A 115,343-nucleotide genomic window follows, 5' to 3' on the forward strand; every position below is an offset into this window, starting at 1 on the left:
CTCTTAAAGAATCTTGTTGAGTAAAAAGAATTTCAGACTTACCAAGAAGCCCTTGTGAACTAGCTCCATTATATGCAAATAGAGAAAAAAAGAGAATGCCCAAATGTTTTTTCATACATTTTAATTTTTGAAGAATAGGTATTTAAACTAATATTATGTTGAAACAAATGTAAACATTCAATTGTAAATTAGAACTATTTTCAATTTTCTGCCATATAAAAAATATTGTTTTCTTAAATTACTTTCCTAATTTTAGCAAAGCGCAAAGTTAAAAACCTAATTATGAATATTAACCGTTTATTTTGTTTTGTTTTTTTTTGTTATTCAGTTGTGATCCATTCACAAACAATTCCAATATACAAAATAACGAGTGCACCAATAATAGATGGTGATTTATCCGATTGGAAAACTCCCTTCATTGGACCGTTTGTGAAGCACAACTCTGGAGAAAAAGGTTCTCAAGAGACTTATGTTTCACTTTCATGGGATTCTGAAAATCTTTATTTAGGATACCGCTGTAGTGATTCTAAAATTGTAGGGACAACAAGGAAACATGATTATCCTATTTTTGAGAGTGATGATTTAGTTGAAATTTTTATTGATCCAGATGGTGACAGTCAAAATTATCTTGAAATTGGTGTGAATGCTTTTTCAACGAATTACGATATGATTATTAATTGTGTATCGCCTGATTGTGGAGGATGGAAAACGGATATTTCTTTGGATATTCCACAAATGATAGCCGTTAGCAAAATCAACAATAATGGATATAGCGTAGAAATTAAAATTCCTTTTTCCAGTTTATGTGCCATCAAAAATAGTGGTTTTTTAATCCCAACGGTAAATACAAAATGGAAAGGAAATGTTTTTAGGATTGATTATGGAAAACAAACAGATTATCTAGCAATTTCGACTTATAGTGGTTCACAATTTGGTTTTCACCAGCCGGAACAATTTAAAACATTTGAGTTTAAAGATGCTTTCAATAATTGAATTAGATTTAATTCTAATAATAAATAAGAAAACCTCAAAAGTTAAATTAACAGTTGAGGCTTATTTATTAGAATTTTGTGCTATTATTTCTGACGGCTTTTTAAAACATCAACTACATCATTCAACTGAAATCCTTTTGCTTGTAATAAAATCAAATAGTGAAATAGTAAATCGGCGCTTTCGCTCAAGAATAAATCATCGTTGTCATCTTTAGCCTCAATTACCACTTCTACTGCTTCTTCTCCAACTTTTTGGGCAATTTTATTGATTCCCAATTTGAATAATGAAGCTACATAACTTTTTTCAGAATCAGCATTTTCTCTTCGGGTTTGGATAGTGTTTTCAAGATTTGAAATAAAACCATATTCCTGCTTATTTTCGGTTGCCCAACAAGTATCAGTTCCCTTGTGGCAGGTTGGTCCCACTGGTTGAACTTGAATTAACAGCGTATCGTTATCACAGTCGTTTTTGATATCAACCAAATTCAAGAAGTTTCCGCTTTCTTCACCCTTCGTCCAAAGTCTTTGTTTGGAACGACTGTAGAAAGTCACTTTTTGAGTATCGATTGTTTTTTGATAAGCTTCGGCATTCATATAACCCAGCATTAAAACGTTTTTGGTTTCACTGTCTTGAATAATGGCAGGAATTAACCCGTGTGCGCTTTTTGAAAAATCTATTTCCATTTTGTTTTATATTTTAGAATTCAGATTTTAGATTCTGATTTCTATATTGTTGTTTTTTAATTCTTTTTTCAAAGTTTTGATTTCGATTTCTTTAAAATGAAATACGCTTGCGGCCAATGCTGCATCAGCTTTTCCATCAATAAAGGTATCTACAAAATGTTGCATATTGCCCGCACCGCCAGAGGCTATTATCGGAATATTAACCAATTTAGATAATTTTGCCAAAGCTTCGTTTGCAAATCCGTTTTTTGTTCCGTCGTGATTCATTGAGGTGAAAAGGATTTCTCCTGCCCCGCGTTGCTCTACTTCTTTAGCCCAATCGAACAAATTCAACTCAGTTGGAACTTTTCCTCCCACCAAATGTACAATCCATTCTCCATCAATTTGTTTGGCATCAATAGCTACAACAACACATTGGCTTCCGAATTTTTGTGCCAAATCATTAATCAGCTGCGGATTTTTTACTGCCGATGAATTGATGGAAACCTTATCAGCTCCATTTTGAAGCAAAACTTCGACGTCTTCCACCGCAGAAATTCCACCACCCACAGTAAACGGAATATTGATGGTTGCCGCTACTTTACGAACCAAATCAATCAAGGTTCTTCTTCTCTCTTCGGTAGCCGAAATATCCAGGAAAACCAATTCATCAGCACCTTCATCCGAATAGATTTTGGCCAATTCCACAGGATCGCCAGCATCACGTAAATCTACAAAATTAACGCCTTTAACGGTTCTTCCATTTTTAATGTCGAGACAGGGTATTATTCTTTTTGTTAACATTTAAATTAAGTATTAAATTGTAAGGATGAATTATTAAGTTTTTTTGAGATTATTTTTGGAAGTAATAATTATACTCTTTATCAATTTTAAAACTTCCACTCCATCATTATTTAAACTTAAAAATTCTTCACTTGAGATATAATTTGTTGCTTGTAAAAGTTCAAGCCAGTATAATGTTTCGTCTGCTTCTTTTTGAGAAATCCCCATTTTATGAATAAAATCTGCTTTACTTTCTGCATTTTTGGCTTCACGAATGTTTGCTCCAACAGAAGTTCCAGAACGTAAAATTTGTTTACTCATAACGTATTCATTTCTAGAAATCAATGTTTTGTATAGATTAACAACTCTAATTGCAAAAGCAAAGCTTTTTATTTTTATTATGTCGTCACTCATACTTAAAACTTACGAATTCATACTTAAAATATAGTTTTCCAATTGTTTCAACGAAATTCTGCCTTCGTAAATGGCTTTCCCGATGATGGTTCCTTCGCATCCCAATTCAGCTAATTTAGGTAATTCATCAAAAGTAGAAATTCCTCCTGATGCGATTAATTTGATGCCATTGGCTTCGGTTAAAATCTTCGCGTATAAATCAAAGCTTGGACCTTCCAACATTCCGTCTTTGGCAATATCGGTACAAATCACATACTGAATTCCTTTGTTTTGATAGTCTTGAATAAATGGAACCAAATCTTCATTGGAGTCTTCTAACCATCCTGAAACGGCTACTTTCTCGTTATTGGCATCAGCTCCCAAAATGATTTTATCCGAACCATATTCAGCAATCCATTTCTCGAAAATTGTTCTGTTTTTTACGGCTATACTTCCACCTGTGATTTGGTTTGCACCAGATTCAAAAGCGATTTTTAAGTCAGAATCGGCTTTTAAACCACCACCAAAATCAATTTTTAATTTAGTTTGCGAGGCGATTTGTTCCAATATTTTATAATTGACAATCTTGCTAGATTTTGCGCCATCCAAGTCAACTAAATGTAAATATTCAATTCCGTGAGCTTCAAATGATTTTGCTACTTCAAGCGGATTTTCATTGTATATGATTTTGGTATTGTAATCGCCTTTTGATAAACGAACACATTTTCCTTCTATGATGTCTATTGCGGGTATTATTCTCATTCTAAGTTAGTCTTAAAGTTTAAAAGTTGAAAGTCATAAAGACTTAACTTCATTTTATATTTTTAAAAAATTATTTAAAATTCGCTCTCCAACATCTCCGCTTTTTTCAGGGTGAAATTGAGTTCCATAGAAATTGTTGTTTTCTAAAGCAGAAGAATATGCAACTTCATAATCAGTCGTTGCAATGGTTTCTTTGCAGATTGGCGCATAAAAACTATGAACCAAGTACATGTATTCATTTTCGGCAATTCCTTTGAATAAATCTGATTTTAGATTGTAAATGTTGTTCCAACCCATTTGCGGCACCTTAACTTTTGAAGAAAATTTTACTACATCCACGTCAAAAATGCCTAAACCTTCCGTATTTCCCTCTTCAGAAGAATTACACATCAATTGCATACCCAAACAAATTCCAAAAACGGGTTGCTTCAGTGTTGGAATCAATGTATTCAAGCCACTTTGTTTTAGCATTTTCATAGCATAACTGGCCTCTCCCACTCCAGGAAAAATCACTTTATCTGCAGCTTTTATTTCTTCCTGATCGTTACTCAAAACTGCTTTGAATCCCAATCTTTCAATGGCAAACATAATGCTTTGAATGTTTCCTGCTCCGTAATTTATGATTACTATTTTCATTTTCTTAATTAGTATAATGTGCTATCATTTTATTTACCAATCCTTTTTCATTGAAAAACATAACTTCAATAGCCATTTTGTTCATGATAGATTTGTAATATAAAGCCACTGAATTAACACTAGATGTAACTTCTATTAGCTCAAAATGTAAATTAGGAAACTTAGTTAGGGCTTTATTCCAATAATCTTTGACTGATTGTTTTCCAACAAGTGAACCGCTTTCTATTCCTCCAGCCAATTTTATCATTGGTGTAGTTATTTCAATGTCTTCAGAATAATGCTTCATTATGTTTTCCAAATCATGAGAATTCCATGATTCGATCCATTCTTTAGCAAATTTTTGAGCTTCCATAATTATTGGTGTTATTAAAGCATTCCCTTTGTTGATGGCAAAATCATTTTCTCAGTATCGCGTTTTACGGCTACTTTTATCGCTTTCGCAAAAGCTTTAAAGATGGCTTCGATTTTGTGATGTTCATTTGTTCCTTCCGCTTTGATGTTGATGTTGGCTTTAGCTCCGTCAGAAAATGATTTAAAGAAATGATAAAACATCTCTGTTGGCATTTTACCTACCATTTCACGTTTGAATTCGGTTTCCCAAACCAGCCAGTTTCTTCCACCAAAATCAATGGCTACCTGAGATAGGCAGTCGTCCATTGGTAAACAAAAGCCATAACGCTCAATACCTAATTTATTACCCAATGCTTTGGCAAAAACTTCTCCTAACGCAATAGCAGTGTCTTCAATTGTGTGGTGTTCATCAACTTCTAAATCTCCTTTTACCAAAATTTCCAAGTCCATTTGGCCGTGACGCGCAATTTGGTCAAGCATATGATCAAAAAAAGCAATTCCGGTTTCTATTTTGCTTTTTCCTGTTCCATCTAAGTTCAGGTTGATGTAAATATCGGTTTCATTGGTTTTTCTTGTAATCGATGCTGAACGTGCTTCAAGTTTCAAAAACTCATAAATAGCTTTCCAGTCGGTAGATTGCAAGACAATTACTTCATCCAGTTCTTCTTTTTTACTTGATATTTCAGCGACTCCTAAATCATCTTCTGATTTCATAAAAATAGCTTTTGCTCCTAAGTTCTTGGCTAATTCAACATCGGTAATTCGATCACCTAAAACAAATGAATTGGCTAAATCATAGTCAGGATTGTCAATGTACTTGGTCAACATTCCAGTTCTTGGCTTACGGGTTGGGGCATTGTCTTCCGGAAAAGAACGATCCACAAAAATGTCATCAAAAAGAACTCCTTCGTTTTCAAAAGCTCTCAAGATAAAGTTTTGCGTAGGCCAAAAGGTGTCTTCTGGAAAACTGTCAGTTCCCAATCCATCCTGATTAGTAACCATAACCAATTCATAATCCATTTCTTTGGCTATTTTTGCCAAATATTGAAACGCTTTTGGATAAAATTCCAATTTTTCTAAACTGTCTAATTGATATCCTTCCGGTTCTAAAACAATTGTTCCGTCACGATCTATAAAAAGTACTTTCTTCATTTTCTTAAGCTATTAATGCCTCAATTAATTTTTTATTTTCTTCTTCTGTTCCAATAGTCAAACGCAAACAATTATCACATAATGGCTGAGTTGTTCTATTACGGATTACGATTCCTTTGGCAATCAAATCATCGTATCTTTTATTGGCGTCATCTACTTTAATCAAGATAAAATTAGCCTCAGTAGGATAGATTTTTTCAACGTATTTTATGTCAAGTAAAACTTTAAGTAAATATTCTCTATGTCTAACAATTGCTTCGATTTCAGATTTTATCGCATTGGTGTTATCCAATCTTTCTAAAGCTCTTCTTTGAGTTAATTCGTTGACATTGTAAGGTGGTTTTATTTTGCTTAAAACCGAGATTATTTCTGATGAAGCATAACAAATTCCCAAACGAATTCCAGCCAAACCATACGCTTTTGAAAGTGTCTGCGTGATAATCAAATTAGGGTATTGATCTATTTTTTGCAACCAACTTTCTTTTTCTGAAAAATCGATATAGGCTTCGTCAATCACGATCAAACCATTAAAATGCTCCAATAAAGTGGTCACACTATCTTCCGAAAATGAATTCCCTGTTGGGTTATTTGGTGAACACAAAAAGATCATTTTGGTATTGTCATCTATTGCTTTAAAGATTTTTTCAATTTGAGGTTGAAAATCGGTTGAAAGCAATATTTCTCTATTTTCTACCGCATTGATATTAGCCAAAACACCATACATTCCGTAAGTAGGTGGTAAAGTAATCACGTTATCAACTTTCGGTTCGCAAAACGCTCTAAAAATCAAATCCAGTACCTCATCACTACCGTTTCCTAATAGCATTTGGTTCGGATTTACTTTATTTTGCTTTGCTAATATGCTTTTTACTGAAGCTTGTTGAGGATCAGGATAACGATTTACTCCATTGTTGAATGGATTTTCATTGGCATCCAAAAAAACCATATCAGCAGTGTCGAAATCTTCAAATTCATCTCTCGCTGACGAATAAGGCTTTAAAACCTTTACGTTGTCACGAACTAAACTATCTAAATTAAAAATATTTGTCATTTTCTTTATTTTTTTAGACGAAAGAAGAAAGATACTAGATTAAAGACTTGATATTCAATTCCTCAATTTTATTCTTCTTATAATCTTGCTTCTTGACTCTTTTCTCTATTCTAAGCTATTCAATCTCAAAGTAACTGCATTTTTGTGGGCTTGTAGTCCTTCGGCTTCTGCCATAATTTCAATCGCCGAACCAATATTTTGTATTCCTTTTTCAGAAATTTTTTGGAAAGTCATCGATTTGGTGAAACTATCAAGGTTCACTCCACTATAATTTTTGGCATAACCGTTCGTTGGCAAGGTATGATTGGTTCCTGATGCGTAATCTCCCGCACTTTCTGGAGTATAATTTCCAATGAAGACAGAGCCTGCATTGGCAATATTATCTATATAGAAAGCTTCGTCTTTGGTACAAATAATAAAATGTTCCGGCCCGTATTCATTGATTAATTCCAAAGCAATAGTATCATTTTCTACAAAAATCAATTTTGAATTGGCAATGGCTTTTTCAGCAATAGCTTTTCGGGGTAGAACGTCCATTTGAGATTGGATTTCTTTTTCAACCTCATCAATCAATTCTTTTGAAGTAGAAACTAAAATTACTTGACTGTCCGTACCGTGTTCTGCTTGTGATAGTAAATCGGAAGCAACAAAAGCAGGAATAGCGGTTTCATCTGCTACAATCAACAATTCTGATGGACCCGCAGGCATATCGATGGCAACACCAAATTGTGTAGCCAATTGTTTGGCAACGGTTACAAATTGGTTTCCAGGACCAAATATTTTATACACTTTCGGAATGCTTACAGTTCCAAAAGTCATACCAGCAATGGCTTGAATCCCTCCTACTTTCAAAATTTTTGTTACACCACATAAATAAGCGGCATATAAAATGGCTGGATTGATGTTTCCATTTTTATCTGGAGGAGAGCATAATACGATTTCGCTGCAACCTGCAAGATTTGCTGGTACCGCCAACATTAATACAGTTGAAAACAAAGGAGCTGTTCCGCCTGGAATGTATAAACCGATTTTTTGGATTGGTCTTTTTTCTTGCCAGCAATTCACACCTTCGATGGTTTCCACTACTATGCGATTCGTTTTTTGGGCAGCGTGAAATTTTTCAATATTTGATTTTGCCAATTGAATGGCTTCTTTTAATTCTTTGGAAATAGTTGCAATTGCAGTTGCTATTTCGGTTTGGGAAACTTCTAAATCAGGAACTGAAGCTCCATCAAAAAGAGATGTATATTTTGCAACAGCAAAATCACCTTTTGACTGTACTTCCTTGAAAATCCCTTTTACAGTTGCTTCAATATCATCAACTGTTTTAGTTGGTCTTTCTAAAATTGCTGACCAAGTTTCTGGTTTTGGGTTATATATTTTATTCATTTTTTTTATGCTTTATGCTATAAGCTATAAGCTGTAAGCAATTTGAAATATATTTAATTTTTCTAGTATAAAAGCTTTAAGCTTTTTAAAGAACCATTTTTTCAATAGGACAAACTAAAATTCCTTCGGCACCAACTTCTTTCAAGCGGTCGATTACTTCCCAGAAAGTATCTTTGTCAATTACAGAGTGTACACTACTCCATCCTTCTTGTGCCAATGGTAAAACGGTTAAGCTTCGTAATACAGGAAGGATTTTTCCAACTGCATCAATTTTGTCATTTGGAATATTCATCAGAATGTATTTTGATTTTCTAGCTCTTAATACTGATTCGATTCTGAATTTTAATGTGTCAATTATTTTTTGGGATTCAGGACTCACTTTTGGAGAAACCGCTAAAACTGCTTCACTTTTAAAAATAACCTCAACTTCTTTTAAATTATTTTTAAATAAAGTACTTCCGCTGGAAACAATATCTACAATTGCATCTGCCAAACCAATATTTGGAGCAATTTCTACCGAACCGGATATTTGGTGAATGTCAACTGTTACTCCTTTAGAACTAAAAAAATCAATAACTGTATTAGGATAAGAAGTTGCAATTCGCATTCCTTCTAAATCTTCAACGGATTTGTAATCAAATGCTTTAGGCACCGCTACAGAAACTTTACATTTTGAAAACCCTAATTTTTGAATGACTTCAATTTTTTTTCCTTTTTCAACCAATAAATTATCTCCAACAATGGCAATATCAACCACTCCGTCAATTAAATATTGGGGAATATCTGAATTTCTCAAATATAAAACTTCTAAAGGAAAATTGGAAGCTTCTGCTTTTAGTTGATCTATTCCATTATCGATTGAGATGCCCGCGTCTTTTAGTATTTGGATGCTTTCTTCGTTTAAACGTCCTGATTTTTGAATTGCAATTTTAAGTGTACTCATTTTTAGTTTTTTAGTTTGTAGTTTAAATTAATGCTTGAGTACAAAGAATAGGTAATAAAAAACCCGTTTGATGTACTCAAACGGGTTTAGATTATTGTGATTTACACGCATACCATTAACACATCGCTTGAGAGCAATTATGAGAATGATGATGATGTAATTGAATTGATAACATAACTTTATAAAATTAGATAACTCTTTGTTTCTTTTGCAAATATAGAGGATAAATCAATTACAATCCAATTTTTATTTTAACGTTTCAATAATTATTTGTTAAATTAAAAAACCAAAAATGAGTGCGTTTATTGAATTGTCATAAAACTAATTAATCTTAGATCGTCTTTTAAATTAAAATAATAAAACACCTGCTAATGCTGTTTTTTATGCAGTATTAACAGGTGTGTAACCAACCTAAAAATAATTATTAGTAACCTACTAATTTAAAACTGCTTCCAAAGAAGGTCCCGCAGCGACTAAACGTTTTCCTTCTTCAGTATCAGTATATTGTTCGAAATTTTTAATGTAACGTTCTGATAAATCTTTTGCTTTACTTTCCCATTCATCAGTATTTTTATATGTATCTCTTGGATCAAGGATTCCTTCACTAACATTTGTCAATGCAGTTGGGATAGTCAAATTCAAGAATGGAATAGTTCTTGTTTCTGCAGCATCGATCTCACTGTTGATTATGGCATCAATGATGGCTCTTGTGTTTTTAAGAGAAATTCTTTTTCCTGTTCCGTTCCAACCTGTGTTTACTAAGTATGCTTTTGCTCCGTGTTCTTTCATTTTTCCAATTAATGTTTTAGAATACATTGTTGGGTGTAATGTTAAGAAAGCTTCGCCAAATGCTGGAGAGAAAGATGGTTCTGGAGAAGTGATTCCTCTTTCAGTTCCTGCTAATTTTGAAGTATATCCGCATAAGAAGTGGTATTGAGCTTGATCTTCATCTAAGATAGATACTGGAGGCAATACTCCAAATGCATCAGCAGAAAGATAAATGATTTTGCTTGCGTGTCCAGCTTTAGATGGCAATACAATTTTGTTAATATGGTAAATTGGGTAAGAAACTCTTGAATTCTCAGTGATTGAGTGATCGTAGTAATCAATTTCTCCGTACTCATCAACGATTACATTTTCTAATAATGCATCTCTTTTGATAGCTCTCCAGATATCTGGTTCGTTTTCTTCTGATAAATCAATTACTTTAGCATAACAACCTCCTTCATAGTTAAATACTCCATTGTTATCCCATCCGTGCTCATCATCACCAATTAAGTATCTTTTTGGGTCTGCAGAAAGTGTAGTTTTTCCTGTTCCTGAAAGTCCGAAGAATACAGCAACATCTCCTTTTTCACCTACGTTAGCAGAACAGTGCATTGAAGCCATTCCTTTTAGTGGCAAGTAGTAGTTCATCATTGAGAACATACCTTTTTTCATTTCACCACCGTACCAAGTTCCTCCGATAATTTGGATTTTTTCAGTAAGGTTAAATACTACGAAGTTTTCAGAGTTTAAACCTTGTTCTCTCCAATTTGGGTTTACTGTTTTTGAACCGTTCATTACAATGAAATCTGGTTGTCCAAAGTTTTCCAACTCGTAATTTGAAGGTCTGATAAACATATTGGTTACAAAGTGTGCTTGCCAAGCCACTTCCATAACAAAACGTACTTTAAGTCTTGTATCAACATTTGTTCCGCAATAAGCGTCAACTACGTATAATTTAGGTGAAGTTGAAAGTTGTTTTAGAACTAGCCCTTTCAACTCATCGTAAATTCCTTGAGTTGTTGGGAAATTTACTTTATCATCCCAGTAGATGGTGTCTTTTGAAACTGAGTCTTTAACAATATATCTGTCTTTAGGAGAACGACCTGTAAAAACTCCTGTTTTTACTGCAACTGCACCAGTATCTGTCAAAGCACCTTTTTCATATCCTTTTCTTTTATTAGAAACTTCTGCTTTGAATAGTTCTTCATAAGAAGGGTTGTATACAACTTCATGGTATCCTGTGATTCCTAAATTGTGTAATTCCTGAATAATTTTGATGTTTTTCATGGTTATAAATTTATGTAATTTGATGTGTTAATTTCTTTATCAAATGTACTCCAGCTATCAAAGAAAAAAACTGATTTTTATCATGTTTATCAAAAAAATATACGCAAACGTTTTCGCTTTTGCGTTGTTTTACAAGTAGTTAGAAAGATATTTTTTTAAGAGTTATTAATTTTTGTTAACGAGTTGATTCTTAGTATTAAAGTAAGTCAAAACTGATTTTTATCATATTAAAGTAACAAAATTATTAATTTATTTACATCATTATTCACAACTAAAATATAATATTATGTTTGATTGGTTTAAAATATTGTTTACCCCGACTGAGACCCCGGAAATGACGCAGTCTTTAATTGTATTGTTCATGGCAATCAGTGTTGGCTTTTTTGCAGGAAAACTCAAAATAGGCAGTGTTTCGCTTGGGGTGTCTGCGGTAATGTTTGTAGGTCTTTATATAGGTCATTTAGGCTTCAGTATGGATGCGGAATTAATTCAATTCGTACGGGAATTTGGTTTAATACTGTTCGTTTACGGTATTGGTATTCAAGTTGGCCCCAGTTTTTTTTCTTCGTTTAAAAAAGAAGGGTTGATTTTTAATGCTTTGGGTGTTGGAACTGTTTTTTTAGGAGGAATTATTACCTATTTAATTCATTTGATTGTTAATGTAAAAATTGAAAATGCTGTTGGATTAATGTCTGGGTCAGTTACAAATACTCCTGGTTTGGGAGCAGCCAAATCTACTTTGATCGAAATTCAAAAGCAATTGAATCTTCCTGTGGATCACTTTTCAGATCCAGCCATTGCTTATGCCATTACATATCCGATTGGTGTTTTTRGAATTATATTAATTATAATTTTATCCAAAAATATTTTAAAGATTGATTTATCAAATGAAGTTATTTTACTTAATGAAAAAAATAAAGATTCTGAAAATAAAATTGTTCGCAAAAAATGTAGAGTTACACAGTCTAATATAGTAGGTAAAACAATTCGTCAAGTATTTAAGGAATTCCACATTGAGGATGTGATTATTTCCAGACAAAAGCAAAGCGGAACCAAAGCGGTATTTTCTCCTTCATTAGATTCTGTAATAAAAGAAAAAGACGTTTTGATGGTTGTGGCTAAACAAAAGGATATTAATAAATTTATTGATATTGTTGGAAAAGTATCTACGGATTTATTCATTGAATCGGAAGATGATGTTACAACCAAAATCCTTAGTGTTACTAAAAAAACTGCAACTCATAAAACATTGGCACAATTGGATTTATACAATCAATTTGGGTTAAAAGTTACTCGCGTAGTTCGTTCTGGATTAGAAATTTTGGCACAGCCTACATTGGAGCTTTATTATGGAGATACTTTATTGGTAGTAGGAAGTAAAGAAGCAATTCAAGAAGCTGAAAATATTATAGGAAATTCAAAAAAAATACTTTTGGAACCCGATTTTCTTTCCCTTTTCGGAGGGTTGATTTTTGGGGTTATCATAGGTTCAATTCCGATAATGATTCCTTCTCTACCCGTTCCCTTAAAATTAGGATTGGCTGCGGGACCGCTTTTGGCCGCATTATTTATCAGTAGATATGGAGGTGTTGGCGTAATTCATTCGTATATCAATAACGGAGCAATTCATTTTATGAAGGATTTTGGAATTTGCCTATTCTTCGCAGCGGTTGGTATTAAAGCGGGTCATGGTTTCTATGATAATTTCATTGCAAATGATGGATGGATGTGGATTTATTATGGCTGTTATATCACTTTTATACCATTAATCATATTGGTATTAATTAGCCGATTTGTGTTCAAGCTTAATTTTTATCAAATGGTTGGTATTATGAGTGGTTCCTATACCGATCCAGCCGCATTGGCTTTTAGCACCAAATATTTAGATTCTGATATACCTAATCAATCATATGCTACTGTTTATCCGTTAGTAACTATCAGCAGGATATTGGTGGCACAGTTGCTTATTCTTCTGTTTGCGAGTTGATGAATTTTGTGTTTATTTCTACCAAAAGAGGTTGTCTATATCTATTTAGACAACCTCTTTTTTATGAATCTTTGGTAAATATGAAATTCAAATAAATTTTGTTATGAAAACTGGATTGCGAGAGGGATAGAAGCTAGCTACCAAAGTAGCGCGTATAGCCCGACTCCATTATGACAAGTGGGCGAATGAGCGGTATGAAAAGTAGCCCACTTGCCATAATGGGGTCTCGCCCTAATTCTTTTTAATACTTTAAATTAATACTCTAAAAGTGCTTTTAATTCGGTTTCAAACCTTCCTTTCGGCAAATACTGATCTTCCAGTGCCTTTGTAAACGGAATTGGAGAATCCAAACTCGCCACTCGTTTTACAGGAGCATCCAAGTATTCAAAACAATTTTCCATAATCAAAGCCGAAATATCGCTGGCAACACCACCAAACATAGAATCTTCTTGATAAATAATCACTTTCCCGGTCTTTTTAACCGAGGTGTAAATCGCTTCTGTATCCAAAGGTTGAAGGGTTCTTAAATCCAATACATCTGCTTTTATTTCAGGATTTTTGTCTAAAGTTTCCAAAGCCCAGTGTACTGCAGCCCCAAAAGAGATGATCGTAACATCATTTCCTTCTTTTAGCAAAGCCGCTTTTCCCAAGGGAATGGTGTAATAATGTGTAGGGACGTCTTGGGACAAACTTCTATATAGTTGTTTATGTTCGAAGAAAAGAACAGGGTTTGGGTCATTGATTGAAGCATTCAGCAAACCTTTGACATCATAAGGAAAGGCTGGATAAACGACTTTTAAACCAGGAGTTTTGGTAAACCAGGCTTCATTGGTTTGAGAATGAAAAGGTCCCGCCTGAGTTCCGCCTCCACAAGGCATTCTAACAACCACATCCGCTTTTTCCAACCAGCGGTAATGTGATTTGGCCAATAAATTAACGATTGGGTTGAATCCAGTGGATACAAAATCGGCAAATTGCATTTCGACAATCGCTTTATATCCATTAATGGACAATCCCATTGCTGTAGAAACTACTGCGCTTTCGCAAATGGGAGTATTTCGAACACGGTCTTTGCCAAATTGTGCAACAAAACCATCTGTTATTTTAAAAGCACCACCGTATTCTGCAATGTCTTGTCCCATAATAACCGATTTTTCATGTCGTTCCATTGATTGACGTAAACTGCTGGAAATGGCGTCTATAAAGCGAATATTCTCTACTTCTGCATTCGGATGAAACTCTTCATGAACATAGGGCTTGTAAACATCATTTAGTTCTCCATCGTAAGTGGGAACTATTTCTGGTTCGGCATTGGCTATAGCCCAACTTTCATCGATATCTTTTTTGATTTCATGTTGTATCTCGTCATCATGTTCTCTAGTAAGGATGTTGTTTAGGTACAAATAACTTCTGTAATTATCTACAGGGTCTTTTGCTGCCCATAAATCCATTAATTCTTGAGGAACATATTTAGTGCCACTCGCCTCTTCATGTCCTCGCATTCTGAACGTTTTGAATTCCAATAAAATTGGTCGTGGATTCTCAATCATCGATGCTTTTAATTCGGTCAACAAATTAAAAACTTCCAATATGTTATTCCCGTCAACGATGTGACTTTCGATTCCGTAGCCTATTCCTTTGTCGGCAAGGTTTTCGCAACGGTATTGTTCGTTGGTTGGAGTAGATAATCCGTATCCATTATTTTCAATTATAAAGAGAACAGGCAAATCCCAAACTGCAGCAATATTTAAGGCTTCATGAAAATCACCTTCACTTGTTGCCCCTTCTCCAGTGAAAACTGCCGTAACTTTTCCGTTTTTCTGTAGTTTATTTGCTAATGCTATTCCATCGGCGACACCCATTTGTGGCCCCAGGTGCGAAATCATTCCGATAATTTTATAAAGCTGTGTTCCAAAGTGAAAACTTCGGTCTCTCCCTTTTGTAAAACCATTGGCTTTGCCTTGCCATTGTGAAAATAAACGATGTAATGGAATGTCTCTTCCTGTAAATACACCTAAGTTGCGGTGCATAGGTAGAATGTATTCATCTGCGTCCAAAACCGCGGTAATACCAACTGAAATAGCCTCTTGTCCTATGCCGGAAAACCATTTGGACACTTTTCCCTGTCTAATAAGGATTAACATTTTTTCTTCAACCAGTCTTGGTTTGAGAATTCTTTTATATAGATCTAGTAAGGTATCGTTAGATAGATTCTTTTTATCAAAATTCATTTTAGTAGTATTTGGTGAGTATCTCAAAGATATATAAATATAACAGTTTAATTGTAAATTGTTATATTATTTAAAATCGTCAATAATTTTTAAAATAACTTATCTATTTTATTTTTTATCTTTGCTCATACGAAGTTTAAGACTTCTAAAGTATTAAATACATACATAATATGCAAAACATTCCTAGTGTTGACTTGCGTGATTTCCTTTCGGACGACCCGAAACGTAAACAAAAATTTGTAAATGAAATCGGAAGTGCATTCGAAGATATAGGCTTCGTAGCGCTCAAAGGGCATTTTTTAAACGATCAATTAGTTGATGAATTGTATGGCGAAATTAGAAATTTCTTTTCGTTGCCATTAGAAACAAAACACAGCTATGAAATTCCTGGAATTGGCGGACAAAGAGGTTATGTTTCTTTTGGAAAAGAGCATGCCAAAGGACGTAAAGAAGGGGATTTAAAAGAATTTTGGCATTTTGGACAGTATGTGGACGAAGATTCAAAATATGCTTCGGAATATCCAGATAATGTAGAGGTAAAAGAATTGCCACGTTTTAATGTTGTAGGTAAAGAAGCTTACCAAATGCTTGAAAAAACAGGTGTTTATGTGTTGAGAGCTTTGGCATTGCATCTTGGATTGGATGAATTTTATTTTGACGAATATGCCAAAGATGGTAATTCAATCCTAAGACCAATTCATTACCCTCCTATTACATCTGAGCCAGAGAATGCCATTAGGGCAGCAGCTCATGGCGATATCAACTTGATTACTTTGTTGATGGGAGCCCAAGGTAAAGGATTACAGGTTCAAAACCATAATGGTGATTGGATTGATGCAATTGCAGAACCAGATGAATTGGTAATTAATGTGGGTGATATGTTATCCCGTCATACCAATAACAAACTAAAATCTACAATTCATCAGGTAGTTAATCCACCAAGAGAATTATGGGGAACATCGCGTTATTCTATTCCGTTTTTTATGCACCCAGTGAGTGATATGAAATTAAACTGTTTGGAAAACTGTATCGACGCCGAAAATCCTAAAAAATTCGAGGATATTACTGCGGGAGATTATTTGTACGAACGCCTAGTTGATTTAGGTTTAATTAAGAAGTAAGAAATAAAATTCCAAAACCAAAATTCCAAATTCCAATGATACACTTTTGGAATTTGGAATTTGGTTTTTTATAATTTGAAAATATGGATTTACAGGACCAATTGAAGAATCTTTTTCCAGACCATGAAATGTCTCCGGAAGAAGCAATCGAAAAAGAAGCACACGAATTATATGTTCAAAAAGAACCTATGATTTGTAAATTCGAAAAAAGAAAAGGTAAAGCGACCACTATAATTGAAGGTTACGAAGGAACTGACGAAGATTTTAAAATCTTGGCCAAAGAAATCAAAACCAAATTGAGTGTTGGCGGTACTTTTAAAGATGATTCTATAATTATCCAAGGTGATTATCGTGATAAAATAATGACTATTTTAAAAGAAAAAGGTTTTAAAGTAAAACGTGTTGGAGGATAGGAAAAGTTTAAAATGGTTTAAAGTTTAAGGTTTAAAGTTGTTATAATATTAAACAATGTTAAAACTTAAACAATTTAAACTTTTAAACAACCTTAAACTTTAAACAATTTTAAACTAAAAAAAATGGCTATTCAACAATCCGAATTAATACTCAATCCTGACGGGAGTGTGTATCACCTTAATTTGAAACCCGAACATATTGCTCACGATATTATTTTTGTGGGCGATCAAGATCGAGTGGCAAAAATTACCAAACATTTTGATTCTATTGAATTTTCTACCCAAAAAAGGGAATTCAAAACTCAAACCGGAACTTACAAAGGCAAACGCTTAACGGTAATGTCTACCGGAATTGGCCCAGACAATATTGATATTGTCATCAACGAATTGGATGCACTTGTCAATATAGATTTGGAAACCAGAAAACCAAAAGAAAAGTTAACCTCATTAAACATTATCCGAATAGGAACCTCGGGTTCTTTGCACGCCAATATTCCTGTGGATAGTTTTGTTATGTCTCAATTTGGCTTGGGACTTGACAATATGCTTCGCTCCTATTTGGTTGATGCTGTTTCTAATGTTGAGATGGAAAATGCATTTATTGAACACACCAATTGGGATTTGCGAAAAGGAAGGCCTGTTGTTGTTCCCTGTTCTTCAATATTGGAAAAAAGAATAGAAAGTGATAAAATGCACAAAGGAATCACAGCAACTGCAGGTGGTTTTTATGGTCCACAAGGAAGGGTTTTGCGTTTGAATATCCAAGATTCAACATTGAATTCCAAAATGGATAATTTCCTTTTCGAAGGAAATCGAATTACCAACCTTGAGATGGAAACATCCGCTATTTATGGTCTTTCGGCTCTATTGGGACATCAAGCATTATCTTTAAATGCGATTATTGCCAACCGTGCCAACGGAACTTTTAGTAGTGATCCATACAAAGCTGTTGATGAATTGATTGAATATACTTTAGATAAACTTTCAAATAATATTTAGATGCAAAATACAATCTTTAAATTTGAGCAATTGCTTAACGATAGTAGTATCAATTTGTTGGCTATTGAAAACACTATTTTAGAGGCAAAAAATCCGGGTAAATGGTCAAAAAAAGAAATTTTAGGACATTTAGTTGATTCGGCGGTTCATAATTTGGTTCGATTTACCGAAATAAATTATGTCGAAAAACCATATCATCATAGGCCTTATAGTCAAACTGATTTAGTTCATTTAAATCAATATCAAACAATGGATATTAATGAATTGACACAGCTTTGGCTTTCGCTAAATAAGCAAATAGTTAGAATTTTTAAAAACGTTGATGAAAAGACACTCAATTATCAAATCATTTTGAGTGATCAATCTATAATTGATTTAAAATTTTTAATGACTGATTATGTTGAACATTTAGAATACCATATTAATCAGATTTTGAATTAAGATTAAATGATTTCTACCTCACTTTCTTCTTCAGATGTTCTCACGCAACAGTTGAAAAACTCAGGAATTTACTCTTGGGAAGATTTATTGTTTTATGTTAAAAACATACCTTACGGACGAAACGCCAATCGTGAAGATTTGTCTTTGGTTTTAAAAGAGAACAAAGGAACATGTAGTTCCAAACATGCATTTCTAAAGGAAGTGGCTAATCAAAATAAAATTCCAAACATCAAACTTATCATTGGAATTTATAAGATGAATGAAAGCAATACCAAAATTGGAACTATACTTTCCGATAACAATATTGATTTCATCCCAGAAGCCCATTGTTATTTAAAAATCGATGAGGTACGTGTTGATTGTACTACACCTAAATCGGATTTTACTAAAATCGAAAAGGATATATTGGAAGAAATTGAAATAGAACCTTATCAAGTAGGAGAATTCAAAATTGACTATCATCAAAACTTCATTAAAAATTGGTTGTCCAACTCAAATGCTACAATTACTTTCGGCCAATTATGGACTATTCGAGAACAATGCATTGCTTTTTTGTCTCAGTAATATTTATAACATACGCCTTATGGAAGTATTCTTTTTAAACTTCCTCATTCTTTTTTTAAAACTATCTTTGCAATTTGAAAAATATACCAATGAAAATAATACTTACTGGAGCAACTGGAGTTTTGGGATCGCATATTATGTATGATATTCTGGAGCTTTTTATAAAACAAAACAATAACGGAAAACTTTTTATTATTGCCAGAAACAAAGGAAAAGTTAGCGCCATTGATCGTGTTAATGAACTTTTGACAAGTGATTACACTCCTCAGATTTTGCGAAAAACTGGTTTGGAAAAGCTATATGAATATATTGAAATTATAGATTCGGATTTGGCGAATCTTCAGGATACTTTTTCCGAAAAAATAAAAGGAGCATACTTTATCCACTCTGCAGGTTATGTTAATCTGTCTACAGATGAAAATCTAAAAGAGAAAATTTTTGATGAAAATGCCAAAATAACCAAAACACTTTTCAAGACTTTTCACCCCTTTATAAAGAAATTCATTTACATAGGAACTGCATTTTCTTCAGGAATCCGCGGTGGATTGATTGATAATGATTTCCATAATTTAGATTTTACCCCTGAGCATCGAAATGCTTATGAGGATGCTAAATTTCATTCGGAGAATTACATTGCAAAAGAATGCAAAAAATTAGGGTTGCCATTCCAGATTCTGAGACCAAGTGTCATTGGAGGTAAAATGTTGGGAACCGAAAGTCCTTATTTTATTCCAAAATATATGGTTTTTTATCTTTTGGCCAAGTTCTTCCACTTTACTTCACAGCGAAAAGGAGAACAGGAAAATGTACGTTTCATCATCAATGAAGAAACAGGTTTAAATATTATTCCAGTTGATTATGTGTCCAAAGTAATTGTAAACACTTTTGAGCGTGACGACATCGAGCAATTAAATATTGTAAACGACAAAAGCTTCAATATAGTGAAAGGCCTGCAGTTGATTATGAAAGAAGTGGGTTATACGAATTTTACTTTGATCAAAAATCCACTGGATTTCAAATATAAAAACACTATCGAAAAACTGTATTACGAAAGCATCGGTAAGCATTTAAAACCTTATTTTATTACCAATCCCAACGAATACGATACTACTTTGCTGAATTCGATTCTTGAAATCCCAAAATTGGACAATGAGGCATTTACCAATATGATTCGCTATGCCATTTTGAATGATTTTAAGGATATTAATGTTTAAGTAAGTTGCTTAGAAACTTAGTACCTCAGTACCTTAGCAACTTTGTAAAAACTTAGTAACTAAAAAAAAACTTAGTTACTAAGAAACTTAGTATCTTAGTAACTTAAAAAAAGCAATCCAAGTCCCTACTTTTGGGTATTATGATACAACTTAACAAAACGAATTTTCATCAAGTAAAGTCCAAGTTTCAGTTGAAAAAGCCTTGGGATAGTTTTGTTATCTTTCTTTTAAGTATTCTTATTACAATTCCTTTATTTATAGTTCTTCACCAAAATTTAATTGATCCACTATGGTATTTTGGTCTTGATCGAATATTGCTTTTTATTTTCGTTTTTGCTGCAGTTTATGGCATTTTATACGCATTACGAACTATAAGTATAATTTGTATAGCACTTTATTTATTGATGCTTATTTATGGAAGTTTGTTTGGGAATTTTAATTTCAATTCTGTATTCGACGATTACAATTCGATGCTGTATTCAATGAATAATAATCCGTTTCCACAGGATATTATTATTGCTAAATTACTGCCATTCCCCAATAAAGATGAGATTTTAAGAGCAATCGAATATGAGAATCCAAAGGTGAGAAACTTTGCGATAATGGCAACAACAAAACATTTTAAGCACATTAAAGGCTATCCTGATTACAGAAATTTAATCCAGTGTTTTGCTGTATTCAAAGAAATCAATAGCCGGTGGAATTATGTAAACGATCCCAAAAATGGAGATTATATCGCAACAGCACACGAATCGTTGCTTTATTTTTCGGGAGATTGTGATGATCATTCCATTTTGATGGCCGCCTGCATACGCTCAATTGGCGGTACACCAAGACTGATTCACACCAAAGGCCATATCTATCCTGAAATTTTAATCGGAAACAGAAGTGATCTTGAAAAAGTGAACTACCTGATAAAAAATATATTATTTCCACAGGAAAGTAACCATAAACCCCTCAATTATCATATTGACGAGCACAATCAAGTCTGGTTAAATCTAGATTATACAGCAAAATACCCCGGAGGCCCCTTTTTATCCGAAGAAATATTGGGAGCTTTGACATTGGAGTAAATAAAATTTATGTGGGAGTGCCCCCGTTGAGAAAAGGGGCTTATTTATAGCATCGCTTATACGCCCCTTTTCTCAACGGGGTCGGGCTATTCGCGCTATTTCGGTAGCTTGCTTCTATCCCTCACTCGAGACCAAGATGTTTATTGTAATTTTTCAACTAATATTTATAGATTAACCTTGCCGTAATATTGTCATCCCGATGAAAGAGGGATCTCCGCAAGTAACTCCACAATCTAAATAAAAAAGATGTTTTTGTCTCACTTTGGCGAATAATATTATAGAGATTCCTCCTCCGTCGGAAAGACAATATTGGGGGTAAAAGCTACAACCAATCAATCTTCCCTAAATTATTCTGCTCTAAATACAAATTTGCTTGACTGAAATGTCTATTCCCAAACCATTTCCCTTGATTGGCACTCATAGGTGAAGGATGTCCTGATTCTAAAACGAAATGTTTTTCCCGATTAATTTTTGATCCTTTTTTTTGTGCAAAGCTTCCCCATAACATAAAAATCACATTCTCTTTCTCCTCCGATATTTTTTGAATAACAGCGTCAGTAAAAATATTCCATTTAAGGTGTTTGTGGCTGTTTGGGTTGTCTTTTCTCACCGTTAATGATGCGTTGAGCAATAAAACACCTTGTTTGGCCCAAGATTCCAAATTTCCAGAACTCGGCATAAAAATAGAATCCAAATCGGTTGTTAATTCCCTGAAAATATTCCGCAACGAAGGTGGAATTCTAACCGAATCATTCACCGAAAATGATAAGCCATTGGCTTCGCCATCACCATGATAAGGATCTTGGCCGATAATGACCACTTTTATATTTTCAAAAGAACAATTATTGAAAGCAGAAAAAATCAACTCTTTTGGAGGAAAACAAACCGAATTTTGATATTCTTGGTCAACAGTATCCATCAATTCAAGAAAATAAGGTTTCTCTATTTCGTCTGATAAAATAGTTTGCCAGGAAGGATTTAAGTTGAGGTTCATATTCAAAAGTTATTTCGCAAAGATACATGAAGATTTAAATGAGTTTGCATATTCTAATGACAACTCTCACTAAAATAAGGCATCAGAAGAGAAAATAATGCCCTGATACGAGCTTCCGTCTCCCTGTTGCGGTCTTCCGTATGCCTGACACGAGCTTCCGTCAGCCTGATGCGGTCTTCCGTCTCCCTGTTATAGTCTTCCGTCTTCCTGTTGCGGTCTTTCGTGTTCCTGATACGAGTTTCGAACCGCTTGATACATACTTCGGACTCCCAATTGCAATCTTCGAACAGGGTATTATTTGCTTTGGAGGGCTTTTTGTGCTGTATTTATTCTATTATAATCTCTGCGAAATAACACTATGTTTCTTTCTTAAATAACCTTATTTTTGTAGCGTAAAATCAAATTATTAAATGATCTCCATTACCGAAAAAACGTTACAAGATTTACAATTTCCTACGGTTCTCGAAACGATTTCCGAAATATGCAATACTGATATTGGAAAACAAAAAGCCTTGGAAATTACTCCTTTTAGAGATAAAGAATCTTTGATGGCTGCATTATTGCAAACTTCAGAGTATGTTTCCTCTTTCCAGAATAATAATGCTATCCCAAATCACGGCTTTGATGCTATTACATACGAAATAAAATTTCTCGCCATCGAAGACAGTTTTCTGGAAGTGGGTGGCTTTAGAAAAATTGCCACAATTTCAGAAACGACAAATGTTCTTTTGACGTTTTTAAACAAATTCAATGATTATTACCCAAATCTTTGTGCCAAAGGTTCCGGGATTCAACTTACCAAAGAAATTATCACGCTTGTAGATGCAGTGGTGGATAAATATGGAGAGATAAAAGACAATGCTTCTCCCCGACTTTTGGAGATACGTAGAGAAATGAATTTGGTTCGCGGAAAAGTGAATCAAAGTTTCGGTTCGGCTTTGACACAATACAATAGTTTGGGCTATCTGGATGATATCAAAGAGAGTTTTGTGCAAAACCGTCGTGTTTTGGCCGTATTGGCAATGTATAGACGAAAAGTAAAAGGTTCAATACTTGGAAGTTCCAAAACTGGAAGTATCGCTTACATAGAGCCTGAAAATACACTTAAATATTCTCGTGAGCTTAGTAACTTGGAATATGAGGAAAAAGAGGAAATCACAAGAATTCTAAAGCAGTTATCGAATGCAGTTCGTCCTTTCTTGCCTTTATTGATTCAGTATCAGGATTTCCTGAGCGATATTGATGTGATTGCTGCCAAAGCAAAATACGCCAATAAAATCAATGGAATTTTGCCAACTATTACCGAGGAACGTCGTCTTTATTTCAGAGAGGCCTATCATCCTATTTTGTATTTGAACAACAAGCAGAAAAAGGAAGTTACACACCCACAAACAATTGAATTAAGTCAGGAAAATAGAATAATTGTTATTTCTGGGCCTAATGCCGGAGGTAAAACCATCTCGATGAAAACCGTTGGTTTATTGCAATTGATGTTGCAATCGGGTATGTTGATTCCTGTTCACGAACGCAGTGAAACATTTCTTTTTGATCGAATACTTACAGATATTGGAGATAATCAATCTATTGAAAATCACTTAAGTACTTATAGTTACCGTTTGAAGAACATGAACTACTTTTTGAAGAAGTGCAACAAGAAAACCATGTTTTTGATAGATGAATTTGGTACAGGTTCCGATCCTGAATTGGGAGGTGCTTTGGCCGAAATCTTCTTGGAAGAGTTTTATCATAGAGAAGCATTCGGATTAATCACTACGCATTATTCGAACTTAAAAATTTTGGCTAATGAATTACCTTTTGCTACCAATGCCAACATGTTATTTGATGAAAAATCATTAGAACCGATGTACAAATTGGTCTTGGGACAGGCAGGAAGCTCTTTTACTTTTGAAGTGGCCTTGAAAAACGGAATCCCTTTTAGCTTAATCAATAGAGCCAAAAAGAAGATTGAGATAGGAAAAGTTCGTTTTGACAAAACAATAGCAAACTTGCAAAAAGAACGCTCGAAATTGGAAAAAACGTCCACAAACCTCAAAGAGGAAGAGACTCGAGCGCGTGAAGAGAGCAAGAAAATGGAAGATATTAATGTCAAAATCAAGCAAAAACTGGAAAGCTATCAGGAATTGTACGATAGCAATCAAAAGACGATTTACATTGGTCAAAAAATAGAGGATATCGCCGAGAAGTATTTCAATAATAAAAACAAAAAAGACTTGATTGGTGAGTTTTTGAAGATTGTTGAAATAGAAAATTCCAAGCGCAAGAAAGCCACTCCAAAAGAAGCCAAAGCGATTATCCAGAAGAAAAAGGAAATTATCGAGGAGGTTACCGTTGTTGTGGAAGAAATCCGCAAGGAAAAGAAAGAAAAGAAATTAAAACCAGTTATAGAAAAGCCAAGACCTATTCTAAAAGTGGGTGACAGAGTGCGAATGCTGGACGGAAAATCAGTTGGAAGCATTGATAAGATTGAGAAAAATAAAGCAGTTGTCAATTATGGACTGTTTACTTCTAAAGTGAGTTTGGATGATTTGGAGTTTGTTGAGGCGGCTAAGAAGTAGTAATCAGTTGGCAGATTTTAGTATTCAGTAACAAAATGACGGGCAAATAGAAAATAATGCAAAATCTTTCTCCCAATAAAAAAATTATCCTTTTCGACGGCGTTTGCAATCTTTGCAATTCAGCAGTGCAATTCGTGATTAAACACGACAAAAAAGATACTTTCCGATTTGTGGCACTACAATCAGAATTGGGTCAAGAAATCCTTGCATACATTGGAATTGATGCCAAAAACATTGACAGCATTGTTTTATATGAACCGGGAATCGCCTACTATTACAAGTCGGATGCAGCTTTGCAAATTGCTAGAAGTTTGGATGGTTTATTTTCGTTTGTAACAGTTTTTAAAATTATTCCAACAGGAATAAGGAACTACCTATATGACTACATAGCGAGGAATAGATACGGATGGTATGGCAAGAAAGAAAGTTGTATGATTCCAAGTCCTGAATTAAAAATAAAATTTTTAGAATAATTTTGCTTTCATGATAAATGTCATCTATTTACACGTATTGATATCATAAATTTGACACATCTTAATATTTAATTTTTTTAAGAAATTTGCCTCTTTATTCATAGTGAAAGCGATACGTTTATAATGGTAGTTGTTTTCGGATTGGTAATTATTGGTTTAAATTGAAGCTGTGATGAAGATGACGAATTCTGAAAAAATGAAATGATTAGTTTTTTTTGTCTAAAAAAAAAGAGGGTGCCTTTCTGTGGACATCCTCTTTTATGTTTTATAGAAATTGAATGAAAATTTAGTAATGAAAAGAAATGCCCTAGCCCTGATAGCAACGGAAATCCTTTATGGTTTTTCTTTAAAACCATAAAGATTGAAGTGAATAGCGGGAAATAGCTCCTAAAAAAAAGCCTCAAATTACAATAGAATTTGAGGCTTTTTGGTTATTTGAATTAATTGTTTTATCTAATTAATTTTCTGTATTTCAATCGTTTTGGAGTTAAATCTCCACCTAAACGTTTCTTCTTGTTTTCTTCATAATCAGAGAATCCACCTTCGAAATAATACACTTCAGAATCACCTTCGAAAGCTAGAATGTGTGTACAGATTCTGTCCAAGAACCATCTGTCGTGCGAAATCACTACGGCACAACCTGCGAAATTCTCTAAACCTTCCTCAAGTGCACGAAGCGTGTTTACGTCCAAATCATTCGTAGGCTCATCCAGTAACAATACGTTTCCTTCTTCTTTCAAAGTCATTGCCAAGTGCAAACGGTTACGCTCACCACCAGAAAGCATCGATACTTTCTTGTTTTGCTCACCACCTCCAAAATTAAATCTTGATAAATAAGCTCTTGAGTTTACTTGTTTTCCACCCATCATAATCAATTCCTGTCCATCGGCAAAGTTTTCCCAAATGGATTTATTTGGATCAATATTAGAGTGTGCTTGATCAACATATGCGATTTTCACTGTATCACCAACTGAGAATTCACCGCTATCAGTAGCTTGCTCTCCCATAATCATTTTGAAAATAGTAGATTTACCAGCACCGTTTGGTCCGATAATTCCAACAATTCCTGCTTGTGGCAACGTAAAGTTCAAGTTGTCGTATAATAATTTATCTCCAAAAGCTTTGGCTACATTCTTGGCTTCGATAACATTTGTACCTAATCTTGGACCATTCGGAATGTAGATTTCCAAGTTTTCGTCCAATTGTTTTTGGTCTTCATTCAAAAGTTTATCGTAGTTCTGTAAACGTGCTTTTTGTTTGGTTTGACGGCCTTTTGCACCTTGACGAACCCAGTCCAACTCACGCTCTAAATTCTTACGACGCTTTGAAGCCACTTTTTCTTCCAATGCCATTCTGCTTGATTTTTGGTCTAACCAAGAAGAATAATTTCCTTTCCAAGGAATACCTTCACCTCTATCCAATTCCAAAATCCAACCTGCAACGTTATCCAAGAAATATCTATCGTGTGTTACAGCAATTACAGTTCCTGAATATTGTGCTAAATGTTGCTCTAACCAAAGTACAGACTCAGCATCCAAGTGATTCGTAGGCTCATCCAGAAGCAATACATCCGGTTGTTGCAATAACAAACGACATAAAGCCACACGGCGACGCTCCCCTCCTGAAAGGTTTTTAATAGGTGTATCTCCTTCTGGCGTGCGCAACGCATCCATTGCGATTTCTAACTTTGTATCGATTTCCCAAGCACCAAGAGCATCAATTTTGTCCTGCAATGCAGCTTGGCGATCCATCAATTTATCCATTTTGTCTGGATCAGAATAGTTTTCCTCAAGACCAAATAAATCATTGATTTTGTTGTATTCTTCCAAAACTGCCATTGTTTCGGCAGCACCTTCACGAACAATTTCGATAACCGTTTTAGAATCATCAAGAATTGGTTCTTGTTCCAAATAACCTACAGTATAACCAGGTTGAAAAACAACATCTCCTTGATAGTTTTTGTCAACTCCTGCTATAATCTTTAAAAGAGAAGATTTTCCAGAACCATTTAGACCTAGAATACCAATTTTGGCTCCGTAAAAGAAACTCAAATAAATATTTTTAAGTACAGGTTTATCTGCTCCCTGATAGGTTTTACTCAATTTTTGCATTGAGAAAATTACTTTCTTATCGTCTGACATATTAAAATGTTTTAATTTATGTGATTAATTATTGGTTTCTAATGTAAATTACAATCGCCCTTTTAAAGAGCTAAATACCCAGGCAATGGAGAAAAATCMAATTCCAACTGCGGCAAATCCCCAACCTGAAACATCTCTATATTTAAAGGCGCCTAATCCGATAAGCAATAATCCCATAAGTATCATTATAAGAGTAGCCCATCCTAAAATAGTATTTTTATTCATTCCCATAATTGTGGTATTTGTTTTTAGAGAGGTGCAAATATCGGTATTTTTTAGAACATTTTTTAATTAAAATAGCTATTCCTGATACAAAATTACCGCACTTCTGCTTGGAATTGTTATTGATTGATTTTTAATGGTTTCAATGCCATTTTGGTTTATAATTTCGCCATTGCAAATCATTTTCCAAGTTCCTTCAATGGTTTGTTTTGCTTCTTTTTCATCTCCATTAAAATAGACTCTGATGTTTTTCCATTTGTCGCCATTAGCATTGTTTTTTAAAGTATATCCAACTAATAAGAAATCATTTATTGTTAAAAATTCTAAATGCTCTTGAATCATCTTTTCGGATGTCATTTTGAATGCTGGATGATTGTTTCTTAACGCAATAAGGTTTTCGTAGTATTGAACTAATTCTTTATTATCGTGTTTCCAGTTCCAATCTATTTTATTAATGCTGTCTGGTGATTTATAAGAGTTCTCAACTCCCATTTTGGTTCGCTTCATTTCTACTCCCATATGTAGAAAAGGAATACTTTGTGAAGTCAAAATGATGGTATTAGCTAATTTGTCCATTTGCACCAATTCTTTTTCGGTTGCTTTTGGGTTAGCTATTTTTAGTTTATCATACAAAGTGTTGTTATCGTGACAAGATACATAACCAATAACTTTTGTAGGGCTGTCAGCATATGGGAATTGTGCATAACTTCTTTTAGGATCATATTTTATTTGAGGATGATTCGTGGAAGCTACAATTCCGAATTGAATTACTTCTTTGTAATTTGGATTTCCGCTTACAAAACCTTTTTCGGTAACATTAGACCAATGTCCTTTTACTCCATCCCTAATGTCATCTGAAAAAACCGAAATGTCATTTAATTTTTTCACATTGTTTTTTAACGCTCTTTTTTCTATTGGCAAAGGTGAGTCACCAGCTGTCCACCCCTCACCATAAAGAAAAATGCTTGGATCAATTTTCTTTAATTCTGCCGAAATAGCATTCATTGTTTCAATATCGTGCACGGCCATTAAGTCAAATCGGAATCCATCAACATGATATTCTTTTACCCAATATTTAAGTGATTCCAGCATAAATTGTCTAGCCATAATTCGGTCAGAGGCAAATTCATTCCCACAGGCCGTAGCATCAGAGCGTTTTCCATCAGGCCAACTTCTGTAGTAATAACCAGGAATCAATTGGTCAAAAATATCAGTGGAGCTGGTGTGATTATAAACCACATCCATTATGAGACGAATTTTGGCTTCATGCAAAGCCAAAACCATTTGTTTGTATTCCTGCATGCGCACTAATCCATCAAAAGGATTTGTTGAATACGATCCTTCTAAAGAGTTGTAATTCTGCGGATCATATCCCCAATTGTATTGATTTTTATCTAATGTGTTTTCATCAACAGATTTGTAATCAAATACAGGAAGTAAATGCAAATGGGTAATTCCTAATTCCTGTAAATGGTCTAATCCTGTTGCTTCTCCAAAAGTGTTTTTCGTATTTTTTTCTGTTAGACCTAAAAATTTCCCTTTGTTTTTTATGCCTGATGAAGGGTCAATAGAAAAATCTCGTACGTGAGCTTCGTACAATATAATGTCTGAAACAGATTTTAAAGGAGGTTGTTTGTCGGTTTTCCAGTTTGAAGGATTCGTTTGTTTTGGATCGAAGATTAAACCTCGATTTCCGTTTACGCCAACGCCTTTTGCATAAGGATCGGGCATTTCTTTAGACCAGTTTCCTTTGTTTTTTACTTGTAACGTATAATAGGTATTATGATAATTACCGTCTAAAATAATTTGCCAGACTCCGGTTTTCGAGTCGTAATCTAAACTTTTAGTAGCTATGGCATCACCTCCGTTCCCTTGTTTGTAAAGATTGATTTTGGTTTCTTCAACATTAGGGCTCCAAAGTTTGACTGTTGTTTGATTTACAGTATATGAAACTCCTAAATCATCTTTCAAATAAACGGGATAGGCATCAAAAGAGGGATATTGAATGGTGTTTATTTTTGAATTTTGTGGCATAGCAAATTGAACTGTGAGAAGTAAACCAATTATGAAATGAATTTTTTTAGTAGAAACAAACATGATGCAATTGTTTAATTAAATATTTTATAAAGCATTTCTCTTAACAAATCGGCCTGTGACAAACTGTTGGCACCAACTCCTTTGCTTTTTACGTCAGTATCTCTTAAGGAAGCTACAATCTGGCTTACTTTTCTCATGGGATAATTTTTGATAGCCACGTCATAATCCTTTAGAAAAAAAGGATTAACTCCCAATACCGAAGCCACATTTTTAGGATTTTTATCTTTCAAACCGTGGTATTTCAATAATTGGATAAAAAAGCCAAAAACCAAACCAGTTGTCATTACCAATGGATTGTCTTTTGGGTTTTGGGCAAAGTTTTCGGCAATTTTATAGGCTTTCAGTTGGTTGCGCTCACCTATGGCTTTTCGTAATTCGAATACATTGTAATCTTTACTGAATCCAATATTTTCTTCTATGTCTTTTGCTGAAATAACACTTCCGGCAGGCAATATGATTTGCAGTTTTTCGAGTTCATTATTGATCTTACTCAAATCAGTTCCTAAAAACTCAACCAACATAGCAGAAGCTTTTGGTTCAATAGTATATTTTTTTCCAGCTAAGACACGCTTAATCCAATCCCCTACCTGATTTTCATACAGTTTTTTGCTTTCGTAAACGATTCCGTTTTTGGCTAAAAGTTTGGTAACTTTTTTTCGTTTGTCCAAAGTTTTGTATTTATAACAAAATACTAAAACAGTCGAAGGCATTGGGTTCTCAACATAGCTTTCTATTTTGTCAATTGTTCTAGATAATTCCTGGGCTTCTTTCACAATAACCACTTGTCGATCGGCCATCATAGGGTAGCGTTTGGCTGTGGAAACAATATCTTCTATACTAACATCTCTGCCATACAAAACGGTCTGATTGAAACCTTTTTCCTCTTCGGATAAAATATTTGCTTCTATATATTCTGATAATTTGTCAATATAATAAGGTTCCTCTCCCATCAAAAAATAAATTGGTTTGATGTTTCCTCCTTTTATATCATTGACAATCTTTACAACTTCGTCCATTTTTTATGTTTCAAGTTTTAAGCTGAAGGTTTCAAGTTGAAAAACATGAAACTTTTAACTTTAAACTAAATTAACTAATTTCGCCTCATGCAAAAACTCAATTTTCCTTCCTATAGTTTTCGTTTCAAAAATAGCGAAAATAAAGTATCTATTTTTGATGCAATCAGGAAAAAATTCATCATTCTTACACCCGAAGAATGGGTGCGTCAACATGTGGTGCAGTTTTTATTGGAAGAAAAAAAATATCCAAAATCCCTGATTAATGTAGAAAAGGTTTTAATGGTCAATGGTTTGCGGAAGCGTTATGATGTGGTGGTTTTTAATCCTAATGGCACTATTTTTATATTAATCGAATGTAAAGCACCAGAAGTTAAAATAGCTCAAGCTACTTTTGATCAAATTGCTCGATATAATATGACTTTGGAAGCCGAATTTTTGATGGTTACCAATGGGCTTAATCATTATTTTTGTCAAATGGATTTTGAAAATGAGAAATATGAGTTTTTGAGAGAATTGCCCAATTATGGTGAAGAAAAATTAGAACACAGAAAATAGAAAGATGCTTTTGAGCATCAATTTTGAATTCATAAAATAAATAAACGTCCTTGGAAAAAATAGCCGTAGTCATACTGAATTGGAATGGAGTAAAGCTTTTAGAACAGTTTTTGCCTTCCGTAATTCAATATTCCCCTGAAGCAACTGTTTATGTTGCCGATAATGCTTCGACAGACGAATCAATAGAATTTGTAAAAAATAATTATCCAACAATTAAAATTGTACAAAACAAGACCAATCAAGGGTTTGCAGGCGGGTATAATGATGCTCTGCAACATATCGATGCAGAAATCTATGCTCTGGTGAATTCAGATATTGAGGTGACTGAGAATTGGTTGAAACCCATTTTGGAAACTTTTGAGAAAGAATCTGAAACAGCAATTATTCAGCCCAAAATACTAGATTTTAAAAAGAAAGACTATTTCGAATATGCCGGTGCTGGAGGCGGATTCATAGATAAGTATGGATATCCTTTTTGTCGTGGGCGTATTTTTGATACTTTGGAAAAAGACAATGGACAGTATAATGATAAAACTGAAATATTCTGGGCTTCTGGTGCTTGTTTTTTTATCCGATCCACTGTTTATAAGGAGTTGAAAGGTTTTGATGAGGATTTCTTTGCTCATCAGGAAGAAATTGATTTGTGTTGGAGAACCATCAATAAAGGACATAAAATAAAGTATTGTTCAGAATCAATAGTTTATCATGTTGGTGGTGCTACTTTACAGCAAGCAAACCCTAAAAAAACCTATCTGAATTTTAGAAATTCACTATTAATGTTAACCAAAAATTTACCACAAAATACTATTTTTCAGGTACTTATAGTAAGAATGTTATTAGATGGGGTTGCTGGGGTTAAATTCATACTGGAGGGTCAATTCGCTCATTGTTGGGCTATTATACGAGCACATTTTTCTTTTTATGGGCTATTTATAAGAAATTATAAGAAAAGAGAAAAAAATCAGATTGAAATATACTTTAAAACCAAAAGCATCGTTTATGGTTATTATGTTAAAAACGGCACAGTTTTTGCAGACGTTATTTAACAATAATTTACATTTAAAATTTACATTTAAAAACTAACTTTGTAATTCACGTTTAATTAAAATTTGCATTCTATGAAAAAATTAATGATCACTCTATCAGCTTTAGCTCTTTTGACATCATGTGTGTCTAAAAAGGAATATGCAGCTTTGGAAGCTAAGAATAAAGAAACACAAGATTTGTTAAATACTTGTACAGTAAAACTAAATTCTTGCTTAGAAGAGAAAGCGGGTCTTAAAGCTACTGTAGATGGATTGAGAGAAACTAATCAACACTTGATAAGCACTTCTAAAGATATGACGGTTTTATCTACTAAAGGTGCTGAAAACATCGAGAAAGCTTTAGAATCAATCAAAGAGAAAGATTTAAAAATCAGCAGAATGCAAGATGCTTTAACTAAAAAAGATAGCGTTACCCTTGCAGTTGTTACCAGTTTGAAATCAGTTGTTGGAATGAATGATACAGACATCGAAATTAATGTTGATAAAGGTGTTGTTTTCATCTCTATTTCTGATAAAATGTTATTCAAAAGCGGTAGCTATGAAGTAAGTGATAAAGCAAAAGGAGTTTTATCTAAAGTTGCCAAAGTTGTTAACGATAAACCAGATTTTGAATGTATGGTTGAAGGTCATACCGATACTGATGTACTAAAAGGAAATTCTTGTTTAATTGACAACTGGGATTTAAGTGTTAAACGTTCTACAGCTATTATCCGTATTTTATCTAATGATCTAGGTGTAAAACCAGAACAGTTAATTGCTGCTGGTAGAAGTTCTTACGTTCCTTTGGTACCTAATGATTCTCCAGAAAACAAATCTAAAAACAGAAGAACTCGTATCTATGTAATGCCAAAAATAGATCAGTTTTATGATATGGTTGAAAAAGAAATGAAAAAACCAACAGCTGCAACTACAACAACAGCGCCGGTTCAAAAATAAATCATCTTAAAGTTTTTAAAAGCGCCTCGATTAATTTCGAGGCGTTTTTTTTATTMATATATCCAAACGTAAAATAGCGATATAAAAAAACAGAACCGAAGTCCTGTTTTTTGTTTGAGCAATTTATTATTTATAAAAATTGAATATATTTTAAATAATATCCAAGCTTCCTTTACCTTCTCTAACTACAATAGGTTCATCTCCTGATAAATCGATAATAGTTGACCCTACATTATCCCCATAACCTCCATCAATAACCAAGTCCACTAAATTTTGCCATTTTTCAAAAATAAGTTCCGGATCGGTGGTGTATTCGATTACTTCATCTTCATCTCTAATGGATGTTGAAACAATTGGATTTCCAAGTTGACGCACTATTTCTAATGCAATTGAATTATCAGGAACACGGATACCAACGGTCGTTTTCTTTTTAAATTCTTTAGGCAAATTATTATTGCCCGGAAGAATAAAAGTATATGGTCCAGGTAAGGCTCTTTTAAGCAGTTTAAAGGTAGAAGTATCTATTTGCTTTACATAATCTGATAAATTGCTCAAATCGTGGCAAATAAACGAGAAATTAGCTTTTTCCAACTTCACTCCTTTTATTTTTGCAATTTTTTCAAGAGCTCGAGAATTGGTTATATCGCAACCCAATCCATAAACGGTATCAGTTGGATAAATAACTAAACCACCGTCTTGAAGCACTTTTACAACTTTTGCAATAGCGGCTTCACTTGGTTTGTCGGGGTAAATTTTTATTATCTGAGCCATGGAGATTTAAGATTTATGATTAAATTTTTTTGATTTTATGATTTAAACTGGGACTGAATATTAAAAAACGGAACACTATCCTATGATATCCAATTTTGCAAAACGCAATAGTAATTTTTTTAAACCACCAACTTCAAACTTGATTTCCGCTTTTTTATCGGCGCCAACACCTTCTAGATTGATGACTTGTCCTTTTCCGAAGCGTTCATGCATCACCACATTTCCTGCAACTAGTGTATTGTCAAATAAATTAGCACTTCCAGCTGAAGTACCACTAGACACCGGTTTCAATTTTCGTAAATTAATATCCGACTTTGGTTCGTTATCTGTAACGTGTTTTGGAGGCGTGCTTCCTATCGGTTTGGCCAAGCGTAATTTGGATTTATCTACATCACCAAAAATATCACTGTCAATCATAGGTTTGAAACGGTAATTGCTTTCGGCTGGTGTAAGGTATTCCAGATATTGTCCATCAATTTCTTCAATAAAACGAGATGGTTCACTGTCGGTCAATTTTCCCCAACGGTAACGTGATTGGGCATATGTCAAATACGCCTGATGCTCCGCACGAGTTAAAGCTACGTAAAATAATCGACGTTCTTCTTCCAGTTCGCTTCGTGTACTCATACTCATGGCACTTGGGAACAAATCTTCCTCCATTCCTACCACAAAAACATGCGGGAATTCAAGTCCTTTGGCCAAGTGAATTGTCATCAAAGCCACACGGTCCTCATCGCTGGTATCTTTGTCTAAGTCGGTTGCAAGGGCTACATCTTCCATAAATTCTGATAAGGCGCCACGAGCACCATCGACCTCTTTTTGACCTTCAGTAAAATCCTTTACCCCGTTTAATAACTCTTCTATATTTTGAATACGTGCCATTCCCTCTGGAGTTGCGTCTTTCTTTAATTCCTGAATCAAACCGGTTTTCTTGGCCACATGATCAGTAAGATAAAAAGCATCCTGATTCTCATTGATCACCTGAAAACTCTGAATCATAGTAACAAAATCAAGCAATTTATGTTTGGTTCCCGAATTCAGTTTCAAATCAATACGCTCAATGTTTTGCATCACTTCAAAAATCGAACGCTTGTAATGATTGGCCGCAATAGTTAGTTTTTCGATTGTTGTATTCCCAATTCCTCGCGCAGGATAATTAATAACACGTATCAAAGCTTCCTCATCTTTTGGATTAATCACCAATCGCAGGTAACACAATACATCTTTCACCTCTTTTCTTTGGTAAAAAGATAACCCTCCATAAATTCGGTACGGAATATCTCTTTTTCGCAATGCATCCTCTATAGCACGCGATTGTGCATTGGTACGGTACAAAACTGCAAATGCCCCATTATGCAAGTGATTGGTCATTTTTTGTTCCCAAATCGTACTGGCCACAAAACGCCCTTCTTCATTATCAGTGATACTGCGGTGGACTTTTATTTTTGGACCAAATTCATTGGCTGTCCAAACCACCTTGTCAAGTTTTACTTTGTTTTTGTCAATAATGGTATTAGCCGCTTCCACAATATTTTTAGTCGAACGGTAATTTTGTTCCAATCTAAAGGTTTTTACCCCTTCATAATCTTTCTGGAAGTTCAAAATATTATTGATATTCGCGCCGCGGAAAGCATAAATACTTTGCGCATCATCCCCCACCACACAAATATTTTGGAATTTATCTGATAAAGCTCGAACAATCAAATACTGCGAATGGTTCGTATCCTGGTACTCATCCACCAAGAGGTAGCGAAAACGGTTTTGGTATTTCGCCAAAACTTCTGGAAAACGAGTTAGTAATTCATTGGTTTTCAATAATAAATCATCAAAATCCATTGCGCCAGATTTAAAACAGCGATCCACATAATGCTGATAAATTTCACCCATTCTAGGCTTCTTGCTCATCGCATCGGCCTCTTGTAAATCGGGATCGTTAAAATAGGCTTTTACTGTAATCAGGCTATTCTTAAAATTCGAAATTCGGCTCAAAACCTGTTTCGGTTTGTACACATCACGATCCAATTGCAATTCTTTGATAATTCCTGAAATGGCGCGTAAAGAATCCTGCGAATCATAAATCGTAAAGTTTGAAGGATAACCCAAATGCTCTGCTTCCGAACGTAAAATTCGAGCAAAAACAGAGTGAAAAGTTCCCATCCATAAATTCTTGGCCTCACTGGCACCAACAATATCCGAAATACGTTTCTTCATCTCTCTCGCTGCCTTATTGGTAAAGGTAAGTGACAAAATATTAAATGGATCAACACCTTGGTGCATCAAATAAGCAATCCTGATGGTAAGTACACGAGTTTTTCCGGAGCCTGCACCCGCAATAATTATCATAGGACCATCCTTTTGTAATACAGGTTCGCGTTGTGCCTCGTTAAGTTGTTCTATATATTTTTGCATGAAATAGATACTGTTTTATGCAAAAATAAGAATTTAAGAATGAATAAACGAGTCTTAGTAGAATTCAAATAATAGAATTTAGATAGCAGTTTTCAGATGTAAAAAACTAAATTTAGGATTCTGCAATCTGCAATCTAAACTCTGCAATCTAAAATAATTTGAGCGTGACCACAATAGAAAAAGGGGCTGACTAATGTTTGTCTTCATTCGCCCCTTTTCCTATTGCGGTCGGGCTATATGCGCTACTTCGGTAGCTTGCTTCTATCCCTCACGCAAGATTCTGCAAAATCAGAAATTTTGTTTATTGATACTTAAGCAACTATATTTATTAATGGCCAATCTTTTCCAAGTACTTCGAAAAAAGCTACGTAGCAGTTTCTAAATTACTCTCTTTCGATTTTATTCTTTTCTTCAACAATTTTCGTGATTTTATTTCCACAAAATGGTAGGTAAAATGAGCACTAAATAGTGTTATACTCAGAAACAGCGTTACAAAAATCACTTTCATCCAAAGAGTTAGTGTTTCAATCCCGTAATTGGATCTTAGGTAGGGCAAACAATACCAAAATACTATAAACCAAACGCCATGCATCATGTAAATGGAATACGAAATATCTCCCAAGTATTTGAATGTTCTTGTTTCAAGGATTGTTTTTATTTTTCCATTATTATACGCTGTGGCCAATAATAAGAGACAAAAAGTTGGAATGATAAATAAATCATTCCAACTGAAATGGAAAATAAGTATTATAGAAACAAGGGACAAAAGGAAGAAAGTATTTTTTGAAAACATATTTTTCCCCAACCCTTTCTGATATATTTGATACAAAACAGCACCCAAACTAAATTCAGTCAGACATCTAATCCAACCATAATCAAAAGTGATGTCCAAATTACCTTTCCAATACACCATAACACTCAAAATAACAGCAGCCACAGTTGCAAGAAGCGTGTTTTGCAACCAACTTTTCTTAAAAACAAAAGGGATAATAAGGCAAGCTACAAGATATGTCCACCATTCGGCGCCAATGGACCACGACACTAGATTCCAAGACAAATAGCTATGTTGGTTCATTGCATTAAGTAGTAATAGATTACTAGGTAAAGCAGACCAAGCCATAAATGTTTTCCAACTCCCATCGACCACCGCTGGTGAAATAATAGGGAATAAAACCACAAAAGGAATGAGCAACAGTAGCGTAAAAAGGTGTAATGGATAAATGCGGCTAAATCTCGCCCACAAATACGTTTTGACTGTTTTCCATTTTCCAAAATGATTGGTCAAAGTTTCTCCATACACATGACTAATGATAAAGCCACTCAATAAAAAGAAAAAATCGACCCATAAATAACCTTTAGCAAGAATTCCCGATGTTTCATGAGGAATGAGGGTGCCAAATTCGCGGTAAAAAATAATAACATCCATGTGAAAAAACATAACCCAAATGGCCGCTATACCACGCATTGGAGTTAGAGAATTGATGTAGTTGGTTTGCATGTTTAATAAGTGTGGTTTATAAAATTGGTTTTGGTGATTAAAGTAAGGTAAACAATGAGACCATTAGGCATGCTTATATCCACGAACATAATCTATTTCAAAGTTTTTAGGGTAGATTTTGTCTTTTTTATCTCCTATTTCTGTGGGGATTTCATAAATACCCAACATAAATTGCATCGGATAATTTGGAGATTGTCTTATTTCTCTAATTTTTTGGTTGTCAATATAGAAAATCACTTTTTCAGTAGTCCATTCAGCCGAATAAATGTGAAATTTAGTAACATCAATTTCAAAATCATCTTCGTAAAAGGCTTCTTTTAATTTGGGGTCATTGAATTTATGAATTCCATAGCCAATTTTAGCTTTGTTTTTCAGTACGTTACATCCTTTAACTTCAAAAATGCAAATCTCCGCTGATTTCTCAGGGCTGTCTTCAAATCCAATCATCCACAACGCTACAACATTTGATTGCGTGTTTAATGATTTGGCTCTAATTTCAAAAAATCCGTATTGTGGTAAATAGGTTTTGGCTGTGTTTTGCTTTTCTCTTACCACACAATTTGGGCTCACTTTGTGCTGTCCAATACCACTTCCAACTTCTCCGGAAAAAACACCAGTTTGCATCGAAGAACATTTTACATCTCCATTAAATTCAGGACACCAAGGCTTTTGTTCTTTAGTGATTTGCAAAACTAATTTACCATTTTTTATTTCATATTCTGGCTGAGAAATTTTCTTTGAGCTCCATTGTGGCAAATAATATGGTAGCCAATTCTCAGTATCAATTGTATCTTTTTCAAATTCATCATTGAATTCCAAAACAAAATTTTGTTTAATTTTTGGATTAGCTGGAAAATCATTTTTAGAAAACTGTAGTTTCATGTTAGGCTTGGTGGTTTGGTTTTATTTTAATAAAAAAAAGTAAGTTAGTTAATAGATAAAGCATCAATCTGGATATAGCTCCTTAATGTGGATAATTGATTTTTGTATTAGTTGCCCCAATATAGCAATATTAATATCTTCTAATTTTTGAATGTACAAACAGGCTTTACTGGTCTTATGTTTACCTAATTGGGAAAGTAATGTTTCTTTCTCTTCAAAAGTAGAAGCTAGATACACAGTGATGGCACTTTTCCGTGAGGCAAGCCCGGCAAGTGGCGCATTCCCCTCATGACCGCTTTCGTATTTGTAATTATAAATACCAAAACCTACAATGCTTGTTCCCCACATTTTTGGCTCAAAGCCTGATAGTTTCCTTATTAAGTCGATTATTAACGAACAGTCTTCACGCCTTTTTGTATCGCTTATTGTGGATAAAAAGGCGGTGACACTATTTTCGGTTTCAACTGTTTTATTTTTTGGCATACCGTTATTTTACGCTTTTGAATAGTTATTTGGAACTTGATATTTTAAAGATAGAAAAAAGCTACGACTTTTTAATATCGAAGCTTCTAGTTTTCATGTGTTAGAGTTTTTTTTTCAGATGTGTTGTGTACCAGATTGGATCTAGATAATAACAAAATGACAAAATTTATAGAATCTAAGGTCTTAGTTTCCTTCCGCGTTGGTCTGCATAATAACTTAATGCCCTGTAGGAAGCATAGAATTTATAAATGTTACTCACGTACTGTACGGTCTCTTGACCAATCTCCTTGGCGGCGATGAGTTCAACATTGTCAAACCAAAGATTTGGGTTAAGTCCTTTTGATTTTGCAATGTCGCGCAATTGAATTACCCTTCCCGGACCAGCATTATAAGCGGCCAATGCAAGCAAATGGCGATTTAATTCATCAATCTCAGGATCACTAAAATATCGATCTATTAAGAATCGCATATATTTCACGCCAGCATGCACATTATTATCCACTTTATTGATATTTCTAATAAAAAAGGGTTTGCTGGCAGCGGTTTTAGGTAAAACCTGCATAATGCCTACAGCGCCCTTATTGCTCACGAGCGCCTGATTTAGTCCTGATTCTTGATATCCTTGCGCAACCAGAAGCAACCAGTCAAGCTGGTATCGGTCAGCATATTTCAGGAATGGCGCTTTAAGGACATTAACCTGTGAGAAGGTTTTTTTGTTGTATATTTCGGGAAGGATATCCGCATTTTTTACATATTTGTTATAAAGTGTGTTGCCTACCAAGGTGCCTTTTGCGTTTTTTTCCAGAAACTTATCCGCTGCAGTTTTCAATTTCGGGGAGTCTTTTCTAAAAACCCAACCATAGGAAATATTTCTGGCCAACGGAATTTTATCATATAAAACGAGATTCGGCATTACTTTTGACCATAATTGGGCAAGATCTTCAACAGTTGCCGAAAATGGAATAACACCTGAGTTGACCATTTCAAGGACGTCTTCAGTTTCCAAATAAGGATCCAGTGTTTTAATGATGATAGGCTTTATGCCTTTACTTTTCAGTGAATCATTTAGTTTTAAGGCTGCTGATTCATAGCTACTGCCCTCACGTAGATAAATTTCCTGTCCTGCAAGATCCGCTAGAGAATTGAGTTTTGGTGATGCTGGTCCACCAACAACAATCTCTTTGAGTCCAGTAATTGAGGGTATCGAAAAATCGACTTTTTTTTTCCGCTCTTCTGTAATGGTCATGCCGGCAAAAGCGAGGTCAGCATACCCTTTCTGTAAAAGCGGTATAACTTGACTACGATTTACGGGTATGAATATAATTCTTACTTGGTGGGGTTTTAAGTGTAATTGTTTGTTGATTGAATTTTCAAAAAGAGTTAAGGCTTCAAAGGCAATACCGCTTCTTTTGCTTAAGTTTATGGTGTAATAAAGATGGGTATAGGGAACCAAGGCTCGTATCCTTCTGCGTACAACCATACTGTCGAGATCCCCAAACTGAGGTTTTCCCAATCCCAGGAATTCATTCTCGGAATTAAAATTAAACCACGTAGTGTCAACGTCAGTGCTGGAAATTCTCGTTGAATCTGAAGTTGTGCTCTGTTTTTCTTTTTCTTGTCGACAAGATATACTACTAAAAGAAATAATCAAAAAAATGAGTATTATTCTTGTTTTATGCATTCTTTATCAGTGTTTTAGCAAAATAAAGTTACTAAAATAAAATGACTGTTAGCTAATAGATGCTGTTTTTATGATTCTATTTTGTTTGCATTCAGATATTTGTAGTTGTTTTAAGGTTGGTGATCCTTTGTTTTAGAATAAAAAAATAGAATTTTTAAGCATTCTTTTTCTGGTGGTTTCCCCAAAAAAAAAGCTACGATTTTTTAAGATCATAGCTTTTATACTTACGGTTTTTCTTTACCATTGCTTTATTTTAAATACATTGCTCTCGGATGATAGCTAAATGACTAAGTAAATCATTTCTGTATTTCACTGAGAAAAGAGTATTATATTTTAGTGTATTTAAACTTTTGACCACCAACGGAAGCCTCATACATAAGTCCGCCTTTTTGCATAGTAAATACCATAACACCATTAGTGTATTTTGCATTCCCAGAAGCGCCAGCTTTCACGGCTACAGCAGAAACTTGGGCTGCAAACTCGAATTTACTTTCTTTAAATCGTTGCATTGCCGATTTTGACTCAAAAAATATTACCTCCCGATATGCTTGTCCTCCAGCTTGAAAACCAATGCTCAATTGCGATAACTTAGCCATACCTATCAATGTGTTATTTTCATAAACAGCTCCGTTACCAGCTGCTCCTCCAACTCCAACTCCACCCTTACCAACATTTGGAAAGATGACATAGCCGTAAGCACTGTCAAAAATTGATTTCATAAGGTGGTCGGTTTTAATGAACTCAGTCTTTGATGTATTGCTGTCAGCAATAATTTTGTCTTTTTTAGAGTCTGATTGCCCGAATATAGATGTTGTGCTTATAAAGCAAACCAGCATCATTACCCAAATAACATTTAATTTTTTCATAGTATAAAGTATATTAAATTGGTTGTGAAATTTCTTTTCTCAAAGTTAACACAAACTTCTTATAAAATTACAAAATCAATCTGATTATCAGTATTGTAAAATCTTTTTTTATCGATTTATAATAGATTTTTTTATGCAAATGACTTTTAATGTTCGATAATTTTAAATAAAAACTAAACGAAAAAAAAAGCCAAAAAACAATAGTCTTATTATTTTGTGGCTTTTGAAGGTATTCTTGATTTATTTTTTTGAGTATCTATGGTCGATAAAACCGTTAACATCGTAATTTTTATTTTAAATGTTTATTTTAATCAACATAAATAAAGCGATTATTAGCAAAGAAAGAAACGTAAATTTTAAAAAAAGAAGCATTCTTTCTGAAATTAAGTTTAATTCTGAATCATCATCAAGGTTTTCATGATTTATAAGCTTTGATCTGTTATTATTATGATATACTTTGACTTTTCCCTTAATAACCTTAGATGGTGATTTTTTGTTTTGTTTCTGCTCTACTTTTGAATATTGATTTTCATCATATGTAGATGCAGTCTTTTGAACATTTATAAATTGTTCTGTTTGAATAATATCATTTTTTGAAAATTCTGTTTTGTTTTTCATGATTGTTGTTATTTATAAATATTGCAATGCAGTTGCACAATATTTAAATCATCCTTTAGTGAATGCAAGTATGATGCCAAATAGTGTGATATTAGATTGAAAGTAAAAGTTTTAAATAAAAATTAACATCTGTTATTTTTACTGACTATGAAGTAGATTTAAAATTTTTGTTCAACTTAAGGATAACTATTTAGTTAAATTTAAAATACTAGATATTCATTAATGCAAACTATTTATTCGTAAATTAGCTATGCTATTATTTTATTAATTAAATCTGTACTACTATGAAAAATTTAGGCCTATTTTGTTTGTTATTGACTTGCATTGGTCTCCAAAGTTGTAAAAAAAATGAAGCCCCGAAAGATGTTGAAGTTACTAAAGCCAAGGTTGAAGAGCCAATTAGTGTGGCGTGCTATAAAGCCTTGTATGAGAATGATACAATTGAATTAAAAATTAACACTTTAAAAGGCGATAAAATTACTGGTGACATGGTGATGAAAATTATGGATCTGCCTGTAAAAACTGGAAAAATTATGGGAGAGTTTCATGGAGACACCTTATTTGTGGATTACACTTTTTTTCAGGGAACGTATGATAAAAAGATATTTAAGAACCCAATGGCAATGCTAAAGAAAGGTAATGAACTAATTTTAGGCAGTGGAAAAATAGAAACCTATTTGGGACGCTCTTATTTTGCGAAAGACACACCTATAGATTTTGAAAAAGTGAAATATAAATTTGCAACTGTTGAATGTGTTGCTAAATAATTTTAACAAAAAAAAGGGGAATTTATTTTCCCTTTTTTTTGTTAGTATGATTCATAATTTACATTTGAATTATCGTTTTTTTTTAGTGTTTGTCAAAAGTGCTAAAATACATATACCAATTCCATTCCCAGTTTTCACCTTTATCTTCCGAAAAGGCTTGACTCCAAATTGGATTTTCTTTGTTTCTGACGTCCCAACGAAATACAACCACTATTTTCTTTCCGTTAAAAGTGTCTTTTGTAAAAAAATGCGCTATGTTATTTTCAAAAGAACCGATAACACCAGGCTGTAATATACCTTCGTTTGAGTCAGCCCAATAAATTGTCCAAAGCTTTTTTTTTGGATTAAAAAGCCTCACAGTCATTCCCTCAAAAGGTTCATCACCAAATGTGGCAAGATAATTGTCAATATTTCCAATACCATTCAGTATGCAATACATTTCCTGGGTTGATTCAAACTCAGTCCATTCCGTACAATTGTTTAATCGTGATTTTAGCTTTCGGTTTTTGAGTTTCCATTTACCCTGAAAAAAGTCAAAATCATGTTTGGATGAAGTTGATGAAGCTACAATTACTAAATTTCCACTTTCATCAAATTTTACTTTAGGGATTTCTATTGTGTCCTTGTTCTGTATCATTTTGTTTTTTTATCGAGTAAGTTGTGGAAAATATCATTTTTAAGATTGCTAAAATTATGAAAAATATTCGCAAAAGCTTAGAATCACTATTTATTATAAGTTCTTGAAACAAAGAAATGTCTTAGTATTACTAAAACCGTTATAACCGCGTAAAGGATAGAAGCAAGCTACCGAAGTAGCGCGAATAGCCTGACCGCCAATAGGAAAAAGGGCGTATAAGCGGTACTCTTGGTTGGCCCTTTTTTCTAGTGGGGGTTACGCCCAAATAACAAAATGTATTACTTAAAAAAGACATCATAGGCAAAACGTAACAGTGTGCCTACAACGACTACTAAAAAGAAGATTCGGATGAATTTATTTCCGCGATTAATGGCGAGTTTAGCACCCATCCACCCTCCTATTGCGTTGCTGGCTGCCATGGGTAAGGCGATGGCCCAAATGATTTTACCTTTGAGCATAAATAAACAAATAGAACCAAAATTGGTCGCAAGATTAACCATTTTTGCATTGGCAGAGGCATGCAAGAAGTCAAATCCCATTATTGCGATAAAAGCAACAACCAAGAAGCTTCCCGTGCCAGGACCTATAAATCCATCGTAAAATCCTACTACAAAACTGATTCCTACGGCATTCAGAATTTGAGTTCTTGGGGAAATGTCTCTGACTTGATGTTGCCCGAAATTTTTCTTTGCATAAGTGTAAATTGCTAATAATGATAGGACTACTAATAATAAAGGTTTCATGAAATCATTGCTCACATAGGTCAATAATGTCGATCCCAAAAAGGCAGAAGGAAAAGCCAACAGCATCATGGTAATTAGGATTTTCCAATTGATAGAGACCCTTTTTAAGTATTGGTAAGCAGCAAATGAGGTACCACTAAAGGCTGGAACTTTTAAGGATCCTATCACGGTAGAAACAGGAAGATTAGGCAATAATACCAATCCCATTGGTGTTTGGATAAGTCCACCACCACCTACTATGGCGTCAATGAATCCTGCAAAAAAGGCTGCTAAGCAAAGTAATACGATGATGTAGCTTTCCATATAATTTAATTTCTATTCGGAATATTTTTTTTCGAAAAGGCGCTAAGATGCTAAGAGAACAATTTTAAACTTTGCGACTTTGCGATAGATCGCAAAAATACCAATCCACTTTATATTATTGCGGAAAATTTGACATTGATTTAGTTTCAAAAACATTATTTTTGCATTTTTAAAACGAAAATAAAATGGATTTATCGAAATTGCTAGAATTACTGAGCTATACCTTGCCTGCTATTATCACTGGAATGGTAGCTTATTACTTTTTTAATTTGCACACCAAAAATGAGGAAGGAAGACGTCGTTATTTATTGATGAAAGAGGGACAAAAGAACTCTATGCCTTTGCGTTTGCAAGCATACGAGCGTATGACTTTGTTTTTGGAACGCATTAGTCTTACTAATTTATTGATTAGAATTTCTCCGATTTCGACGGATAAAAATGATTACAGCAATTTTGTCATTGCACAAATCGAACAAGAATTTGAACACAATTTGGCACAACAAATCTATATGACTGATGAGTGTTGGACAATTATCGCTACTGCAAAGAATGCTACGATTCAGATGATTCGCAAAGCAGCTTTGAGTACTACAGTAAATAATGCGGATCAGTTGAGAGAAGCTTTATTTAATGATTTATTGGAAAAACAAACACCAAGCAATGCAGCTTTGGGGTATATCAAAAAGGAAGTAAGTCAGATGTGGTAGTCTTTTGAGTTGCTAAGTTACTAAGTTTCTGAGTTTGTATGGTTCTTTGATGAAAATCTTAGAGTCTTGACAACTTAGAAATTTAGTCTCTTATTTATTATCACTCATAATTTCACTTTTATTTTGAGCATATTTGAAGCCGAGTTGCCACCATTTTTTCATTTTATTTTGATTAAAAATGAGTGCATTGTTGGTTAGTTTTGTTGGGGTGTAGTATAAATTGAGTTTTACGTTTTTGTTTTTGGCTGCAAGTTTTCCGTTCGATAAATCGAGTTTTCCTACTTGATCCAACGTGAATAGGAACAAATCGATTAGTAAAGAAAAAGGATTTTTTCCTAATATGGTTTTGGAAATTTTGATTTCGGTTTCCAGAATAATAACGTCAATCTCTGTCGCTCCCCTATTAATCGCCTCGGCAATGGGAATCAAACTCGAAAATCCACCGTCACCATACTCACAACCATTTTTTTTAACCAAACTCATAAAGGGAAGATAATTGCTCGAAATCCAAATCCAATCGCAAAATTCCTCGTAGCTACAGTCTTTTATGGACTTGTATTCGGGTTCGTTTTTGGAAATATTGGTAACGGTGACCACCACATCAACAGGCAATGATTTTAGATATTCAAATTCGGAAAACGAAAGATTGGTTTTGATGAATTTTTGAAGGTTTCTGCTTTCACCAAAAGTTCGTTTTCCTCTCAAAAATTGTCGAATGACGTTAAAATGGTTGATCGTTACGTAATTTATTCTGTTTTTCTTTTTGATAATAAACGGATTGATATCAAATATCTGATCCATATTGACATTGGTGTAAATCCGATGAAGCTTATCGATATTTCCCAAAGCCAAATGCGGAATCAGTAAACTTCCCGTTGATGTTCCCACAAATAAGTCATAGTGATGCCCTTTGTTTTGCAACAAATACTGTGCAACGCCGCCTGCAAATGCGCCTTTACTACCTCCACCAGATATGACTAATGCTCGCATGATTTTAGATTTTTGATTGCTGATTAACGATTTTTGATTTATTTACATCTGAATTTTTAGATCAAAAATCCAAAATCTTTATTCTTTAAGTAATCTATTCAATTGAAATTGTTCTTTTTCGTTCAAACTAGGTAATATAGTTTGGAAAGTAGTTCTGATTTCAGGATTTTTTAATAAAACCCTAATGTTTTCTCTTCCAAATTTAGAAAATTGCCACGTATGATGTGTGGTGGCATTAACTAAATTCTTCAAAACGGCCTCGTTGATAACGTCAAAATTAATTAGGTATTCTAAAGCGTTTTGTCGTGTTGTGGCTTCATAATTTGTAGAAGAATAATTAACTAATTCCTTAAGATACGTTTCTTTGTTGGTTGTGTATTCTTGTGTTGAAATAGCCAATGACAACCACAAAATACGCAGATTGAAATCATTAAAACCTACCCAGTTTTTGGTTTTTTCTAAATAATCTGCTCTTTTATTTGCGAAGCTATTCCATAAATAATATAATGCAAATTCTTGGGTTTGATAGGATYTGTCATCCAGCAATGTTTCATAATCAGTTCTGAATTCTTCAGGTATCTTTTGAAGAGTGCTTGCGACAGCTTGGCGAACTTGGACATTTTGGGTTTGCAAGGCCAATCGTAATAACTGTTTTTTATCTTCAAATTTCTCTTTCATCAGTTGCCCAACTATAGATGCTTTTACAGAAGAATATACGTCAGATTGCAGTGTTTTTTCGAAAAAAGCATATTTCTCTGCCAATGGTTTGTTTCTGAGTTTGGCAACTTCGAGCTGTACTTGCATCGATTTATTTTTGGCTAATAAACCATTCGCAATTTCGCTGTTAAATGCAGATGATTCCAACCATACTTTACTGAAATTTACCAAATCATAATTTGACACTTTCCTGATTTCGTCGAAGAAATTTTGTGTCGTCACATTTTGGTATGCATATTTCTTTAGGTAATTTTTTACTGCTTTTTTAAACGCTTTCTCCCCTATTCCTTCTCTTAAAACATGTAATGCCCAAGCGCCTTTTTGGTAAAATGATAACGAACTGGCTTTGGCATTCAACACTGGAATGGTATCGGTTTTGGAGGCCTGTTTTAGTTGCATTGAAGATTCGTATAATTTGGAATAAAAATAATCCTCCCCATAAATTTCCTTTTCGGCGAGCAAAGCGTAATAAGTTGCAAATCCTTCCTGTAGCCAATGATCTTTTCCGCTTTGGGCCGTAATCAAATCGCCAAACCATTGATGTGCTAGCTCGTGAGCATTAACATTGGTGTAATTTCGGTCTTCAAAGCCAACGTCATCGACCAGATAACGGGTCATGAATAGTGTTGTACTTGTATTTTCCATACCAGCATACAAAAACTCAGAAACCGGAACTTGCCTGTAAATTTCCCAAGGGTACTTCACTCCTATTTCTTTTTCCAAATAGTCAAATATTTCTTTGGAATAGCGATACGTTGGTTCTTGTTTGGCAGCATCTTTTGGACTAATATACATTTCCAATGGAATTCCTGATTTTGATTTTTGTGTGCTTTTGTCAAATTTCCCGATTGCAAGTACCAATAAATAGGAACTCATCGGTTTCTTCATTTCGTAATTCCAATGGGTAGCATCTTGTTCTGTTGTTTTGTTCTTTAAAACACCGTTGGATAACACTTGGTATTTGGAATTAAAAACAATATTCATGTTGAAAATCACTTTTTCATTGACATCATCAAAGCTCGGAAACCAATTACTGGTATATTTTCCTTGTCCTTGTGTCCAAATCTGCAGGTTGTCCGCATCTTCAGAACCCACAAAATATAGTGTTTGTTTGGGTTTGGCTTCGTATGAAAACTGAACTGAATTTTCACCTTTTTGGAATGGATAAATCAAAAGTAATTCTTTTCCATTGGTAGTAAATGGTATGTGTTTGCCTTTCAGTACCACTTCGGTAAACGTCATATTTTGTGCATCGATTTTGATAGTATCAATGGCTTTCAACACTTCAAACGTATAGGTAACATCGCCACTAATGCTTTTATTGTTTGGATTAATGGTGATATGACCATTAACGGTTTTGAAATCAACCGATTTGGTTTGTTGTGCGAATGCAAATGTGGATAGAAACAGGAAAAAATACTTCATTAAAATTGAATTTGTCGCTAAGTTATCCAAAGTTACAAAGGTTTAACCAACAAATCGTACTAAATTTGTATCTCAAACCCGAATAAACTAATACAAAACCATTGAAAAAGAAAGCCCTATTTAATTGGAGCAGCGGTAAAGATTCTGCCTTGGCACTTTACAAAATTCTGCAAAATGATGAATACGAAATTAACTGTTTGTTAACCAGTGTAAATCAGCAATTTCAGCGTATTTCAATGCATGGTGTTCGGGTAGAATTATTGGAACAACAAGCCCAAAGCATTGGATTACCACTCGAAATTATGCAAATTCCAGAAATGCCAACGATGGAAGTGTACGAAGCGGTTATGCAAACGACACTATCTAAATTAAAGGAACAAGGTGTCACTCATTCTATTTTTGGAGATATTTTTTTAGAGGATTTACGAAAATACAGGGAAGATAAATTGGCCGAAATAGGTTTTGAAGGTGTGTTCCCGCTTTGGAAAATCCCCACTCTTGATTTGATTCAGGAATTCATATCATTAGGTTTCAAGACGATTGTAGTTTGTGTTAATGAACGATTTTTGGACAAAAGCTTTGTGGGACGTGTCATTGATCAGGATTTTATCAATGATTTACCCGAAAATGTTGATGTATGTGGCGAAAACGGAGAATTTCATACGTTTACTTTTGATGGACCAATTTTCAGTAAACCAATTTCATTTGAAGTTGGTGAAGTGGTTTATCGTAAATATGAAAAACCAAAAGAGGAAGATTCATCTGATACAGCTTGTGATACTTCCGCTTCGGATGCATTTGACTACGGATTTTGGTATTGTGATCTGCTTTCAAAATAAGTATATAAAAAAGCTCCGTAATTTAAGTATTACGGAGCTTTTAGGTTTATTTAAAATAAATGCTCTAGTCTAGCTTTGGCAAATTGAAATTATCAAAAAGACTTTTTTCAGCCATGAGTACTTCAATTTCACTTGATTTTCTAGGGGCTTCAGCAGATAAATTTACAGGAGCATTATCTGTTACTAATATGTCGTCTTCGATTCGTACTGCAATTCCCCACCATTTTTTATCACAATCACTTCCATTTGGAATATAAATTCCAGGTTCTACAGTTAGTACCATATCTTTCTCGAATGTATTGTACATACCAGGATCATGCACATCCAGTCCAATATGATGTGAAGTTCCGTGAGGGAAATATTTTCTAGATTCTTCAGCTGTTTTTATGATTCCTAATTTCATTAAACCATTCGTAATAATATCACGGGCAGCTTTATCTGGGGCAGTAAAGCTATTTCCAATTTTAACTGTTACAATACCTGCTTCTTGAGCCTCATAAACCAAATCATAAATTATTTTTTGCTCAGGAGAAAATTTACCGTTGGCAGGAATTGTTCGGGTTACATCGGCAGTATATCCATGGTATTCAGCTCCTAAGTCCATTAGAACCAAATCATTTTCGACTTTCATTTTGCTGTTTTCAATATAATGCAAAACACAACCGTTATTTCCAGCGCCAACGATGGAAGGATATCCTTCGTACTCGCTACCATACTTTTTATAGACAAATTCATGAATTCCTTGAATCTCTGCTTCAGACATTCCTGGATGCATTGCTTTCATTGTTTCGCGTTGTCCCATTGCTGAAATACGAACTGCTTTGGTTAATAAAACCATTTCTTCTTTAGACTTAACTTCTCGCAAACTTGCCATATAAGTAGTGATAGCTTTGGTGTCTATATTCGCTTTTTTGGCGGCAATAGTTTTGGTTGTATTGATTTCATTCGAAATATTAGAATCGGTTTTGATTTCTGTTTTTGTATAGTAGCCAATTTGCCCTTTAAATGAACCGACTAATTTATACAAATCTGCCTCTTCTTTCTTGGAGTCGCGATAATCATCTTTGAAATCCGTAAAAAATACGTTGCTGAAGCTATAAAAATCAATACCAGAGTTTAAAAATTCTTTTCCATTAAGAGCATTCTCAAAACCTAAACTTTTTTTGGCTCCATCGACCCCCAAGCGAACGCCAGTCCATTGTTCTGCTCTTGCATTTTTTTCTTGAACATAAAGCAACTCATTATATGTTTTACCATCTTTATTGGTTTGATTATCCGAAAAAATCACCAAAACACAATTTGGCTCTTTATATCCAGTCAAATAATAAAAATTTGGATCCTGATGATATATAAAATCGACATCATTAGCTCTATTTCGCACAGCATTCCCAAAAAATACAGCTACACTATTCTTTGGCATTTTTTTGCGTAAAGCTTCTCTTCGCTCCTTGTGAAATTTAGCCGATAAATAATCATTAGGATTACCATTCTGAGCTATTGTTGAACAAATCATAGTCAGAATGAGAATAATAGAAAGTTTAAATTTCATTTGGTTTTGGTTTAATGATAAGTAGTCGCTTTGTTTTGGCAAAATAGAAAGTAAATATAAATATTTTTTGCATTTAGCATATTTTTTCTTGCCAAGTAATTTTAAAAAAGGGAATTAGATTATGAATTTTGGAGCAGAAACATTTGGCTTTTTTGTGAATATCGTCCCGCTTTCCGTTGCAAACGAAGTTCACGGAACTCCGATTAAAATTAATGTGTAGTGAAGTAATCTCCCGAAGAAAAATCGGGAGGATTTCCACTTTAATCGGGGCTAAAGAGTTAACATTCTGTCTTTTTTGCCATCATTAAAAAAAAAGAAAAATAAAAACAACCGAGCTCAAGATATTAATAAAAAAAAAGAACAATAAAGTAAAAATACTTTAGAGTTCTCTTTTCCAAAAATTGCAATAATTGAAATTAACCAAACATCAAATTATTAACAATGCGGGTAAACAATCCTAATTAATCTACCTTTTGGTAATCTAATCCAGGACCATCACAATTTCTCCAGGTACTAGACAAAGTAGTAGACGCTGAAAAATAAAGTTCTTCTTTTAGATTCCCATAACAGCTTCCTATAAGTTCGCTGTCTTTGGGATATGTTAATTCTAAATACAATACATCAGAATTATTTTGAGTAGTATATGTACCCGAAACTGTTGTTTTGACTGTGTTTCGGGTTCTAGATTTTATAAATGTTCCGTCACTGTTGAACGAATAGGATTCTTGCCAATCCATTGCAGTTCCTGTGGTTACAGAATTAATCATAGATCCAGACATTTTTACTAATGTCCATTTTCCATGATAATCGGATGTAGTTGTGGTTTCTTCTTTGTCTTTTGTACAAGAAGAAAAAACAGAAAGGAAAACAACAATAAGAGCAAGACTTTTCATCTTTAAGTTTTAGAGTTACTTAATAAGATGCTTTAAATTGCAAAAGGTTGCGTCAAATTATAATTATTTTAAAAAAAAGAGAAATTTTATCTTTCTTCATACATTTTTAGCAACTGTGTAACGGTATTCCAATTACGAATGGTTGCGGTTACATTCAGTTTTTTCTCGATATATTTTTGGTCAAATCTTGTTTTTCCTGCTCCTACAGAATATTTTATGTAGATTCTGCTTTCGTCGATATTTGCTTCATCAGGTTTTACCTGACTCATTTTTAAATCGTTGATACTGTCGCTTCGCAAGGCTATGGAAACGAAAGCGACATATAATTTTTTAGTATCAACTTCCTTCTCTTTCAAAAAAGGATTGTTTTTGAAACAGTTTTCTAAATCAGTTTTACCAATAACAACGATAGGAACTTCATGTCCAAAAGCCTTGAAGATTTCCTGTTTGATTTTGAAACCAACTGATGCCGCATTTTCCTCGTCAGTATTCACAAAAACATTTCCAGATTGAATATACGTTTGAACATTTTGAAAACCTATAGCTTCTAAAGTTGTTTTCAAAGCGTCCATTTTTATCATATTGTGACCGGAAACATTGATGCCACGGAGGAGTGCTAGATGAGTTGTCATTTTTTATTTTTTATAATTGTAAAAGATTGTGTCTATTGATGGAAAATAAGTATTTACTAAATTTTCACCTTTACGACTACTTTTTTTACTTTCGAAATTTGTCCAGCTTTGACGCATGGTCTATGAAGATCCTCCGGAAAAAATATAGTAAACATTCCTTCCTCCACTCTAATCATTGAAGTTTTTCCATTATAGAAAGTATAATCTTTTTCTAAGTCTTCTTCAATAGAAACCTGATCAGTTAACGGAGTAAATCCCATTAACTCAACACCCTTAATAACATACTGAATATCGATGTATTTATGGTGTCCTTCGAGAATGCAATCTTTCTCTTCTTTGGTGTCATATTCTTGTACAATGGCAAAAACATCATCATTATCGATTTGGTGTTTCCCTGATTCTATTGTGACTAAATCTGTTTCAGTAATAAATTCAAATCCTTTAGCCAATCTTTTGGCAAGCTTACTGTATAGTCTGTAATTTTCAATTTTATCGATAACCATTTTATGTTTTTTTTAATTTGATTTCAAAGGTATTGTGAATTATAAGAATTTCCTAAATAATCCCATTTCCAAATTTCCAAACAAAAAACTATCTTCGCTTTTTGAAAAGATAAAAGAAAATAGAATAAAGAGGAAAGACTCTAAAATTCTAAAATCTGTAATCTAAAATCTGCAATGTGAAATTAAATGTCTAATAACCTCCTAGAAACTCCCATAGAATATCTCAAAGGCGTTGGTCCCAATCGGGGCGCGTTATTGCGTAAGGAGTTGGGGATTTTTAAATATGGAGATTTAGTCAATTTTTTTCCAAATCGATATATTGATCGAACTCGTTATTATAAGATAAATGAGTTGCAAAACAATATTGCCGAAGTACAGATTATTGGTAAAATCATCAATATAAAAACAGTTGAATTTGGTCGTAACCAAAAACGTTTGGTTGCCACATTTGTTGACGATACGGGACAGATGGATCTCAACTGGTTTCAAGGACATAAATGGATTAAAGAGAGTTTGAAACTCAACGAAGTCATTGTGATTTTTGGAAAATGCACACAATACGGTAGCCAATACAGTATGGCTCATCCTGAAATTGAATTGTTGAGTGAGCACGAGAAAAGTCTACGTTCCGCAATGCAGCCCGTTTATCCTTCAACTGAAACATTGACCAATCGCGGAATAACGAATCGTGTTGTGAACAAAATGATGCAACAATTGTTTCTCGAAACTCAAGCTTTATTCAGCGAAACCTTGCCGTCATATTTGACAAACGAACTCAAGCTGATTCCAAAAAATGCTGCTTTATTCAACATTCATTTTCCTAAAAGTGCAGAAATTTTGGCGAAAGCCCAATTCCGATTAAAATTTGAGGAATTGTTCTTCATTCAACTGCAATTGATTACGAAAAATTTGATTCGGAAGCATAAAATAAAAGGTCATCCTTTTTCAATAGTTGGAGAGTTTTTTAATGAGTTTTTTCAAAACCATTTGCCGTTTGAATTAACAAATGCTCAAAAAAGGGTAATCAAGGAAATAAGAACCGACATGGGCAGCAATGCTCAAATGAACCGATTACTACAAGGTGACGTAGGATCTGGGAAAACCATTGTGGCTTTTATGAGTATGCTATTGGCCTTGGATAATGGTTACCAAGCCTGTTTGATGGCACCAACTGAGATTTTGGCTAATCAACATTTTATTGGGTTGTCACAATTGGCTGCTTCATTAAATATAAACATAAAAATCCTGACGGGTTCTACCAAAATCGCTGCTAGAAGAATCATTCACGAAGAACTAGAAAATGGCACCTTGCAAATATTAATTGGTACCCATGCTTTATTAGAGGACAAAGTAAAATTCCAAAATTTAGGTTTGGCGGTTATTGATGAGCAACATCGTTTTGGAGTCGAACAGCGTTCCAAACTGTGGAAGAAAAACACCGTTCCGCCCCATATTTTGGTGATGACGGCCACCCCTATTCCCCGGACTTTGGCGATGAGTTTATATGGAGATTTAGATATCTCCGTTATTGACGAGTTACCTCCTGGCAGAAAACCAATTCAAACCGTGCATCGTTTTGATTCCAATCGATTGAAAGTTTGGAAATTCATTCGGGACGAAATTGCGTTAGGACGCCAGATTTATATCGTTTATCCGCTGATTCAGGAGTCCGAAAAAATGGATTACAAGGATTTAATGGATGGTTATGAAAGTATTTCTCGCGATTTTCCATTACCACAGTATTCTGTTTCAATTCTTCACGGGAAAATGAAACCTGCCGACAAAGATGAAGAAATGAAACGCTTTGCTGAAGGTAAAACCAATATTATGGTTGCCACAACCGTAATCGAAGTTGGTGTAAATGTTCCTAATGCGAGTGTGATGATTATAGAAAGTGCCGAGCGTTTTGGATTATCACAACTGCATCAGTTGCGTGGTCGTGTTGGTCGTGGTGCAGATCAGAGCTATTGTATTTTGATGACTTCTTTCAAATTATCCAGTGACAGCAAAACCCGTATGGAAACGATGGTGAGCACCAATGATGGTTTCGAGATTGCCGAAGTCGATTTGAAACTTCGTGGGCCCGGTGATTTGATGGGAACTCAACAAAGTGGTGTGTTAAACCTTCAAATTGCCGATATTGTTCGGGACAGAGATATTTTAATGTTGGCACGAAACTACGCCATCAAAATTCTAAAGGATGATGCTCCTATGCAAAAACCTGAAAACGCTATCCTAAAAGCAGTTTTTATAGAATTGACAAAAAAGAAAAATATCTGGAATTATATTAGTTAAGTTACTAAGGTTCTGAGATGCTAAGATTTTAAGTTTTTTTTGGGATGACTGAAAAAAAGCAAAAATCTTTCCCTTTAGCGCCGATTACAGTGAAAATCATTATGTGCCGGTGTTCGGCATATAATATTGTAATGGAAAGCGGGTTCCATACTTACTAAAATACCCCATCTTTCTGCTCCAAAATTATAATTCAATTTCTAATTTTAAACTGGTATTCGGCTAATTATTTATTAAGGATAAAATTGGACTATTTGAATCTTAAAAAAACAGATTAACAAAGACTTAGAATCTTAGCATCTCAGTAGCTTAGAAACTTCCTCTTCCAATTAAACCTTTCTATTTTTTATCAGTCTAATTTTTTCAGTCAAATATAGTTTTGGCTTAATTTTAATATTTGTATGTACAAATGTTAAATAAAAATTAACAATTCAACTTTTCACAATTCTAAAACCTAAATTTGTCTATTCCGTATCAAAAGATATGTTAAACTTCTTTTACTTTAAAAAATGAAATCACCATGATCCAAAATACAGAAATGAAAACGCAGAATGGTGATAACATATTCAAATAAAAAACAAATATAAAGTACGTATGAAAATAAAAAATCTTGTTTATGCCTTATTATTAATAGGGATTGGTGGATTTATAGCCTACAGAATTTCTTCCAACAATGCAAAAAATAACGGTCCAAAAGACAAAGATGAAAAAGATAAACCAATGACTGTAACAGGTATTTTAGTTCATCCTAAAACTTTTGATAATAATTTATCACTTTCGGGGTCTATCGAAGCTAACGAACAAATTGAAATTCGTTCTGAAGTTTCAGGAATTGTTGAAGGTATTTATTTTCAGGAAGGAAGTAATGTTGCCAAAGGGCAATTATTATTCAAAGTTAATGATATTGAATTAAGAGCACAACTAGCTCAAGCCAATACAAAAGAAGGTTTGGCCGCTGAAAATGAAAGAAGAGCTAAATTATTGTTACAAAAAGAAGCCATTAGTCAAGAAGAATATGATATTGCAAGAGCTGACCATAAATCAACTCAAGCACAAAGTCAATTAATCAAAGCCCAAATTGCAAAAACATCGGTTCGTGCTCCTTTTTCAGGAAAAATTGGACTTCGTTCTATTTCACCTGGAATATATATTACCCCGACTGTTTTGGTGGCTAAATTGGTGAACAGTAGTAAATTGAAAATTACTTTTTCGATTCCTGAGAAATATGCTTCTCAAGTAAAGACAAATACTCCTTTAAGCTTTACGGTTGAAGGGTCTGATGAAAAATTTACGGCTAAAGTCTATGCTATAGAACCAGAAGTTGCTGTTGACACTCGTACACTTCAAGTACGTGCGATTACAGAGAACAGTCAAGGGAAATTATTGCCAGGTACTTTTGCAAATGTTGCATTGCCTTTGAGTATAATAAAAGATGCTATTATTGTGCCTACAGAAGCGATAATTCCAGTTCAAAACGGTAAGAAAGTTTATATTGCCAAAAACGGAATGGCTAAAGAAGTTATGGTAGAAACTGCTACCAGAACGGATGCTTCTATCTTGGTTCTTTCCGGCCTAAAAGCAGGAGATACACTATTAACCAGTGGTGTAATGTCTTTGAAAGATTCTACTAAGGTAAAAGTGATTTTAGGCATAAAAAAATAAATTTTGGATTAAAAATTAATGATTGCTGACCCGAGCGAAAGTGAATTGGTTAAGCATTTCAGATTTTAAAAAAAGAACCGTAAAATGGCAGTTTTATAAAGTCTAAAACCAAAAATACGTAACAAGAAATTATTAAATATAAAGATTAGTTGCCTTTAGAAATAAATCTAAAATCAGCATTCTAAAATCATAAATCTCTATGAGTTTATCCACTTTAAGCATAAAAAGACCTGTAATGACCATCGTTATGAACTTAACGATTATTTTGTTTGGTATTATAGGTTACACTTATCTGGGAGTTAGAGAATTTCCATCAATAGATCCAGCCCAAGTTTCGATTCGAACGAATTATACTGGAGCCAATTCGGATATTATTGAATCCCAAATTACCGAGCCTTTAGAAAAAGCAATCAATTCTATAGATGGAATCCGAAATGTAACGTCTTCAAGCGCACAAGGAAGCAGTAATATTACTATTGAGTTTAATTTGGATAAAAATCTTGAAGAAGCTGCCAATGATGTTCGTGATAAAGTATCTCAGGCGATTCGAAATTTGCCACAAGATATTGATGCACCACCAGTTGTTTCTAAAGCTGACGCCAATAGTGATGCAATTATTTCGATGACAGTACAAAGTGATACTCGAAGCGCATTGGAACTGAGTGATTATGCTGAAAATGTTATTGGACAAAGACTTGAAACTATACCAGGAGTTAGTGGTGTTCAAATTTGGGGACAAAAGAGATATGCCATGCGATTGTGGATTAATCCAGAAAAACTGGCTTCCTACGGATGTACTGTTTCAGAAGTTCGTGATGCCCTAAACAGTCAAAATGTAGAATTGCCCTCTGGAAAAATTACAGGTGACAATACTGAATTGACAGTAAAAACGGTTGGAAATCTTTCTAAACCCGAAGAATTTAACAACATTATTATTCGATCGGTTGGTGAAAAAATAGTTCGCTTTAGTGATGTGGGTACTGCAGTATTGGGACCGGAAAATGTGGAAACCAAAATGACTCAATCTGGTACTCCCCTAGTTGGTGTGGCGATTGTACCGCTTCCTGGAGCCAATTATTTGGATATTGCAAGTGAATTTTACAAACAATTTGAACGTTTAAAAAAGGATTTACCAAGTGATATTAAATTGAATATTGCCATTGATAATACTGTTTTTGTAAAAAAATCAGTGATTGAAGTTGCAGAAACACTAGGGATATCAATTGTATTGGTGATTTTAATTATCTTTTTGTTTTTTAGGGATTGGGCCATTGCTTTCAGACCTTTAATAGATATTCCAGTTTCCTTGATAGCAACATTCTTTATTATGTGGCTTTTTGGATTTTCGATTAACGTCCTAACGTTACTTGCGATTGTTCTAGCAACAGGATTAGTTGTGGATGACGGTATTGTGGTAACCGAGAATATTTTTAAGAAAGTAGAAGAAGGAATGTCACCTATTGAAGCGGCTATAAAAGGATCAAATGAGATTTTCTTTGCTGTTATTTCGATATCAATCACCTTGGCTGCTGTATTTTTACCTGTAATTTTCTTGGAAGGTTTTGTGGGACGATTGTTCCGTGAATTTGGAGTCGTCATCGGAGCAGCAGTATTGATTTCGGCTTTCGTGTCTTTGACATTAACCCCGATGTTAAATGCCTATTTGATGAAAGGTGGAGAACAGAAAAAATCGAAATTTTATATTCTTACTGAACCTTATTTTGAAAAACTGAACAGTGGTTATGCAAATGCACTGGAACGGTTTATGAAAAGAAAATGGTTGAGTTTCCCAATTCTTATTGTTTGTTTCGGATTGATTTATCTGTTCTTTAATATTTTGAAAAAAGAAACAGCGCCTTATGATGACCGAAGCGGTTTTGTGATGCGTATGACAACACCCGAAGGAGCTTCCTATGATTATACTGATCGATTTATGCAGGAAGTTTCTAAATTGGTTGATGATTCGATTCCTGAGAAAAAAGTAAGTTTGGTAATCACTTCCCCAGGTTTTGGTTCTTCATCCGTAAATAGCGGTTTTATACGTGTATCATTGGTTGAACCTGATAAAAGAAAGACTTCTCAAAAGGAAATTGCTGATAAATTGACCAAATGGACAGGTCAATATTCTGAAGCCAAAACATCTGTTATTGAACAGCCTACTATTGCCGTGAACAGACGTGGTGGTTTGCCTGTTCAGTATATTATTCAAGCTCCAAATTTTCAGAAATTAAGAGAAAAAATTCCATTGTTTATGGATGAAGCAGCAAAAAGTGATGTTTTCTCTGTTACCGATGTCAATTTAAAATTCAATAAACCTGAAATCAACGTTTCGATCGACAGAGCAAAGGCTGAAAGTTTAGGAATCTCAGTGAAAGATGTTGCTCAAACCTTACAGCTTTCCTTGAGTGGTCAGCGTTTTGGATATTTTATTAGAAACGGAAAACAATATCAAGTAATTGGCCAGTTTGAAAGAGAAGATCGTTCAAAACCTTTGGATTTGACTTCAATGTATGTAAAAAATAATAAAGGCGAACTCATTCAAATGGATAATGTGGTTAAGATTGAAGAACAAAGTAATCCTCCACAGTTGTATCATAATAATCGATATATGTCGGCGACAGTTTCCGCAGGTCTCGCTCCAGGCAAAAGTCTTAGCGATGGAATCGATGCAATGAACGAGATCAAAGCCAAAGTTCTTGATGATTCATTTACAACCGATTTAGGAGGAGAATCTAGAGATTTTGTTGAAAGTAGTTCGAATACTTCTTTTGCCTTTGGATTAGCATTATTGTTGATATTTCTAATATTAGCGGCTCAGTTTGAAAGTTTTGTTGATCCTTTTATTATTATATTGACTGTACCAATGGCGGTTGCCGGAGCCTTATTTTCGCTTTGGTTGTTCAATCAAACCTGGAATATTTTCAGTCAGATTGGAACTATCATGTTGATTGGATTGGTAACGAAGAACGGAATCCTGATTGTTGAATTTGCTAATCAATTACGAGAGCAAGGAAAACCAAAACTAGAAGCAATTTTGGAAGCTTCTGAATCAAGGTTACGCCCTATTTTGATGACCAGTTTGGCAATTTCATTAGGAGCTTTACCAATTGCATTGTCATTAGGTGCTGCAGCAACAAGTAGAATAGGTATGGGAGTTGTTATCGTTGGAGGAACCATTTTCTCTTTGATACTTACTTTATTTGTAATTCCGGCTTTGTATTTAATGTGGTCTAAAGCTCGTAAACATTACCCAGAATTTGATCATATCGATGAATATGAAAACGACATAAAAAAATAATTTTTCAAAGTATTAAATTGCCTCTAGTTTTAGCTGGAGGCAATTCAAATAATATCTAATAATATGAATACCAAACTGTTTTTTAAAAGTCTCCTGCTGTTTTTCTTTTGCTTTGCAATAGGAAATGCACAAGAAATGCTTACCCTTGAAAATGCTGTCAAAATTGCATTGGAAAACAATTATGAAATAAAAATTGCCGACAATAATTTAAAAATTGACAAAACGAATGTGGCTATTGGAAATGCAGGAATGTTACCTTCTATAAGTGCCGTAGCTACAGATAACAATAGCATTCTGAATACCTCTCAAACCAGATCGGATGGAACTACTATTGAGTTGAAAAATGCCAAAAATAATAACTTGAATTATGGAGTTGCTTTGGATTGGACCATTTTTGATGGTTTAAAAATGTTTGCCAAATATGATCAATTGAAGGAATTACAAAATATGAGTGATGCCCAATTGAAAATGACCATTATCAACAAAGTAAGCAGTGTGAATTCTGTTTATTATGATTTGATACAGGAACAACAAAAATTATCCGACTTGGATTCTACTATAATCATTTCGCAAAAAAGATTAGAGTTTACCAAAAATAGATACACTATCGGAAAAGGATCTAAATTAGATGTGCTAAATGCTCAAGTGGATTTGAACACGGATCTTGGTAACTTGTTAAAGGAAAAACAGACTTATGCCAACGCCAAAACACTTTTGAACCAGATCTTGGCGAGAGATTTGAATACCGATTTTAAAGTTTCTGAAGGAATAAATGTGGATCGAAAATTAAAACTTATTGATCTAATAACGTTAGCAGAAAAGCAAAATCCAGAATTAGAGATGCAAATTATTAATAAAAAAGTATCTGAATTAGATTTGAAACAAATCAAAGGAGAACGCTATCCTACGGTTAAATTAAATACGGGATATAATTTTAATGATACAAAATCAAGCCTTGGTTTTACAACTCAATCTTCTGCTCATGGCTTGAATTATGGTTTTACGGCTTCTTTGAATTTATTTGATGGTGATTCGCAAAACAGAAATGAAAAAATTGCTAAAATGCAAGTTGACAATTCAAAATTATTGATCGATCAACAATTGATTCAGCTTAGAAGTAATTTGACTGTTGCTTTCCAAATATATTTAACCAATTTAGATTTAATTGATTTAGAAGAAAATAATACAGCCATTTCTAAACAAAACCTTGAAATAACAGCTGAGAAATTTAAAATTGGAACCATTACTTCTGTTGAGTTTAGAGCTGCCCAATTAAATTATATCAATTCAAGAATTCGTTTGAGTAGCGCACAATTTCAAGCAAAATTATCTGAAATTACATTAAGAGAATTAGCAGGTAATCTTAATTTTTAATTATTTTTGATACCAAAAAGTAAGAATGGTTTCATACAATCCTAGAATTTGGTTCGCTTATATCTTTCGTTTTCATAGATCGGATACGATTAGACAATTATTTCCAATGTTGTTTTTAGTTATGATATATTCAGGTGTGGTTGCATACTTGGAGATTGACTATTTTAAATTAGAAGAAACCAGTCACGTCAAAAACCTTTTTCTAATTCATACAACATTAGGTTTTGTTATCTCTTTATTATTGGCTTATCGAATTAATTCAGCTTACGATCGTTGGTGGGAAGGACGTAAATTGTGGGGAGCTTTAGTTAATAATAGTAGAAATTTAGCAATCAAGTTGTCAGTTATATTAAAGGATGAAAGAGATTTGGCTTATTTCAAGAAATTAATTCCAAGCTATGCTTCGATGTTAAACAAGCATTTGAAAGACGAAGAAACGAGTAAGCAATTGTTTGAACAAGTTGACTTAGAGATTGATCATCACAAGCACAGGCCGAATCAAATAGCTAAAATGCTGTTCCAAAAAATAAATGATTTGTATGTTGCTCATAAAATTTCTGGTGATCAATTGATTGTTTTAAATAGTGAAATTCAGTCTTTTACGGATATATGTGGAGCCTGTGAACGAATAAAAAACACACCAATCCCCTATTCATACAGTACTTTTATAAAAAAAATAATATTCATTTTTATTTTAACATTGCCTTTTCCCCATGCTTTTACATTAGGATATTATGTAATTCCAGTAGTGTCTTTTGTTTTTTATGTACTGGCGAGTATCGAATTAATTTCCGAAGAAATTGAAGAACCTTTTGGATACGATGATAACGACTTACCTACTACAAAAATAGCTGAAAATATTAAAAAACATATTGAAGAAATATTATAAAAAGAGTTTCAAAATTTGTTACAATTGAATCGATTTTTACTACTAACTAACTTTGACCCTCAAGAAACATTGATTATATTTGCAATCTTGAAAAAAACGTAATATGAAACGCCATGATTCAAAAATGGAATCAAAATATAGAAAGGCGATACCATGTTCAAATAAAAACAAATAATATCTCCGCATGAAAATATCTTACAACTGGTTAAAACAATTTATTAAAATCGATTGGAAATCGGATGAAACAGCTGCATTACTTACTGATTTAGGACTTGAAGTTGAAATCGTTGAGAAATACCAATCAGTAAAAGGCGGATTGGAAGGAATCGTTGTAGGACATGTTCTTACTTGTATGCCTCATCCAGATGCGGATAGATTAAAAATCACAACTGTTGATTTAGGTGATGGAGTTCCTTTGCAAATTGTTTGCGGAGCCAGTAATGTTGATGCAGGACAAAAAGTGCCTGTTGCAACTATTGGAACCGTTTTATATGATAAGGATGGAAATTCTTTTACTATTAAAAAAGGAAAAATCAGAGGACAAGAAAGTCATGGAATGATTTGTGCAGAAGATGAATTAGGTCTTGGCGAAAGTCATGACGGAATCATGGTGCTTGATGATTCGATTGCAGCGGGAACATTGGCTTCTACGGTTTTTAAAATAGAAAATGACGAAGTTTTTGAAATTGGTTTAACACCAAACCGTGCCGACGCAATGAGCCATTTAGGAACTGCGCGTGACTTAAGAGCTGGGCTGATACAAACTGGAATTAATGTAGAATTAATCACACCTTCAGTAAGTAATTTTAGAGTTGATAAAAGAACTTTAAAAATTGATGTCGATGTCAAAGATATTCATCTTGCGCCAAGATATTGTGGAGTAACTATTTCTGGCATCTCAGTAAAAGAATCTCCAGAGTGGTTAAAAAATAGATTGAAAGCGATTGGAATAAATCCAAAAAATAATATTGTGGATGTTACGAATTATGTATTACATGATTTAGGGCAACCTCTACACGCTTTTGATGCAACAAAAATTAAAGGAAAAGTTATTGTTCAAACACTTCCGGCTGGTACGAAGTTTATCACTTTGGATGATGTAGAAAGAACTTTGCATGAAGAAGATTTAATGATTTGTGACGAAAAAGGGCCTTTATGCATTGCTGGTGTTTTTGGAGGAAAAAAATCAGGAGTAACAGAAGCAACTACTTCAATATTCTTGGAAAGTGCTTATTTCAATCCAGTGAGTATTCGAAAATCGGCAAAAAGACACCAATTGAATACTGATGCTTCTTTCAGATTTGAAAGAGGAATCGATCCAAGTGTCACCGAGTATGCCTTGAAAAGAGCTGCTTTATTGATTCAAGAAGTAGCAGGTGGTGAAATTACATCAGATATTGTAGATATTTATCAAAAGAAAATTGAAGGTTTTACAGTATTTTTAAATTTCAAAAATGTTGCACGCATTATAGGTCAGGAATTGCCAAAAGATACAATCAAGCAAATTTTAGCTTCTTTGGAAATCAAAATAAACAGTGTTTCTGATGCTGGTTTAGGATTGACTATTCCTGCTTACCGTGTAGACGTACAAAGAGAAATTGATGTCATCGAAGAAATTTTAAGAGTGTATGGGTATAATAATATTGTATTCTCCAAAAAATTGAATGCAACAGTTTCCAATTCTCCTCGAAATGAGGATTATAAAGTACAAAATAGTGTTGCAACACAATTGAATTCTCAAGGTTTTCATGAAATGATGGCCAATTCATTGACCACGGCTTCATATGTACAACTTTCAGAAATGCTTAAAGAAGAGTACAATGTAACGATGTTAAATCCTTTGAGCAGTGATTTGGCAACAATGCGTCAGTCATTATTATTTTCTGGATTGGAAGCTATATCGTATAATATTAATCGTAAAAATTCTGATTTAAAATTATTTGAATTTGGAAAATCATATCATAATTTTTTATCTGGTTACGAAGAAATTAAGCATTTAACATTATTCCAAACAGGTAATAGAAACCAAGAAAACTGGACAAATGCACAAAAACCTTCTGATTTCTTTTTATTCAAAGGATATGTAGAAGGTATACTTTCAAGATTAGGGATTTCTAATGCAAAAAGTGTAGCAGTAAATTCAGATGTGTTTTCAGAAGGAATCGCATTTGGCTTGGGAAGCGAAACTTTAGTTGAATTTGGTGTTGTAAAAAAATCAGTTTTAAAACACTTCGGAATCAAACAAGAAGTTTTCTACGCTGATTTTAATTGGGCTACGGTTTTGAAATTAATGTCTAGTAAAATTAAATACACTGAAATTCCAAAATATCCAGAAGTTCGTAGAGATTTGGCTCTATTGGTTGATCAAAATGTTACTTATGATGCGATTTATACGATTGCAAGACAAACAGAAAAAGCATTATTAAAAAATATCAATTTGTTTGACGTATATGAGGGCCAAAATTTGCCAGAAGGTAAGAAATCTTATGCATTGAGTTTCACGATTCAAGATACTGCCAAAACACTTGAAGATGCTCAAATTGATAAAATTATGAGTAAATTAATAAAGAATTTTGAAACGGAACTTGGAGCAAGTTTGAGATAATCTTTTTTTAATAAAGTAAAAATCCCAATACTATTTTTAGTATTGGGATTTTTTTTAAGCCTAATATTTAATCAGACTTTGCAATTAACAAAATTAACCAATTTAAAATTATTGTTTAGGTAATAGAACAGTATCAATTACATGAATTACTCCGTTAGATTGATTTACATCCGCAATTGTAATTTTAGATTTAGATCCGTTTTCGTCAGTGATGTATAAATCTTTCCCTTGCATCCAGACAATTAATGTCCCACCACTCACTGTTTTCAATATTGCTTTGCCATTTCCTACTTTAATTGCATTTGATAAATCTGCAGCATTCATTTTTCCGGCAACTACATGGTAAGTTAAAATGGTTTGCAATGTTTTTAAATTTTCAGGTTTCAGCAAGTTTTCAACAGTCCCTTTTGGTAATTTATCAAAAGCTTCATTTGTAGGGGCAAAAACGGTGAATGGTCCGGTACTTTGTAAAGTTTCAACTAAACCAGCTGCTTTTACAGCTGCTACTAATGTGGTGTGATCCATTGAGTTTACTGCATTTTCAATAATATTTTTGGTAGGATACATTGCGGCTCCTCCAACCATAACACTTTTTTGAGCATAAGAGGTAACTCCTAACATTAAGCCAAAAAATGCAATCGATAAAAATTTTCTAGTTTTCATAAAAATCTATTTTTAAAAGTTATATAAAGACATTTACGCAAACAGATGGCTTTTGGTTTTATAAAAATGATTTTTTTTAATTTTATTTCTTACGAAGATGAAAATTTTTTTTTTTTAATTGACTTACAATGTGTTATGCTTTTTTAAAATAGAATAAAAAAAAGGCAATAGATTATAAAAACCAATTGTCTTTTTTTAACGATACAGCTGTGTGTTGTTATTTATTACAAATTCTTTATTACAAATTCACTTCTTCTGTTTAATTCGTGTTGTTCTTCATCACACGAATCTTCAGGAATACATTTTACAATTGGAACTGATTCTCCATAACCTTTGGCAAGAATTCTATTTTTAGAGATTCCTTGCTCCAAAATGTAATTTCTGGTTGCATCTGCTCTATTTTGTGAAAGATCAGCGTTGTATTTTATAGTGCCTCGATTGTCAGTGTGCGAACCAATTTCGACTACCATTTCCGGATATTTATTCATCAATTCAACAATACGATTTAATATCTTTTTGGAGTCTTTTCGAATATACCACAGGTCGTAATCAAAATAAATAGGTTCCGTCTTGATTATTAATCGGTCTTTGTCTTTAACTACATCTTTTTCGGCAGCCACAATAGCGGCAGTTTTTTCTTTTTTCTTGGCTTCTGTAATTTCTTTATTTTTTTTATCAGCAATCAGTTTGTCTTTTTTTAATTGCTCAGCAGCTTCCTTGTCTGTCAATCTTTTGGATTCAAGAGCAATAGCATCGTCTTTCTTTTTTTGTTCACGTGCAACTAATTCAGCAGCTTTCAATTGCTGAGCTATAATTAAATCGGCGGCTATTTTTTTATCCAAAGCCACTTGTTCTTCCTTTTTGATATTTTCTAGGGATCGAATTTCCATAGAACCATTATTCGATTTATTCCTTTCTCCTGAAATTTTCAAATTTCTTGTATTCTCTGTATAGTTTACCTTTGTCGTAAACAATAAATAATTTGATTCACATTCAACCGTGAAATTAAATTTTCCATCAGCAGTAGTAGTTGCTTTTTCAAGCTCTTGATTTGAAGAATTTTTTAAGATTACTATAGCATTTTCTAAAGCAAGATGAGAATCTACATCAGTTATTATCCCGGCAATATATTGTTTGCAATCTTCGATAAGCAATTCTTTCGTTTCTTTGAAAGAATAAATATCGTCTTTACCTTTTCCTCCAGGTCTATCCGAAGAAAAATAACCTTCTTTTGTGTCGGAATCTATATAATAGGCAAAATCATCATAACCTGAATTTACAGGAAGTCCCACATTCGAGGCTTTAGAATAGGAATTGTCTTGAATGTCTGAAACAAAAATATCCAAAGCACCGTAGCCTTCATGACCATTGGAAGAAAAATATAATTTATTGTCTTTGGAAACAAATGGAAATTGTTCTCTTTTTGGAGAGTTTATTTTTTCTCCCAAATTCATTGGTTTACCATAAACAGAACCATCTACCGAAACGCTAAAAATATCGAAAGAGCCCAATGTTCCAGGCATATCAGAGGCAAAATAAAGTATCTTCTCATCTATGCTCAAAGCAGGATGCTCTACAGAATAATCAGCACTATTGAAAGGTAATGCCGTAATATTAGTCCATTTACCATTCACAAACTCAGCTCTAAAAATTTGAATGTTTGATATTTTGTCTGTGTTCTTTTCTCTCCTACCGTTATTTGAATTATTTCTTGTGAAATACATGAATTTGCCATCCTTTGTAAAAATAGCATTCGATTCATGCATAGGTGATTTTAAATCTTTTGAAAAATAAGTTACAATAGAATCTTTTGCATTTATATTTTTTAATGGAATACTAACTAAATTAAGATATGATTCATTATTCCATTTATAGGTTTTGTCAAATAGATTTGGTTTCTTTTTGACCGCTGCAAATACCAAGTTTTCTTCAAAAACCACAGTACCAAACTCTGAATTCTCGGTATTTAATGCTAGATTTTGTATGTCAAACCTTTGTCCAATCGCTGAAACGTTTTTTAAAGTTTTAATATCATTGTTTAATTTTTCAATTGCCATATTATTATTGGAAGTCAAATAAAACTTTCGCATGATGTCATTTGCTTCACTATATCTTCCTTTGGCTTTCAATGTTTGGGCATATCTAAAATAAAAGTCTTCATTAAGTTCCTTGCTTTTAGTTTGAATTAAAAGAGCATATTGTTGTTGGGCTTTTTCATAATCATTGGTGAAATAATAACAATCCCCTAAATTCTGAATTACTTCTGCAGTTTGGGTTTTATCGCTAATTTTTTCATACAAAGGAATAGCCTGGCTATAATACGTTTTGTTAAACAATTGGTTTGCTCGCTGTAAGTCCTGCTGTTGGGCTTGAATGAATTGGATTGAAAATACGATGAGGAGTATATATATTCTTTTCATGTTTACTTTTTTAGAAGAATCTAGGTGATTTATCGTATCCTTTGCCTAGTAAATCCAAGTTATACAATAATACAATTTCATGTGAGCCAGAGCTGAATTGGCTTAAATTTGAAGTGACATAATCATAAGAATATCCAACTCTCAAATTTGGAGTTACATTGACATTCATCAACAAACTTACCGCATCACCAAATCGATAGGCGGCTCCAAGTTCGAATTTTTCATTATACAATAAATTAGCTGTTAGATCCACAGAAACTGGTGCTCCTTTTACAAATATTGCCATAAAAGCAGGCTTCAATTTGAAAGCTTCGTTAAGGTCAAAAACATATCCACCCGTTAAAAAAGTATGAATTTCTTGTGGGCCAAAGGAATTAATTTCAGCTCTGGATTTGATGTGTTCAGACGAAAGTAAGTTTGGTGTAGAAAGTCCAACATAATAGTTGTCGGTAAAATAATAGGCTCCTACTCCAATATTAGGAACAGTTTCATTTATATTTTCAGAAAATGCTTTATCTGTAGAAGTATCTCCACTATTCAATTGAAAGCCGTTAAAGTTCGTGCTTATTGATGAAAAGCCCGCTTTAAGTCCAAACGAAAGTTTTTGTTTTTCATTCAACTGAAGCACATAGGCAAAATCAGTAAAGAAATTAGTTTCTTTTTTTGCACCATCTCCAATATCATCCGAAACCAAAGAGAAACCAGCTTCTATCTTTTGGTTTATTGGAGTGTGAGCAAATAAAGTAAGCGTTTTTGGAGCTCCTTCGATTCCAGCCCATTGGTAACGATACAAACTCCCTAAATTTAATATTGCAGGAGTAGCTGTCGCATAAGCAGGATTTACAACACTCATATTGTTCATATATTGTGTAAAATGAGGGTCTTGTTGAGCGGTTGCCTTTAGTATGGAAAGGAAAAAAAACACAAGAAGTATTATTTTTTTCATCAGAATAAATTTATAGGTAAAAAAGAATTATCGGTTTAAATAAAGTTGGCCTTGTTTTGGAGGCAAATTGTCTTTATTATAATTGATAATATAAAAATAAACTCCAGCAGGTGCATCACCGCTTATAAAACTTGAATTGGAATTTTTTCCATCCCAAGCAGGTTTGTTAATGTCTCCTTTAAATAATACATTTCCATATCTATTAAAAATTTCTAATGTGTAATTTGGAAAAGAAAATTCGACATCTATAATTTGAAAAGTTTCATTTATACCATCACCATTTGGAGAAAACCCATCAGGAATTTTCAATCCTTCTGGAGTTACAGTACAATCAGTTAAGGAAACAGTTACTGGTAATGGACTGGAATAGCATTGAGAATTCGTATCGTAATCAAACCCATAATAAGTTGTTCCTTCCAAAAGTAAATCTGTGATTGGAAGTAATGCTCCATTTATTGCATTATCATACCAAGCTAAATTCGCTGAAGCGGTGGTATTATTTGATAAATTTAGAATTGTTGGTTTGTTTATTCCGCAAAATTCTTCTCCATTAGGATTTAAAACAGGTATTTGAACAGTATTTATTAAAACACTTATTGGAGTTGCTATAGATTCACAACTTGTTGTTGCATTAATTTCCTTAACATAATATTTTTTTGTCACCAAAACTTTGTCTGATGTCAAAGGTGTTGTACTTGTTGGTGCATCATACCAGTTATATTGGCTTCCGTTTGGAGTCAAATTAGCTACAGTTGCTAAATCGGTTTCACAGAATTTTTGATCAGCAACAGCTGGGGAATTTGGAATGGCATTAACAGCAAAAATTTTGGATACAGTACTGATTATTACGGAACAACTATTTCCAGTATTGGTTAAATCAGTTATGACTAAAGTATTGTTTCCTGTATTCAAAAAATTTGCCGCGGGAATTGAAAAGTTCGCATTTCCTTCGCTTACAACCAAAGGAATTGTTTGTTTAGATATGGTATTGGCATCAGATACAGTATAACTAAGAGTGATATTGACTAAAGTTCCCAATCCCTTAATATCAACATTTACATCTTGACCAAAACAGGCATCGTTTACCGTTACAACCATATTGGTAACATCAGGTAATGTATTTACCATGAAATCTTTCGATAATATTGATGTGTTAGTGCAATTGGTTAATGCATTCGTGATATTAGTTATGGTAATTGTTGTATTTCCAGAATTCTGAATTAAACTGGAATCAATAGAAAATAAAGAGATTCCATTTATTACACTTAATGTTGCAGGAATCGCAGTTGCAATATTACTATCTGTTAAGTTATAAAGAATATTATAATTTCCATCTGTAAGATTGGAAGAGCCAGATAAATTTACATTTGCAGAATATCCTTGACAAATAGTTGCAATTGTTAATGTAGCATTATCTATTTGAGGGTTGGTGTTGATAAGTACACTAATAGTCTTCAAACTTGATTCGCATCCTGTTAATGCATTTACCTCTTTGACAAAATAATTTTTGGGAACTAAAGGTGTTGAACTAATTAAGGGAACAGTACCTGTAGCTGAATCAAACCATTGGTATTGACTTCCTTGAGGGCTTAAATTTGCTACAGTTGCATTTTCAGAAGTGCAAAATGGTTGAACATCAGCTGCAACAGGAAGGTTCGGTAATGGATTAACTGTAAAATCGGTTTTATTATTAGTAGCAATAGAACAACCTGTTATGGTATTAGTAACATTTGTTATTGTAAAAGTGGTTAGCCCTGCAATAGGAATATCTGTTGCCAGAATAGGAAAATCAATTTTTCCGGCAACTACTGTCAATGGGATTGTTTGAGATGCCACGGTATTAAATCCTGAAATGTTGTAAGTTATCGATATTGAAGTTAAAGTTCCTAATCCTGTTAATTTGACAGTTGTTGGTTGACCTTGACAAACATTATTTATTGTAGTAGCTAAATTAGAAACATTAGGTAAAGGATTTACGGTAAATTCTTTTTTAAGTGTCGATGTATTGGTACAGCCAGTTGTTGTATTGGTGATTTTGGTAATTGTAATGGTAGTTTTTCCAGATTGAGGAATTAAAGCTGTTGGAATTGAAAAAGAAGAAATTCCACCTATAACATTCATAACAGCAGGAATTGCAGTTGCTAAATTTGGCGCACTTAAATTGTATAAAATATCATAAGCCCCATCAGTTAGATTTGATGTTCCGGAAAAATCAACTGATGCATCAAAAGTTTGACAAACCGGAGCAATAGTAAGTGTAGCATTATTGATTCTAGGAATTGGATTGACTTTAAGCACTCCCGAAATTAAAGGAATTATATTGTTACAAATATTTAATGTTGTACTGCTGACAATATTGGTAACAGTTACAGTATAATCTTTGGGAAGTGTAAAATTATTGGAAGCAATTGAAAAGGTCAAAACATTATTAATAAAATTAGATGTAGTTGTTCTTAATACTCCACTACCTGATATTGTATACGTCACATTATAGTTTCCATCCGGAATATTTATAACATTTTGTATGGTGGCAGAAACAGCGGTTGCTGCAACTTCATTTTCACAAATGGGCTGTGACGGATTGATTTTTAAAGTAGCTCCTGTATAATCAAGTAATTTCTCTATAGTTATAAACACATTCGAAGTTTGATCGTAACAAACATTATTATCGGAGAGCACCGTGTAACTAAAAAGATACATTCCAGGTCCTTTGGTATTGTAAATGTTTTGAATATTAATAGTGGAATCAGTATCATCATTATTATCGATTTCATCTGTTGATGTTTCAGTCCAAATTCCACCAGCGTCTTCTCCTGATAATTGATTATTTAAATTTACATTAGTATAAGCACTTAGTTCATTGGAACACAGTTGTAAATTCGAAGGAACTCCGGGTACAGGAGAGCGATAAACTGTTACAAAAACGTGAGCATCCGGGGGGGCAGCACAAGTACCGATAGCTGGTATTGAATATGTGTATTCGTAAGTAGGTGGAGGAGGCCCGTTATACAGAGAGGTAGCATTCAGTAAATTATCACTCAAGCCAGCACTTGTAGTATTTCCAACCCAATTTCCTCCCGTTTGTGGAGCTAGAAAATTACCATTAAAAGTTTGATATAAGTTATACGCAGTTTCGGTATTACAAATTGAAGAATTGGGGCCAGGAACTCCAGTATATCCCCCAATAGTTACGGTTATAACAGCGGTGTTGTCATTACAACCAGAAACACCTGTAACGGTATATGTATAATGATAAATTCCGCTTTTTTTGATTTGTTGTGTATTTAAAACACCAGTAGTTTTATTCAAACCACCAGATCTATCATTGTCTTTCCATGTTCCGCCAGTAGTAGGAGTTCCTCCTAATTCGGCATACAAATTAATAACTTGGCTAGCAGAATTCGTAATGTCACAAACAGTAAGCATTACATTATCATCACCAGCACATTGCGCATTAACATTTATTGAGCAGAAAAATAGAATGAAAATTGTAAGAAAAGAATAAAATGTAAAATGAGTAGGAAAACGTAGTTTTGGAACCATAAATTTTATTTGATTTTTTCAAAAATAAGCATTTTCCCATAGGTTAAGATTGTTTTAACTTTTTATTTTTAAAAAAAATAGGATACAAAAAAATAAATTAAGTAGTATTTGTTTTAACAAAAAAAAACCTCAATTTGTAGGGCTTCCTATATTCAAAAAATCAAGAAATTATTTATTACTATTGTTTTAAAAACTTAGTTTTTTATAAATTTAATACTAGAGCTTCCTTTGTCCGATTTTATTTTTAGGAAATAATTTCCAGAATTTAAATTTGAAACATCAATTTTTGAAGTATCTTTTATATTAGGAAGTGCAATCACCAATTGTCCCAAAATATCATAAACAGCAATTGATTTAATTTCTATATCATTTTTTGTTGAAATATTCAGCACTTCATTGACTGGATTTGGATAAATATTAAAATAATTAGAAAACTCAAAATCTTGAGCTCCCAAAGTTGTTCCAAATTTAGATGTCGCTTTGTTGGTTAATACTGGAAAATTATAATCAAAGTAAATGTTAGCTTCATTGTCAAATGAATCTCCAACAACCAAAGTTGGTTTCGTTTTGATTTTAAAAGCAATATAGCCGTCATTATTAGCATCTTCAAAAGGAAGATTAATATTTTCAAAAATAAATTCCACCTTGTTGTTTTCAGTAATTTTGGTAACAAAAGAATGACTGGCATCAGTTGGAACTAAAGTCGAAATATCAAATTTTGACAAATCAATCATATCTTTTACAACAATGTTTTGTGCAGGATAATTTCCTGTATTTTCAAAACGGATTAAATAATGAACATATTCACCAATTAAACTGGGAGTAATAACATCACCCTCTAAACAGGTTTTGTCATTTGGATCGAATGAACCAACAACAATTTGTTTTATTGTAAATGTGTTATCTGTTGGAGTCTCATCAATATCTTGCGATGCTATTGTTGCCTTAAATTTTAAAACATCTCCAATATTCACTGAGGGAGTCTCTGTCAGAGCATTTAAATTTAATGTTAATTTAATCTCTCTACTTTCAAATGGTTTTAAATCAGCAAAATTCCAAGATATAGTTTTGTTTAATTGACTTGATTTTTCAGGAAGTGAAGAAACAAAATCTAAAACCATATCATCAAAAGTAAGATTTATAGCGCCTGATTGAACTTGATTTCCTTTGTTTTTATATATAATTTTATAGGTCGCATCAAAACCCGGCCTCGCTCTTGATATTGGTAATAATGAAATCTCTAAATCCTGATGAAAACCATTTGCAGTAACGCAAAAATTCTGCATAAATGGACTGAATTGTGTTGGGAAAGTTACACTTGCAATTGTTGGGGAAATTGTAAAATAATTAGGATTTTCTAAAACCGGAGTGATTATATGAGTTCCTGCTTGGACTGGAATGGAATAATTTCCAGAAGTATTAGAAACAAAGACCCCATTTGTTGTCCCATCGGTAATGTTTAATTTTATGCTTGGATAATTTGAATCAGAGGCATCAGGCCCATTATTATTGCTGTCTAATTTACTGTTACCTTGTATTGTATAAAGAACACCACCAGGAGTAAATGTGCAATATGAATTAATACATACGGTTGAAAGAGACATTCCGCTTCTTTCAACTTTATTTTTAAAAAATATATATTGATCGTCATCAGCACAAATGTATTTTAAATTTGGATTATTGAAAAAAAAGATGTCATAGTCTTTCCATTTGTAGCCATTCTTCACAAGTAAACCAGTTATTTGATTATATTCACATTCCAATAATATTAAATCTTTTTTATCGGATACATTCAAAATACCTGTCAAACTATTATTATTACATTTGAGCTCTTTAAGTTTATAACAGTCAGTTAAATTTAAACTTGTAATTCTATTAAATGAGCAATCAAGTTCTTCTAAATTTTTTAAACCGGACAATTCAAGGTTTGAAATGTATGTATAATTAGAAGTACCTTCAGAACAAATCAGTCTTTTTAAATTTGGTAAATTCTTAAAAGATAAGGTTCGAAGTGAATACCCATTAACTACAGCACTTTCTAATTTATTTAATCCAGATACAGATAAATTCACCAAAGTATTAATATTTGAGAGTTCCAGTGTTATAAGATTAGGACATTGCGATAAATCCAACGTAGACATAGTGCTATTATTACTATCCAAATATTCCAGATTAGTAAGACCTGTTAAATCTAAATCATCATTAATCTGTTCACAATTTAATATTTTTAGATTTGTTAGGCCAACTACATTCAAATTTTGAATAAAATTATAACTACAGTGCAATTCTACTAAATTTTTCAATTGAGTTACATCCAAATTATCAATTATACAGTCATTACAATTCAAATAAATTAAATTGGTAAAATATTTAATAACATCAATATTGTGGAGTGGGCCAAATAGGCCAGCTGCATCTCGGTTATACCTGTTCATATTTAATTGATATACATTTAGCGCTTCACTAACCTGTATTTGATTATCACCGTTGATATCAATTTTAATATTGTTTCCATTCTTATCCTTTGCAATACTAGAGGATGTATTAGTATTAAGTAAAACATCTTTAAATTCCGCACTATAAGTAAAATCGATTACCTGCGCACTCAAACCATTAAAAAAACAAAAAGTCAATACCAAAAAGTAGAATTTTTTCATAGATAAACATTTAGAAAACAAATATATACTTTTGAAATTACTAAACACTTTTTCTTATTAAAATAATCTGAAAAAGGCACAAAAAAAAGTCCCACATTGCTGTGGGACTTCCTATATTCAAAAAATCAAGAAATTATTTTTTCTCTGATTTTTCCATTTTAGCTTTCAATGCAGCCAATACATCATTGTTATCTCCTAAAGTTGCAGCTGGTGCGTTTGTAGTAGATGCAGATGAAGTATTTTCAGTAACAGCTTTCACGTTTTTCTCTTCTTCTTCACGGAAGATAGCAGTGTGAGAAGCAACTACTCTTTTGAATTCTTTGTTGAATTCAATTACTTTGAAATCAGCAGAATCTCCTTTTTTCAATTTCTTACCGTCTTCTTTTTCAAGGTGACGAGTAGGAATGAAAGCAACGATATCTTCACCGAATTCTACAGTAGCTCCTTTGTCAACGATTTCAGAAATTTCACCTGTGTGGATAGTTCCAACTGCGAAAGAATCTTCGTATTGATCCCAAGGATTAGCAGTAGTTTGTTTGTGACCTAAAGATAATTTACGTCCATCAACATCTAATTCTAATACAACTACGTCTAATTTCTCACCAACATTTACAAATTCAGATGGGTGTTTGATTTTCTTAGTCCAAGATAAGTCAGAGATGTAAATTAATCCATCAATTCCTTCTTCTAATTCTACGAAAATTCCAAAGTTTGTAAAGTTTCTAACGATACCTGTATGTTTAGAACCTACTGGGTATTTAGAAGTAATGTCAGTCCAAGGATCTTGAGTCAATTGTTTGATACCTAATGACATTTTACGGTCATCTCTATCTAAAGTTAAGATAACAGCTTCTACAACATCTCCAACTTTTACGAAATCTTGAGCAGAACGTAAATGAGTTGACCATGACATTTCAGAAACGTGGATTAAACCTTCAACACCTTCAGCTACTTCAATAAATGCACCGTAATCAGCGATTACAACTACTTTACCGTTTACTTTATCACCAATTTTCAAATCAGCATTCAAAGCATCCCATGGGTGAGCGTTTAATTGTTTCAATCCTAATTGAATTCTTGTTTTCTCATCATCGAAATCAAGGATTACAACGTTTAATTTTTGGTCTAATTCAAGAACTTCACTTGGGTGGTTGATTCTACTCCAAGAAAGGTCAGTAATGTGAATTAATCCGTCAACACCACCTAAGTCAATGAACACACCATAAGAAGTAATGTTTTTAACAACACCTTCTAATACTTGTCCTTTTTGTAATTGACCGATGATTTCTTTTTTCTGTACTTCAATATCCGCTTCAATAAGCGCTTTATGAGAAACAACAACATTTTTGAATTCGTGGTTGATTTTTACCACTTTGAATTCCATCATTTTGTTTACATATACATCGTAGTCTCTAATTGGCTTAACATCAATTTGAGATCCTGGTAAGAAAGCTTCAATTCCGAAAACGTCAACGATCATACCACCTTTAGTTCTGCATTTTACAAAACCATTAACGATTTCACCTGTTTCGTTAGCTGAAATAACTCTATCCCAAGATTTGATAGTACGTGCTTTTCTGTGAGATAATACCAATTGACCAGTTTTGTCCTCACGGATGTCAATTAATACTTCTACTTTGTCACCTACTTTTAAAGCTGGGTTGTAACGGAATTCGTTTAATGAAATAACACCTTCCGATTTTGCGTTGATATCAACGATAACGTCTCTATCTGTGATTCTTACAACTACTCCTTCAACAACTTCTTCTTGGTCAGTTGCAATAAAAGTTTTTGATACTAGTTCTTCGAATTCCAATAAGTTTTTCTCATCTACTGCATCGATACCTTCTTCGAAGTTATGCCAGTTAAAATTTGCTAAAAACTCTTCTTGTGATTTTAATTGTTCAGACATGCTGATAAAAAATTTGTATTCTGTTTTTTCTCGAGTTTCTTCATGCGATAGAAAAATACAGAAGTTGTTTTACATAAATAGTTGATACCTAAAGGAAACTCTTCTCTACCAAAAGGTGTGCAAAATTAATTCTTTTATTTAATATGGCAAAATATTTATAGAGAGATATTTATACAAAACGTTAAACAGTCCAAAAAAAGGTTTAGGAGCGAATGATTAGGCATATTTATTGACATTGTTCCCGCTATACGTTACAATCTCCCGAAAAAAAACGGGAGGATTTTCACTGCTATCGGGGCTACTTAGGTTATATTGTTTTTTTGATTATAAACAATCCGCCTAAAATAGAAATTGGAGCAAAAACAAAAATAGCCAATAACTGAGTCCAAGAACTGCCATCGGATTTAAAAAGTGAAAAAGTGGCAAAACCCGCCATGATAACAAAAAGTATGTAATTGACTTTTAAGTTCTTTGTTTTGGCAATAATTTGAGTAACTAGCCCACTAAGGAATGAAAAAACAGTTCCGTAAACAAATGTCAAAAACATAAAAGCAATAGAAGCTTCTGAGTGAGGCTTTACTCCCGAAAGGCTGAAGAGTAATACTGAGCTTATCACAAAAATGGCATAACCTGCTATAACTCCTAAAATTTGTTTTATCATAATTTAATATTTTATTAGTTGCCTTTTTATAATTAGTATTTAAATGTAAAAAATCCTAACAAGTTTAAAACCTGTTAGGATTGTATATTTCAATCTAAATTAGAATTAATGACTTAAATTTTCCACAACATCTGCATTTGGGTTGTGTTCGTGTTTAAACATAATGGCAAAAGCTATGGCTACAATCAAAGCATAACTAGCAAAAGCTAACCATATCATATGCCAATCTTTCATCATAATTACTTTCTCAAACAAGCCATCTGCAGAAATTGAATTCCCCTGACTTTTTACAAATTCAACCATTTTTGAATTTGTAACATCAGTTTGTAAAAAAGAAGCCAACTCACTTGTGTTATTAAACGACTTTGTAAAAAAACGGTCAATCGCCCATCCTGAAGTAATACTTCCTAATATCGCTCCTACTCCATTGGTCATCATCATAAACATTCCTTGTGCTGAAGAACGATTTTTAGCATCTGTATGTGTCTCCACAAACAATGAACCTGATATATTGAAGAAATCAAAAGCCATTCCGTAAACGATACAAGACAATATAATCATCCATAATCCATCCGTAGGATTTCCAAAAGAAAACAATCCAAAACGCAATACCCAAGCCAGCATACTAATAAGCATAACCTGTTTGATTCCAAAACGTTTCAAGAAAAATGGAATGGCAAGTATGAATAAAGTCTCAGAAATTTGAGAAATAGACATAATAATAGTAGAATATTGTATTACAAAGGAATCAGCGTATTTTGGAAAATGTTTAAACTCATCCAAAAAAACGTCTCCATAAGCATTAGTTAATTGCAATGCTCCTCCCAAAAACATGGAGAAAATAAAGAACAAAGCCATTTTGTAATTAGCAAATAATTTGAATGACTCCAATCCTAAGGTTTCCATCAAAGAAGCATCTTCTTTAATCAATCGTTGTGGTTTACATTTAGGTAAAGTAAAAGAATAAATTCCTAATACAACAGCTGAAATTCCAGCAATATAAAATTGATAAGCAGTTGCTTTGTTTCCAGTCAAGTTGGTCATCCACATCGCCACTATAAAACCAATAGTTCCAAAAACACGAATGGGTGGAAAATTCTTGACAACATCTTTATTATTTATTTTCAATGCGTTATAAGAAATTGAATTACTTAAAGCAATTGTCGGCATATAAAAACACATAGCCAAAAGCATCACATAAATAAAGGTAGTTGGAGTGCTAACTTCGGGAATGTAAAATAAAACTGCACCATATAAAATATGAAGAGCTCCGTATAATTTTTCTGCATTAATCCATCTGTCAGCAATTATACCAGCTATTGTAGGCATAAAAAGAGACGCAATTCCCATCGTTCCAAAGACCAAACCAAATTGAGTACCTTCCCAGTTTTTGGTTCCAAACCAATAATTTGCAATTGTAATCAACCAAGCTCCCCAAACAAAAAATTGAAGAAAACTCATTATTATCAATCTGTTTTTAATTCCCATGTGACGAATTGTATTTTTTTATTTTAAGATTTTGTGGCGCGTAAATCTACCATTAATATTGATATTAACAAAAAATTTATAAGCTATTAATTACCTCATTTACCAACTCCAAGACAACATCAAATTGTTCTTTTCTATCCAAATAAGAATTGTCTACTTCTATGGAATCCTCTGCCATTACCAATGGCGAATCATCTCTGTGAGTATCAACATAATCGCGATCAACTACATTCTTTAAAACTTCTTCATAAGTAACTGAATCGCCCTTTGCTTGTAATTCGTCAAAACGTCTTTGTGCGCGAGTGTCTGCTCCTGCGGTCATAAATATTTTGAGTTCGGCATTTGGAAAAACAACTGTTCCTATATCTCTACCGTCCATAACGATTCCTTTTTCTTTACCCATTTCTTGTTGTTGTTCTACTAATTTAGAACGTACCTCCGAAATAGCAGCTACCGCACTAACAAAACTTGAAACTTCCAAGGTTCGGATTTCAGTTTCCACATTGACATCATTCAAGTACATTTCAGCAAAACCCAATTCAGGATTAAATTTAAAACTCAATTTTATGGAAGGTAAGCTGTTTACCAATTTTTCTTTATCCAAAAAATCAGCTCCAATACAATTGTTTTGCATGGCAAACAAAGTCACAGCACGATACATAGCTCCGGTATCTACATATACATATCCCAAATGTTTGGCAAGTTGTTTTGCTAAAGTACTTTTCCCAGTGGATGAAAATCCGTCTATTGCAATGGTTATCTTTTTCATTTTTTGTTTTAAAAATAAGTTTTAAGTCTTTATTCTATATTTTTTACTCTTTCTTCTAAAAATTATTCACCAAAATTAATAATCAATCCAAACAAACTAGTGTTTCCAGCTAAAGTATATTTGGAATATGAATAATTGAATTTTAATTTGTTCAGTTTCAGTCCAAAGCCCAATGAAAGTCCAGAGAAATTTCGTTGGTCTTGAATTTGTAGTTCTGACGCTCTTCTGAAATTATAGCCGAATCTAAGGTTAAAAGCCTTTTTTGGGAAAAGCTCAATACCTAAAATCATGTGTCGTAAAGCATTGTTGAAAAAAGATACATTTTCTTCTGTAATAGTTCCGTCAATTGAAGTTTCTGAACGAACAGGATTTGAAAAAGCCAAATTCCATTGTTGCAAATTTTCGAGCGTAAAGTGCCAGCGTATGGGAACGTGTTCCAATTCTTGCGAAACTCCTGCGATTATTTCAAAAGGTAAATTTTCTCTAGTACCGTCGTAAGTAGTAAATTGAGTTCCAATATTCATTAAAGTCAAGGCCCAATTCACATCATTTTTTTTATCGATATATATCATTCCCAAATCAACGGCGGCTCCAAAAGAATTGTAACTTTCTAATGTAGATTCAATCAGTTTGGCATTGGCTCCCAAATGAATATCAGTATAAGGAATATTATATGCATATCCCAAAGAAAGAGCAATTTCACTTCCTGTAAATGAACTTGTGGGCAAGCCATTTTCATCATATCCATCAAATTTCCCATAATTTATATAATTGATACCAGCCTGAAATGTTTGCAAATGCTGATCATAAGTATAAGCGTATGAAGCGGTTCCATAAGTCACTTCTTGATAGTAATTTCCATAATTTAATGACAAATGATTATCCATTTCTTCATTGATTGAAGCAGGATTAAAAAGAGCCTGATTGACATCTTCGTCATAAATGGTAATGACTTTACCTCCTAATGCCGCTTGCCTTGGAGAGGTAATCAAGTCCAAAAACTGATAAGTGTACTTGCCTCCTATTTGTCCGTAATTAACAGAACAGATTAAGAGTAAAAAGTAAAAAATAAATTTTTGGGACATATAGTATTTGAAAAGCCAAAGTTTAAAATTCCAAGCGTCAAACTTACGAAAATTAAAAAGAAAAAGAATTAAAAAACAAATTCCAAATTCCAATAGTTCCTGGTCAATTCAGGATTGGAATTTGGAATTTAAATATTGAAATTTAAATATTCAGTATTAGGATTTATTTCAAATCTTTTGCGTTTTTAACTTTGTCTTTAGTTATTGCCAATTCCAAAACTTCGCTCATTTCTTTTACATAATGAAAAGTAAGACCTTCTAAATATTCAGCTTTGATTTCATCAATATCACTTTTGTTTTCATGACATAAGATGATTTCTTTTATATTAGCTCTTTTGGCTGCCAATATTTTTTCTTTGATTCCGCCAACAGGCAATACTTTTCCTCTCAAGGTAATTTCACCTGTCATCGCTAGATTTTTCTTTACACGTTTTTGAGTAAATAAAGAAACTAAAGAAGTCAACATGGCAATACCAGCGCTAGGTCCATCTTTTGGCGTAGCTCCTTCTGGTACGTGTAAATGAATATTGTATTTCGAAAGTATTTCTGGGTTCAATCCCATTAATTCCGCATTTGCTTTAATGTATTCCAAAGCAATTGTAGCAGATTCTTTCATTACAGTTCCTAAATTACCAGTAATTGTCATCATTCCTTTTCCTGGAGAAAGCAATGATTCAATAAAAAGAATATCGCCACCAACACTTGTCCAGGCCAAACCTGTTACAACACCGGCAACTTCATTGTTTTCATACTTATCTCTTTCCAATCTTGGAACTCCAAGTACTTTAATGATATCCTCGTCGGTTACTTTTTTATTGTATTCTTCATCCATAGCAACCGATTTGGCAGCATTACGAACGATTTGAGCAATTTTATTTTCCAATCCACGAACACCAGATTCACGAGTATAGCCTTCTACAATTTTTTCCAATTGTTTTTTACCAATAGTCAAATCTTTAGCTTTTAATCCATGTGCAGTCAATTGTTTAGAGAACAAATGTTTTCTGGCAATTTCAACTTTTTCTTCAATAGTATATCCTGACATTTTGATAACTTCCATTCTGTCAACCAATGCTGGTTGAATAGCAGCCATATTATTAGAAGTAGCAATAAACATCACTTTAGATAAGTCATACCCCATTTCAAGGAAATTATCATAGAAAGCATTGTTTTGTTCTGGATCCAAAACTTCTAATAATGCAGAAGATGGATCTCCATTATGACTAGAAGATAATTTATCTATTTCATCCAAAACAAATACGGGATTTGATGTTCCGGCTTTCTTTAAACTCTGGATAATTCGTCCAGGCATAGCTCCAATGTAGGTTTTTCTATGACCACGAATCTCTGCTTCATCACGTAATCCGCCTAATGAAATACGAACATATTCTCTTCCCAAAGCCTCTGCAACAGATCTACCTATAGATGTTTTACCAACACCTGGAGGCCCAGTTAAACAAATGATTGGAGACTTCATATCGTTTCTTAATTTAAGTACGGCTAAATGCTCAATCATTCTTTTTTTGACATCTTCCAGACCAAAATGATCTTTATCTAATATTTTTTGGGCGTGTTTTAAATCAAAATTATCTTTCGAGAATTCACCCCAAGGTAAATCCAAAAACATTTCTAAATAATTCCTTTGGATTCCAAAATCTGGAGCTTGTGGATTCATTCTACGCATTTTCGACAATTCTTTTTCGAAGTGTTTTAAAGTTTTATCATCCCATTTTTTGCTTTTGGCTTTCACACTCATTTCGTCCATTTCTTCCTCTTGTGAAACTCCTCCCAATTCTTCTTGGATGGTTTTCATTTGCTGATGCAAGAAATATTCTCTTTGCTGTTGATCTAAGTCAAAACGAACTTTAGATTGAATATCGTTCTTCAATTCAAGTTTTTGTAACTCAACATTCATGAAACGAAGTGTTTCCAAGGCTCGCTCTTTCAATCCGTTTATCGACAATAAGTCTTGTTTTTCTTTTACCGATAAATTCATGTTAGAAGAAACAAAATTGATTAAAAACGAAGGACTTCCTATGTTTTTAATGGCAAATGTAGCTTCTGAAGGAATATTGGGGCTTTCATTGACAATTTTGACAGCCAATTCTTTTACCGAATCGATTATTGCATTGAATTCAGAATCTTTTTTGGCTGGTCTTTTTTCAGGAACCTCTTTGATGTTAGCCGTAAGATAAGGTTCTTCCGAAACCATTTCGGCAATTTCAAAACGTTTTTTTCCTTGTAAGATTACTGTAACATTACCGTCAGGCATTTTTAAAACCCTTAAAATTCGGGCTACAGTTCCTATTTTATGGATATCCTCAAATGTAGGATCTTCATCTTCTTCGTTAATTTGAGACACTACTCCAATTACTTTTCCGGCAGCATTGGCATCATTTATCAATTTGATTGATTTATCTCTTCCAGCCGAAATTGGAATAACCACTCCAGGGAATAAAACCGTATTGCGTAAAGGTAAAATAGGTAAAGAATCGGGTAATTCTTCGTTATTCATTTCTTCTTCATCTTCTGGAGTCAATAATGGAATTAATTCGGCTTCAGAATCAAATTCTTGAAGTGACAGATTGTCAATAGTAAGTATTTTATGATTTGACATAGTAGTATTTAAGTCTTTTTGTCATTAATTTTTAAAATCGGAACGCAAATATAAGGTATCGCAACAATATTTCAGGCTAATATCGATGTATAAATACAGTATAGCATTGAGGTGTAAAATAAGGCAATCATTGTGCCAAAATCAAATCTGATTTGAATTTTTATCGGATTATGAATTCTATTTTTCGTTTATGACGTTTTTTGTTTAGAATAAAAATGAAAAAAAAATAAACTATTTTTATAAAAGTGTAACAAACCAAAAAATCTAATGTCTTTACTACAAACCATAACTATTTAATTGAATCTGACCAATCAAAATATTGAAGAATTAATTACGCTTTGCAAAGAGAATAATCAGAAAGCGCAGTTCGAGATTTATAATCGCTATTGCAAGGCGATGTATAATGTGGCCTATCGAATTGTGAAAGATGAGCATTTTGCCGAAGACGTCATGCAAGAAGGCTTTTTGAAAGCATTTACCAAAATAAATGATTTCAAGCAAGAAGTAGCCTTTGGAGCTTGGCTGAAACGGATCATAGTGAATTATAGTATTGATTTTTACAAAAAGAATAATCCATTTAAAACAGAAGATTTTGAAAAAACACTTTACAAACTAGAAGAACCAGAAAATGATTGGGAAGAAAAATTAGATTTTAATGATATAAAAGTCAAACAAGTTTTGGACGCCATTCAGTCCTTAAAATACAATTACTGCATGGTTCTTACCTTATTCTATATTGAAGGTTATGATCAAGAAGAAATAAGCGAAATTCTTAAAATTAGTTATGCCAATTGTAGAACGACATTAAGCAGAGCTAAAGAAAGTTTAAGAAAAAAATTAAATGAGTTATGAAATGAGCATTATTCAAAATTGGTAGTAACAACCAAAGATGAATTGCGAATTCCATCTGACCGATAAAAAACAATATTCTCTACAGATGAAAAATGAAAATGAAAAATTAGATCAATTATTTGAAAATTTAGAAAATCAATGGGATGTTCATGAAATGGATAGCCAACATATAAATAGGTTTTCAGAAAAATTGGCTCTTAAAAAACGAAAAAAGAATTTTGGATTTATCTATGCTATAGCTGCTTCTGTAGTTGTCATGTTTGGGATTACATTGTTTTATACGAATAATGAAAGACCTAAAGAACTGAAATTTGCATCAAAAGAAACTAAACAGACTGATTCTATTTTTACCGTTTTGATTGAACATCAATTAGAAGAAATTGAAGCTAAAAAATCACCTGAGAATGAAAAAATCGTAAATGATGCATTACAACAAATGAAATCGCTAGATAGCGATTATGAGAAAATCAAGCACGAATTGGAAGTTAACGGTGAAAGCAAACCTATTATTTATGCTATGATTAGCAATTTACAAACCCGAATTTCATTTTTGAAAAATGTTTTGCAACATATTGAAGAAACTGAAAAACTTAAAAATTTACATGATGAAAAAACTATTTAACATACTACTATTACTTATTTTATTAATCCCTTTTTTAGGATTTTCTAATGATGATTTTAACTATACCAAACAAAAAGTTATTAGTAAAGCCTATATCGTGAACAGCGACGCCGGAATAAATGTCGAGAACTCTTATGGAAGTATTTTTGTTACTACTTGGAATGAGGATAAAATTGAAATTGAAGTTCTCATTAAGGTCAGTGGCGATAATGAGAAATGGGTTAACGAAAAATTAGCTGGAATCGATGTAGATTTTGTAGCTTTAAAAAGCATGGTTAGTGCCAAAACTGTTTTTGGAAACACCAGTACAAAAAACAATGGAAGGAATAATAATTTCGAAATCAATTACACTATAAAGATTCCTAAAAATGGGACAGTAAAATTGAATAACAAGTATGGAAATATTGGTACTTCAGATCTTTTTTCTACAACCGATTTCAATTGTAAATATGGGAAAATTAATTTAGGAAAACTAAATGGTAACAGTAATACTGTTCAAATTGGTTATTGTTCAAGTTCCACCATAGAATATTTAAAAAATGGTGCGATTACCTCCAAATATTCTGGATTGAAAATGAATGAAGTCGCTAAACTTGATCTACTGTCGGATTATTCTGAAATTGAAATCAACGAAGGCAATGATATAAAATACAACAGTAAATACGGGAGTGTAAAAATAAAAAAACTCAATTCATTGGATGGGACTGGAAATTATCTGACTATTGACATTGGTTCTGTAGCAAATCAATTAAAATTAAACACGAAATACAGTAATATTTCAATTGATGCAATTCAAGCGAAGGCTAATAATATAAATATAGTGGCAGGATATACTGGTGTGGATATTGGTTTCCAATCTAATTATAATTTTGATTTTGACGTATCTGTAAGATATGGAGATTTTAAATATGATAATGAGCTGAGTGTAAATTCTAAAGAAGAGACTAATTATACTAAAAGAGTTAGTGGTTTTTACAAGAAAAAAGGCGAAAATAAGATTTCAATTACATCCGATTACGGTAATGTAAAATTGTATAAAAAGGAAGTTCAGTAGCAGTTTCAATCATATTATCAAATTCAAAAATCATGTTCAATTATAATTTTTAATCTATGAAAAAATCAGTTTTATTAGTTGTTTTTAGTGCTTTGTTTTTTACAACAATTGCTAATGCACAATGGTCAAGAATAAAAGGTAACGGAAAAGTAGTAACAGAGAAAAGAACTACTGCGAGTTATGACGAAATAGTTCTTACAGGTTCTTTTGATGTGGTTTTGGTTTCGGGAACCGAAGGTACAATAACTATTGAAGGGGAGGAAAATATAATCCCTCACATCAAAGTTGAAGTTATCGGAAATGTATTGAAAATTTCCAACGAGAAAAATGTTCAAATCGACACAAAGAAAAAGCTGATTGTGACAGTGCCGTTTGAACAAATAAGTTCAGTTTCGCTTTCCGGTTCTGGAGATGTCAGTTCCAAAAACACTATCGTTAATCCTACTTTCAAAGCTAAATTATCAGGTTCTGGTGATTTGACTTTAGATGTTAAAGCTACTGATTTTGAATCCAATTTGAGTGGTTCCGGAGATGTTGTTTTAACAGGAAGTTCTGATAATTTTGTTTCCAAAACTTCAGGTTCAGGAGATGTGAATGCTATTAATTTGACAACAAAAAACGCAAATATCACGATTTCAGGTTCAGGTGATATGAAAGTAAATTGTAGTCAGAGTTTAATTGCGAGAGTTTCGGGTTCTGGAGATATCGAATACAAAGGAGATCCTCAAACAAAAGATACCAAAGTGAGTGGCTCAGGAGATATTTCAAAAGTATAATAATTTATTTATAACCTTATAAGTCTTTATAAAAACCACGGGTTCATAGATTATATATAATCTATGAACCCGTGGTTTTTTATGCTATCTGTCCAAAATTTTTTAAACAGATTAGTTTTTTTAAATTATTAAGCCTCTTTTTTTGGTACTCTATTCAAAAGTAAAACACCAATAACGAAAAACACAGCCAAAAATACAATTGCCAGCCTTGGACTTCCCGTAATTTGATCAATGGCACCATATACACACATACCAATTACTATCCCAATTTTTTCGGTAACATCATAAAAACTAAAAAATGAAGCAGTATCTTCTGTTTCAGGCAAAAGTTTAGAATATGTAGAACGGGATAATGCCTGAATTCCGCCCATCACAAGTCCCACCAAAGCTGCCATAATATAAAATTGATTCGGAGTTACTATAAAATAAGCAGCAGAACAAAGTATGACCCAAAAGCAATTGATTACAATTAGGGTTGGTATATTTCCAAATTTTGCCGAAGCTTTTGATGTCAAAATTGCTCCGATTACAGCAATAATTTGTATCAATAAAATACATATAATTAAACCAGTTTGGCTTTGACTTGCTGACTCCCAAGCAATTTCTTGCGAACCAAAATAAGTAGCAATAAGCATTACGGTTTGAACAGCCATACTATAAACAAAAAAGCTAAGTAAATATCTTTTTAATGGGATGTTGGCTTCTAATAAACCCCAAACTTTTTTCAATTCTTTAAAACCATTAAAGACAACAGCTTTGGTTACTTTTTGATCTTTGCTTTTATTTCCTTTTGGCAAAAAATAATAGGTATATTGACTGAATAGAATCCACCAAACTCCAACCATCACAAAAGAATATTTCATTGCTTTCATTGCAGCTTCCCCTTTACTACCTGTAATCCCAAAAGTATCGGGCATCATTACCATGGCAAGATTTACTATTAACAAAATAACACTCCCAATGTATCCAAGAGAATATCCTTTGGCACTTACGGCATCTTGTTGTTCGGTAAAAGCAATATCAGGCAAATAAGAATTATAAAAAACTAAACTTCCCCAAAAACCTATTAAACCAAAAAAGTAAAAAAATAGTCCGACATAAATATTATCTAGACTAAACCAGTTTAGACCAATACAAGAAAGAGCTCCAGTATAGCAGAAGAACTTCATGAAAGATTTTTTATTTCCAACATAATCGGCAATTCCAGATAATAAAGGTGAAAAAAGGGCAACCATCAAAAACGCTGCAGCAGTAACAAAACTAATTAATGCCGAATTTTTTAAGTTCATTCCAAAAACGGCAATATAATGGTCTCTATCAGAAAATAAGGCCTCATAAAAAATAGGAAATATTGCAGATGAAATCACCAATGGATATACTGAATTTGCCCAATCATAAAATGCCCAAGCGTTTAGTAGCTTTTTACTTCCTTTTGCTAAATCTGCCATATATGTTTATTTTTATCTGCGAATTTATTTATTTTTTAGTTGGAAAAACAATAAATATAGCTTTTTGATATATTAATTTTTTAATAATAAATCATTACTATTATAGTGTCTAATATGATTTAAAAAAGGCCATTCTTTTAAGAATAGCCTAAATAATTTATAAAAATTCAATTAATTGCACATAGCAATTATTTATAAGAAGCATTAACTTTTGCTGCAGTTGCTTTTGCTTCTGGTATTAATGCTTTTAAATTTGCCATTCTTGTAGCGTCAGATGGGTGTGTACTTAGAAATTCTGGTGGTGATTGTCCTCCAGATTGGGAAGCCATTCTTTGCCAAAAAATAAGGGCTTCATCTGGATTATAACCAGCAATTGCCATTAAAGTAAGTCCTATTTTATCGGCTTCGCTTTCATGGTTTCTACTAAATGGAAGCATTACTCCAACTTCAGAACCTAAACCATAATATTGTTGCCACATTTGTTGTTTTTCAGCACTTTGCTGACCTGTAGCAACTGCAACTCCTACCGCACCTAATTCTTGCAATTGGGATGCACTCATTCTTTGTGCACCATGATTTGCTAATGCATGAGAAACCTCATGTCCCAAAACTGTTGCTAAACCAGCTTCATCTTTGGTAATTGGTAAAATCCCAGAATAAACAACAATTTTTCCTCCGGGCATACACCATGCATTAACTTCCTTACCCTCAATTAATTTATACTCCCATTGGTAACCATTTAAATATCCGGTTTGTCCCAGATAGGCTAAATATTTTTCAGCCGCTGTTTTAATTTTAAATCCCACTACTTCTACCCTTTTGGCATCAGCTGTTCCTGAAATTATTTTATTTTCCTTCAAAAAAGTTCCATATTGTTGGAATGATGAAGGAAATAATTCACTGTTAGAAACAAAATTTAGTTCGTTTTTCCCTGTTATAGGATTAGTAGCACAAGCATAAAATAAACCAATTACAACTGCACCTATTAATAAATATTTTTTCATAATCATATCTTTAAATATCTATACAAAAATGCAACTTTTATTAGTTTTATATTTTACATAATTAAATTTAAAAGTATCAACTTTACGATGACTATTAAAAATTATAGATCTAGGATATTTTAAAAATCACAACACTTAGTGGAGGAAGCAATAATGCAGTAGAATATTCTTTCCCATCATAAGGATTGGTTTCTATCGATAGTTTTTTACTGTTTTTCACTCCACTTCCGCCAAAATCAACATCATCACTGTTAAATATTTCTGTAAGCTTACCCGTTTTTGGCAGACCAATTCGGTAATTCTCACGGACTACTTGAGTAAAATTAAGGACAACTATTAAATCATCTGCAGGATTATTTCCTTTTCGAATAAATGACATCACTGCATTTTCATGATCTGAATAATTTATCCATTCAAATCCATCATGACTAAATTGTTTTTCATGTAAAGCAGGCTCAGATTTGTATAATTTATTGAGTTTGGTGATAACCTTTTTTATACCATTGTGGAAAGGATATTCCAATAAATGCCAATCTAGACTGCTTTCGAAATTCCATTCACTACTTTGTCCAAATTCAGATCCCATAAATAGCAATTTGGTTCCTGGATGTGTAAACATGTAACCATAAAGTAGTCGAAGATTTGCAAATTTTTGCCACTCATCTCCAGGCATTCTTCCAGCAATAGATTTTTTTCCATATACAACTTCATCATGTGAAAGTGGTAGCATGAAATTTTCGGTGTAGGTATAAGTCATTGAGAATGTCAAATCATTTTGATGGTATTTCCGATAGACGGTTTCTTTTTGAAAATATTCTAAAGTATCGTGCATCCAACCCATCATCCATTTCATCCCAAAACCTAATCCTCCTACAAATGTAGGTCTGGAAACCATCGGGAAAGAAGTGCTTTCTTCGGCGATTGTTTGTACACCTTCATAATTGGCATAAACGGCTTCATTAAAATCTTTTAAGAAGCTAATGGTGTCCAAGTTTTCTCTTCCGCCATAAATATTAGGTTCCCACTCCCCTTCTTCTCTGGAATAATCAAGATACAACATTGAAGCAACAGCATCAACTCTTAATCCATCAATATGGTAATGATCCAACCAAAACAGTGCATTACTGATTAAAAAGGAGCGAACTTCATTTCGTCCATAATTAAAAACTAAACTTTTCCAATCTGGATGATATCCTTTTCTACGATCTGGATGTTCAAATAAATTGGATCCGTCGAAAAAACCTAAGCCATGGGCATCATCAGGAAAATGAGACGGAACCCAGTCCAGAATCACACCAATACCTGCTTGGTGTAACTTATCAACCAATACCATAAAATCCTGTGGTTCTCCAAAACGGGAAGTTGGTGCAAAATAACCAACTAATTGATAGCCCCACGAGGGATCATATGGATATTCCATCACAGGCATGAACTCCACATGCGTAAATCCTGTCTCTTTCACATATTTTACCAGATCTTCGGCAAGTTCTAAATAAGTCAAAAATCTATTTTCTTCTCCGTGCCTTTTCCAAGAACCTAAATGAACTTCATAAACCGAATATGGTTTGTCTAAATCATTATGTTCTTTGCGGGTTTGCATCCATTTTTTATCTTTCCACTTATGTTCCAAATCCCAAATAACAGAGGCTGTATGAGGTGGTTTTTCGCAATAAAAAGCAAAAGGATCTGCTTTTTCAGTGATTATTCCACCATTGTTGGATTGTATTTTATATTTATAAGTAGTTCCTTTTTCTATACCCGGAATAAATCCTTCCCAAATTCCAGATGAATCCCAACGAACCTGTAATGGATGTTCTCCTTGTATCCAGTAATTAAAGTCTCCAATTACTGAAACCGTTCTTGCCGATGGCGCCCATACGGCAAAATAAACTCCTTTTACTCCATCAACTTCAATAAGATGTGCCCCTAATTTTTCGTAAAGTCTATAGTGTTTCCCGGCTTTGAATAAATCAATGTCAAAATCTGTAAAAAGCGAATAGGTTTGTACTTTGTTCATTTTTGTATTTTATTTTTCTTGTGAAATTGTAATCAACTAACTTTATTAAAACCCATTATACTTGCAATTCCTGTCAACGGAATTACCGACCATCTTGGTCTTGAATTTAATTCATAACCCAATTCGTAAATTGCTTTTTCCAAAAGGCAATATTTCAATAAAAAATCAATTTCTTTTTGATATCCAATATTTAAATTGCCTGCTTGAGCTACTTCGGTGTAGGTATTCAGAAAAACGCCTACGAAATATTTATATAAAATTTCTCCAGCTTTAAAAAGTTCTTCCTGTTCATAAGGATATTTATCATTACTGTTGAAGATTGTTGCATAAATTGCATAATGGAAAGAACGAAACATTCCAGCAACATCTTTTAAAGGAGGTTGTTTTACTTTTCGGTCTCGAATGGTGCTTTCTGGTTCTCCTTCAAAATCAAGTATGAAAAAATCATCTCCATTCACTAAAACTTGACCTAAATGATAATCTCCATGAATACGAATCCTTTCTGATTTCATTTGTGTCCAGTCAAAATCAAGAAATGCTTTTCTAATTTCTTTTTTATTATCCAAAAATTGATTGGCTAGCTCTAAGGCTAAACCATCTAATTTATGCAAATTGTTTTCTAAAATATTTAAGCGGTTTTGAAACTGATAAGTTAATCTGTTTTTTAACCAAACAGAATAATCACCATTATAAGTAAGCGGTGTAAATGCTGTTTCATGAATATCACTTCCCAAAGCAATATGCATTTCGGCAGTTCTAGTAGCCAAGGTTTTAATTTTAAGAAATATACTCAAACCAGCCCAATCAATTATTTCATGAGGCACATTGTTTAAATTTAATCTTTTGAATAAATCGATATCTGGGAGTTTGCCTATTGAAATCTTTTTGCCATTTAAGTTTTCAAAAATTCGATCTACTTCTTCAAGCATATATTTCCATGCATCTCCTTGATTTGGAACCAATTCTTGCATTAAACCAAGAGTAATATTTCCATCAGAAGAAACAATACTAATGCTTCCTGTATAAGCTGGAGAATGTTTAAATTTCATTCTTTCAGTAAGAAAACGGCTAATTTCATAATCAGGATTCATACTGATATAAATTCTTCTAAAAATTTTCAGAACTAGATTGTCATTGAATACTATGGAAGTATTACTTTGTTCAACGCCCATAAAATGAGATGAAATATATTCTTTTACATGTAATGCTTTTCCTTTGTGAAAGGTGACTTTTGACTCTTCATTTTTTTTGGAATGGATGATTTTATCAAACAGTAATTTTCTAAAATCTTCCTGATGTAATGCATCTACAAGATATCCCTCCTTTTCATTCATTATAACTGGAGCAATAACAGTATTGGTGTCTAAATCTTCTTCAGACATAAATGCCAATGGCATAAAATAATGTTGGTAAAAAGCTTCTTTAAAATTAACTTCTAATAAAACGCCATAATAAGTATTGTCATTTGAAGCAATTTTAAAAGAATGTACAATCTCAATATATTTTAAGGTACTGGCTTTTCCTCCATACCATCTTTTATTGATAATGTAATTTTCTAAAATATCGGAGGCAAAAATTTTATTAAAATTTTCATCTTCAAGAGCATCATTCCAATCAGTATGGAATACAAATGGATTTTGATATTCGGCTTCGTTAATTTTATCAACCATTATTTCTGAATTTTAAATAGATGAAAAGGCAATTCTGGAGGAAGTTCTACATAATTCCACTCATTATCCCATGAATAGGTATTCCCAGTAATCAAATCGGTAATTCGAATTTGTTGAGTTCCAATTTTGTCCAAAGGCAGTTTAACCATCGCTTTAGCTGTATGAAATGGATCTATGCTTACAATCATAAGCGTTTCATCCTGTTTATGATCATCAAACTTGTAATAAGCGATTACTTGATCATTATTAGTTTCACAAAAAACTATATTATTGGTCTGTTGCAATGAGGTTTGTTCTTTTCTAATGGTATTAATGCGTGTAATTAGAGTGGTGAGTTTGTTTTGAATAGTCCAGTCCCATTTATAGCATTGGTATTTTTCAGAATCAAGATATTCTTCTTTCCCTGGAGCCATTGGTGCACTTATCATATATTCAAAAACGGGGCCGTAAATTCCAACATTAGAACTTAAGGTTGCAGCCAGAAAGTATTTTTGCAAATGCACTGATTCATTTCCATTTTGCAAAGCAAAAGGATTAATGTCTGGAGTATTGGGCCAAAAATTAGGTCTGTAGAATTCTTTTTGTTCCGTTTGGGTTAACTCTTCAACATATTCGGTTAATTCTTTTTTGGAATTTCTCCATGTAAAATAAGTGTACGATTGACTGAAACCTTGTTTGGCCAATTCGTTCATAATTTTCGGGCGTGTAAAAGCTTCTGCCAAAAACAAAACATCGGGATGTTTCTTTTTGATTTCAGCAATTAACCAACCCCAGAAATAAAAGGGCTTAGTATGTGGATTGTCAACTCTGTATATTTTAATATTACATTCTTCAATCCAAAATAGTGCAACATCCAATAGTTCTTTCCAAAGATTTTTCCAGTCGGAGCTTTCAAAATAAATAGGCTGAATATCTTGGTATTTTTTTGGAGGATTTTCTGCGTATTGAACTGTTCCATCTGGTCTCCATTTGAACCATTGTGGAAAATCTTTTACATAAGGATGATCTGGAGCGGCTTGCAAAGCATAATCCATGGCTACTTCGATTCCTAACTCTTGAGCTTTATTTACCAATTCTTTGAAATCTTCAATCGATCCTAATTCTGGATGAGTTGATTTATGCCCACCGTGATGAGAACCAATTCCCCAAGGAGAACCAACATCACCATATTCTGCATTTGTGGTGTTGTTTTTACCTTTTCTATTTACTTCCCCAATTGGATGAATTGGAGGGAAATAAAGTGTGTCAAATCCCATTTCAGCGACTCTAGGAAGTAATCTTTCGCAATCTTTAAATGTCCCGTGCTTTCCATCTTCTGATGATGCCGAACGTGGAAAAAATTCATACCAAGTACTGAATAGCGCTTTTTTACGATCTACATATATTTCTAAATCTATCGATTTGTTTTCTAAAAAACGTACTGGGTATTTTTTGAAAATTCGAATCAATTCTTCTGATTTGGTTTCCCGAACAGCATTGTCATATTCAGATTCTGTTGTGAAATAATGAACTAGTCGATTGAGATATTCATTTTCCGAAACATCAACAGTATTAAGGATGGTTCGAACATATTCTGCACCTTCCAGTAATTCTGATTTTACATATTGATTGTCATTAATTTTTCGTTCTGTACCGTGTTGCCAGTTCAATGCATAATCCACCCATCCTTCAACAAAATAAGTGTAATTTCCTTGTTTTTCAACATGAAATTCAGCAAACCATTCATCATTATGTGTAGGAGTCATTCTGACTTCTTGCCAGTTTTTTTCAGATTCGTGTTTGAATTTTATACAGCATTGAATGACATCATGTCCATCTGAAAAAACATCAGCGGTAACTACTATTTTTTGACCTACAATTCTTTTTATTGCAAAGCTACCACCATTCAGTTGTGGTAGAACATTTTCTATAATTATACGAGTTTGATTTTGCATGAGATTAGTTAAATTGAACATGTAATTTAGTAAATATTGAATATTTATAGAAGCTAATTTTAAAAAATACAAATATTCTATTAATTAGATTCGTTAGACTTTGTTTATTGTGAATAATAAATCAAATAGCCTTAATTAGTAGTTTTTCTTTTGAATTATAGTTGAATGAAAAATTAGATTATGTAGAAGTTACTAATTACACCAAATAGAAAGTACAATAAATTGTACTGACTATTTGGTGTATTGAGTTTTTGCAATGAATATTTTAAGAAGAATTTTCTATAAGTAAATTATTTTACTGTAAAATTATTTGGAATTATTGCTCCTTTTCTGATCACGACAATTCCTTCTTTTACACAATACAAATCATTTGAAGTATCAGCCAAATGTTTGCCTCCTTTTACATATACATCGTTTCCTATTCTACAATTTTTATCAACGATGGCATTATCGATAAAGCATCTTTCACCTATTCCAATTAATGGTATTCCATTCTTGTTATCTTCATTAATGTCATCAATGTTTTGGTAGAAGTCATTACCCATAACATAACAGTGTTGAATCACGGTGCCTTCTCCAATTCGAGAGCGGTTTCCAATAACAGATTTGGTAATTGCTTTAGCATGAATAATGCAACCTTCAGATATTAATGATCTTTCAACCATTGTTTTGTGAAATTTAGAAGGTGATAATAAACGAGGTCTAGTATAGATTTTATTATTATTATCAAACAAATTGAATTTTGGAATATCATCCGTTAAACCTATATTGGCTTCAAAAAATGAATCTATGTTACCAATATCTGTCCAGTAACCTTCATATTGATAACTCAATAATTTTTTATTCCCAACGGCTTGCGGTATGATTTCTTTTCCAAAATCCTTTGTTTCTGGATTAGCCATCAATTCGATTAATAATTTTCTGTTGAAAATATAGATACCCATTGAAGCCAAATAATGTTTTCCTTGGCTCTTCATTTCGTCGCTCACTTCTGATTTCCAATCGGGTAATAATTCCTTGGCTGGTTTTTCTATAAAGCAATCAATACAACTTTCGGAATTTGTTTTCAATATCCCAAATTCTGGAGCATCTTTGTCATTTACAGGTAAAGTAGCAATAGTAATATCGGCTTGAGCGTCAATATGTGCCTCAAGCATTGCATTAAAATCCATTTGGTATAATTGATCCCCCGAAAGAATTAAAGCATAATCAAATTCATGATTTAGAAAATGTGGCATGCATTGTCTTACGGCATCTGCAGTTCCCTGAAACCAGGTTGGGTTATCAGGTGTTTGCTCAGCAGCTAAAATATCTACAAATGACTGACTGAAAATACTGAAATTGTAAGTGTTCTTTATATGGGCATTCAAAGAAGCTGAATTGAATTGTGTCAGCACGAACATTTTATAAATATCGGAATTCATGCAATTTGAAATTGGGATGTCTACCAATCTATATTTTCCTCCTATCGGAACTGCAGGTTTTGACCTTTTGGCAGTTAAAGGATACAATCTTGAACCTTGACCACCTCCTAAAATAATAGCAATAACTTTTTTTCTTTTAGCTTTCATATCTCTTTGCAATAATTAAATTATATAATTCTATATATTCTTGGCTGACGGTTTCCCAAGAATGGTTGGTATTCATTCCTTTTATTCTAATTTGATTGATAATGTCTTTATTTTTATACAACTCGACGGCTCTTTGTATAGAATCGCAAACATCTTCTACAGTAGCTTGGTCATGACATATACCATTTCCGTTATCTTCAAAATCAACAATTGTGTCTTTTAAGCCTCCTGTTCTTCTTACTATTGGTATTGTTCCATATCGCAATGCATACATCTGATTTAATCCACAAGGTTCCATCCGTGAAGGAATAAGAATAAAATCGGAACTTGCATACGTTTTATGTGCCAATTCTTCATTATAACCAATATGAGCATTGTAATTTCCATTATAAACAGAAAGCAATTCTGTAAGTTGATTTTCTATTTCGACATCTCCATAACCTAAAATTAAAATATTGATTTCTCCTTTAAAAGTTGTCAAAGCTGATGATACTATTTTCGGAAGTAAATCGGCTCCTTTTTCATTATATAATCTGCCAATAAAACTAAAGAGCGGCTTCGTTGGATTCATATTGAAAAGTGCACACAATTGCTCTTTATTTTTTTGTTTCCCCTCATCAATTGTTTCTGCCGAATAATTTATTTCGATCATTGGGTCTTTTTCAGGATCCCAAACATCTATATCGATACCATTTAGGATCCCTTTTGATTTGTGTCGAACCCGTTGGAATAATGCCTCAAGTCCATTGTCAGAATGATTGATTTCATTAAGATAACTTGGTGAAACAGTTGTAATTTCATCAGCACATTTTATTGCTGCTGCCAAGGAATTAATACAGTTTCCCCATTCTAATTCTTTTGTATTAATCAAATCAAAATCAGGTAAATAATATAATTTATTAAATGTAAATATTCCTTGATACAGTCCATTATGAATTGTAATCAGTGTGGGGATATTTTTTAGCTTATCATATTTTGGGCAATGCTTAATCATAAAAGGGATTAACCCCGTATGATGATCATGACAATGAATAATATCCGGAATTGAACTCCGTCCTAAAATCCAGTCTAATGTTGCAATTTGAAATGACAAAAATCGTTCGATATCATCTCTATAATTATAAATATTGGGGCGGTCAAAAAGTTCCGGTATCTCTATTAAATAAAGCTCAAATCCTAACTTATTTGAAGTTTCTTTCAATACACTAAATGGAAAATTAAAGTTACCTAATTTTAATTTTCCCCAATGAACACATTCAAAATCATTTTCTAATCGAAATGCTGTTTGATAACAAGGAATGACAACATGAACCTTTTTTTCTTCGCTGCTTTGGTATTTTGGCAATGATCCAATTACATCGGCTAAACCACCCACTTTTGCTACTGGGTAACATTCTGCTCCAATGTGAAATATTTCCATGAATTCCCTTTTATTTTTGTTTGATGATGATCTATCCAGACCTCTCAATTCTTTACAAAATTTAAAAAATTAATACTTTTATAGTGTGAAATAAAATTATATTAACATTAAATTTATACTAATTTTATGTTTTTTAAATTTAGTTAAAAAAAATTAATTTTTAAAGACATTTCACAATTTTATCAATATGACAAAAAATACCACAAATCATACTAAGCCTTTGAAAATTCCCAAAATTATAATCCTATCGAGTAAGTTTATTGCTTTTTTGTCTACTAAATGGGTTACTATTTATGCATCTAAATTGTTTACAACGCCTATAAAACATAAGATTCCTAAACGTGAAATTGAAATGGACAAAAAGAGCGTGCAACAAATGATTGTTGTTCCTTCCATAAATCGAAAAGTAAATATCTATGAGTATGGGAAAAGCAGTAAAAAAGTTTTATTAGTTCACGGATGGTCAGGCAGAGGAACCCAATTATGCAAAATTGCAGATGAAATGATCAGATTGGGATATTCGACTGTTAGTTTTGATGCACCTGCACATGGAAAATCTCCTGGAAATTCAACTATTATGGTTGATTTTATTGCTTCAGTCATTGAAATAGACAAGCAATTTGGGCCTTTTGAAATTGCTATAGGACATTCCTTGGGCGGAATGACAGTTATGAATGCAATAAAAGAAGGACTTCAGGTGAAAAAAGCTGTAATTATAGGCAGCGGCGATATTGTACAGGATATCACTGATGATTTTATTGCCAAATTGGGTTTAAAACCTGAAATAAGTAAACTATTGTGTGAGCGTTTTGAAAAGAAGTATGAAGGAATTATGGACGATTACAGTGCATACAAAGCAGCTGAAACAACTTTAATTCCGACTTTGGTAATTCACGATGAAAATGATCCTGAAGTACCTGTAAAAGCTGGAATACATATACATGAGCATCTTAAAAACGGAGAATTGATGTTAACCAAAAGATTAGGTCACAGAAAGATTCTTGCCGATCATCAAGTAATTGAAAAAATAACTAATTTTATTGAAAAATAAGCATCATGAATTATCCTTTTGTTAAATCAGAAAAAGAATGGGAAGAAGAATTAGGCGCTGAGCGTTATAGAATTCTCCGCCAAAAAGGAACAGAATATCCACATACAGGGAAATATAATTTGCATTTTGAAAATGGAGTTTATTGTTGCGGAGGCTGCGGTACTCCCCTATTTGAAAGTAATTCTAAATTTGATGCGCATTGCGGCTGGCCATCATTTGATGAATCAATTCCTGGAAAAGTAGAATATATTGTTGATAATACTCATGGTATGAAACGAACTGAAATTGTTTGCTCCAATTGTGGCGGACATCTAGGACATGTTTTTGAAGATGGCCCAACAAAAACCGGTCAACGATATTGCGTTAATTCGTTATCTGTTGATTTTAAAGAAAAATAAGTGTTTTTTTTTAATGTGATCAAACAAAAAATGCTTTACAATTCTGTAAAGCATTTTTTGTTTGAGTGAAAATGTATTAAAAAGCTACATTCCATCTTGGTAATTTACCATTTTCATCTAGAAAGTTTTGCAAAACTTGTCCTTCAACGCTGGTTGGAATTGATTTTGCATCGTTATTAAAAGTTTCAAACCAAAAAACTTCCAAAGTATCGATACTTTCTTTTTTCATTTGAGCAGGCCAAGAATATTTTCTTCCTGTTTTTGCAAATTGATGACCATTTACAATTTTATCATGTAAACCACCATTTTTGCTTTTCAACGTTCCATCATTTTGAACTGTTCCTGTAGAGCCAACCATAATTAATTCTTTGTCTGCATAAACAACAAAAACTCCACTTCCTGTTTCTGAAGCGTTACAAACAGCTTCTAAATTATCTTCCTGTGTAAACGTAAAATTCCCTTTTACTGTAAACTTTTCTAATTCTTTGTACATATTTTTTATAATTAAAAAAATGCCTCACAAAATCGTGAGGCATTTTGGTATTTTATTTTTAAAATACTGAGGATTAACCCAATACTTCTTTTACTTTCTTTCCTATTTCAGCAGGAGAGTCAACAACGTGAATTCCGTTCTCTCTCATAATTTGTTTTTTAGCTTCAGCTGTATCGTCAGAACCACCAACAATTGCACCTGCATGCCCCATTGTACGTCCTGCTGGAGCAGTAACTCCTGCGATGAAACCTACAACTGGTTTACGGTTACCGTCAGCTTTGATCCATTTAGCAGCATCTGCTTCTAATTGACCACCAATTTCACCAATCATTACTATACATTCAGTTTCTGGATCATTCATCAATAATTCTACAGCTTCTTTAGTAGTTGTTCCAATAATTGGATCTCCACCAATACCGATAGCAGTAGTAATTCCTAATCCTTGTTTTACTACTTGGTCAGCAGCTTCATAAGTTAAAGTACCTGATTTAGATACAATACCTACAGTTCCTTTTTTGAAAACGAAACCTGGCATAATTCCAACTTTAGCTTCACCTGGAGTAATAACACCTGGACAGTTTGGTCCAATTAATCTAGCATTTCTTTCTTTAACATAGCTATTTGCTTTAATCATATCAGCAACTGGAATTCCTTCAGTAATTGCAATGATCACTTTTATTCCAGCATCTGCAGCTTCCATAATTGCATCTGCAGCAAAAGCAGGTGGTACAAAAATAATAGTAGTATCCGCTCCAGCTTGTTCAACAGCATCTTTTACTGTGTTAAAAACTGGAAGGTCCAAATGTGTAGTTCCCCCTTTTCCAGGAGTAACACCACCAACAACATTTGTACCGTATTCAATCATTTGTGAAGCGTGGAAAGTTCCTTCGCTACCTGTAAATCCCTGAACAATTATTTTTGAATCTTTATTAACTAAAACACTCATGATATATTTTTTATGTAGTTTTTAAAATTGTGACGCAAAAGTAAGTCTTTTGTAATTATTTTGTACTTTTTTTTAAAATAAAAATAATTACATCACTTGACTCATTTGATATCCTCTGTATAATTTATTATCTTTTATTTCCCATATAACCATCATATGAGCCAAAAACATTTCTTCTCTTGGGTTTTCTATCGTTTTGGCATAATGATCAAAACGAACAGAAACAATATTACCTTCTTCAACAATATGACTAATTCTAGCTTTCGTACGAACATAGGCCCTACTTATTTCACCAGTCATACTTAATATTTCTTCATAATTCCTTTGAATAAATCCTTTGCTACTATTCCAATCCAAAATACATTCTGGATGTAAATATTCTTTCATTATTTCTGTGTTAATGAAGGCATCTGATTTATAAAAACTTTTTACAATTTCTTTAGCAGACATATTATTTCAGTTTTTTTAAAATTTCGGGAATTTTTTTAATATTTGCCAATTGCTTCAATTTTTCTCTTGATTCTTCAATTGGAGTACCAAAATAGCTTTTACCACCATCTACGGATTTTGTAACACCAGTTTGTCCAAGTATTACTGCATTTGCTCCTATAGTAATGCCACTTGTTGTTCCCACCTGTCCCCAAATGGTAACTTCATCTTCTATAATTACACAACCTGCAATACCAGTTTGTGAAGCTATTAAACATTTTTTTCCAATTACGGTGTCGTGTCCAACATGTACTTGATTATCAATTTTGGTGCCTTCTCCAATAGTGGTATCACCAGTAACTCCTTTGTCAATGGTACAAAGTGCACCAATGCCAACATTGTCTTTAATTACAACTCGACCTCCTGAAATTAATTGATCAAAACCATCTGGTCTTTTTTTATAATAAAAAGCATCGGCTCCAAGGACAGTGCCCGCATGGATAATGACATTGTTCCCTATTATTGTATGGTCATAAATGGCAACATTAGCATGTATCAAACAGTTTTCTCCAATAACAACGTTATTTCCAATGAAAGAATTTGGCTGAATCATAGTTCCTTTTCCAATTTTTGCGGAAGCGGAAATAGAAACATTAGATTGCACAAAAGGCATGAAATGTTTTGTCAATACGTTAAAATCTCTAAAGGGATCATCTGAAATCAATAAAGCTTTTCCTTCTGGGCAATCTACTTTTTTGTTGATTAAAACAATCGTAGCGGCGGATTGTAGTGCCTTATCGTAATATTTTGGATGATCTACAAAAACGATGTCCCCAGATTCTACAACATGAATTTCATTCATACCATAAACAGGAAACAAAGAATCGCCAACAAACTCACATTGAAGTAAATTTGCTATTTCTTGTAGAGAATAAACTTTTGGTAATTTCATATAAAAAGTATTCAGAAATCAGTGTTTAGTGTTCAGTTTATAATTAAACTGAACACTAAACAGAGATAACTATGCTTTAACACGTTCCATATAAGAACCTGATGCAGTATCGATTTTAATTTTGTCTCCTTCGTTAATAAATAAAGGTACATTTACAGTTGCTCCAGTTTCAACAGTAGCTGATTTAGTAGCATTTGTAGCTGTATTCCCTTTTATACCAGGCTCGGCATAAGTAACTTCAAGGATTACAGATGCTGGCATATCTACTGAAAGAGGCAAATCTGTCTCAGTATTGATACTTACCATAACATTTTCTCCTTCTTTTAATAAATCTGGAGAATCAAGAATGTTTTTATTTAAAGAGATTTGCTCAAAAGTCTCTACATTCATGAAATGAAACAAATCACCTTCAGGATATAGAAATTGAAACTTATGGTTTTCAACTCTAACTTCATCTATTTTATGTCCAGCAGAAAAAGTATTGTCTAATACTTTACCATTACTCAAACTTCTTAATTTTGTTCTTACAAATGCTGGTCCTTTACCTGGTTTCACATGAAGAAATTCAATGATTTTGTAAATATCATTGTTGTATTTGATGCACAATCCGTTTTTAATATCTGATGTAGATGCCATTTTTTTTGTTTTATTTAATTTTTGTTTAATCGTTAAACCGTTTATTTGTTTTTTGCCTAAACGATTAAACAAATAAACGATTGAACTTTTATTTAGTAATTTCCAGAATAACCTTTCATTACACCTCTTGATGAGTTTCTAATAAAATCAATGATTTCATCGCGCTCAGGAGTTGCTTCCATTTCTGCTTCAATAATATCAATTGCTTGAGTTGTATTGTAATTTTTTTGGTAAAGAATTCTATATATTTCTTGAATTTCTCTAATTTTTTCGGTTGTAAAACCTCTTCTTCTTAAACCAACGGAATTAATACCCACATAAGATAAAGGTTCTTTTGCCGCTTTGGTAAATGGAGGAACATCTTTTCTAACTAATGACCCACCTGAAACCATTGCATGATCACCAATATTAATAAACTGATGAATTGCTGCCAATCCACCTATAACTGCATATTTACCGACGATTACGTGTCCAGCAAGTGCAACGCCATTTACAATAATAGCATTATCTCCAATATGACAATCGTGAGCAATATGTGCAGTAGCCATTACTAGACAATTATTTCCCAATGTGGTTTGACCTGAAGCTATAGTTCCTCTATTGATTGTAACACATTCTCTAATAGTACAATTATCTCCAATAATTGCAAGAGAATCTTCTCCTCCAAATTTTAAATCTTGGGGTACAGCAGCAATTACAGCACCTGGAAAAATATTGCAATTTTTACCAATTCTTGCTCCCTCCATTATTGTTACATTAGAACCTATCCAAGTTCCATCACCAATAACTACATTATTATGAATGGTTGTAAAAGGCTCAATTACAACATTTTTGGCGATTTTTGCACCTGGATGAACGTATGCTAACGGTTGATTCATCTACTATTTTTTAAAATTAATTAATATAACTAACGCTTTCTTCGTTAAAAGCAATTAATCAAAATTTATTGTTTTCTTGCAATTTGTGCCATTAATTCGGCTTGTGCAACCAAACGCCCATTTGCATAAGCATTGGCTTGCATGTGACAGATACCTCTTCTTATTGGGGTAATCAAATCACATTTGAATATTAATGTATCACCCGGCAAAACTTTTTGCTTGAATTTTACATTGTCAATTTTCATAAAAAATGTCAAATAATTTTCAGGATCCGGAACAGTACTTAAAACTAATATTCCCCCTGTTTGTGCCATTGCTTCAACAATCAAAACTCCTGGCATTACTGGTGCGTTAGGAAAATGTCCAACGAAGAAACTTTCGTTCATTGTTACATTTTTCATTCCCACAACATGACTATCCGACATTTCTATGATTCTGTCAATCAACAAAAATGGAGGTCTATGAGGTAACATAGCCATAATTTTATGGATGTCCATTAATGGTTCTTGGTTTAAATCATAAGTAGGAACATAATTTCTTTGTTCACTTTTGATGATTTTTGCCATTTTTTTAGCAAATTGAGTATTTACATAATGCCCAGGCTTGTTGGCGATTATTTTTCCTTGGATTTTAGTTCCAATTAAAGCTAAATCTCCAATTACGTCAAGTAATTTATGTCTTGCAGCCTCATTTGGATAATGTAAAGTCAGATTGTCTAAAATTCCATTTGGTTTTACTGTAATTTCATCTTTACCAAAAGCTTTCTTCAAGCTCTCCATTGTAGATTCAGAAATGTCTTTATCTACATAAACGATAGCATTGTTTAAATCTCCTCCTTTAATCAAGCCATTTTCCAATAGTGCTTCCAATTCATGCAAGAAACTAAAAGTTCTGGCATTTGAAATCTCTGTTTTGAAATCTCCAATAGTTTTTAGAGTAGCATTTTGAGTACCTAATATTTTTGTTCCAAAATCAACCATAGTAGTAACACTATAATGATCACTTGGCATAACCATGATTTCACTTCCTGAAGCTTCATCAGTAAAAGAAATAACTTCCTTTACAACATATACGTTTCGGTTTAATTCTTGCTCAATAATTCCTGCTTCCTCAACAGCTTCCATGAAAAACTTAGAAGAACCATCCATAATTGGAAGTTCAGAGGCATCTAACTCAATAATAACATTATCCAAGTCACAACCCATTAAAGCAGCCAAAACATGTTCTGGAGTTTGAATTTTGACACCTAATTTTTCTAAATTAGTACCTCGTTGTGTATTGACAACATAATTAGCATCAGCCTCAATAACAGGATGACCTTCAAGGTCTACACGAACAAATGTAAAGCCATTATTCACTGGAGCAGGTTTAAAAGTCATTTTAACTTCTTTTCCAGTATGTAATCCAACTCCCGTTAGCGAAATTTCTGTTTTGATGGTCTTCTGTTTAACCATTGTTTCCATTTTTTTGGTTTAATATTTGTTTTTTTAACTCTTCTATTTCTTTTACCAATTTTGGTAGATTCTTAAAATGTACGTATGATTTACTGTAATCAGAATATCCAAAAGTTGGACTTCCCTGTAAAACTTCATTGTCCTTAATATTTCCTGCTACTCCAGATTGGGCTTGAATACGAATATTATTTCCTATTGTTAAATGACCAACAATACCCACTTGACCACCAATCATACAGTTCTCCCCTACTTTTGTAGATCCTGCAATTCCCGTTTGAGCTGCAATAACTGTATTACGTCCAATTTCAACGTTGTGGGCAATTTGAATTTGATTGTCCAATTTTACACCTGCTCTAATAATGGTGGAGCCTAATGTAGCTCTATCAATAGTAGAATTTGCACCAATATCCACATTGTCTTCAATAATTACATTACCAATTTGTGGTATTTTATTGTAGGTACCATCTTCATTTGGTGCATAACCAAAACCATCAGCACCAATAATTGTTCCAGAATGAATTGTGCAATTATTACCAATTACTGTTTCTGAATAAATTTTAGCGCCAGCAAAAATAATCACATTATTTCCAATAGTTACATTGTCACCAATAAAACTACCTGGATATATTTTGACATTATCACCTAATACAACATTATCACCAACATAACTAAAGCTTCCTAAATATAGATTTTCGCCATATTTTGCGCTTTCAGAAATAAAAGAAGGGGTTTCAATACCACTTTTATTTAATTTCACCTGATTGTAAAACTCCAATAGTTTAGAAAAAGATTTGTAAGCATCGGCTACTTTGATAAGAGTAGTAGTTATTGGAGATTCTGGAACAAAAGTATCATTAACAATTGTTATTGAGGCTTTTGTAGTGTATATGTAATTGTTGTATTTTGGATTGGATAAAAAAGTAAGCGACCCTTCAGCCCCCTCTTCAATTTTAGATAAACGAGAAACTTCAATGTTGGGATCTCCAACAATTTCTCCTTCCAATATTCCTGCTATTTGTTCAGCTGTAAATTTCATCTTATTGAATTGTATTTTTAAAAAGTATAAGATGGAACATACTATTGTTAGTTCTCACAATATTTAATAAAAATAGATTGGCTTGTTTTGTTGCGACAAAAATATAAAAAATAGGTTTTAAATGTTAATTTTAAAGCAGTTGTTTTGGAAAACAAATATAATACTTAGTCACTAACTTAGATAATGATTTCAAATTCAGCTGGTCAGAGGCTTCTACTACATCCTCAATTGTCTTGTCTTTATTTAGAATTCGTATAGGTTCAGCTACTTTACTGTACGCTTGACTCTTTATTTTGCCTTTGAAAATAAAATAATTAGATTCAGCTAGAGAAATTTTATTTTGAACAGAAAATCGCTCCTTTTGCAGCTGTAATTCTTCTAGCGAAACTTTATCATTCGTTAACTTGATTTTTAAAAGATCTCTATTGATAATCATTTTACTCAATGAAGAGAGTATAAAATCATCATGGCTTTCCCAGGCTTTAAGAGCGCTGATGATATCAAAATCATCCAACTTAGTGAATAAATTAACTGTTTTTGGATCAAAAGTGTCCATTGTCACTTTATTTTGCATAAAAAACAACAATGGTCCGCTACAAGGCAAAATAAGACCTCTTTCAGTCAATTCTTTAGCACGTTTTAAAACTTTTGTTAAAGTTAATTCTGCAGCTAAACTTGTTTTATGTAAATATACTTGCCAATACATTAATCGTCTGGACATAAGGAATTTTTCAACTGAATAGATACCTTTTTCTTCGATGACCAATACATCATCCACAACATTCATCATCTGAATCAATCGTTCCGAATTGACATTTCCTTCTGAAACACCAGAATAAAAGCTATCGCGTTTTAAATAATCCATTCGGTCCATATCAAGCTGACTCGATATCAGCTGTAACATAAACTTACGATGGTATTCCCCTTTAAAAACTTTGATAGCAAGACTCAATTGTCCTTGAAATTCAATATTGAGTTGGTTCATCAATAATAACGATATTTCCTCGTGATGCACATCCTCCACAATACTACTTTCCATCGCGTGTGAAAAAGGCCCATGCCCAACATCATGCAATAATATTGCAATATAGAGAGCATTTTCTTCTTCAGGACTAATACTTACCTCTTTGAAACGTAAAACTTCGACAGCTTTTTGCATCAAATGCATACTGCCTAGTGCATGGTGAAAACGAGTGTGATTGGCTCCAGGATATACTAAATATGACAAACCCATTTGAGAAATACGTCTCAAACGTTGAAAATAAGGATGTTGAACTAAATCGTAGATTAAGGCATTTGGAATTGTAATAAACCCATAAATGGGATCATTGAATATTTTTAATTTATTTATTTGAGCCACTATGTGTTCTTTTTTAGGTAAACAAATATACTTAAAATAGTATTTGTTTTAAAAGGGAAATTATGTTGCTTATTGAAAGAACATTTGATATAACTTTTGTTATCAAAAATCAATTAAAAATTTCATACCTAATCCTCAACTTTTGAAAATGATTCTTTAAATTACTTTTAAATTGGAATTATTTAATTTAACTACCATTAGGTCCTATTTAATTTCTTTAAAATTCTCTGGTTTCAATGATTTTAAAAGAATATATGTTAATTCTGTTTTATAAGATTGAACAGATAATCTTAATGTTTGGTAATTAAAAAATAAAAGGGCCCTCAAGATCTTCAAACCAGTTTTTGATAAAATTAATATCTTTTGTACTGGCAATCTTTTGTCTTAAATTTGCACACCTATTACAAATGACAAAACGCTTAAAACATAAATGTATCTAGTTAATTTACATGGAAGTAATGGAATAGATAATCATTGCTTTACCATTAGTTTAGGATCAATTGTATTGGTTATTTTTTATAGAAAAGAGTCAAGATCAAGTTAAATGAAGAGGAAGTGAAAAAAGTGGAAAATAAAGGCGCAAGCTGGGCTATTTGTGAGGAATGTCAGGGACGTGGAAAAAAAAGTCGGGGGCTTACTAAAAAAGCGCGACGCGATTACCAGATGGCATTCGATCAATTTATAAAAACGAAAAGTGAAGGACCTGCCCCAGTTCTTCCTAAAGGTCATCTGCACTCATGCTTGAAATGTGATGGTTCCGGGTTACTTTATTCGGCTATTCCTCCTATCGCGGATAAAGAAATCTATCCACACGTTGCTATTATTGGTGGCGGTATTGGAGGAGTGGCTTTAGCTGTGGCTTGTTTGCACCGCAGAATACCTTTCACCCTTTATGAGCGCGATAGTAACTTTAATGCTCGATCTCAGGGCTACGGACTCACTTTGCAACAAGCTAGTAAAGCGATCGAGGGGTTGGGTATTTTTTCATTAGAAGATGGTGTGGTTTCAACAAGACATTTGGTTCATACTACAGAAGGAAAAGTGATTGGTGAATGGGGAGTCAGAAAGTGGATACAGTCAGATGTAAAAACGTCTTCGAAACGTTCAAATGTACATATCGCACGACAATCTTTGCGCTTAGCTCTAATTGAGCAGCTCGGCGGACATGACGTTATACAGTGGGGGCATCAGTTAGTCGATTTTGAGGAATGTGAAGATGAAGGTGTTAATCTAAATTTTCAAGTTAATGGGAAGATAAAGAGCGTTAAGGCAGATCTTGTGGTTGGAGCTGATGGTATTCGTAGTTCGGTACGCAGGTTGTTAATTGGTGATGAAATTACCCCTTTACGTTATCTAGGTTGTATTGTGATATTAGGTATTTGTCCTTTAAGTGCTCTCGAAGGGCAGGATAGTTCTTTGTTGGACTCGGCCACTGTATTTCAAACTGCCAATGGCAATGAGCGGATCTACATAATGCCTTATACGTCAGACTCAGTGATGTGGCAACTTAGTTTTTCAATGCCAGAGGAAGAGGCTAAAGAATTAAGTGCCCAAGGACCTCAAGCTCTCAAGGAAGAAGCGTGTCGTAGAACTCAGTGGCACGACCCTATTCCTCAGATTTTAACAGCGACCCTTGAATCTCAGGTTTCAGGTTATCCAGTTTATGATCGCGAATTACTCGAATCAGAACTATTGAAAAAAGGGGGCCAAGTGACTCTCATCGGAGATGCGGCTCACCCAATGAGTCCATTTAAAGGACAGGGGGCTAATCAAGCGCTGCTGGATGCACTCTCGCTTGCTCGGGGAATCTCAAGAGGATGTAGAGCTTCGTCTCAATGGAGAAAAGCTGGAGTGAGGAAAAGTGTATTAACTGATTTTGAATCAGAGATGTTAGAACGCAGTGCTACTAAAGTGAAAGATTCAGCAGAGGCCGCAAATTTCCTGCATTCCGAAATTGTACTTTATGAAGGTGATGAACCGAGAGGACGATGCCTAAAGAAAAAAGAAACATAGCATAACTTAGATTGTTTGTTATGTTTATTGCATCATCTCTATTTTTACAAACTATTCAATACAATCTCCAACATAAAAAATATATTGTTTATTTAAGATTCATCCTCTTTTAAATCACTTATCGCGTTAATCTGGTCAAGTATATTAGTTTGATTTGGCGAAATGTGGTTTTTGGCTTCAGGGATGCTTTCTTTTTTGAATAGCAATGTTAATGCATTATGAAGCTTTAACAATACATCTTTATCTTCTTTATCAATATCTACAGCAGTATTGAAATCAAAAATATAATTATTTGAATTTCTTACTTCTATTTTTATTGTTTTTGACGTGACTTTAAATTTTACTATATCCATTCTTAAGAGGAATATTATTAGTTTTTTGTAAAAAAAAGACAAAAAAAAACTCCATTATTTCTAATGAAGTTTTTGTGGGCGATGAGGGGTTCGAACCCCCGACCCCCTCGGTGTAAACGAGGTGCTCTGAACCAGCTGAGCTAATCGCCCTATTGCGTGTGCAAATATACAACTAGAACTCGTAATTGCAAGCGAAATTTAAAAAAAATAGAATAATAATTACTTCGTTTTTCTTTAGTTACTCATAAACAGTATTTTATTGAATGTTGAATCTCTATTTTTTTTTGGTTATCATCTTCTTATAGCCTTACATTTGTATTATAAAACAAAGATAATGGCCCGATACCAAGAAAATGATTTACCAAAATCAAAAATTACTGCAAGTTCCCTTCAAAAAGCAATTCTGATTTTCAAATATGCGGATAATCACAAATGGAAATTTTATGTTGGATTAGTATTTTTACTGCTAACCAGTGTTACTGCCCTAGCCTTTCCTAAATTTATGGGAATGCTTGTAGATTGTGTCAATAAGAAAGATGGCCATTTGGCCAATGAGATAGCTTTAGGCTTGGGATTGGTATTATTATTACAATCATTATTCTCCTTTTTTAGACTTTCTTTATTTGTCAATTTTACGGAAAATACATTAGCCAATGTTCGTTTGGCTTTATATACCAACTTGGTTAAATTACCAATGTCGTTTTTCTCCCAAAAACGTGTTGGAGAATTGAATAGCCGAATCAGTAATGATATTACCCAGATTCAAGATACATTAACCACAACAATTGCCGAGTTTTTAAGACAATTTATATTAATTATCGGAAGTTTTGCAATGCTGGCCAGTATCAATATCAAATTGACCATTATGATGGTTTCGGTTGTACCGTTGGTTGGAGTTGCTGCTGTTATTTTTGGAAGATTTATTCGTAAATATTCTAAAAAAGTACAAGATCAGGTAGCCGAAAGTCAAGTGGTTGTTGAAGAAACAATGCAAGGAATCAGTATTGTTAAGGCTTTTGCCAATGAATGGTATGAGATTGCCCGATACAAAGATAAAATTAGAGAAGTTGTCAAAATGGGTATTAAAGGAGGGCAATTTAGAGGTTTCTTTGCTTCCTTTATTATTATCTGTTTGTTTGGAACGATTGTGGCTGTTGTTTGGTACGGAGTACAATTAAGTATTGCCGGAGAAATCACGGTTGGACAATTATTTACCTTTATATTATATTCGAGTTATGTAGGGGCTTCATCAGGAGGAATTGCTGAGTTATATGCACAAATGCAAAAAGCAATTGGTGCTACCGAAAGAGTTTTTGAACTACTGGATGAAACACCTGAAAAAATCAATTCAAATGTACATGTTCCTTCTATTAATAAAATAAAAGGTGAAGTAACTTTCAACAATGTGGCTTTTAGTTATCCAACTAGAAAAGAAGTACAGGTTTTGAAAGATATTAATTTTTCTGCCGGATTTGGACAAAAAATAGCTCTTGTTGGTCCAAGTGGAATGGGGAAATCTACAATTGCCTCTTTATTATTGCGTTTTTATGATATTGAAAGTGGTGAAATTTTAATCGACGGAAAAAATATTTACGATTATGATTTAGAGAATCTTCGTGGTAATATGAGTATTGTACCTCAAGATGTAATTCTTTTTGGAGGAACCATAAAAGAAAATATTGCCTATGGTAAGCCCAATGCCACTGATGAAGAAATCATTTTGGCAGCCAAACAAGCAAATGCCTATGTATTTATAGAAAGTTTTCCTGAGAAATTTGAAACTGTGGTTGGAGAAAGAGGAATTAAGCTTTCTGGAGGACAAAGACAACGAATTGCCATTGCCCGCGCGTTGCTGAAAAATCCATCTATATTGATTTTGGACGAAGCTACTTCTTCATTAGATAGTGAAAGCGAGAAACTGGTTCAGGAAGCTCTGGAAATCTTAATGGAAGGAAGAACAAGTATCATTATTGCTCACCGTCTTTCTACTATTCGTTCTGCTGATCAAATTTTGGTGCTTGACAACGGAAGAATTAGTGAGCAAGGAACACATCAAGAACTAATCAATTTAGAAAATGGTTTATATAAAAACCTAAGTAATTTACAGTTTAGTAATTCTTAGTTTTAAAATAAAATCATATAAAAAATCCATTTGTAGACACAAATGGATTTTTTTTAAAAGATGTATAGAGTTTTCTAAATATTAAAAAACTGAAAACTCTCTACTGAATTTTATTTTCCTTTTCTTCTATTGCGTTCTGCTTTAATCATAGAAAGCTCGCGACTAGTTTGTCCAGCTACAGATGTATTTTCTTCTGCGCGACGAATTAAGTACGGCATAACGTCTTTTACAGGTCCAAATGGTAAATATTTAGCAATATTATATCCATTGGCTGCCAAATTATAACTGATGTTATCACTCATTCCATATAATTGTCCAAACCAAATTCTATCATCAGTAGATTGAATTCCTTTGGCTTTCATCAACTCCATTAATTTATAGGTACTATCTTCATTATGAGTTCCTGCAAAAATGGACATTGTGTCTAAATGTTCTGCCATATAAAGGACAGCAGCGTCATAATTAATATCCGAAGCCTCTTTGGAAGCACATATTGGTGTTGGATATCCTTTTTCTTCGGCGCGAAGATTTTCTTTTTCCATATAAGCACCACGAACCAATTTCATTCCGATAAAGAATCCTTCGGTTTTCGCTTGCTCATGTAATTTTTTCAAATAATCCAAACGATCCCAACGGTACATTTGAAGTGTATTGAATACGATTACTTTTTCTTTGTTGTATTTGCGCATCATTTCAGTAACCAAATCATCAGCTGCATCTTGCATCCAGCTTTCTTCGGCATCAATTAACAAGGCGACATTCTTTTTATGCGCTTCGCTACATACTTGATCAAAACGAGTTACTACTCTATCCCATTCTGCTTGTTCATCAGAAGTTAAAGTTTGTTTTTCACCAACTTTTTCATATAAATCCAAACGACCTAAACCAGTAGGTTTAAAAACTGCAAAAGGAATTGCTTTACGCTCTTTTGCAAATTCAATTGTTTTTAGAGTCATTTCCAGAGCAGCATCGAATTGATTTTCCTCTTCTTTACCTTCAACTGAATAATCCAAAACAGAAGAAACTCCTTTGGTATACATTTTATCTACTACCGATAAGCAGTCATCTTCATTTACACCACCACAAAAATGATCAAAAACAGTAGCACGGATAAGGCTTTCAACAGGAAGATTTGCTTTTATTGCAAAATTAGTTACTGCTGTTCCTATACGTACTAAAGGTTGACTATTGATTAATTTGAAAAGAAAATAAGCTCTGTCAAGTTCTGTATCACTTTTTAATGCAAATGCGATTTGTGTGTTATTAAAAATATTATTCATTTTTTGTTATATTTTTTCTGCAAATATAAAGAGAGTAAGCGATTATTATTAGCAAAATTTACCTTATTTTGCGCTTTCAATTAAATTAAAATCATGCAATCTATTCAAGCCAATAATTATCCTGTTCATTTCAACGAAATTGGATATGAAAAACTAAACCAACACTTAAAAGAGAATAAATATTCAAATCTATTTATAATTGCTGACACCAATACAAATGATCATTGTTTACCTAAATTCCTTCCTTTGCTGGAAACAGATTTGACTATAGAAATTATAGAATTTGAAGCAGGAGAAATTAATAAAAATATTGAAACCTGTATCGAAATTTGGAATGTTCTAACAGAACTAGGTGCTGACAGAAAAACATTGATTATAAATATAGGTGGTGGTGTTGTTACTGATTTAGGAGGATTTGTTGCTTCTACTTTTAAAAGAGGAGTTGATTTTATTCATATTCCAACAACATTGTTGTCTATGGTGGATGCATCTGTAGGTGGTAAAAATGGTGTAGATTTGGGTAATTTAAAAAATCAGATTGGTGTTATTAATACGCCAAAAATGGTATTGATTGATACTCAATACTTAGAGACTGTTCCTCAGAATGAAATGCGTTCTGGACTTGCCGAAATGTTAAAACACGGATTAATTTTTGACAAAGCCTACTGGGAATATTTTTTAGACTTAAAAGCAATAGACTTTGATCATATGGATGCACTTATTCATCGTTCAGTTGAAATTAAGAACATCATTGTTATGCAAGACCCAACCGAAAAAAATATTAGAAAATCATTAAATTTCGGTCATACATTAGGACATGCTATTGAAAGTTATTTTTTAGAAAATGAATTCAAAACTACTTTACTTCATGGAGAAGCCATTGCTGTAGGGATGATTTTAGAAAGTTATATTTCATTACACAAAAATTTCATTACACAAGAGGAATACAATCAAATAAAGGCAACAATAAAATCAATATATGATGATATCGTTTTTGAGGAAAATGATATCGATCCAATCCTTGAATTGTTGATTCACGACAAAAAAAATGAATACGGTATGATACAATTTGCATTGATTGAAGGTATCGGTCAAATAAAAATTAACCAATCTGTTGAAAACGAATTAATTCTAAACGCTTTTCAGGATTACAAATCTTAGCTATTTTTTAATAAAAAGGATTGCTTTGCGTCTAATTTATTTTTTACATTTGCGCCAATGAATAAAAAACAAAATACTAAAACATTTTCTACCAAAAGGAACGGTAACAATAGGTCATTCTTGAGCTTATTGAAACGGTTTTATGGTATAAAAGGAAACTTTAGTTTTGATGTGTTTCAATATTTCAAGGCCGATTACGAAAAACTGCAGATTATATACGCCAATATTAGGGTTTGAATTTCTATTAATTCTATTTTATCAAATACAATTAATATAAAACTCTACTAAACAAATGAATACAAAATATTCCGATTTAATAAACCAAACATATTACTTTCCTCAGGAAGAAT

The 115,343-nt window shown here is 33.2% G+C and carries 96 protein-coding genes and 1 tRNA gene (2 of these 97 cut by a window edge); 33 read left to right on the forward strand and 64 right to left on the reverse strand.

Annotated elements, in window-relative coordinates; genetic code table 11:
• Positions 1-115, reverse strand: the start of a protein-coding gene (locus tag AC1DY0_RS06785) for a M1 family metallopeptidase (protein WP_477187880.1). The gene continues 1,538 nt to the left of window position 1, outside the view; the window shows 115 of its 1,653 coding nt (coding positions 1-115); its start codon is at positions 113-115; the stop codon falls past the left edge of the window.
• A 167-nt stretch (positions 116-282) separates the two neighbouring features.
• On the opposite strand from AC1DY0_RS06785, the gene AC1DY0_RS06790 reads away from it, so the two are divergent.
• Positions 283-993: a carbohydrate-binding family 9-like protein gene (locus tag AC1DY0_RS06790; RefSeq protein WP_477187881.1), complete on the forward strand. Its 711-nt coding sequence runs from the start codon at positions 283-285 to the stop codon at positions 991-993.
• Positions 994-1,076: 83 nt separating this feature from the next.
• Here the strand turns inward: AC1DY0_RS06790 and hisIE are convergent, their stop codons facing one another.
• The 11 genes from hisIE to pckA form a co-directional block, all read right to left on the reverse strand.
• On the reverse strand, positions 1,077-1,676 hold the full coding sequence (gene hisIE / locus AC1DY0_RS06795) for a bifunctional phosphoribosyl-AMP cyclohydrolase/phosphoribosyl-ATP diphosphatase HisIE (protein WP_477187882.1): 600 nt from the start codon (positions 1,674-1,676) through the stop codon (positions 1,077-1,079).
• A gap of 27 nt (positions 1,677-1,703) precedes the next feature.
• The gene (hisF, locus tag AC1DY0_RS06800) at positions 1,704-2,459 is read right to left on the reverse strand and encodes an imidazole glycerol phosphate synthase subunit HisF (protein ID WP_477187883.1); all 756 of its coding nucleotides are present in this window, start codon (positions 2,457-2,459) and stop codon (positions 1,704-1,706) included.
• A 33-nt stretch (positions 2,460-2,492) separates the two neighbouring features.
• On the reverse strand, positions 2,493-2,852 hold the full coding sequence (locus AC1DY0_RS06805; RefSeq protein WP_477187884.1) for a four helix bundle protein: 360 nt from the start codon (positions 2,850-2,852) through the stop codon (positions 2,493-2,495).
• Between the two features lie 9 nt (positions 2,853-2,861).
• The gene (gene hisA / locus AC1DY0_RS06810) at positions 2,862-3,593 is read right to left on the reverse strand and encodes a 1-(5-phosphoribosyl)-5-[(5-phosphoribosylamino)methylideneamino]imidazole-4-carboxamide isomerase (protein WP_477187885.1); all 732 of its coding nucleotides are present in this window, start codon (positions 3,591-3,593) and stop codon (positions 2,862-2,864) included.
• A 54-nt stretch (positions 3,594-3,647) separates the two neighbouring features.
• The gene (gene hisH, locus AC1DY0_RS06815; RefSeq protein ID WP_477187886.1) at positions 3,648-4,229 is read right to left on the reverse strand and encodes an imidazole glycerol phosphate synthase subunit HisH; all 582 of its coding nucleotides are present in this window, start codon (positions 4,227-4,229) and stop codon (positions 3,648-3,650) included.
• Between the two features lie 4 nt (positions 4,230-4,233).
• Positions 4,234-4,581 carry a nuclear transport factor 2 family protein gene (locus tag AC1DY0_RS06820; RefSeq protein WP_477187887.1) on the reverse strand — a complete coding sequence of 116 codons (348 nt, stop codon included), beginning with the start codon at positions 4,579-4,581 and terminating at the stop codon, positions 4,234-4,236.
• A gap of 14 nt (positions 4,582-4,595) precedes the next feature.
• Positions 4,596-5,732 (reverse strand): bifunctional histidinol-phosphatase/imidazoleglycerol-phosphate dehydratase HisB, encoded by a 1,137-nt coding sequence (hisB, locus tag AC1DY0_RS06825; RefSeq protein WP_477187888.1) that lies wholly within the window; start codon positions 5,730-5,732, stop codon positions 4,596-4,598.
• A 4-nt stretch (positions 5,733-5,736) separates the two neighbouring features.
• Positions 5,737-6,783, reverse strand: coding sequence for a histidinol-phosphate transaminase (gene hisC, locus AC1DY0_RS06830; protein ID WP_477187889.1), 1,047 nt, complete (start codon positions 6,781-6,783; stop codon positions 5,737-5,739).
• Positions 6,784-6,888: 105 nt separating this feature from the next.
• Positions 6,889-8,172, reverse strand: coding sequence for a histidinol dehydrogenase (hisD, locus tag AC1DY0_RS06835; RefSeq protein WP_477187890.1), 1,284 nt, complete (start codon positions 8,170-8,172; stop codon positions 6,889-6,891).
• 85 nt (positions 8,173-8,257) lie between these two features.
• Entirely contained in the window at positions 8,258-9,115 is an 858-nt protein-coding gene (gene hisG, locus AC1DY0_RS06840) for an ATP phosphoribosyltransferase (RefSeq protein ID WP_477187891.1), read from the reverse strand.
• A gap of 435 nt (positions 9,116-9,550) precedes the next feature.
• Positions 9,551-11,170, reverse strand: coding sequence for a phosphoenolpyruvate carboxykinase (ATP) (gene pckA, locus AC1DY0_RS06845; protein ID WP_477187892.1), 1,620 nt, complete (start codon positions 11,168-11,170; stop codon positions 9,551-9,553).
• Between the two features lie 286 nt (positions 11,171-11,456).
• On the opposite strand from pckA, the gene AC1DY0_RS06850 reads away from it, so the two are divergent.
• Positions 11,457-13,157, forward strand: coding sequence for a putative transporter (locus tag AC1DY0_RS06850; protein ID WP_477187893.1), 1,701 nt, complete (start codon positions 11,457-11,459; stop codon positions 13,155-13,157).
• A 254-nt stretch (positions 13,158-13,411) separates the two neighbouring features.
• Here AC1DY0_RS06850 and AC1DY0_RS06855 read toward each other — a convergent pair whose 3' ends face one another.
• Positions 13,412-15,388, reverse strand: coding sequence for an alpha-ketoacid dehydrogenase subunit alpha/beta (locus AC1DY0_RS06855; RefSeq protein WP_477187894.1), 1,977 nt, complete (start codon positions 15,386-15,388; stop codon positions 13,412-13,414).
• A 170-nt stretch (positions 15,389-15,558) separates the two neighbouring features.
• Here AC1DY0_RS06855 and AC1DY0_RS06860 point away from each other — a divergent pair, with 170 nt between their 5' ends.
• The 7 genes from AC1DY0_RS06860 to AC1DY0_RS06890 all read left to right on the forward strand — a co-directional run bounded on the left by AC1DY0_RS06860 (position 15,559) and on the right by AC1DY0_RS06890 (position 21,213).
• The gene (locus tag AC1DY0_RS06860) at positions 15,559-16,509 is read left to right on the forward strand and encodes an isopenicillin N synthase family dioxygenase (RefSeq protein WP_477187895.1); all 951 of its coding nucleotides are present in this window, start codon (positions 15,559-15,561) and stop codon (positions 16,507-16,509) included.
• Positions 16,510-16,592: 83 nt separating this feature from the next.
• The gene (locus tag AC1DY0_RS06865) at positions 16,593-16,922 is read left to right on the forward strand and encodes a translation initiation factor (RefSeq protein WP_477187896.1); all 330 of its coding nucleotides are present in this window, start codon (positions 16,593-16,595) and stop codon (positions 16,920-16,922) included.
• Positions 16,923-17,045: 123 nt separating this feature from the next.
• Entirely contained in the window at positions 17,046-17,921 is an 876-nt protein-coding gene (locus AC1DY0_RS06870; protein ID WP_477187897.1) for a nucleoside phosphorylase, read from the forward strand.
• The gene (locus AC1DY0_RS06875) at positions 17,922-18,362 is read left to right on the forward strand and encodes a DinB family protein (protein ID WP_477187898.1); all 441 of its coding nucleotides are present in this window, start codon (positions 17,922-17,924) and stop codon (positions 18,360-18,362) included.
• Between the two features lie 6 nt (positions 18,363-18,368).
• The gene (locus tag AC1DY0_RS06880) at positions 18,369-18,926 is read left to right on the forward strand and encodes a hypothetical protein (protein ID WP_477187899.1); all 558 of its coding nucleotides are present in this window, start codon (positions 18,369-18,371) and stop codon (positions 18,924-18,926) included.
• Between the two features lie 89 nt (positions 18,927-19,015).
• Positions 19,016-20,140 (forward strand): SDR family oxidoreductase, encoded by a 1,125-nt coding sequence (locus AC1DY0_RS06885; protein WP_477187900.1) that lies wholly within the window; start codon positions 19,016-19,018, stop codon positions 20,138-20,140.
• Positions 20,141-20,280: 140 nt separating this feature from the next.
• On the forward strand, positions 20,281-21,213 hold the full coding sequence (locus AC1DY0_RS06890) for a transglutaminase (RefSeq protein WP_477187901.1): 933 nt from the start codon (positions 20,281-20,283) through the stop codon (positions 21,211-21,213).
• Positions 21,214-21,535: 322 nt separating this feature from the next.
• On the opposite strand, the gene ung is transcribed toward AC1DY0_RS06890, so the two are convergent.
• On the reverse strand, positions 21,536-22,207 hold the full coding sequence (ung, locus tag AC1DY0_RS06895) for a uracil-DNA glycosylase (protein WP_477187902.1): 672 nt from the start codon (positions 22,205-22,207) through the stop codon (positions 21,536-21,538).
• A gap of 410 nt (positions 22,208-22,617) precedes the next feature.
• Here ung and AC1DY0_RS06900 point away from each other — a divergent pair, with 410 nt between their 5' ends.
• Positions 22,618-24,783 (forward strand): endonuclease MutS2, encoded by a 2,166-nt coding sequence (locus tag AC1DY0_RS06900; protein ID WP_477187903.1) that lies wholly within the window; start codon positions 22,618-22,620, stop codon positions 24,781-24,783.
• 56 nt (positions 24,784-24,839) lie between these two features.
• The gene (locus AC1DY0_RS06905; RefSeq protein ID WP_477187904.1) at positions 24,840-25,256 is read left to right on the forward strand and encodes a thiol-disulfide oxidoreductase DCC family protein; all 417 of its coding nucleotides are present in this window, start codon (positions 24,840-24,842) and stop codon (positions 25,254-25,256) included.
• Between the two features lie 449 nt (positions 25,257-25,705).
• Here the strand turns inward: AC1DY0_RS06905 and ettA are convergent, their stop codons facing one another.
• The 4 genes from ettA to holA form a co-directional block, all read right to left on the reverse strand.
• Entirely contained in the window at positions 25,706-27,397 is a 1,692-nt protein-coding gene (gene ettA / locus AC1DY0_RS06910) for an energy-dependent translational throttle protein EttA (RefSeq protein WP_477187905.1), read from the reverse strand.
• Between the two features lie 48 nt (positions 27,398-27,445).
• Positions 27,446-27,628 carry a CAL67264 family membrane protein gene (locus tag AC1DY0_RS06915; protein WP_477187906.1) on the reverse strand — a complete coding sequence of 61 codons (183 nt, stop codon included), beginning with the start codon at positions 27,626-27,628 and terminating at the stop codon, positions 27,446-27,448.
• A gap of 69 nt (positions 27,629-27,697) precedes the next feature.
• Positions 27,698-29,716 (reverse strand): type I pullulanase, encoded by a 2,019-nt coding sequence (gene pulA / locus AC1DY0_RS06920; protein WP_477187907.1) that lies wholly within the window; start codon positions 29,714-29,716, stop codon positions 27,698-27,700.
• Between the two features lie 11 nt (positions 29,717-29,727).
• On the reverse strand, positions 29,728-30,732 hold the full coding sequence (holA, locus tag AC1DY0_RS06925; RefSeq protein ID WP_477187908.1) for a DNA polymerase III subunit delta: 1,005 nt from the start codon (positions 30,730-30,732) through the stop codon (positions 29,728-29,730).
• Between the two features lie 87 nt (positions 30,733-30,819).
• Here holA and AC1DY0_RS06930 point away from each other — a divergent pair, with 87 nt between their 5' ends.
• From AC1DY0_RS06930 to AC1DY0_RS06940, 3 genes are all read left to right on the forward strand, one after another.
• Positions 30,820-31,287 carry a type I restriction enzyme HsdR N-terminal domain-containing protein gene (locus AC1DY0_RS06930; RefSeq protein ID WP_477187909.1) on the forward strand — a complete coding sequence of 156 codons (468 nt, stop codon included), beginning with the start codon at positions 30,820-30,822 and terminating at the stop codon, positions 31,285-31,287.
• Between the two features lie 50 nt (positions 31,288-31,337).
• Positions 31,338-32,333 carry a glycosyltransferase family 2 protein gene (locus tag AC1DY0_RS06935; RefSeq protein WP_477187910.1) on the forward strand — a complete coding sequence of 332 codons (996 nt, stop codon included), beginning with the start codon at positions 31,338-31,340 and terminating at the stop codon, positions 32,331-32,333.
• A gap of 72 nt (positions 32,334-32,405) precedes the next feature.
• Entirely contained in the window at positions 32,406-33,269 is an 864-nt protein-coding gene (locus AC1DY0_RS06940) for an OmpA/MotB family protein (RefSeq protein ID WP_477187911.1), read from the forward strand.
• A gap of 150 nt (positions 33,270-33,419) precedes the next feature.
• On the opposite strand, the gene AC1DY0_RS06945 is transcribed toward AC1DY0_RS06940, so the two are convergent.
• From AC1DY0_RS06945 to AC1DY0_RS06980, 8 genes are all read right to left on the reverse strand, one after another.
• Entirely contained in the window at positions 33,420-34,040 is a 621-nt protein-coding gene (locus tag AC1DY0_RS06945; RefSeq protein ID WP_477187912.1) for an L-threonylcarbamoyladenylate synthase, read from the reverse strand.
• A 75-nt stretch (positions 34,041-34,115) separates the two neighbouring features.
• Positions 34,116-36,449: an ATP-dependent helicase gene (locus tag AC1DY0_RS06950; protein ID WP_477187913.1), complete on the reverse strand. Its 2,334-nt coding sequence runs from the start codon at positions 36,447-36,449 to the stop codon at positions 34,116-34,118.
• Between the two features lie 364 nt (positions 36,450-36,813).
• Complete coding sequence (locus tag AC1DY0_RS06955; RefSeq protein ID WP_477187914.1) at positions 36,814-37,947, reverse strand: acyltransferase family protein; 1,134 nt, start codon at positions 37,945-37,947, stop codon at positions 36,814-36,816.
• Positions 37,948-38,010: 63 nt separating this feature from the next.
• Positions 38,011-38,829 carry a glycoside hydrolase family 16 protein gene (locus AC1DY0_RS06960; RefSeq protein WP_477187915.1) on the reverse strand — a complete coding sequence of 273 codons (819 nt, stop codon included), beginning with the start codon at positions 38,827-38,829 and terminating at the stop codon, positions 38,011-38,013.
• Positions 38,830-38,892: 63 nt separating this feature from the next.
• Complete coding sequence (locus tag AC1DY0_RS06965; RefSeq protein WP_477187916.1) at positions 38,893-39,312, reverse strand: DUF1801 domain-containing protein; 420 nt, start codon at positions 39,310-39,312, stop codon at positions 38,893-38,895.
• Positions 39,313-39,487: 175 nt separating this feature from the next.
• A complete protein-coding gene (locus tag AC1DY0_RS06970; protein ID WP_477187917.1) occupies positions 39,488-40,993 on the reverse strand; it encodes an MltF family protein in 1,506 nt (501 codons plus the stop codon).
• 326 nt (positions 40,994-41,319) lie between these two features.
• Positions 41,320-41,859, reverse strand: coding sequence for a lipid-binding SYLF domain-containing protein (locus AC1DY0_RS06975; RefSeq protein ID WP_477187918.1), 540 nt, complete (start codon positions 41,857-41,859; stop codon positions 41,320-41,322).
• Positions 41,860-42,153: 294 nt separating this feature from the next.
• Positions 42,154-42,477, reverse strand: coding sequence for a hypothetical protein (locus AC1DY0_RS06980; RefSeq protein WP_477187919.1), 324 nt, complete (start codon positions 42,475-42,477; stop codon positions 42,154-42,156).
• Positions 42,478-42,761: 284 nt separating this feature from the next.
• On the opposite strand from AC1DY0_RS06980, the gene AC1DY0_RS06985 reads away from it, so the two are divergent.
• Complete coding sequence (locus tag AC1DY0_RS06985; protein ID WP_477187920.1) at positions 42,762-43,244, forward strand: hypothetical protein; 483 nt, start codon at positions 42,762-42,764, stop codon at positions 43,242-43,244.
• An 82-nt stretch (positions 43,245-43,326) separates the two neighbouring features.
• Here the strand turns inward: AC1DY0_RS06985 and AC1DY0_RS06990 are convergent, their stop codons facing one another.
• Positions 43,327-43,881: a hypothetical protein gene (locus AC1DY0_RS06990; RefSeq protein WP_477187921.1), complete on the reverse strand. Its 555-nt coding sequence runs from the start codon at positions 43,879-43,881 to the stop codon at positions 43,327-43,329.
• Positions 43,882-44,159: 278 nt separating this feature from the next.
• Entirely contained in the window at positions 44,160-44,927 is a 768-nt protein-coding gene (locus AC1DY0_RS06995; protein ID WP_477187922.1) for a sulfite exporter TauE/SafE family protein, read from the reverse strand.
• A 185-nt stretch (positions 44,928-45,112) separates the two neighbouring features.
• On the opposite strand from AC1DY0_RS06995, the gene AC1DY0_RS07000 reads away from it, so the two are divergent.
• Entirely contained in the window at positions 45,113-45,634 is a 522-nt protein-coding gene (locus AC1DY0_RS07000) for a DUF7935 family protein (protein WP_477187923.1), read from the forward strand.
• A gap of 90 nt (positions 45,635-45,724) precedes the next feature.
• On the opposite strand, the gene AC1DY0_RS07005 is transcribed toward AC1DY0_RS07000, so the two are convergent.
• Together AC1DY0_RS07005 and AC1DY0_RS07010 are read right to left on the reverse strand one after the other, a co-directional pair.
• Positions 45,725-46,624 carry a patatin-like phospholipase family protein gene (locus tag AC1DY0_RS07005; RefSeq protein WP_477187924.1) on the reverse strand — a complete coding sequence of 300 codons (900 nt, stop codon included), beginning with the start codon at positions 46,622-46,624 and terminating at the stop codon, positions 45,725-45,727.
• Between the two features lie 78 nt (positions 46,625-46,702).
• On the reverse strand, positions 46,703-48,766 hold the full coding sequence (locus AC1DY0_RS07010) for a M1 family metallopeptidase (RefSeq protein WP_477187925.1): 2,064 nt from the start codon (positions 48,764-48,766) through the stop codon (positions 46,703-46,705).
• 101 nt (positions 48,767-48,867) lie between these two features.
• Between AC1DY0_RS07010 and AC1DY0_RS07015 the strand changes: the two genes are divergently transcribed.
• Complete coding sequence (locus tag AC1DY0_RS07015; protein WP_477187926.1) at positions 48,868-49,605, forward strand: Dph6-related ATP pyrophosphatase; 738 nt, start codon at positions 48,868-48,870, stop codon at positions 49,603-49,605.
• 64 nt (positions 49,606-49,669) lie between these two features.
• Here the strand turns inward: AC1DY0_RS07015 and AC1DY0_RS07020 are convergent, their stop codons facing one another.
• From AC1DY0_RS07020 to AC1DY0_RS07035, 4 genes are all read right to left on the reverse strand, one after another.
• Positions 49,670-51,154, reverse strand: coding sequence for an aminopeptidase P N-terminal domain-containing protein (locus AC1DY0_RS07020; RefSeq protein ID WP_477187927.1), 1,485 nt, complete (start codon positions 51,152-51,154; stop codon positions 49,670-49,672).
• Positions 51,155-51,615: 461 nt separating this feature from the next.
• Positions 51,616-52,047: a hypothetical protein gene (locus AC1DY0_RS07025; protein WP_477187928.1), complete on the reverse strand. Its 432-nt coding sequence runs from the start codon at positions 52,045-52,047 to the stop codon at positions 51,616-51,618.
• Positions 52,048-52,133: 86 nt separating this feature from the next.
• Positions 52,134-52,679 (reverse strand): DUF1697 domain-containing protein, encoded by a 546-nt coding sequence (locus tag AC1DY0_RS07030; RefSeq protein ID WP_477187929.1) that lies wholly within the window; start codon positions 52,677-52,679, stop codon positions 52,134-52,136.
• A gap of 56 nt (positions 52,680-52,735) precedes the next feature.
• A complete protein-coding gene (locus tag AC1DY0_RS07035; RefSeq protein ID WP_477187930.1) occupies positions 52,736-53,182 on the reverse strand; it encodes a NanQ anomerase/TabA/YiaL family protein in 447 nt (148 codons plus the stop codon).
• A gap of 186 nt (positions 53,183-53,368) precedes the next feature.
• On the opposite strand from AC1DY0_RS07035, the gene recG reads away from it, so the two are divergent.
• The 6 genes from recG to pheT all read left to right on the forward strand — a co-directional run bounded on the left by recG (position 53,369) and on the right by pheT (position 65,302).
• Complete coding sequence (gene recG, locus AC1DY0_RS07040) at positions 53,369-55,477, forward strand: ATP-dependent DNA helicase RecG (RefSeq protein ID WP_477187931.1); 2,109 nt, start codon at positions 53,369-53,371, stop codon at positions 55,475-55,477.
• A gap of 591 nt (positions 55,478-56,068) precedes the next feature.
• Positions 56,069-57,136 (forward strand): efflux RND transporter periplasmic adaptor subunit, encoded by a 1,068-nt coding sequence (locus AC1DY0_RS07045; RefSeq protein ID WP_477187932.1) that lies wholly within the window; start codon positions 56,069-56,071, stop codon positions 57,134-57,136.
• A 199-nt stretch (positions 57,137-57,335) separates the two neighbouring features.
• On the forward strand, positions 57,336-60,434 hold the full coding sequence (locus tag AC1DY0_RS07050; RefSeq protein ID WP_477187933.1) for an efflux RND transporter permease subunit: 3,099 nt from the start codon (positions 57,336-57,338) through the stop codon (positions 60,432-60,434).
• A 63-nt stretch (positions 60,435-60,497) separates the two neighbouring features.
• Positions 60,498-61,808 carry a TolC family protein gene (locus AC1DY0_RS07055; RefSeq protein WP_477187934.1) on the forward strand — a complete coding sequence of 437 codons (1,311 nt, stop codon included), beginning with the start codon at positions 60,498-60,500 and terminating at the stop codon, positions 61,806-61,808.
• Positions 61,809-61,833: 25 nt separating this feature from the next.
• Positions 61,834-62,697 carry a bestrophin family protein gene (locus AC1DY0_RS07060; protein WP_477187935.1) on the forward strand — a complete coding sequence of 288 codons (864 nt, stop codon included), beginning with the start codon at positions 61,834-61,836 and terminating at the stop codon, positions 62,695-62,697.
• 184 nt (positions 62,698-62,881) lie between these two features.
• A complete protein-coding gene (pheT, locus tag AC1DY0_RS07065) occupies positions 62,882-65,302 on the forward strand; it encodes a phenylalanine--tRNA ligase subunit beta (RefSeq protein WP_477187936.1) in 2,421 nt (806 codons plus the stop codon).
• Between the two features lie 108 nt (positions 65,303-65,410).
• On the opposite strand, the gene AC1DY0_RS07070 is transcribed toward pheT, so the two are convergent.
• The 11 genes from AC1DY0_RS07070 to lon all read right to left on the reverse strand — a co-directional run bounded on the left by AC1DY0_RS07070 (position 65,411) and on the right by lon (position 84,063).
• Positions 65,411-65,965: a fasciclin domain-containing protein gene (locus AC1DY0_RS07070; protein WP_477187937.1), complete on the reverse strand. Its 555-nt coding sequence runs from the start codon at positions 65,963-65,965 to the stop codon at positions 65,411-65,413.
• 224 nt (positions 65,966-66,189) lie between these two features.
• Positions 66,190-68,385, reverse strand: coding sequence for an OmpA family protein (locus AC1DY0_RS07075; RefSeq protein ID WP_477187938.1), 2,196 nt, complete (start codon positions 68,383-68,385; stop codon positions 66,190-66,192).
• 10 nt (positions 68,386-68,395) lie between these two features.
• Positions 68,396-69,331, reverse strand: coding sequence for a PorP/SprF family type IX secretion system membrane protein (locus AC1DY0_RS07080; RefSeq protein ID WP_477187939.1), 936 nt, complete (start codon positions 69,329-69,331; stop codon positions 68,396-68,398).
• Positions 69,332-69,358: 27 nt separating this feature from the next.
• A complete protein-coding gene (locus AC1DY0_RS07085) occupies positions 69,359-72,874 on the reverse strand; it encodes a T9SS type B sorting domain-containing protein (protein WP_477187940.1) in 3,516 nt (1,171 codons plus the stop codon).
• Positions 72,875-73,068: 194 nt separating this feature from the next.
• Positions 73,069-75,531: a DUF7619 domain-containing protein gene (locus AC1DY0_RS07090; RefSeq protein WP_477187941.1), complete on the reverse strand. Its 2,463-nt coding sequence runs from the start codon at positions 75,529-75,531 to the stop codon at positions 73,069-73,071.
• Positions 75,532-75,664: 133 nt separating this feature from the next.
• Positions 75,665-77,443: a 30S ribosomal protein S1 gene (gene rpsA, locus AC1DY0_RS07095; protein WP_326399888.1), complete on the reverse strand. Its 1,779-nt coding sequence runs from the start codon at positions 77,441-77,443 to the stop codon at positions 75,665-75,667.
• A gap of 307 nt (positions 77,444-77,750) precedes the next feature.
• Positions 77,751-78,104, reverse strand: a complete 354-nt coding sequence (locus tag AC1DY0_RS07100; RefSeq protein ID WP_477187942.1) for a hypothetical protein — start codon at positions 78,102-78,104, stop codon at positions 77,751-77,753.
• Positions 78,105-78,209: 105 nt separating this feature from the next.
• The gene (locus AC1DY0_RS07105; RefSeq protein WP_477187943.1) at positions 78,210-79,592 is read right to left on the reverse strand and encodes a nucleoside permease; all 1,383 of its coding nucleotides are present in this window, start codon (positions 79,590-79,592) and stop codon (positions 78,210-78,212) included.
• Between the two features lie 76 nt (positions 79,593-79,668).
• A complete protein-coding gene (gene cmk / locus AC1DY0_RS07110) occupies positions 79,669-80,361 on the reverse strand; it encodes a (d)CMP kinase (RefSeq protein WP_477187944.1) in 693 nt (230 codons plus the stop codon).
• Between the two features lie 62 nt (positions 80,362-80,423).
• Complete coding sequence (gene porQ, locus AC1DY0_RS07115; RefSeq protein ID WP_477187945.1) at positions 80,424-81,446, reverse strand: type IX secretion system protein PorQ; 1,023 nt, start codon at positions 81,444-81,446, stop codon at positions 80,424-80,426.
• Positions 81,447-81,609: 163 nt separating this feature from the next.
• Complete coding sequence (gene lon / locus AC1DY0_RS07120; protein ID WP_477187946.1) at positions 81,610-84,063, reverse strand: endopeptidase La; 2,454 nt, start codon at positions 84,061-84,063, stop codon at positions 81,610-81,612.
• 297 nt (positions 84,064-84,360) lie between these two features.
• On the opposite strand from lon, the gene AC1DY0_RS07125 reads away from it, so the two are divergent.
• The 4 genes from AC1DY0_RS07125 (at position 84,361) to AC1DY0_RS07140 (ending at position 87,367) form a co-directional block, all read left to right on the forward strand.
• On the forward strand, positions 84,361-84,915 hold the full coding sequence (locus AC1DY0_RS07125; protein ID WP_477187947.1) for an RNA polymerase sigma factor: 555 nt from the start codon (positions 84,361-84,363) through the stop codon (positions 84,913-84,915).
• A gap of 85 nt (positions 84,916-85,000) precedes the next feature.
• On the forward strand, positions 85,001-85,537 hold the full coding sequence (locus tag AC1DY0_RS07130) for an anti-sigma factor (protein ID WP_477187948.1): 537 nt from the start codon (positions 85,001-85,003) through the stop codon (positions 85,535-85,537).
• Complete coding sequence (locus tag AC1DY0_RS07135; RefSeq protein ID WP_477187949.1) at positions 85,521-86,591, forward strand: DUF4097 family beta strand repeat-containing protein; 1,071 nt, start codon at positions 85,521-85,523, stop codon at positions 86,589-86,591. The genes AC1DY0_RS07130 and AC1DY0_RS07135 overlap by 17 nt, the downstream gene beginning before the upstream one ends.
• Positions 86,592-86,647: 56 nt before the next feature.
• Entirely contained in the window at positions 86,648-87,367 is a 720-nt protein-coding gene (locus AC1DY0_RS07140; protein ID WP_477187950.1) for a head GIN domain-containing protein, read from the forward strand.
• A gap of 128 nt (positions 87,368-87,495) precedes the next feature.
• On the opposite strand, the gene AC1DY0_RS07145 is transcribed toward AC1DY0_RS07140, so the two are convergent.
• From AC1DY0_RS07145 to AC1DY0_RS07175, 7 genes are all read right to left on the reverse strand, one after another.
• A complete protein-coding gene (locus tag AC1DY0_RS07145; protein WP_477187951.1) occupies positions 87,496-88,815 on the reverse strand; it encodes an MFS transporter in 1,320 nt (439 codons plus the stop codon).
• A gap of 188 nt (positions 88,816-89,003) precedes the next feature.
• On the reverse strand, positions 89,004-89,819 hold the full coding sequence (locus tag AC1DY0_RS07150; RefSeq protein WP_477187952.1) for a M48 family metallopeptidase: 816 nt from the start codon (positions 89,817-89,819) through the stop codon (positions 89,004-89,006).
• Positions 89,820-89,928: 109 nt separating this feature from the next.
• Positions 89,929-91,836, reverse strand: coding sequence for a 1,4-alpha-glucan branching protein GlgB (glgB, locus tag AC1DY0_RS07155; RefSeq protein ID WP_477187953.1), 1,908 nt, complete (start codon positions 91,834-91,836; stop codon positions 89,929-89,931).
• Positions 91,837-91,868: 32 nt separating this feature from the next.
• Complete coding sequence (locus AC1DY0_RS07160; RefSeq protein ID WP_477187954.1) at positions 91,869-93,506, reverse strand: maltokinase N-terminal cap-like domain-containing protein; 1,638 nt, start codon at positions 93,504-93,506, stop codon at positions 91,869-91,871.
• A complete protein-coding gene (locus AC1DY0_RS07165; protein WP_477187955.1) occupies positions 93,506-95,440 on the reverse strand; it encodes an alpha-1,4-glucan--maltose-1-phosphate maltosyltransferase in 1,935 nt (644 codons plus the stop codon). Before AC1DY0_RS07165 ends, AC1DY0_RS07160 begins: the two co-directional genes overlap by 1 nt.
• A gap of 290 nt (positions 95,441-95,730) precedes the next feature.
• Positions 95,731-97,011 (reverse strand): glucose-1-phosphate adenylyltransferase, encoded by a 1,281-nt coding sequence (locus AC1DY0_RS07170; protein WP_477187956.1) that lies wholly within the window; start codon positions 97,009-97,011, stop codon positions 95,731-95,733.
• Positions 97,001-98,431: a glycogen synthase gene (locus AC1DY0_RS07175; RefSeq protein WP_477187957.1), complete on the reverse strand. Its 1,431-nt coding sequence runs from the start codon at positions 98,429-98,431 to the stop codon at positions 97,001-97,003. Before AC1DY0_RS07175 ends, AC1DY0_RS07170 begins: the two co-directional genes overlap by 11 nt.
• A 187-nt stretch (positions 98,432-98,618) precedes the next feature.
• On the opposite strand from AC1DY0_RS07175, the gene AC1DY0_RS07180 reads away from it, so the two are divergent.
• Both AC1DY0_RS07180 and msrB read left to right on the forward strand, forming a co-directional pair.
• Positions 98,619-99,482, forward strand: a complete 864-nt coding sequence (locus AC1DY0_RS07180) for an alpha/beta fold hydrolase (RefSeq protein ID WP_477187958.1) — start codon at positions 98,619-98,621, stop codon at positions 99,480-99,482.
• Between the two features lie 5 nt (positions 99,483-99,487).
• Positions 99,488-99,880: a peptide-methionine (R)-S-oxide reductase MsrB gene (gene msrB, locus AC1DY0_RS07185; RefSeq protein ID WP_477187959.1), complete on the forward strand. Its 393-nt coding sequence runs from the start codon at positions 99,488-99,490 to the stop codon at positions 99,878-99,880.
• A gap of 76 nt (positions 99,881-99,956) precedes the next feature.
• Here msrB and AC1DY0_RS07190 read toward each other — a convergent pair whose 3' ends face one another.
• The 9 genes from AC1DY0_RS07190 to AC1DY0_RS07230 form a co-directional block, all read right to left on the reverse strand.
• Positions 99,957-100,373, reverse strand: coding sequence for a hypothetical protein (locus AC1DY0_RS07190; protein WP_477187960.1), 417 nt, complete (start codon positions 100,371-100,373; stop codon positions 99,957-99,959).
• Positions 100,374-100,446: 73 nt separating this feature from the next.
• Entirely contained in the window at positions 100,447-101,319 is an 873-nt protein-coding gene (gene sucD / locus AC1DY0_RS07195; protein WP_077376539.1) for a succinate--CoA ligase subunit alpha, read from the reverse strand.
• 87 nt (positions 101,320-101,406) lie between these two features.
• Entirely contained in the window at positions 101,407-101,769 is a 363-nt protein-coding gene (locus AC1DY0_RS07200) for a nuclear transport factor 2-like protein (protein ID WP_077376542.1), read from the reverse strand.
• A gap of 1 nt (position 101,770) precedes the next feature.
• Positions 101,771-102,700, reverse strand: coding sequence for a UDP-3-O-(3-hydroxymyristoyl)glucosamine N-acyltransferase (locus AC1DY0_RS07205; protein ID WP_477187961.1), 930 nt, complete (start codon positions 102,698-102,700; stop codon positions 101,771-101,773).
• Between the two features lie 69 nt (positions 102,701-102,769).
• A complete protein-coding gene (gene efp / locus AC1DY0_RS07210; protein WP_077376550.1) occupies positions 102,770-103,336 on the reverse strand; it encodes an elongation factor P in 567 nt (188 codons plus the stop codon).
• A gap of 92 nt (positions 103,337-103,428) precedes the next feature.
• Positions 103,429-104,214 (reverse strand): acyl-ACP--UDP-N-acetylglucosamine O-acyltransferase, encoded by a 786-nt coding sequence (gene lpxA, locus AC1DY0_RS07215; protein ID WP_477187962.1) that lies wholly within the window; start codon positions 104,212-104,214, stop codon positions 103,429-103,431.
• A 65-nt stretch (positions 104,215-104,279) separates the two neighbouring features.
• The gene (locus AC1DY0_RS07220; protein ID WP_477187963.1) at positions 104,280-105,668 is read right to left on the reverse strand and encodes a bifunctional UDP-3-O-[3-hydroxymyristoyl] N-acetylglucosamine deacetylase/3-hydroxyacyl-ACP dehydratase; all 1,389 of its coding nucleotides are present in this window, start codon (positions 105,666-105,668) and stop codon (positions 104,280-104,282) included.
• Positions 105,661-106,704 (reverse strand): UDP-3-O-(3-hydroxymyristoyl)glucosamine N-acyltransferase, encoded by a 1,044-nt coding sequence (lpxD, locus tag AC1DY0_RS07225; protein ID WP_477187964.1) that lies wholly within the window; start codon positions 106,702-106,704, stop codon positions 105,661-105,663. The genes AC1DY0_RS07220 and lpxD overlap by 8 nt, the downstream gene beginning before the upstream one ends.
• Before the next feature lie 130 nt (positions 106,705-106,834).
• Entirely contained in the window at positions 106,835-108,064 is a 1,230-nt protein-coding gene (locus AC1DY0_RS07230; RefSeq protein ID WP_477187965.1) for an HD domain-containing protein, read from the reverse strand.
• Between the two features lie 555 nt (positions 108,065-108,619).
• On the opposite strand from AC1DY0_RS07230, the gene AC1DY0_RS07235 reads away from it, so the two are divergent.
• Entirely contained in the window at positions 108,620-110,077 is a 1,458-nt protein-coding gene (locus AC1DY0_RS07235; protein ID WP_477187966.1) for an FAD-dependent oxidoreductase, read from the forward strand.
• Between the two features lie 92 nt (positions 110,078-110,169).
• Here the strand turns inward: AC1DY0_RS07235 and AC1DY0_RS07240 are convergent, their stop codons facing one another.
• Together AC1DY0_RS07240 and AC1DY0_RS07245 are read right to left on the reverse strand one after the other, a co-directional pair.
• Entirely contained in the window at positions 110,170-110,430 is a 261-nt protein-coding gene (locus AC1DY0_RS07240) for a hypothetical protein (protein WP_477187967.1), read from the reverse strand.
• 75 nt (positions 110,431-110,505) lie between these two features.
• Positions 110,506-110,580 (reverse strand) — tRNA-Val (locus AC1DY0_RS07245).
• 184 nt (positions 110,581-110,764) lie between these two features.
• Here AC1DY0_RS07245 and AC1DY0_RS07250 point away from each other — a divergent pair.
• Entirely contained in the window at positions 110,765-112,552 is a 1,788-nt protein-coding gene (locus tag AC1DY0_RS07250) for an ABC transporter ATP-binding protein (RefSeq protein ID WP_477187968.1), read from the forward strand.
• 110 nt (positions 112,553-112,662) lie between these two features.
• Here the strand turns inward: AC1DY0_RS07250 and AC1DY0_RS07255 are convergent, their stop codons facing one another.
• Entirely contained in the window at positions 112,663-113,832 is a 1,170-nt protein-coding gene (locus tag AC1DY0_RS07255; protein WP_477187969.1) for a proline dehydrogenase family protein, read from the reverse strand.
• 93 nt (positions 113,833-113,925) lie between these two features.
• On the opposite strand from AC1DY0_RS07255, the gene aroB reads away from it, so the two are divergent.
• Both aroB and AC1DY0_RS07265 read left to right on the forward strand, forming a co-directional pair.
• Positions 113,926-114,993: a 3-dehydroquinate synthase gene (gene aroB, locus AC1DY0_RS07260; protein WP_477187970.1), complete on the forward strand. Its 1,068-nt coding sequence runs from the start codon at positions 113,926-113,928 to the stop codon at positions 114,991-114,993.
• A 292-nt stretch (positions 114,994-115,285) separates the two neighbouring features.
• Positions 115,286-115,343, forward strand: partial view of a type III PLP-dependent enzyme domain-containing protein gene (locus AC1DY0_RS07265; RefSeq protein WP_116798207.1) — the 5' portion only. The gene runs 1,340 nt beyond the window's last position; the window shows 58 of its 1,398 coding nt (coding positions 1-58); it begins with the start codon at positions 115,286-115,288; its stop codon lies beyond the right edge, outside the window.

The sequence above is a fragment of the Flavobacterium sp. P1_E4 genome (assembly GCF_056405915.1).

Bases quoted from the DNA above. Each gene is read 5' to 3' on its own strand.
- AC1DY0_RS06790 (WP_477187881.1), top strand. From the start codon at position 283: ATGAATATTAACCGTTTATTTTGTTTTGTTTTTTTTTGTTATTCAGTT.
- hisIE (WP_477187882.1), bottom strand. From the start codon at position 1,676: ATGGAAATAGATTTTTCAAAAAGCGCACACGGGTTAATTCCTGCCATT.
- hisF (WP_477187883.1), bottom strand. From the start codon at position 2,459: ATGTTAACAAAAAGAATAATACCCTGTCTCGACATTAAAAATGGAAGA.
- AC1DY0_RS06805 (WP_477187884.1), bottom strand. From the start codon at position 2,852: ATGAGTGACGACATAATAAAAATAAAAAGCTTTGCTTTTGCAATTAGA.
- hisA (WP_477187885.1), bottom strand. From the start codon at position 3,593: ATGAGAATAATACCCGCAATAGACATCATAGAAGGAAAATGTGTTCGT.
- hisH (WP_477187886.1), bottom strand. From the start codon at position 4,229: ATGAAAATAGTAATCATAAATTACGGAGCAGGAAACATTCAAAGCATT.
- AC1DY0_RS06820 (WP_477187887.1), bottom strand. From the start codon at position 4,581: ATGGAAGCTCAAAAATTTGCTAAAGAATGGATCGAATCATGGAATTCT.
- hisB (WP_477187888.1), bottom strand. From the start codon at position 5,732: ATGAAGAAAGTACTTTTTATAGATCGTGACGGAACAATTGTTTTAGAA.
- hisC (WP_477187889.1), bottom strand. From the start codon at position 6,783: ATGACAAATATTTTTAATTTAGATAGTTTAGTTCGTGACAACGTAAAG.
- hisD (WP_477187890.1), bottom strand. From the start codon at position 8,172: ATGAATAAAATATATAACCCAAAACCAGAAACTTGGTCAGCAATTTTA.
- hisG (WP_477187891.1), bottom strand. From the start codon at position 9,115: ATGAGTACACTTAAAATTGCAATTCAAAAATCAGGACGTTTAAACGAA.
- pckA (WP_477187892.1), bottom strand. From the start codon at position 11,170: ATGAAAAACATCAAAATTATTCAGGAATTACACAATTTAGGAATCACA.
- AC1DY0_RS06855 (WP_477187894.1), bottom strand. From the start codon at position 15,388: ATGAATTTTGATAAAAAGAATCTATCTAACGATACCTTACTAGATCTA.
- AC1DY0_RS06860 (WP_477187895.1), top strand. From the start codon at position 15,559: ATGCAAAACATTCCTAGTGTTGACTTGCGTGATTTCCTTTCGGACGAC.
- AC1DY0_RS06865 (WP_477187896.1), top strand. From the start codon at position 16,593: ATGGATTTACAGGACCAATTGAAGAATCTTTTTCCAGACCATGAAATG.
- AC1DY0_RS06870 (WP_477187897.1), top strand. From the start codon at position 17,046: ATGGCTATTCAACAATCCGAATTAATACTCAATCCTGACGGGAGTGTG.
- AC1DY0_RS06875 (WP_477187898.1), top strand. From the start codon at position 17,922: ATGCAAAATACAATCTTTAAATTTGAGCAATTGCTTAACGATAGTAGT.
- AC1DY0_RS06880 (WP_477187899.1), top strand. From the start codon at position 18,369: ATGATTTCTACCTCACTTTCTTCTTCAGATGTTCTCACGCAACAGTTG.
- AC1DY0_RS06885 (WP_477187900.1), top strand. From the start codon at position 19,016: ATGAAAATAATACTTACTGGAGCAACTGGAGTTTTGGGATCGCATATT.
- AC1DY0_RS06890 (WP_477187901.1), top strand. From the start codon at position 20,281: ATGATACAACTTAACAAAACGAATTTTCATCAAGTAAAGTCCAAGTTT.
- ung (WP_477187902.1), bottom strand. From the start codon at position 22,207: ATGAACCTCAACTTAAATCCTTCCTGGCAAACTATTTTATCAGACGAA.
- AC1DY0_RS06900 (WP_477187903.1), top strand. From the start codon at position 22,618: ATGATCTCCATTACCGAAAAAACGTTACAAGATTTACAATTTCCTACG.
- AC1DY0_RS06905 (WP_477187904.1), top strand. From the start codon at position 24,840: ATGCAAAATCTTTCTCCCAATAAAAAAATTATCCTTTTCGACGGCGTT.
- ettA (WP_477187905.1), bottom strand. From the start codon at position 27,397: ATGTCAGACGATAAGAAAGTAATTTTCTCAATGCAAAAATTGAGTAAA.
- pulA (WP_477187907.1), bottom strand. From the start codon at position 29,716: ATGTTTGTTTCTACTAAAAAAATTCATTTCATAATTGGTTTACTTCTC.
- holA (WP_477187908.1), bottom strand. From the start codon at position 30,732: ATGGACGAAGTTGTAAAGATTGTCAATGATATAAAAGGAGGAAACATC.
- AC1DY0_RS06930 (WP_477187909.1), top strand. From the start codon at position 30,820: ATGCAAAAACTCAATTTTCCTTCCTATAGTTTTCGTTTCAAAAATAGC.
- AC1DY0_RS06940 (WP_477187911.1), top strand. From the start codon at position 32,406: ATGAAAAAATTAATGATCACTCTATCAGCTTTAGCTCTTTTGACATCA.
- AC1DY0_RS06945 (WP_477187912.1), bottom strand. From the start codon at position 34,040: ATGGCTCAGATAATAAAAATTTACCCCGACAAACCAAGTGAAGCCGCT.
- AC1DY0_RS06950 (WP_477187913.1), bottom strand. From the start codon at position 36,449: ATGCAAAAATATATAGAACAACTTAACGAGGCACAACGCGAACCTGTA.
- AC1DY0_RS06955 (WP_477187914.1), bottom strand. From the start codon at position 37,947: ATGCAAACCAACTACATCAATTCTCTAACTCCAATGCGTGGTATAGCG.
- AC1DY0_RS06960 (WP_477187915.1), bottom strand. From the start codon at position 38,829: ATGAAACTACAGTTTTCTAAAAATGATTTTCCAGCTAATCCAAAAATT.
- AC1DY0_RS06965 (WP_477187916.1), bottom strand. From the start codon at position 39,312: ATGCCAAAAAATAAAACAGTTGAAACCGAAAATAGTGTCACCGCCTTT.
- AC1DY0_RS06970 (WP_477187917.1), bottom strand. From the start codon at position 40,993: ATGCATAAAACAAGAATAATACTCATTTTTTTGATTATTTCTTTTAGT.
- AC1DY0_RS06975 (WP_477187918.1), bottom strand. From the start codon at position 41,859: ATGAAAAAATTAAATGTTATTTGGGTAATGATGCTGGTTTGCTTTATA.
- AC1DY0_RS06980 (WP_477187919.1), bottom strand. From the start codon at position 42,477: ATGAAAAACAAAACAGAATTTTCAAAAAATGATATTATTCAAACAGAA.
- AC1DY0_RS06985 (WP_477187920.1), top strand. From the start codon at position 42,762: ATGAAAAATTTAGGCCTATTTTGTTTGTTATTGACTTGCATTGGTCTC.
- AC1DY0_RS06990 (WP_477187921.1), bottom strand. From the start codon at position 43,881: ATGATACAGAACAAGGACACAATAGAAATCCCTAAAGTAAAATTTGAT.
- AC1DY0_RS06995 (WP_477187922.1), bottom strand. From the start codon at position 44,927: ATGGAAAGCTACATCATCGTATTACTTTGCTTAGCAGCCTTTTTTGCA.
- AC1DY0_RS07000 (WP_477187923.1), top strand. From the start codon at position 45,113: ATGGATTTATCGAAATTGCTAGAATTACTGAGCTATACCTTGCCTGCT.
- AC1DY0_RS07005 (WP_477187924.1), bottom strand. From the start codon at position 46,624: ATGCGAGCATTAGTCATATCTGGTGGAGGTAGTAAAGGCGCATTTGCA.
- AC1DY0_RS07020 (WP_477187927.1), bottom strand. From the start codon at position 51,154: ATGAAATTTAAACTTTCTATTATTCTCATTCTGACTATGATTTGTTCA.
- AC1DY0_RS07025 (WP_477187928.1), bottom strand. From the start codon at position 52,047: ATGAAAAGTCTTGCTCTTATTGTTGTTTTCCTTTCTGTTTTTTCTTCT.
- AC1DY0_RS07030 (WP_477187929.1), bottom strand. From the start codon at position 52,679: ATGACAACTCATCTAGCACTCCTCCGTGGCATCAATGTTTCCGGTCAC.
- AC1DY0_RS07035 (WP_477187930.1), bottom strand. From the start codon at position 53,182: ATGGTTATCGATAAAATTGAAAATTACAGACTATACAGTAAGCTTGCC.
- recG (WP_477187931.1), top strand. From the start codon at position 53,369: ATGTCTAATAACCTCCTAGAAACTCCCATAGAATATCTCAAAGGCGTT.
- AC1DY0_RS07045 (WP_477187932.1), top strand. From the start codon at position 56,069: ATGAAAATAAAAAATCTTGTTTATGCCTTATTATTAATAGGGATTGGT.
- AC1DY0_RS07050 (WP_477187933.1), top strand. From the start codon at position 57,336: ATGAGTTTATCCACTTTAAGCATAAAAAGACCTGTAATGACCATCGTT.
- AC1DY0_RS07055 (WP_477187934.1), top strand. From the start codon at position 60,498: ATGAATACCAAACTGTTTTTTAAAAGTCTCCTGCTGTTTTTCTTTTGC.
- AC1DY0_RS07060 (WP_477187935.1), top strand. From the start codon at position 61,834: ATGGTTTCATACAATCCTAGAATTTGGTTCGCTTATATCTTTCGTTTT.
- pheT (WP_477187936.1), top strand. From the start codon at position 62,882: ATGAAAATATCTTACAACTGGTTAAAACAATTTATTAAAATCGATTGG.
- AC1DY0_RS07070 (WP_477187937.1), bottom strand. From the start codon at position 65,965: ATGAAAACTAGAAAATTTTTATCGATTGCATTTTTTGGCTTAATGTTA.
- AC1DY0_RS07075 (WP_477187938.1), bottom strand. From the start codon at position 68,385: ATGAAAAGAATATATATACTCCTCATCGTATTTTCAATCCAATTCATT.
- AC1DY0_RS07080 (WP_477187939.1), bottom strand. From the start codon at position 69,331: ATGAAAAAAATAATACTTCTTGTGTTTTTTTTCCTTTCCATACTAAAG.
- AC1DY0_RS07085 (WP_477187940.1), bottom strand. From the start codon at position 72,874: ATGGTTCCAAAACTACGTTTTCCTACTCATTTTACATTTTATTCTTTT.
- AC1DY0_RS07090 (WP_477187941.1), bottom strand. From the start codon at position 75,531: ATGAAAAAATTCTACTTTTTGGTATTGACTTTTTGTTTTTTTAATGGT.
- rpsA (WP_326399888.1), bottom strand. From the start codon at position 77,443: ATGTCTGAACAATTAAAATCACAAGAAGAGTTTTTAGCAAATTTTAAC.
- AC1DY0_RS07100 (WP_477187942.1), bottom strand. From the start codon at position 78,104: ATGATAAAACAAATTTTAGGAGTTATAGCAGGTTATGCCATTTTTGTG.
- AC1DY0_RS07105 (WP_477187943.1), bottom strand. From the start codon at position 79,592: ATGGGAATTAAAAACAGATTGATAATAATGAGTTTTCTTCAATTTTTT.
- cmk (WP_477187944.1), bottom strand. From the start codon at position 80,361: ATGAAAAAGATAACCATTGCAATAGACGGATTTTCATCCACTGGGAAA.
- porQ (WP_477187945.1), bottom strand. From the start codon at position 81,446: ATGTCCCAAAAATTTATTTTTTACTTTTTACTCTTAATCTGTTCTGTT.
- lon (WP_477187946.1), bottom strand. From the start codon at position 84,063: ATGTCAAATCATAAAATACTTACTATTGACAATCTGTCACTTCAAGAA.
- AC1DY0_RS07130 (WP_477187948.1), top strand. From the start codon at position 85,001: ATGAAAAATGAAAATGAAAAATTAGATCAATTATTTGAAAATTTAGAA.
- AC1DY0_RS07135 (WP_477187949.1), top strand. From the start codon at position 85,521: ATGAAAAAACTATTTAACATACTACTATTACTTATTTTATTAATCCCT.
- AC1DY0_RS07140 (WP_477187950.1), top strand. From the start codon at position 86,648: ATGAAAAAATCAGTTTTATTAGTTGTTTTTAGTGCTTTGTTTTTTACA.
- AC1DY0_RS07145 (WP_477187951.1), bottom strand. From the start codon at position 88,815: ATGGCAGATTTAGCAAAAGGAAGTAAAAAGCTACTAAACGCTTGGGCA.
- AC1DY0_RS07150 (WP_477187952.1), bottom strand. From the start codon at position 89,819: ATGAAAAAATATTTATTAATAGGTGCAGTTGTAATTGGTTTATTTTAT.
- glgB (WP_477187953.1), bottom strand. From the start codon at position 91,836: ATGAACAAAGTACAAACCTATTCGCTTTTTACAGATTTTGACATTGAT.
- AC1DY0_RS07160 (WP_477187954.1), bottom strand. From the start codon at position 93,506: ATGGTTGATAAAATTAACGAAGCCGAATATCAAAATCCATTTGTATTC.
- AC1DY0_RS07165 (WP_477187955.1), bottom strand. From the start codon at position 95,440: ATGCAAAATCAAACTCGTATAATTATAGAAAATGTTCTACCACAACTG.
- AC1DY0_RS07170 (WP_477187956.1), bottom strand. From the start codon at position 97,011: ATGAAAGCTAAAAGAAAAAAAGTTATTGCTATTATTTTAGGAGGTGGT.
- AC1DY0_RS07175 (WP_477187957.1), bottom strand. From the start codon at position 98,431: ATGGAAATATTTCACATTGGAGCAGAATGTTACCCAGTAGCAAAAGTG.
- AC1DY0_RS07180 (WP_477187958.1), top strand. From the start codon at position 98,619: ATGACAAAAAATACCACAAATCATACTAAGCCTTTGAAAATTCCCAAA.
- msrB (WP_477187959.1), top strand. From the start codon at position 99,488: ATGAATTATCCTTTTGTTAAATCAGAAAAAGAATGGGAAGAAGAATTA.
- AC1DY0_RS07190 (WP_477187960.1), bottom strand. From the start codon at position 100,373: ATGTACAAAGAATTAGAAAAGTTTACAGTAAAAGGGAATTTTACGTTT.
- sucD (WP_077376539.1), bottom strand. From the start codon at position 101,319: ATGAGTGTTTTAGTTAATAAAGATTCAAAAATAATTGTTCAGGGATTT.
- AC1DY0_RS07200 (WP_077376542.1), bottom strand. From the start codon at position 101,769: ATGTCTGCTAAAGAAATTGTAAAAAGTTTTTATAAATCAGATGCCTTC.
- AC1DY0_RS07205 (WP_477187961.1), bottom strand. From the start codon at position 102,700: ATGAAATTACCAAAAGTTTATTCTCTACAAGAAATAGCAAATTTACTT.
- efp (WP_077376550.1), bottom strand. From the start codon at position 103,336: ATGGCATCTACATCAGATATTAAAAACGGATTGTGCATCAAATACAAC.
- lpxA (WP_477187962.1), bottom strand. From the start codon at position 104,214: ATGAATCAACCGTTAGCATACGTTCATCCAGGTGCAAAAATCGCCAAA.
- AC1DY0_RS07220 (WP_477187963.1), bottom strand. From the start codon at position 105,668: ATGGTTAAACAGAAGACCATCAAAACAGAAATTTCGCTAACGGGAGTT.
- lpxD (WP_477187964.1), bottom strand. From the start codon at position 106,704: ATGAAATTTACAGCTGAACAAATAGCAGGAATATTGGAAGGAGAAATT.
- AC1DY0_RS07240 (WP_477187967.1), bottom strand. From the start codon at position 110,430: ATGGATATAGTAAAATTTAAAGTCACGTCAAAAACAATAAAAATAGAA.
- AC1DY0_RS07250 (WP_477187968.1), top strand. From the start codon at position 110,765: ATGGCCCGATACCAAGAAAATGATTTACCAAAATCAAAAATTACTGCA.
- AC1DY0_RS07255 (WP_477187969.1), bottom strand. From the start codon at position 113,832: ATGAATAATATTTTTAATAACACACAAATCGCATTTGCATTAAAAAGT.
- aroB (WP_477187970.1), top strand. From the start codon at position 113,926: ATGCAATCTATTCAAGCCAATAATTATCCTGTTCATTTCAACGAAATT.